The organism is Mesorhizobium liriopis, assembly GCF_024053505.1.
Lineage (GTDB): Bacteria > Pseudomonadota > Alphaproteobacteria > Rhizobiales > Rhizobiaceae > Mesorhizobium_B > Mesorhizobium_B liriopis.
Window position 1 is genome coordinate 166,634 of record NZ_JAMXQS010000008.1, and the last position, 113,737, is coordinate 280,370.

The window sequence follows — 113,737 nt, forward strand, 5'->3', positions numbered from 1 at the left end:
GGAAAAGAGGTATTGTTTGCACCTCGTGCCGCGCGAGATCGCCTCGATCTCCTTGAAGGCGTCTTTGAGGTTGTCCGACGCGAAGCCTTTCAGTTCGTGGAGCAGCACATGCTCGTTGTCATCCATCTTCATCAGATGGGCCGCGAGGTCTTGGCCGCCGCCGCGCTGTGACGCTTTAAGGATCATTCGCGAACCTCCGGTTTCAGGCCGAGCGCCCGCATGAGCAGGCGACGAAGTTCGCGGACTTCAGCCAGAGCCTTCAGCAGCTCCGCCTCGATCTCAGGCGAAAAGGGCAGCGCGCCGTTCCGGGCGAGTTCGAGTAGCTCACTCAGGCTTGCGAAAAGCTGCGAACCGCCGAGCAGAGCCAGCGCCTTTGCCAAGGCTTGCTTGTCTTCGACGGACTGCCCCGATTTCCGCCTACGGCTTATCGACGCATCAGCTAGCAGCTTGGATTTGATGTAGGAGCCGAGCGGAGCGCCCGCAGCCTCCATAGCTAAGCGGGCGCGGTCAGCTTCTGTGAGACGAATGCTGAAAGGCGGGAGCCGTTTGGAAGCTTTGCTCGTAATCGGCGGCTTTGAAATCTCTGGAGTTTGCGGGTTGAAGCTACCGGTCAGGGACATGGCGGCACCGCCAAATCTCGCGATTTGCGGTGCTCAAGCGTAGCGTTCCAGTCGGCCAGAACCTCGAACAACTGGTTCGAAGTCGCGCCGTCTAGGTGCGCCATTTCTCTTAAAATATTGTACAGATACAGCCGCTTAAAACGCCGTTTGTCCAACCTACGCCTTTGTGCCTTGACGATATTGAAGAAAAACGGTCAGGCTTGCTCCTCGATGGCCTGTAGCATCGTGGTATCGGCTGGAATGAGAGCCGCTTTCATCGCACCGTCCGTTTCCCTTATCGCGGCATGGAGGGCTGGAAGGTGATGGGCAGGCAGCGGCTCGCCTTTCTTAAAACTCTCTTCGATCGCTTGACATATGGCCGCGGCACGAGATGCCCCGGCGCTGAGGCACATGGATCTGAGAGCGTGGGCGAGCTTTGCGCCATCATCCCCGCCGCGGTCCGAAGCTGCGGCGAGTGCCGAATAGGCGCCGGGGGCATGATTGCAGAACAACCCGAACACCTTCGCCATCAGCGTTTGCCCGTTCTGAGAGGGCATGGCACCGAACATTGCGAGCGTATCGGGTTCCAGAAGCGGGACTTTCCACCAAAGGCTTTCGGCAGTCGCTCCCTTTTCGCCGAGCTCCCGGCGCTCAAGTCCGGGCGAGACTGAATCGCCACGTGCGTCCCGAGATTTGAACACATCAAGAAGCTGCGTGATCGTGAATGGCTTGGCGACATAGGCGTCCATGCCGGCCTCCTGCCAACGCGAGGCATCGGGACCGGTCACGTGGGCGGTGAGGGCGACAATGAATGCGGGTGTTTGCCGGGTCTCCCGTTCGTGCTGGCGAATGGATGCTGTTGCCGTGAAGCCGTCCATGTCCGGCATCGAGCAGTCCATGAATATCACGTCGAAGGCCTGCTTCTTGCTCTTGGCGATGGCGTCACTGCCGCTTTCCGCCATCTCCGCTTTGATGCCGAAGCCACGGAGCGCCTCGTCCAGAACCACGCGATTGACCGCTGTGTCATCGACTGCGAGGACGTGCAGGTGGCCGAGATCCGGTAAGGCTTCGCGCTCTTGCTGGAGATGGACCTGTGCTTGAAAAAGCTTCCAGTCGTTGAAGTGGAGCGCTTGGGCGACCGTATCGAGGTCCGCTCGCGATAGCGGCAGGTCGATCTCGCCCGCAACAGGAATGTGTCTGGGCGTCGCACCCGACATGGCAAATGGGCGCATCAACAGGATCGGCGCATTCTCCGGCAATTCGGGGGAGGGATCCGCCCCTGCCTGCATGAGGACAATGTCAGGCCTGTCATTCGCCGGGACCAATATGGCGCCGCGTTTCGTCAGCATTTTGCCGACGCTGGTTTCCACGAGGGGGTCGGTCGCACAGATGGCGACGCGCCGATCGTCAAGCCCGAGGGGCTCGGCATCTGCTTCCGCAACCGCGTGTGTGACGGAGAAGGTAAAAACCGACCCTCGGCCTTCCTCGCTCGTCACCGAAATGGCGCCTCCCATGCCTTCGACGAGCTGCCGCGCGATCGAAAGCCCGAGTCCCGTACCGCCAAACTTGCGGGTGATGGTTTGATCGGCTTGCGAGAAGCGGTCGAAAATCCGCTTGAGGTTGTCGGCTGCAATCCCGATCCCCGTGTCGCCTACGTTCACCCTGATGCGAGCCGAATCCATTGAGGCGGTGTCATCGTCATCCCGTTCGACTTCGATGGTTACGCCGCCGGTTGCCGTGAACTTGAGCGCGTTGTTGACGAGATTGCTGAGCACCTGGCTCAATCGCGTCGGGTCGCCGATGACCATGCGCGGCACATCCGGGGCGACGCAGAGCGCGATCGTCAAACCTTTTTCGCGGGCGCGCTCGGCAAAAAGGCTGGCGACATCTTCGACCACGGCGTCGATCGAGAATGGAATGGCCTCGAGTGTCAGGCTTCCAGCTTCTATCTTGGACAGGTCCAAGATGTCGTTGATGATGGCAAGCAGGCTGCGTCCGGAGCGGCTGATGATATCGGCATAGCGCAGATGCTTGGGTGCCAGCGGCGCTGCCGAGAGCAGTTCGGCCATCACCATCATGCCGTTCATGGGCGTACGGATCTCGTGGCTCATGGTTGCCAGAAAATCGGATTTGGCAGCATTGGCCTGCTCCGCGTCTTCCTTGGCAGCGCGAAGCTGAGCCGTGCGCTCTTCGACCGTGATCTCCAGCGTATCGAGGTGGTGCTGCAACTGGAGATCACGTTGCTCGATCTGGGAGAACATCTCGTTGAACGCTTCGATCAGCACACCCACCTCGTCGCGGCGCCCGGGGGCCAAGCGGCGCTTGAGGTCGGAACGCTTGCCGATATCCGCGAATTCTTCCGCGAGGTCGGCAAGCGGGCTGATGAGCCGTGCGATCAGGCCGCGGGCGACGATCGAGGTCAGAAGCATCAACCCACCGGCAAACAGCAGCGATGTGAGCAGCGCGCTCGCATATCTTTGCCGGAGACCGTCGATGCCTGCCGTAAGCGTGATCGAGCCCACCGCCCGGCCACCTTCACGCACCTCGGTGGATACGCTGAGGGTCTCGGCGAAAAGCATCGAAGCGAGGCTGACAGCATCCAGAGCCCCGTCGCGTCCTTCCAGCATCTCGGCCTGGCCGATCTCGGCGATGATGCGCCCGTTCATGTCGCGCGCCGCGGCATAGCGAAACTCGGGAAGTGCTCGTATGCCGCGCAGAACCAGCAGCGTGCCACGCTCGTCGTGATCGCGAATGGGCTCCGCTGCGGCCGCAGCGAAAGCCGCAGATGAACTGCGCAAGCGCATCTGTTCAGCGATCAGCGTTTGACGAAATTCATTCAACAAGAAGAAGGAAACGCTGAAGACTATGCCGGCGAGAACCGCCAGCACGACAACTCTCGACAACCGCCTCTTGAGCGAATGCGTCGGCTTAAACATGACTTGTTCCGCATAGATGCCCTTAACCCTAGTCTGCGGAAGTTAAGGCTTGGTGGGGCGCGGTAAGCCTTTGGTCAAATGTTCTCGGTCACGGTTGGCCATGGCAGTGAGAACCTCATGAACCAAACTGCGAACATTCTGCTCGTCGATGACGACCCGATCTTCCTGGCTGTCACTGAAGCCATGATCGGCGCTCTGGGTGCGCATCGCGTCACCACGGCCGCCAATGGGGATGAAGGGCTGAAGGCGCTTGTCGAATGTGCTGAACCTTTCGACTTCATTTTTCTCGACCTCAACATGCCGCGCATGGACGGCCTCGCATTTCTCAGAAGCGCGGCGAACCTCGGATTTGGTGGAGGCGTGATCATTTCGAGCGGCGAAGTCCAATCCGTGCTCCGCTCCGCTCGGCTCATGGGGGAAATGCTGGGCATCCGCGTTCTCGGGGCCTTGAACAAACCCGTCACCGCGTCCGCCATCGCCGCGCTCATCACGCCCCGATCTCCCGTCGCGCGACACCGTGAGCCGACGCCGCAGAATGCTGTTTCATCCTGCACACTCGACATGCTTGAGCTCGTGCCTTTCTACCAGACCCAGCATGATGCCCGTGACGGCACGATCTGCGGGCTTGAGGCCCTGATCCGTGCCAAGGACCCCGATGGCCAGATCCATGGGCCTGCGAAGCTTTTCAGCCTGATCCATGCTCACCCTGAGTTGGTGCGCACGACCATGACGATTGCGAGCAAGGTGATGGATGACATGAAGGCTTGGCAGACCGAGGGTATCCTCTGCCGAACCGCGGTCAATCTGGACGCTAGCACCGCCGAGGATCCGAGCGTCGTGTCGGCATTGATCGAGTTGGCTCGAGAGCGTGGACTCCGGCCTGAACTCATCTGCTTCGAACTGACCGAAACAGCTTTGCCTAAAGACATGACGCGGCTGATGGAGGGCCTCGCTCGCTTACGTATTGCCGGGTTCGAGGTGTCACTCGACGATTATGGCACCGGCGGTTCCAATTTCGAACTCTTGCGGCTTTGTCCCTTCACGGAGGTCAAGCTGGACGGCGCGGTCGTTCGTGCCGCGGTCACCGAAAGCGTTTCGAGCCGGTTCATCGGCTCGACGGTTGCGACCGCGCGCGAAATGGGCATCAGGGTCGTCGCGGAGGGGATCGAGACGGAAGCGCAGCTTGATCTCGTTTGCCGTGCTGAGGTCGATGCGATCCAAGGTTATCTCTTTTCCATGCCGGTCGCAGACATTCGCCGCCTGCTCCAGGAACGGCATGGTCATGATGCTCGTCGAGCAGGATGATCTTGCGTAACATGCGGTGGTTCGGTCGTAAGGCTGGTGACTTCTTGGGAAGCCGGTGCGGTAACTTCGCGCTGCCGCTCGCCCTCATCTCGCCTCTGCTGCTCGTCGCAGTCGCTGGCGGCACCGATCTGGTGGTCATGGAAAATCATCGAGGCAATCTGCAGAACGCAGCCGATGCCGCCGTTTTGGCTGTGGCGAAAGAAGCCGGGCTCAAAGGATGGAAGGCGGATGCGGCCGAGGAAGTCGCCTCATCGAACATCGCGGTCAACCTGGCTAACCGCTTCTCCAGTGCGACCTTCGCGCACAAGCTCACGACGGATGAAAAGACCCGTGAGATCAGCCTCGAACTGACACAGGATCACTACGCCTATTTCACGAGTTACTTCATCGGCAGTCCGCAGATCACCGTGCATGCCAAGGCCCATGCCACGGGCCAATCCTCGATATGCATCATCGTTCAGTCGCCCAACCAGAACGAAGCCTTCTTTCTCGGCGGCGCATCTCGAATCTCCGCATCCGGCTGCTCGGCCTACTCCAATTCAACGAGCACAAAGGGCATCTCGGTCAAGGATACATCGACGCTTGTCAGCCAGCTCGCCTGTTCGGCGGGTGGTTTCAATGGCAAGCCCGGCAACTTTTCGCCGCTTCCGATCACGGATTGCCCAACGATTGCCGATCCGCTCGCTTCACGCGCGCAACTGGTCGACAACCATCTGGGCGCACCCGCATGCGACTTCCAGCAGCTGAAGCTCAAGAATGCCAGCCAGACCCTGCGTCCCGGCACCTATTGCGGCGGCATCGACATCAAGCAACAGTCGCAGATCACGCTGCAGCCCGGCATCTACATCATCAAGGACGGCAAGCTGAAAATCGATCAGGGCTCGTCGATCAAGGGCGACAAAGTCGCATTCGTGTTCATGGGTGCGGGCGCCACCCTCGACTTCAAGAACGATTCCAAGGTTTCACTATCGGCCCCCGAAAGCGGCCCCATGGCCGGCATCCTGATGTATGCTCAACAAACCTCCAAACCGCTTCGCGATTTCAAGTTGGAAAGCAAGGATGCCGAAAAGCTCATCGGCACCGTTTATCTGCCATCCGATAAGCTGGTGATCGGCGGAGACAAGGATGGCGACGGTGTGTGCGACCCTGACATCGCCGATGACGGCACGATCGTACCAAGCGCCTCGTCAGTCTGCGATTCCGACGTCGGAGCAGCTTCTTCCTGGACCGCAATCGTTGCCAAGGAACTCAAGGTAACTGCCGGATCCAACCTTGTTCTCAATTCCGACTACCAAGACAGCTTGGTACCGGTCCCGGAAGGGATCGGTCCCAACAGCGGCAGGGTTCTGCTCAGCCGATGAACTTTATTGCGCTGGCGAGGGGCTGCGAAGCGGTTCTGTAAGACGGATGACGGAGTGCTGATGCGCCTCTGGCCGCTGTCGCCTGCTGCTCAACGAGCCTGTTTCGACCGACCCCAGAGCCTTGGCATGCCGCGTCACCACGGTCGCCAAAGAGCTCCGGCTTTCAAGGGCATATCGATTTGGAGCAAAGGCGCCGCTTTCGCTGAATCTCCGAGCTAAGCCGGCAATCTGCTTTGGGCGCTGTGAACATAAGGTGACAGCTTCGAGCCGATCCTATCACAGGCTGCCCGAAGGAGCTCGAGCGTGTGCGCGTGTCGGCTCCCGCGTGTGTGGCGATTCACATAAGCAATGATCACCGAAGCAATTGCGTTGCCATCGGCGCCGAGGATGGGGCAGCAGATGTCCGTGATACCGACGAAATCACGGCTTTCGCGCAGGTCGTATCCGTTAGCGCGAATGGTGGACAGGTTGGTGGCGAGCGCATCGAGATCGATCATCCGCTCGGAACGGGCCTGGCATTCCCGCATGATCGCGCGGGCGGCATGATCGTTTTGAAACGCAAGGATGACCTGGCCGGATGTCGAATCGGTCGCAAGGCGGCCATAGCCGAGGCGCAGCGTGAAAGACATATCGACGCCGCCCGGAACCGCCGCCGTCACAACGGTCTGGCCGTGATTGAGTACCACGAGGTGCGGTGATTGCTGCGATTCCTGTGCGAGCGCGGAAAGCTCGGGCATGGCCGCCGTGATCAGATCCTGCGATTGCGGTGTGTTGAGGCCCAGTCTGAACAGGCGATCGGTGAGTGAAAAGGCGTCGGTTTCCGGGTTGCGCTCGAGATAGCCCCTTTCCTGCAACGCCACCAGCATCCTGAAAATCTCGTTCTTGGAGCGGCCAAGGCCTTCGGCAATGGCTTTCATGGTGAGCGGCGCGCGCGCCTCGGCCAGCAATTCCAGCACCTCGAGTCCCTTGGTGAGGGCGGGGGCGGAATAGGCAGGCTTCGCGGCGTCGGTCGGATCGGTGGTCATGTGTCGGTTCCGGTGATCGTTCGACCTTAAAAGACTCCGGCACATCGATCCAGAAGTTTCATATTCGAACTTGACCTCATATATAAAACTGTCATGTTGGCTGTCATGAGTTCGAAGGAGCGGATGGCGTGACGGCATTGAAGCTGGTCGAGGAAAACGCAGCGTTGCGAAAGGTGGCCGCTCCGCGCCGCAACAGCGTCTTCACCTCCATCGATCTCGACCGCGACGGCAAGCAGATCGGTTTCTTCGCCATGCCGCAGTCGCCGCACGACGATGCCTGGGGCTCCGTCCAGATCCCGCTCGCGGTCGTCAAGAACGGCATTGGTCCCACGATCCTGATCGAGGCCGGCAATCACGGCGACGAGTATGAGGGGCCGATCGCGCTCGGCGAACTCCTGCGCGAGATCGACCCGGCGGACGTGTCCGGTCGCATCATCGCGATTCCGGCCATCAATGTGCGCGCGGTGGAAGCGGGAACCCGCACCTCGCCGGTGGACGGCCTCAATTTCAATCGCTGCTTTCCCGGCGACTTCAACGGCACGCTGACCCAGCAGATCGCCGCCTATGTGAATGACTGCCTGTTTCCGATCGCCGACTATTTCCTCGACCTGCATTCGGGCGGATCCTCGCTGATGATCCTGCCGGCGGCCATCATCGAGCCGTCGCCGACGCCCGAGGGTCACAAGCGCAACATCGCGGCCACGCTCGCCTTCGGCGCGCCGACCGTGGTGATGGTCGACAATCTCGGCGAAACGCGCACCTCGACGGCGGCTGCCAACCTGCAGGGCCTGATCGTGATCGGCAGCGAGATGGCGGGAGGCGGCCTCGTCAGCCAGGACGCGCTCGCGATCTGCCGCCGTGGCATCCGCAATGTGCTGAAACACGCGGGCATCCTGAAAGGCGCCCCTGAGACCGCTCAGGAATCCAACGGGCGCGTGCTTCAGGTGCCCGGCGCCGAAGGCTATGTGATGGCCGACGATGACGGCGTGTTCGAGCCGCTCAGCGAACTCGGCAGCACCGTCACGAAGGGCGAGATCGCGGGCCGGATCCATTTCCTGCGCACGCCTTCGCGCGAGCCGGTGGTGCTGCGCCACCCCATCGATGGTGTCGTTTTCGCCAAGCGCCAGCCCGGCCGTGTGCGCCCCGGCAATTGCTGCTTCGTGCTCGCCGTCGAATATCCCGAGGCGCTGGCGAAAGGAGACCGTGATGACGCATGACGCCATTCTCGCGGCGGCCGAGCGCATCGCTCCCTTCGTTCGCCGTACACCGGTTCTGAAGCTCGAGCACTGCGCCGGCTTTCCGATCCAGAACGACTTCTTCCTCAAGCTCGAATGTCTCCAGGTCAGCGGCTCCTTCAAGGTGCGCGGCGCGCTGAACCGGCTGAAGACACTCGACGCGAACGTAACCAGGCATGGGCTCGTCGCGGCGTCTGGCGGCAATCACGGACTGGCGACGGCTTATGTCGCCAAGCAGGCGGGCCTCTCTGCCACCGTCTTCCTGCCCACCAATGCCAGCCCGCTAAAGGAGCAGAAGCTGCGCCAGTGGGGCGCGGATGTCCGCTATGCGGGCGCCGTCTGGGACGAGGCGCATGAGGCGGCCCAAATTTTCGCGGCGGAGCGGGGCGCCTTCTATATGCATCCCTTCGCCGACAGCGCCATCGTCGCGGGGCAGGGCACGGTCGCGGTCGAACTCCTCGAACAGGTGCCTGATGCCGACCTCTATATCGTCGCCATCGGCGGCGGCGGGCTGATCACCGGCATGTCGGCGGCGATCAAGGCCGTGAACCCGGACGTGCGCATCATCGGCGTCGAGCCCACCGGCTCACCCACGCTGCACGCATCGTTTGCGGCCGGCCACGTCGTGCGGCTTCCGCAGGTGACGACGCGCGTCGCCACCATGGCCTGTGGTCGCACGGATGAGAGCATCTACGAGGCTGCGCGCCGGACCGTGGACGAGATCGTGCTGATCGAGGACGAGCACATGATCCAGGCCGCGCAGCTGCTCTGGTTCGAATTCGGCATCGCCGCCGACCTCAGCGGTGCCGCCTCGCTTGCCGCCCTGATGGCGGGTGCCGTCAAGCCCGAGCCGGGTCAGCGCATCGTCGGCCTCGTTTGCGGTGCCGGTGTCGACGGGGTCTCGAACTGAACGGAGGGCTTTGAAACCATTCCGGCGCGATCTCACCCGGTGCGCGCCCCAAGCATAACTCCGCCCGGGAAACGGTCGGAGCAAGATCAAGAAGAGGCGGCCACCGCCCTGCAGCCAGCACAAGCGAAAACTGTGTTCAGAGGAGAACCGAACGTGAAGACCATTCTCAAGACCTCCATCGCGCTCATGGCGATGGCTCTTGCCACCCCGACTATCGCCCAGGAAAAGGTTCTGGGCCTGACGGCCATCGACCTGCAGAACTCCTTCTATGTGCGCATGAAGGAAGCCGGTGACGTCGCCGCCAAGGATTATGGCGTGAAGTCCACCTGGCAGAGCGCCGAAGGCAGCCTGGAAAAGCAGCTCGGCATCATCGAGAACTTCATCAACCAGCGCGTCGATGCGATCCTGATCGATCCGATCGACAAGAATGCCGTAGCCCCCGCCATCAAGAAGGCGATCGAGGCAGGCATTCCGGTCGTCACCATGGGCAACAAGGTCGAGGCGGGCGGCAACTATTCGACGCTTTATCCCGACTACGAGAACATGGGCATGGTGGCCCGCGCCATCGGCCATTCGCTGGGCGGCGAGGGCGAGATCGCCCTGCTCGTCGGCTCGCGCGGCAATTTCGTGTCCGATACCCGTGAGAAGGGCTTCGTGGAAACGATGGCCAAGGAGTTCCCGAACATCAAGATCGTCGGCATCGAGCCGACCGGCTGGGATGCCGCCAAGGCGACGAACGCCGCACAAACCTGGCTGACCACCTATCCCGATCTCAAGGCCATCGCCTGCATCTCCGACAGCCTGTGCCTGGCGGCGGACTCGGTTGCGACCTCCATGGGCTCGGAACTGATCTATGGCGGCTATGACGGCGACGCCGAGATGAAGGAGATGATCGACAGCGGCAAGATGGTGATGGACGTGCTGACCGGCGCCTATCGCGTCGGCTACTGGAACATCGCGGTCGCGGCACGTCTTGCCGAGGGCAAGGAACTGCCCAAGGACCTCTATATGCCGACCTATTTCGTGTCCTCCGACGAGACGGCCGAGAAGCTGAAGGCGGCGGGCATGAAGTTCGAGCACATCAACACCGAGCAGCAGGCGACGGAAGCCAAGAACTACACCGAGCAGCTGGGACCGAAGCAGCCCGACACGGCCATGACGGTCGGCAAGTAACCGTCGCCGCGAGCTTTCGGCGCGACGCGTCGCGCCGGGAGCCTCAGCCCATGCTTGTGGCGCGTCGCCGGGCACCCCATGCCGGCGCGCCACCCTGTTCCTCCAATGGAAGGGCGGCCTCGATGTCCCGGTTTTCCATCTCTTCGCCGTTCACACGCAACGAGCCCGTGCTCGTCGTGGTGCTCGTTCTTGCGGTCGCGGTTTTCGGCGCCATCGACCCGCGCTTCTGGGCGGCCGGTAATTTCGTCAGCATCGCGCAGCAGAGCGCGGTGATCGCACTCGTCGCCTTCGCCATGACCGCGGTGATCATCGCGCGCGGCATCGACATATCTGTCGGTAGCACCTTGGCTTTCGCGGGCGTCGCTGCCGGATTGGTCTATGCGGCGACGGGTTCTGCTCTTCTGACGATCCTTGCGGCTGTCGCGGCAGGAGCCGTGATCGGCTTGCTCAACGGCGTGCTGATCGGCTTTGCCGGCATTTCGCCTTTTATCGCCACGCTCGCCACCATGGCCTTCGCGCGCGGGCTTTCGCTCAGCCTGTCCAAGGCCTCCTCGATTCCTGTTTCCGATCCCGCTGTGCTTTATGCCGGCCGCGAGACCTGGGGCCTGTTGCCGGTTTCCGTGGTGCTCGCAGGCGTGGCGCTGGTTCTGTGGTGGTTCGTCCTCAAGCGCACCGTCTATGGCCGCTGGATCTATGCGGTGGGTGGTAATGCCGAAGCCGCGCGTGCTTCCATGGTGCCGGTCGATTGGGTGCGCATCTCGATCTACCTGATCACGGGGGCCACTGCGGGCGTGGGTGCGATCCTGACCATCGGCCGTCTCGGCTCGGCACAGCCGCTTGCCGGCACGGGCCTCGAATTCACGGCGATTACGGCTGCCATTATCGGCGGCACCAAGCTGTCGGGCGGGCAGGGCTCGATCTGGGGCACGGCGGTCGGCGCGCTGCTGCTTGGCGTGATCAATGCGGGCCTCTCCTTCCTTCAGGTGCCGCAGATCATCATCTACTACGTGACGGCGGCTCTGATCCTGGTGGCCGTCCTGGCGAGCCAGCCGCAAAGCCTTTCCGCCCTTTTCCGGTCTTTGCGCCGCAAGGCAGGCAACGAACCGGCTGCAGCACCCATCGCGCAGGCGGCGCAGGGCAGCGGCAGGCACAGCATCGAACTTCTGAACATCGGCAAGACGTTTCCCGGCGTTCGCGCCCTCGACGGTGTGTCCTTCCTCGTCTCCTCAGGCGAGGTCGTGGCGCTGGCCGGCGAGAACGGTGCCGGCAAGTCGACTCTGGTGAAGTGCGTCTCGGGTGTTCACCGACCCGACGACGGACAGATCCTGATCGACGGCCGGCCCGTTTCCTTTTCCTCGCCCAATGACGCGAAAGGCATCAGCGTCATCCACCAGCATTTCAGCCTGTCACCCGACCTGTCGGTGGCCGAGAACCTTTTCATCGGCCGCGAGCCGCGCAACGCGCTGGGCCTTCTCGACCGTGGCCGGATGCGACGCGAGGGTGAGCGGGTGCTCAAGGAACTCGGGCTCGACATCGATGTGAACGCGGAACTGCGCAGCCTGTCGGTCGGGCGCCAGCAGATGGTGGAGATCGCCCGCGCGGTTCTGGCCGATGCATGGTTCATGGTCATGGACGAGCCGACCAGCGCGCTGTCCAACCGCGAGAGGGACCAGCTATACCTGCTGATCGACAAGCTCAAGACGCGCAGCACGGCGATCCTCTACATCTCCCACAAGATGGAGGAGATCTTCAGCCAGTGCGGCCGCGTGGTCGTTCTGCGCGACGGCAAGTTCATCGGCGAGCGCGAAACGGCGAAGACCGACGAGGCCGAGATCGTGTCCATGATGGTCGGCCGCGAAGTGGGCGACATCTTCCCCCATCTCGAAGCATCAGTCGGTGAAAAGGCGATCGAGGTCGAGAATATCGGCAACGGCAAACTGCTCGCCTCCGCTTCGCTCTCCGTCCGCCAGGGCGAGATCGTGGCGCTGGCCGGCCTGATGGGCAGCGGCCGTTCCGAGGTGCTGCGCCTGATCGCGGGGCTAGAAAACCCGCAAAGCGGCACGATGCGCATCTTCGGCGAGACCCAAGGGGGTGGTGACGTCAAGGCGGCCAATCGTGCGGGCATCGTCTATATCCCCGAAGACCGGCATCTCGAAGGTTTCGTCGGCACCATGTCGATCCGCGACAACCTTTCGCTTGCCTGGATCAGGGGCAACAGCCCGTTCGGCATCGTGTCTCCGCGCCGCATCGGAACGCTGGCGCGCGAACTGATCTCCTCGCTCGGCGTGCGCCCGGCCCAGCCTGATAAGATGACGGTCGAGCTTTCGGGCGGCAACCAGCAGAAAGTCGTGATCGGAAAGTGGCTGGCGACGAAGCCGCGCATCATCCTGCTCGACGAGCCGACGCGCGGCGTCGATGTCGGCGCGAAATCCGAACTGCATCACCTGATCGCCAAGCTCAAGCAGGAGGGTGCCGCGATCCTGATGGTGTCGAGCGAACTGCCCGAGGTGCTTGGTGTCGCCGACCGCATCGTGGTGATGCGCGAGGGCCGCTCGGTGGGCGAACTGCCGCGCGGTGCTTCGGAAGAGGATGTGATGGCCCTGGCCTTCGCCGAACGCGCGAGCCGCCCGCAGGCCAGCCCTTCGCCGCACGCCGCCTTTGTGGCGAGCCCATCGGTTCAGGGAGTTTGAGTGCCATGACCATGCAGCAGAACCACCTCGTCCGCCGCATTCTCGACCTGTCGCCGCTCCTGCTTCTGGTCGTGCTGACCGTCGTCTTCGCGGCCATCGACCCGCGCGTCGTGTCCACGCAGAGCCTCATCAACATCGCCGCTCAGGCGACGCCCATCGCGGTTCTGGCACTCGGCGCGCTCGTCGTGCTCCTCACCGGCGGCATCGACCTTTCCGCCGGGGTCGGTGTGGCCTTCTGCGCCGTCTTGATCGCCACGCTGGTCGATGGCGGCCTCGGTCTTCCCGCCGCGCTTGCGACCGGCTTGGTCGCCATGGTGCTGATCGGCTTCCTGAATGGTGCTGTGATCGCACTCCTGCGCATCCCGGCCTTCGTCACCACGCTTGCCACCATGGTGGCGCTGCAGGGCGCGACGCTCGCGATTGCCGCCAAGGGCACGCTGATGCTGAAGGAGCCCTGGCTGCGCTTGATCGGCGTGGAGCGTCCGCTCGGCGTACCCAACGTGATCCTTTTGACCGCGCTGATCGTGCTCGCAGACGGCCTGATCATGCGTCGCACGCGCTTCGGCCTGCGCACCTACGCGCTCGGCTCCGACGGTGCGGCGGCCGAGCTTGCCGGTGTTCCGGTCAAGCGCCAGACGATCCTGGTCTATGCCGCGTCAGGCCTGTTCGTGTTTCTCACCGCGCTCGTGATGATCGCACGTGTGCCGGTCGTCACGCCCAATATCGGCGGCACCTCGCTGCTGCTCGACGCCATTGCGGCAGCGGTGCTCGGCGGCACGAGCATCTTCGGCGGGCGCGGCACGGTCTGGGGTACGGTGGTGGGTGCCCTGATCGTTTCCCTGCTCACCACCGCACTGCGCATCTTCGGCACCGATCCGTCGAGCCTCGAACTCTACAAGGGCGCCATCATCATGGCAGCACTCATGGCGGATTCGGGCATGACCTACGCCAAGGCGCGCCTCGTCGAGGCTGCACGGTGAGCCTGCCCCCGATCCATCCGCAGGGGCTTTCCGCCTTCGCCTGGATGACGTCGCCGGAAGCGGGCGCTCTCGCCTTGGAAGGTAACGCGCGTCCGGTCGCGGTTCTGCCGACCGGTGCCGTCGAGCAGCACGGGCCGCATCTGCCGATGGGGCTCGATATCTGGCTGGCCTCCGCCGTCGCCTTTGGTGCCGCTCAAGACCAGACGCAGATCCGCGTCTGCGAGCCCTTGCCTTATGGCTCCTCGCCGCATCACCGCGCCTTTCCCGGTACGATGAGCCTGAGCCCGCAAACCTTTATTGCCGTGCTGGTCGATCTCTGCGCGTGCCTCTGGGAAGACGGCTTCCTGCCCGTGATCCTCAACGGCCATGGCGGTAACCGCGCGGCAGTGCAGGTGGCGATCACAACGCTTGGGGCACGCGGCGTGGTCGCGGCCGGCTTCTCCTATTTCGACCTCATCGCCGATGTTGCGGCAGATGCTCTGCCCGATGCCGCGGGCGGCACGGGCCATGCCTGCGCACTTGAAACAGCGCTGATGATGCATGTTCTGCGGGGAAGCGTCCGCGAGAGCCTGATCCCCTCCGGCACGACGCCGCCATCATGGCCGGACCCGCATCTTTATGCCGGTCCGGCGGTGACGGTATGGCGGCCTTTCGAGCAGATCCGCGAGAACGGTGTGATCGGCACCCCGTCCGACGCTTCGCCGGAAGCCGGCGCAACGCTCTTCACTGCTGCTGTTTCGCGCAGCCGCAAAACCCTTCTCCAGATCCAAGCCGGTTACGGCCAAAGGAGTTTCCAATGACGGTTCACTTCAAGACGGAAATCGACGGCCCTCATCTGCGCGGCATGCCACTGGTCTCGGAGCCCGAAAGCGGCTTGCGCGTCGGTCTCAACCGCATCGGCTCCGAATGGGTCGCGGGCTCGACCGGCAAGTTCCTCAAGATCGACAGCCCCTCGACCGGCGAGACCGTCGGCTACCTTTCGCTGTCGAACCGCGCCGATGTCGGCAAGGCGGTGGCGGCGGCCGAGAAAGCACGCGGCATCATGGCGCGCATGGGCGTCTTCGAGCGCGCAGCCCTTTGCATGAAGATCGCAGACGCCATCGAAAAGCGCGGCGACGAACTGGCGCGCCTGCTCTGCCTCGAGCAGGGCAAGCCATTCCACACCGAGGCCAAGGGCGAAGTCGTGGGCGCGGCGACCGGTTTCCGCAACGCGGCCGAGCAGATGAAATGGCTGGAAACGGCGGCCTTTCCGCTCAACGACCCCAACAAGCGCGCGTTCTCGTTTCTGCAGCCCAAGGGCGTTTTCGCCATCATCACGCCGTGGAATTTCCCGCTCGGTCTTCCCTGCATGTACTATCTCGGACCGGCCGTCGCGACGGGCAACACGGTCGTTTGGGTGCCGGCACCCACCACCTCGCTGATCGCGGTGGCCCTGATGGAATGCATGATCGAGGCCGGCCTGCCCGACGGCGTGATCAACCTCGTACTGGGCGATGGCGCGGAAGTGGGCGACGAGGCGGTGGTGCATCCCGGCACGCATGCCATCGGCTTCACGGGCTCCTCCCAAACCGGCAACATCATCGCACGGCGCGGTGCCGGCAAGCCGCTGCTGCTCGAAATGGGCGGCAACGGGCCGACGATCGTCCTCTCCGACGCCGATATCGAGGTGGCCGCCGCCCAGATCGGGTCGGGCTGTTTCCGCAATGCCGGCCAGATCTGCACCGCGACCGAGCGTGTGCTCGTGCACAAATCCGTCCATGACCGGTTCGTGGAAGGTCTCGTCAAGGCGGCGGGCCAGGTCCGCATGGGCGACCCATTCGATCCCGCCACCAATATGGGTCCGCTCAACAATGCGGTCGCTATGAGCAAGATGCAGAGCCACATGGACGATGCGACCGCGCGGAAGGCAGAGGTGCTGACCGGTGGCAAGGTGGCATCGGGCCTGCCCACCAACCTCTATTTCGAGCCGACCGTTGTGACGGGCCTCACGCCCGACAGCCTGCTCAACCAGGAAGAATCCTTCGGACCCGTGGCGCCGGTGCTTACCTTCGAGACCGACGAGGAAGCGCTGCAACTGGCGGCAACCAGCCCCTACGGCCTGTCGGCTGCGGTGTTCACCAACACCATCAAGAAGGCATTCTTCTTCACCGAGCGGCTGCGCGTCGGCATCGTCAACGTGAACGAGATGAGCTGCTACTGGGAGCCGCATATTCCGGCGGGTGGTGCGGCAGGCACGCAGAGCGGACTGGGCCGCACCGGCGGACGGCACACGCTTGCCGAGATGTGCGACCTGAAGACCATGACCATCGACGTGACGCGCTGAATCTTCAGTGCGTCACGATCACGAACTCTGAAAGGACGAACCATATGACCATCAAGCGGCACGGCGTGGGCGAGGGACGGGGAAGTGCCGGGCGCAAGCTGCCTTTCGCGAAGGCGGTTGAAGCGGGCGGCTGGCTCCATGTTTCGGGCCAGACCCCGATGCGCGACGGTGAGGTGGCCGGCCACGGCATCGTCGAGCAGGCGCATATCGCCATCCAGAACATGCTGCAGATCGTGAAAGACGCCGGCTATTCGCCTGCCGACATCGTGCGCGTCGGCGTCTGGCTCGATGATGCCCGCGACTTCTGGAGCTTCAACGGCGTGTTCGAAAGCTATTTCGGCGAAAACCCACCGGCACGCTGCTGCGTCCAATCCGCCATGGTCGTGGACTGCAAGGTCGAAGTGGATTGCATCGCCTTCAAGGCACCCTGACCGCGCAACGAAGACCTCAAGCCACGCGCAATCGTTCGAGACCGAAAAGCATGAGCACGGCGACGCCTCAAGCTGAGGCTGATTTCATTATCGTGGGCGGCGGCTCGTCGGGCTGCGTGCTGGCCGCGAGGCTGACGGAGAACCCGGTTATCCGGGTGATCCTGCTCGAAGCCGGCATCGATGCCGCGCGGCCGGAGGACTTTCCCGACCTCGCCAGCGCCTATCCCGGCATCGCCTATTCCAACCCACGCTATACTTGGGCTGGCATGAAGGCATCTTATGCCTATTCGGGCTCGAACCGGCCGGAAACCAAGGCCAACCGCTACGAGCAGGCGCGCGTTCTCGGCGGTGGCTCGGCCATCAACGGTATCGGCGCCAATCGCGGGAGCCCGAGCGACTATGACGAATGGGGCGAGATGGGCCTAGACGGCTGGTCCTGGGACGAGTGCCTGCCCTACTTCAAGAAGCTCGAGCGCGACCTCGATTTCACCAATGACCTGCATGGCAATAGTGGCCCGTTTCCGATCCGCCGGCGCGGCGATGAGATCTGGACACCCTTCACGCATGCCATGCTCGAAGTCTGCGCCGCGCGCGGGATTCCGTTTCTGCCCGACCAGAACGGCGTGTGGGAGGACGGCACCTTCGAGATGGCCGTCAACATGGACGAGAAGAAGCGGCGCGTGAGCACGGCCTGGGCCTATCTCACGCCCGATGTCCGCCGCCGGCCCAATCTCGAAATTCGAACGGAAACCACCGTTTCTCGTATCCTTTTTGCCAACGGTCGCGCGACCGGCGTGCTCGCGACACGCGGCGGGCACGCCCAAGAGCTTCGCGCGCAAAAGGTGGTGCTCGCGAGCGGCGCGCTGGCGACACCGGCGATCCTGATGCGCTCGGGCATCGGCCCCTCCCATCATCTCGCCGAATGCGGCATCGAGACAGTTCAGCATCTGCCCGGAGTCGGACAGAACCTGATGGAGCACCCTTCCGCCGGTCTGGTACCCTTCCTGAAGATGGCGGCGCGGCAGAAAGGTGTGCCGGACTACCATATCCCGATCGGCTACCGCTTCTCCTCGGGTCTTGAAGGCTGCCCGGCGGGCGACATGCACATGAATTTCGTGACCCGCGCGGCTTGGCATCCGGTCGGGCGCCAGCTCGGCTCGATCTTCTTCTGGGTCAACAAGTCCTATTCGCGCGGCCAGCTGACGCTCGATCCGGCGTCGCCCGAAGGGCCGCCCCGCATCGACTTCCGCATGCTGTCCGACCGCCGCGACCTCGTGCGTCTGGCCGACGCCTTCGAGCGCGCGGTGGGGCTGGGCTCCGATCCGAGCCTCAACAAGGTGGTTTCCGGCCTCTATGCCGGTGGGATGTCCGAGATCGGCAAGCTCTTCTCCAAGAAGACGCTGCTCGGCGCGCTGGTGACGAGCATGGGCGCGCTCGGGATCGATGCGGTCGGAAACCTGCGCGAGAAGCTTTTCCCCTATATGCTGTCGAACTTCGCCGATGCGCGTCGGCTCGCCGCGAACCGCACCGAGCTCGAAGCCTATATCGCTTCGGTTGTGGGCGGCGTCTGGCATCCATCCGGCACTTGCCGCATGGGGCCTGACGGCGATCGTATGGCGGTCACGGATAGCGCCGGAAAGGTGAGGGGCCTCGACAGCCTCTACATCACCGACGCCTCGATCATGCCGACCATCCCTTGCGCCAACACCAACCTGCCGACCATCATGATGGCTGAAAAGATCGCCGACGGGCTCAAGGCACTCTGAACCAGCCAGGCGCTCAGACCCGTTCCGCCGCTACGGGATGGTGCGTTTCCCCATGGGTGACTTGCGTTCAGTCCCACCAGGTATGATACCAGTTCTGTGGAAGAACGATTTCTTCTGCGTGGAATGGTTTGCGGCAGGTGGAGAGGCGGCGTTCGGTGGAAAGCCAGGAATTCATGAAGCTGCTCGGGGCAGGGCTTCTCTCCCAGAACCCTGATTGGCCGCTCTATCGCCGCTTGGCAGCAGCCATCGAAGCGCCGATCCGAGCGACGCATCTGCGCCCCGGCGCGGTGTTGCCGGGTGAGCGGCTGATCGCGGACGAACTCGGCCTGTCGCGTGTCACCGTGCGCAAGGCATTTGCGGTGCTCGAAGAGGAGGGGCTGCTTTCCCGACGCCATGGCTTCAAGACGGAGGTCGGTGCGCGGGTGGAGAAGTCGCTTTCCACGCTGTCGAGCTTCTCGGAGGATATCCGCGCGCGCGGCCAGGAGCCCGGCTGCATCTGGCTTTCCAAGCAGCTGGCGCGGCCATTCTCGCATGAGATGATGGCACTCGGCATCGCCGCCAGCGTCAACGTCATCCGCATGAAACGCGTTCGCACCGCTGATGAAGTGCCGATCGCGGTCGAGGTTGCCACCGTGCCGCAGCCGTTCCTGTCCGGCCCCGATGCTGTCGGCAATTCGCTTTACGAGGCGCTGGCCGAGCGCGGGTTCATGCCCCAGCGCGCCCTGCAGCGCATGCAGGCGCGTGCGGCCTCCGAGGACGATGCGGAACATCTGCGATGTCCGGTCGGCTCGCCTGTTCTCGTCACCGAGCGCCGCTGTTTCCTGAGCGATGGCCGTACGGTCGAGTTCTGCGAAACCACCTACAAGGGCGACGTGTATGATTTCGTGTTTGAGCTCAGCCGATAATACCAGATAAATTCCAGTTTTTAGCTGGTCTGGTTTGGGTAGAGTGGTGGTATAGAGGGGATTCGTTTTGCCGTCGCATGCCATTCCGAAAGGTCTCATCGTCTCGTGTCAGCCGGTGCCCGGCGGGCCGATGGATGACGCGGCCTATGTAGTCGCATTCGCCAAGGCTGCGGTGGCGGCAGGTGCGGTCGCCCTGCGCATCGAATCCGTTGCTTACCTGCGCGCCGTGCGCCCAGCGGTTGCCGTGCCGATCGTCGGCATCGTCAAGCGCGACCTCGACGACAGCCCGGTTCGCATCACGCCGTTCCTCGGAGACGTCGATGCGCTGGCCGAGGCGGGAGCCGACATCATCGCATTCGATGCCACGGACCGCACGCGTCCTGCCTCGGTCGAGGCCTTGGCGCAGGCCGTGCGCGGGCACGGCAAGCTGTCCATGGCCGATTGCTCGACCATCGAGGACGCGCGCCGGGCGCACGCGCTCGGCATCGACTATCTCGGCTCGACGCTTTCCGGCTACACGGGCGGTCCCGAGCCGACCGAGCCGGATCTGGCGCTCGTCGCCGCGATGCGCGAATTGACGCCCAACGTGATCGCGGAGGGCCGCATCCGCGTGCCCGAACAGGCGCGGGCCGCCGCCGCCGCCGGTGCCCATGCGGTGGTTGTGGGCTCCGCCATCACCCGCACCGAGCATGCGACGGCATGGTTCGATGAGGCCGTGCGTGAGGGGTTTGCGTGCGCGCCGGGGGCATCCATCCTCGCCCTCGACATCGGCGGCACCAAGATCGCGGTCGCCCAAGTGGAGGGCGGCACCATTCGCCGCGAAGCAATTGTGGCTACGCGGCCTGCGGACGGACCCGATGCCTGGATTGCGGCCGCGCAGTCAGCCATCGCAGACTGGAGCCTCTCTTTTTCCGGCATCGGCATTGCCGCGACCGGCGTGCTCTCATCCGAAGGCTGGTATGCGCTCAACCCTGAAACGCTGCCGATCCCGAACAATTATCCGCTGGTCGAACGCGTTACCGAGATCTTCGGCGCGCCCGCGATTGCCGTGAACGATGCGCAGGCGGCAGCCTGGGGCGAGTTCATCCGTGGCGGCCACGGCGGCAAAAACCTCGTTTTCCTGACCATCTCGACCGGCATCGGCGGCGGCATCGTGGTCAACGGGCAACTGCTCGAAGGCCTGTCGGGAAGCTTCGGCCTCCTGCGCGGGCCGGCGAATGGCGGTGGACCGCTCGAAGGCGAGGTGTCGGGCCGCTGGATTGCAGCCGAAGCGGCGCGTGCAGGCCACGACTGCGATGCGGCGGGCGTGTTCAAGCGGGCAAGTGCCGGCGTGGCCTGGGCGGAAGGCATCGTGGCGCAGAGTGCCGCGCGCGTCGCAACCCTCTGCCGCGACATCCAGATGATGCTCGATCCCGACCACATCGTGATCGGCGGCGGCATCGGACTGGCGTCCGGTTTTCTCGATCGCGTGCGCGAAAACCTTGCCGCACTCGACCCACGCTTGATGCCGAACATCGTGCCGGCAAAGCTCGGCGCCAAGGCTGGTCTCGTCGGCGTGGCCGATGTGGCCGCGCGTCGGCTCGCCGATCGCAAAACCGCATAACAAACAAAGGGGAAAGTGCATGAAACGGACCAAGATCACTCTCGCGCTCGCAGCTCTCCTGGCCAGCGCCGCCCTGCCGGCACAGGCCAAGGTCACCGTGCTCGGCTGGCCGGGCGGCTCGGAAGAAACCGCCTTGCGCGCCGCCGTCGAAGCCTACAACAAGGCGCCCGACACCAGTGAAAACGACAAGGTCGAGCTGCTTTTCTTCAACCGCGAAGGCTTCTACGACAAGCTTCAGGCCGACATGGCCGCAGGCTCCGACGCCTTCGACGCGAACCTCGTCGCCACCTACTCGATCGGCCGCTACGCGCCCTATATGGAACCCGTCGATCTCGGACCGGATGCGGCCAAGGTTTTCGGCGACACCGTGCTGAAAACCATGCAGTTCGACGGCAAGCAGTATGGCGTGCCGACCGACCTGTCGCTGCACTTCATGTATTACCGCAAGGACCTGATCGATGCGCTGATGCGGGACGACGAGGCCAAGGCGAAATACAAGGAGATCGCCAAGGCCGAACTCGGCAAGGACCTGGAGCCGAAGGACCCCGACAGCTGGACCTGGGACGACTGGGCAGCGACCACGCTCTACTTCTCCAAGGGCGTGAACCGTTCGAGCCCCGTGCGCTATGGCACCGTGCTGCAGATGAAGAACCTGCTCTTCAACATGATGGTATTCCAGTCCCTGCCGCGTTCGTATGGCGGCGACTGGACTGACGCGTCGGGCGCGGTCACCGTGGATTCCCCCGCTTATCGCACCGGGCTCGAACTCTACAAGAAGCTCTACGATGCCGGCGCCTCGCCGCGCGACTCGCTGTCCTACGAATATGCCGAAACCAACGCGGCCTTCGCGTCGGGCCAGGCAGCGACCGCGCTGCAATGGAATGCGGCTGCTGCCGATCTCACCAGCGCCGAGAAATCGCCGACCGTGGCTGACGTCACCGGCATCGTCGCGCCGCCTGCCGGGCCCAACGGCCGCGCCGACCACATCCACGGTCTGGGCCTGGGCATCAACAAGAACGGCAAGAACAAGGAAGGCGCGGCGAAATTCCTGCGCTGGCTCGCGACCGAAGATGCCGCTCTCCTTTACGCCCGCAATGGCGGCTCTCCGGCACTGACGCCTGAGGTGGTGGCGAAGGTTGCCAAGGAGAGGCCCGATCTCGTCAAGCTGGGCGAGTTCGCTGGAAAATACGGATATGTCATGACGGGTGCCACCTCGGCCAATGCGCTGTCCGTCTATGAGCTTCAGGCGAAGGAATTCACCGGCTACTGGTCGGGCCAGCAGGACCTCGACACGGCCCTGTCCAAGACCAAATCCGGCATGCAGGACCTTCTCAAGAAGTAATCTGAAGAGGCGAGGCGCTTCCCATTCGGAAGCGCCTCGTGCTCTCTGTGTGGACCTGAAGCGATGGCGATCCTCGGCAAAACCCATGGGCGATTGTTTCTGTCGCCGCTGGCAGCTTTCCTGCTGCTGTTTCTGGGCTTTCCCGCCCTGGTTAATCTCGTCTATTCGGTCTCGACCGTTTCGTTCGAGACGCTGCGCAGCCCGACCTTGAGTGGCTTCGGCAATTATCTGACGGTCGTTCGGGACGGCGAATTCTGGCGCGCCTTCGGGTTTTCCCTGCGCTTCGGCCTTCTGACGGCACTCGCCGAGTGTCTGCTCGGGCTTTTCTTGGCCGTGTTTCTGGCACCCCTCTTGAGCAAGCGCCCGATATTGCTGGCGCCGCTGATGTTGCCTTTGATGGTTGCGCCCGCGATGGTCGGCCTGATGTATCGCCTCGTGCTGCACGAGTTCGCCGGGCCTGTGCCGTATTATCTGTTCGAATGGTTCGGCGACAGCCCGGCCTTTCTCGACCCGCAAACAGCCTTCTGGACTTTGGCCGTGGTCGAAGTCCTGCAATGGACGCCATTCGCCTTTCTGCTCTTTTATGCCGCCTATCTTGCGATCCCCGATGCGCTGCGCGAGGCGGCCGCGCTCGATGGGGCGGGGGCCTGGAAGATTCTGCGCTTCATCGAACTGCCCTTGATGATGCCGACGCTGGTGATCGCCTTCTTCATCCGCTTCATCGACGGCTTCCGCGTCTTCGACAACATCTATGCGCTGACGGGTGCCGGCGCGGGCGGATCGACCACGTCGCTGTCGATGTTCATCTATCAGGCCTTCTTCAAGGAAGGGGCGATCGGCAAGGCCGTGGCCGCCTCCGTCATCCTCTTCATCGCGTCGCTGCTGTTCCTGATGAGCCTCAACCGGCTCGCCCGTTTGCGGAGACGCTGACTGATGGTCGCCGTTTTGCGCTGGATCGTGTTCGCGGTGGCGGCCTTCGCGATGAACTTCCCGGTGATCGTCACGCTCGTCACCTCGTTCAAGAGCGCGCGTGAGCTCTCCTCCAATCCGGGGCTGACTGTTTCCGCGCCCACACTCGCCAATTATGCGAGCGTTCTCGCCGAGACCGAGCGCTTCAACATCTACAACTACCTGCTGAACAGCCTCGTCGCCTCATTGCTCGGCACCGGCATCGCGATCGTTCTGACGCTGCCTGCCGCTTATGCCGTGGCACGCAGCGAGGTCGGGCAGCGCCTGCTTCTGCCGCTCGTCATCAACCTGCGCGCGCTGCCGCTCGTGATCTTCGCGATCCCGCTTTACATGATGTATCAATGGCTTGGCCTGCTCGACACGCGGCTGGGCCTCGGGCTGATCCTCGCCATCGTCAATATTCCGCTGGCGCTTGTGATCCTCGTCAACGCGGTCAACGACATTTCCCCCGAACTCGACGAGGCGGCGATGATGGATGGTGCGAGCCCCTTGCGCGTGATGTTTTCCATCGTCCGCCCGGTGATCCGGCCCGCACTGGTCACCACCTTCATCTTCGGCTTCATCACGGCCTGGAACGAGTTCCTGTTCGGCCTGATGCTGACCACCGCCAATGCCGTGCCGACCACCGTCGGTGCCTCCTTCTTCTTTGCAGCCAGCGGCGGCGGCGTGCAGTGGGGCACGGCGTCCGCCGTCATGATCCTCGGTGCCCTGCCGCCCGCATTGCTTGGTTTGATCATGTACCGGCAGATTTCGGGGTCCATGACCGCAGGGGCGCTGAAGGGTTGATCGGCCACGATAGCAGGACGACGATACCATCACAGAGAGGTGCCATGACGATCGGCCGGCACTGCGAGATCAAAACGCCTTCTTTGTTCCTGCGCTCTCGGGCTTCCCTGCTTCCTCAAGTGTCAGCGCAGGCTCTTGCATAGACTCCAAGCACCTCCTGGATGGCGCTGATCACGAGCAGCTTGGGCTGAAGCGCCTTTGGATCGGTCTGAAACCGGTGCGCGATGCGGCTGAGATATTGCCCGACGAGCGGCATGGGCAGAGGTGACGTGCCGAGGTCTTGGAAGAGCGCATCGACCGCGTGCTGCGCGCGTGCGTGGGGCCAGTAATAGCGGATGCGATCGCTCAGGCTGAAATGGCGCTTGATCCGTAGCGTCGTGGCATCGCCATCATAGTAGCGCTGCCAGAAGCCGGGTTCATCCACCATCAAGCCTTCCATTTCCTGTTTGAGGCTCGTTCGCGTCGGCATGAGTTCGGATGCGATGGCATCGAGGCCATAAAGCGCTTCGCGCATGGCGAAGGTCAGCCAGGGTCCGACCTTCAGGATGCGGAACCCGTTGCGGACGAGCGCGGTCAGCGCGGCTTCGGTCTGGTAATCGGTGGAATGGGCCTCGAACGTGACGCCCTTCATGCTCTCGAGCGCCGTGCTGAGCTCCGCAGCCGCTTCCGGGTTGAAGTGAAGAACGGCCGCGTCGCCGAACTCGACGCCCGGCTGCACCACAAGGCCGATCACACGGGAAAACGCGTCGCCGAGATCCAAGCGCTGAAAGGCCTCGGCATGGGCCTGGTAGGTGAGGCGAGCGGCGTCAGCGCTGGTGGGTACCACGTGATCGAGCGCTTCCAGCGCGCCGCCCGGTGTCGGGACTTCTGTCCCGATCACATAAAGCGGCTTGGTGCTCTGGCCGGCTTTGGCTGAAGCCCCTTCGGCAGCCAATGCCAGTTCGGCCGCACGCGAGGCGGCGAGGGTGTCACCCACCGCTTCGCTCTCGCCCTGGCAGCCCATGCTGGCATCGAGGTGAATCTTGGTGAAGCCGGCCCGGACATATGCGGCAACAAGATCGCAAGCGTGGCGCATGGCGTCCTCGGCCGGCTGACCGCGCCATGGGTTGGGGCCCAGATGATCGCCGCCCAGGATCAGGCGTGAGACCGGAAAGCCCACCTCGCCCGCGATGGCTTCCACGAACGCGCGGAAGTCGGCAGGGGTCATGCCGGTATAGCCGCCGAACTGGTTGACCTGGTTGCAGGTCGCCTCGATCAGAACCGGCCCGTCATGCGTCAGGCCATGGCGCAGCGCAGCCTCGATGACCCAAGGGTGTGCCGAGCAGACCGAGGTGATGCCACCCCCCTGGCCGAGCGGGATCAAGGAAAGGCCTGAAAGAAAATCCGACATCGAAGCTCCGATCTCTCGCGTTGCGTCCGCACGTAAGGCATATCCAATCATAGAAAATCAATAATATGATTGACTATGATTATTTTCATTGTAGCGTCGGGTAAATGAAGCGCTGCCTGCGCTGCACCAAACGGACCGCATCATGAAGGATGACAGGCTGACCGCCATCCGTCAGCACCTCTACTCGAAGGGTTTTTCCTCGGTTCAGGACATCTCCGAAGCCGTTGGCGCGTCGCATGCCACGATCCGCCGCGACCTGCTCGTTCTGGAAGCCGAGGGCGTGGTGGCCCGCGCGCATGGCGGCGCGCGCATCGCGACGTCCGCCGGGGTGGAAGTGGCCTTTGCCGTGCGCGAGCAGGAGAATCTCGCTGCCAAGCGCGCCATCGCCGATGCCGCTTTCGACCTGATCGAGCCGCACAGTTCGGTTTTCTTGGATGCCGGCACCACCGTGCTGCAGCTCGCCCGACGCCTGCGCCTCGACCCGATGCCGTTGTCGGTCTTCACCAATGGGCTGGTCGTGGCCCAGGCGCTCACCGACATTCCGCGGCTCAATGTGACGGTGATTGGAGGCATGCTGCGCTCCGAGAATGCTTCCATGGTCGGCGCGGCGGCCGAAAGCATGATCGAGCGGCTCTGGTTCGACCGCCTGTTTCTCGGAGCCGGCGCGATTGCGGACGACAACCGTCTCTACAGTCTCGACGAGAACGAGGCACGCCTCAACGAGCGGATGATGGCGCGCTCGAGCCAGACCACATTGCTCGTGGATGCATCCAAGTTCGGGCGCCACCTGACCTATCTGGTGGCACCGCTAGCACCCGGGCTTCAGGTGATCACGGATGCTGCCGTGTCGCCCGACTGGCGCACTCGCCTGGACGAATGCGGCTGCGCCACAACGGTCGTGGCCACCCCGCTCGCTTCCGTTCAGGCCATGGAGGGCTGAGCCGCGATGGATCGGGTTCTCGGCTTGGACGGGGGTGGCAGCAAGACGCTTCTGGCAATCGTTGACAGGGCCGGCATTGTCGCGCGGCTGGATCGCTCGACCGGCCTCGATCCACTCACCTACCCGGATTGGCAGCAACGGCTCCGCGCGTTGTTAGAGGCCGCGCAGGCTGGCGACGGCCCGACCGCGGCCGGCGTGATGGGACTGCCCGTTCATGGCGAGATTGCCCGCGTCACGGCCGAACAGGACGCGATCGCGAAAGGCATCTTCGGTTCCATGGGCCGCGCCGACAACGACGTCCGTGTGGCCTTCGACGGCGCGCTCGGCGGCAAGGGCGGCGTGCTGCTTCTTTCGGGTACGGGCTCGATGGCATGGGCGAGCGTCGGTGGGGCGGATGCCCCGCAGATCCGCGTCGGTGGATGGAGCGAGGCCTTTGGCGACGAGGGCAGCGCCTTCTGGATCGGGCGCGAGGCGCTTACCGAAACCACACGCGTGCTCGACAAGCGCTCCGGGGCCGAGGCTTTCGCATCAAGCATCCTTGCTGCTGCCGGAGTGGGTGGCGAGAACCTGCTGACATGGGCCTATGGCCTCCAGAACAGGCGCGCCGGGTTCGCTTCTCTCGCGCGAACGGTTTCCGAGCTGGCAGAGGACGGCGACGCGACTGCGCTCAAGATCATGGGACGCGCCGCCGATGAACTCGCCGAGCACGCGCGAACCGCCTGGCGGCTGACGGAAAGCGCCATGCCACTTACCTGGGCCTGCGCGGGCGGAACGTTTCAGAGCCCGGTTCTGCGCCGGATGGTGGCCGAAAGGGTCGGCTCCGAGCCTGAACCGCTGCGCCTGCCGCCCGTGGGAGGCGCCGTGCTGCGGGCCGCGATGCTCGCCGGCTGGACGGTCGATGACGGCTGGATCAGTCGCCTTGCGGCTTCGCTTGGTGCTCATCCGGCACTCGCTTCATAGCAAGATCACAACAAGGGGAACTGCCATGAACAGACGCACTCTTCTCGCATCCATCACAGCTCTGCCGCTGCTGCTGGGCCTGCCTGCCTTCGCGCAGGATCAGGCCAAGCCGCATGACGGCAAGGCCATCTCCGTTCTCCTGCCGCCATGGGGCACGCTGCCCAAGGAGATGACCGACCGTTTCACGAGCGAGACCGGCATTTCGCTCGACACCCAGACGCTCGGTTGGGACGACATCCGCACCAAGATCGTCACGTCCATGGTGGCAGGCACCGCACCCGCCAATGTCACGGAAGTGGACTGGTCCTGGGTCGGCCAGTTCGGCTCGGCTGAGTGGTACACGCTGCTCGACGACAAGGTTGATGCCGCCCTCATCGCCGACCTGCCCACGGCCGCGATCTTCAAGTTCGACGGCAAGCTGATGGCGGTGCCCTACAACAATGACTTCCGCATCCTGATCTTCAACCGCGACCATCTCGACCGTGCCAAGATCACCGAGGCGCCGAAGACGCCCGACGAGCTGCTGGCTGCTGCGAAAGCGATCAAGGCGGCCGGCATCGCCGAATATCCGATCGGCCTGCCGCTGTCGGCCACCGAAGGCAGCGCGACCGCCTGGTATCTCCTGACCAAGGCGTTCGGGGGCGACCTCTTCGACGCCGAATTCAAGCCGCTCTTCACCACGCCGGACTCCGCCGGCTACAAGGCCATGAGCTTCGAGATCGAGGCTCTGAAAGCTGGGCTCGTCGACCCGGCCGCCACCGGCCTCAAGGATGTCGAGATCCAGGAACTGTTCAAGAGCGGCAAGATTTCCTTCGACGTCGCCGGCTGGGCTGGCAATCTCGCGGTTTATTCCGACAAGGCGAAGTCGCAGGTGGCCGAGCATGCGGAGGCGGGCTTGATGCCCCATGTCGGCCCCAAGTCGCGCACCTTCGGCCTGCCGGGCGCGGTCGGCATTCCGGTCTCCGCAGCCGATCCCGAGGCCGGCCTCGCCTTCGTGGACTGGCTCCTGAAGCCTGAAAACCAGATGGCGAGCTATGCGGCGCTCGGCAACCTGCCGACGCGCACCAGCGTGCTCGAAAAGCTGAACGCCGAGGGCAAGCTTGCGAGCGGCGACGTGCTGCTTCAGCAGGCGGCGCTCGTCGAGCCGCTTTTCGCGCAGGGGACGCCGGGCTGGTATCCTGAATTCTCGAGTGCGGTCGCCTCCACGCTCAACCAGGCCGCCAAGGGGCAGATCAGCGTCGATGACGCGGTGAAGCAGATCGCCGAGGCTGCGATCGCCGCGCAGGCCCAGTGATGGTTGCTGCGGCCGAGCCCTTGCAGAAGATTTCGATGCGGGGCTCGCGCCGCCGGAACGAGGAGGCGTGGCTTGGCCTTGCCTTCGTCATCCCCATCATCGCGATCATGGGCGGGCTGGTCTTCCTGCCCGTGGTCGGCACGCTGCTCGACAGTCTTTACCGTATCGACCCGATGCGGGCCGGCACGCCTTTCGTGGGCCTCGGCAACTATGCCGCCACCTTCGCGGACGCCAATGTGCGTCAGGCCTGGTTCAACACGCTTGTTTACGTGGTGATCGCGGTCGCGCTTCAGGCCGTGGGCGGATTGGGCGCGGCACTCCTGCTCAACAAGATCCAGCGCGGCCGCCGCTGGCTGCTTGCGGTTCTGGTTCTGCCCTGGTGCCTGCCACCCGTGGTCAATGCGCTGGTCTGGCTCTGGATCTACAATCCGAGCTACGGGCTGCTGAACGGCGTGCTGCAAGCGCTCGGCCTGATCGATACCAACCGCGTGTGGTTCAACGATCGGACGACCGCGCTCTTTCTGATTGCGCTCGTTCATGTCTGGCGCATGCTGCCGCTGACCGCCATCATCCTGCTCGCCGCTCTTCAGAGCATCCCGAAGGAGCTCTATGAGGCCGCGCGCCTCGATGGGGCCGGACCCATCCGCGCCTTTCGCTCGATCACGCTGCCGCTGATCTCGGGCGGCATTGCGATCGCGCTCAGCCAGTCCACCGTCTTCGCCTTCAACCTCTTCGACGAGGCGTGGATCCTGGCCGGCACGAGCTTGGATACCCGCACGGTGATCATCCAGGTCTATATGTCGGCCTTCCAGAACCTCAAATTCTCGTTCGGCATGGCGCTGTCCGTGCTGGCGATGATCGCCTCGCTGCTGGTCTCGCTGGTCTATGTGCTGAAAGTCTATCGCGAGACCCGCTACGAATGAGCCGGCGCAGCCTTTCCCGCATCGCCGGACAGGTCGGCACGGCGGCGGCCGTGCTCCTGCTGCTCGTCTGGTCGCTCGGTCCTGTGTTCTGGGCACTGGTCACGAGCCTGACGCCGCCGGCCGATCTGTTGTCGCGTGAGCTCCGCTTGTGGCCGGCGAACCCCTCGCTCGAACATTACGCCAAGCTGTTCGGCGCGACGAGCAGTTCGCAGGGCAATGCGGTTCAGTCGGTCTGGCCGCAGTTTTCCGCTGCCTTCGTGAACAGCCTCGTCACCTCGTTGGCCTCCACCGTGATCACCGTGGCGCTCGCCGCCTTCGGCGCCTATGCTTTTGTCCGCCTGCGTTTTCCGGGGCGCGAACTGCTCTTCGTGCTCGTTGTGGCGACACTTGCCATCCCCGCTTACACCGTGATGATCCCGCTTTATCGGCTGATGATCTCGCTGAAGCTGATCGACACCTATGTGGGCGTGACGCTGATCTATGTCTCGGCCTTTTTGCCCCTGGCACTCTGGCTGATGCGCAGCGTCTATCAGGCGATGCCGATCTCGCTCGAGGAGGCCGCCTGGCTCGACGGGGCAGGGCGCACCTATACACTGATGCGCATCGTTTTGCCTCTCGCGGCGCCCGGCCTGATTGCGTCGGCCATCCTCACATTCTTGAGTGCCTGGGGTCAGTTCATGGTGCCGCTCGTCTTTTCCCCGACGCTCGCCACCAAACCCCTGACCGTGCTGATCCCCGAATTCGTGACCCGCAACTATGTCGATTACGGGTTGATGAACGCGGCTGGCATCCTCGCCATCGTGCCGCCCGTGCTGCTCGTGCTTTTCCTCAACCGCTTTCTTGTCAGCGGCCTGATGGCCGGCGCGACCAAGTGAATTTTGAAACACAGGACCATCCCATGAACGTCACCGAACGCGTGATCCGCGAGCAGTTCCCCTTCTGGACCGATGCGCTGACGCTCGACCTGCCGGTGCCGGGCACCAAGCTCAACGTGATCGTCGGCTGCGGCACCTCCTTTTATCTCGCGCTCAGCATCGCAGCCGCCTTCAATGCGCAGGGACATCAGGCGATTGCGGTGCCCGGCGCCGAATGGGCGCGTCGGCCGCGCAACTATGCGGCCGACGAAGCGGACGCAACCGTGGTCGCGCTTTCGCGCAGCGGCGAGTCGAGCGAAACGGTGCAGGCCGTGGAGGAAAGCCGCAAGCGCGGCCTGCGGACCATCGCCATCACCTGCGAAAAGGACAGCTCGATCGCGCGTGCGGCTGAGACAGTCGTTTATGCGCGCACCCATCCGGACGAAGGCATCGTCATGACGGTGTCAGCCAGCCTCATGCTGATGGCAGGCTTCCGCATGGCAGGTTTCTCCCTCGACGCCGGCATCGCGAGAACCGCCGAAACGCTGATGCAGCGGGCCGATGCCGATCTCGCACGCATCATCCGGAACCGCTCCCATTTCGTGTATCTTGGCGCCGGCGTGCAGTATGGGCTTGCGACCGAAGGTGCGCTCAAGCTGCAGGAGATGAGCCTGAGCACCTCGCAGGCCTTTCACCCGATGGAATACCGTCACGGCCCGATCAGCCTCGTCGACGAGACGAGTTTCGTCGTGATGATCTACAACCATGCGACCGCCGCCGAAGAGGCCAAGGTAGTGTCGGACGTGCAGAGCAAGGGCGCTTTCGTCCTGGCCTTCGGCGGTCCCGGCGATCTGTCCTTCGATCTGCCAGCCGACGATGCCGGTCGCGCGCTCGCCGCTTTGCCCGTGCTCCAGCTTCTGGGCGAGCGGGTGGCCCAGATGAAGGGCGCCGACACCGAGGCCCCGCGCCACCTGAACAAGGTCGTGGTTCTCGCCTGAACCCGGCTCGACTTGTTGCGGTCACATCCCATCAGCTCGTAGTGCAGAAGCTTTAGGCTCAGTCCACGGTGAGCCTGCTGCGGCGGGCGAGTTGCTCGTAATGGGCGTCGAGGGCAGGAAGCCGGGTGCTGAGCAGAAAAAGGCGGGGATCCTCTGGATCGAGACGACCCGACCAGAAATCCTCCAGCAGCGTTCGATGGGCTTCGAGCGTCTCGGGGTCTGCGCCGGCCAGGACGGTCGAGACCTCCACCGGTTCGAGCTTACCTTTGACCTTGATGCGATCGAGCGGCGCAAGCGGCAGGCGGTCGCGGATGTGGCGTGCGGTTTCCTCTCCCACCAGAAGTTCGACGCCGAAATTCTTGGTCTCGCCTTCCAGGCGCGCGGCGAGGTTCACGGCATCACCCAAGGCGGAATAATCGAAACGCATGTCGGAGCCCATATTGCCGACCACGCAGTCGCCTGTGTTCACGCCGACGCCGATGCGCAAACTCAGCGGTTCCTCGCCTTTCGCCGCCGCTTCCGCCGCGAGCTCCGCGTTGAGCGCCTCGAGCGCATCATTCATGGCCAGCCCCGCCTGCACCGCGTGAAGGGCGTGGTCGGGGTCATCGAGCGGCGCGTTCCAGAAGGCCATCAACGCGTCGCCGATATATTTGTCGATCGTGCCGCCATGGGCGATGACGACGGCGGATAACGGGTTCAACAGGCGGTTGATCAGCCGCGTGAGTGCTTCCGGATCATTTTTCATGCGCTCGGCGATGGTGGTGAAGCCGCGCACGTCGCAGAACAGGATCGAGAGCGTGCGCCGTTCGCCCCCGAGCTTGAGCCGCTCCGGATCGCGTGCCAGCCGCTCCACGATCACCGGCGAGACATATTGCGAGAAGGCGCGTGTGATGCCGCGCCGTAAGCGGCGCTCGGCGGCGTAGTCGCGCACGCCTTGTGCGCTTGCGACAAACAGAAAGGCGAGCGCGGGTGCGACCGGCGGCGCATAGATGCGGCCGAAGCGGAGGAAAAGATAGCTGCCCGCAAAGAGACCGAGCACGCCGAGGGAAGCAAGCAGGATCGTCTGCCAGCCTGTGCCGCGCCAGACGAGGAGGCCTCCGAGGCATGCCATGCCGAGTGTCGCCGCCAGGCTGACGAGCGTCGAGGCGGGCGTGATGAAGAGGCCGTGGCGCAGATTGTCGAGCACCGTTGCTTGGACTTCGGCACCCGCAAGCAGCCTGCCGTCGCGCACGGTCTGCGAGGTGGCAAAGGAATCCGCGCCGCCTTGCGCATCGGCCGAGGCCTGAAGCGACAGGCCGACGATCACCGTGCGGCCACGGAAGAAGCCGGGCGGAAGGAAGTTCTCCGGATCGAGCGCCTGATAATACGAAACGGTGGGATAGCTGCGCGCGGCACCGAAGCTTTGGAGCAGGGCGCCCTCCGGGATGTCCGGCGTTTCCCCGATCGTGCGCAGAAGCGTTGCCGCGAAGCCGTCATCGAGGCTCGGCAAACGGCGCAGCGTGCCGTCATTGTCGAGCGTCACCGAAGCGAGGCCGACTGTGGCGCCTTTTTCGAGCAGAAGCGGCATCGGCTCGGTACGCACCAGTTGATCGGCTTGCGGCGTGCGGATCACCGTCTCGTCGCCCGCCAAGACCACGTCGGGTCCGGTCGCCGCAGCCAGCGCTTTATCGCCTTCTGCCGATGCGGAAGGCTCGGCGAAGATGATGTCGACGCCGATGGCCTCCGCACCCGCCGCGCGCAAGGCCTCGATCAGTTCCGCATGGAGCCCGCGCGGCCACGGCCATTGCAGGTTGAGTTCGGAAAAGGAGGGCTCGTCGATCGCGACGATCACCGGCCCGTTCGCGGGCCGGGCCGGCGGATGAAAGGTGGACAGATAGTCGAAGAGGCGGGCTTCGATCAGCTTGAACGGGCCGGCCAGCGGCAACAGGCCGGCACCCAGACTTGCGACAACCGTCAGGAAGACGATGCCCAGGCGCCGGTTGCGCGCGGCGATGTCGCGGCCGCCGCCGCCCGGCAGCTGCCGCCACCAGCGGGTCGGCCGCCACCGGATGACGCGCGGAAGCTTCAGAACCGCACCTTGAAGGTGCCGGTGAAGGTGCGGTTCCAGCCGGGCAGGCCTTCGGCCACTTCGAACTCCTCGCCGAAGAGGTTGTAGGCGTTGAGTTCCACCTCGAACCGCTTGTCGAATGGCTCCCATTTCAGCGAGGCATCGGTGGTCCAGTATGGGTCGAGGGTGGCGGCGCCAAGGCCGCCTTCGCGCTCGCCGATGCGCGTGGCCGCAAGCGTGAAGGAGACATTGGTCGGGTTCACATAGGTGAAACCGAGCCGCACCACGTCCTCGGGCACATATGGCAGGCTGTCGCCTTCGTTGGCGCCTTCGTCCTCATTTTCGGAACTGATCACCGCATAGGTGCCGAACAGGCCAAGCCCATAGCCCAGGTGAAGGTTCACCGTGCCCGCCACGCGGTCGATCCGGCCTTCCGCCACATCGGCAGTGGTCAGGCTGCCCGGCGAGGGGATGTTGAGCCCTTCGATTTCCTGATGCTGGTAGTCGAGCGAGGTGAAGAGCCTGTCCGTCCATTCGGCATCCCAGCGTGCGAGGAAGGTGTCGGAATAGCCGGTGACGGCAAGCGGCAGCTGGTTGGATTGCAGCCCCAGCACCCCGACCGGAGCGAGCGTTCCGGCCGCAAAGGCACCGGACTCGCGCATGAAGCCCGCGCGCAGCCATTGCCCGTCGAATGGTGCCCACGCGAGGCCGAGGCGCGGCTCGAAGCGCTCAACCGAGATGTCTCCGCCATCCGCGCCATCCATCGTGACTTCGGTGGACTCGAGCCATGTTCCGAACGCGCCGGCTTCGAGTTTCAGATTGGGCGTGAACTCGTAGACGCCGTCGAGATAGGCGCGGACGGCGTTGAACTCGGCGCTTGCATCGGTTTCGGTCGTTGGAAGCACGAAGCCGATATCGGGGATCGCAGTATCCGAAGTTCCGCTTTGGGACTGCGAGATGCGCCCACCCTCGATGCCATAACGCAGGGTCAGATCATCGAAGGAGACCGAATGATTGACCGCGCCGATCAGCGAACGCTGTTCGAACTCGCCTTCGATCTCACTCGTGCCCTCAAGGGGAATGCCAAGGAAGTCGAGGTCGATCGTGGCAGACTCACTGCTGGTTCGATCGTAGCCGGAAGCAAAGATCGCCGCACTCGCGACGTTCCGGTAGCCGAATGTATGGCTCCAGGCGAGGCCGGACGTCAGCGACTTGTCGGTGAGTTCCCGATCATACGTCGTTGCCTCCAGTGTGGCCGGAGGCAGGCCGGTGATGAGTTCGAGGAATGGAATGCCTGGATCGAAGGTGAAAAGCGCGTCACGCAGATCATCGCCGTCCCGCCGCGCATCGACATAGGCCACCACGCGGTCATAGGGCGTCGGCTTCGCCGCGACATAGAACTGTCCCGAATAGTCCTGATCCTCGAGATCGAAGCTCACATCCGTATCGACAGCGCGGTCATATGAGCCTTCGCGTGAGTCTTCCGACTCCTTTCCATCGAAGCGCGCATAGAAGCTGATGGGGAAGGGGACTGCGGCGAAGCCCTGCGCCTCGGCTTGCGTCGTCCATCCGGCCTTGCCGTTTTCGGGCGCCACGAAGCCGCCGCCGAGAGAACCTTCGACGAAGGGGCGGCGCAAGAGGTTCGCGCCGCGCGTGCGGCCGGCGAGGATCGCGGGGTCGAGCAGCAATCCCTGAAAGAATGACGAGAAGGCGCCATTGTTGAAGGAGGGCTCACTGGGCGCGCCGCCATAATCGAGTCGGTTCGCGAAAGGGTCGGCGCTGCCCGACACCGCCTGATCCACCAGCGCGGTCGCCGCGAAGGGGTCGAACACGGCGTCGCCGTAATAGCGGCCCCAGGCATTCAGGCCCTGCAGGCGGAACGCGTCGTTGAGCGTCGAGCCTTCGCTGCGATTGGCGCTGAGCGCCGCATAGGTGCCGCCGCGGGCGCGGGTGCGCCGCAGGGCTTCCTGCGCGCTTTTGATGGCGCGGTCGGAATCGTAGTCGTCGATGGCAATCGCCGTTCTGGCACTCATCATGACCGGATCGTTGGGGTCGAGGCGGTCGGCATTGTCCAGCGCCTGCTCGGCCGCATCCCGGTCGCCGCCTTCGTAGTAGCCGGCTGCGAGCAGAAGCAGGCCTTGCGCATAGGACGGGCTCGCGGTTGTGCCGGCGAGCAGATCGTTCAGCGCCGCATCGATCTCGCCCGTTTGCAGCCGATAGCGACCGCGCAAGGTCAGGCCGACATCGAAGGCGGGATCGAGGGCGAGCGCCTTGTCGATCAGCGGCTTGGCTTCACGCAGACGATCCTGATCGAGATAGACCGTGGCGAGGTTGGCATAGGCGACCGGGTCTTCCGGATCAGCGGCGATGGCTTCCTTCAACGCAGCCTCGGCCTCGCGATCCGCACCGCGTGACGATTGCACGAGGCCATAGGCGTTGAGAACCGTGCTCGATCCCGGCGCGACTTCGCGCGCACGCGTCAGGTCGGCCAGCGCGCCGTCGAGATCGCCTTTGGCGGAAACGCGATAACTGGCACGGGCTTCGAGGGCGGTCGGCTCGTCGGGGTCGAGCGCGAGTGCCCGGTTGATGGCCTCTTCCGCCTGCGCGCGGTCGTCGAGCACCAGTGCCAGTTGCGCACGCACGGCCGGCAGCGTGGCGTCCTGCGGGTAGCGCGCTTCCGCCTCCCGGATGAGTTTGAGTGCGGCCGGGATATCCTGGAGAAAACCTGCCGTGAGCGCCGCCGAAATCGCTGCGGCCGGTCCGCCCTCTGCGGCACTGGGCGGGGATTCGACGCGGTTGGGAGCGGCAAGCGAGCGGGCGAAATAGCCGCCATAGCGGGCGACGGCCCGGCGTTCGGGATCGAGCCGGGGGGCTGCCCGTTCGAACAGCCGCGCGGCCTCTGTCTGCCGGCCTTCCGCGCCTGCGATCATCGCATCCACCAGATCGAGCCGCGCCTGCTCCGTTGCACTCAGGCGCAAAGCCCGAGCGCGCGCCGATGCGTCTTTGGTGGCCTGCCGGTTGCCCGTGCCGAGCGAGACCTCTGCCAGCGTCACCCAATCCTCGGCCGTGCGCGACCTTTCCGGCGTGGCCGCGATCCTGTCACGCGCCGTGCGCATCTCGCGATTGGAAAGCGGCGTGGTGGGTACGAAAGTGAAACCCGTGCGCAAGGACAGATAGGTCAGCTGCTGCTCGCGGTCCTTGGGCGTGGTGATGAGGATCTTGGTCGGCGCCTGACCGATCGCGGCGGAGGCTGCCTCGCCCTGATCGACCAGAACCGACCCTTGCGCATTCGAAAGCTCGACCCGTCCTTCGAGGACGGTCAGCGCAGTGCGGTCGCCCGACACCTGCATGGCCCAGTCGGTGCCGCGAATGGCCGCGGCCGCGGCCGGGGTTTCCACCCGCACACCGTCGCCACCGCGCTCCGCGCGCGCCCAAAGCGCGCCGGCCTGCAGTTCGAGTTCCGAGTCCTCGCCCGAGCCGCCGATCTTGCGCACCACCAGCGTCGAATTGCGCCCGAGGCGGACCTGCGTGCGGTCGGAAAAGAGAATCGCGAGATTGCCGGTCGCGTTGGTTCGCAGCGTGTCGCCGGGCAACAGGTCCTGGCGCAGATCGACCGTGCGCCAGTTGCCGACCTCGATCAGCCGCGCTTCCTCGCCGCTCTTGCGCGCGATCACCGAGCCCGCCGCCGCCCCTTGGCGTGGCAATGGCTCGGCTTGAGCCGCCGCAACTGCACAGATCGCGGCCCCCGCCGCGAGAAATGCCAAGCGTAATTTCATCTGTTTTCTTTTTTGTTGTTGCCCCACCAGTGTTGCCGATATGCGTATGCGCGCAAATCCGGGTCAAGACTGGCTCCGCCTGAGCGCGGGTCTATGCATGCACTGTTTCAGCTTTGTGTTGCTGAGGCGCGATATGGGAGTGGGGATGAATGGCTGGCGAAGCAGAAACTGTTGTTGCGCCCGTGCTCGAAGCACGAAAACTGACAAGCGACGACAAGGCGTTTCTTGACCATCTGAAGAAGATCAACGACACGTTCTACGACCAGATCAAGATTGCCGACCAGAAGGCGGCCTATATCTTCACCTTCATGGTGGCCTTTCTGGTGACCTCTGCGGAAAGCCGGGCGGTCTTCGACCCTGCTCGCTACCAGACGGGCGATCTCGTCGCGATGTTTCTGTCCGCGGTTCTGGCTGTGTCGGTTCTCGTTTCGATGGTGTCGGCGATCCTGGTCGTGCTGCCGCGCAAGAGTGCTGTCGGCAGCTCGCTTTACTGGAACACCTGGCCCGTCAACCGCGCGACGTTTCTGAACGCGCGCGAGCGGGACGACCCTGCCTATCTGTTCGACCAGTACATCATGAACGTGGACGCGCTTTCGGCCATCAACCGCGCGAAATATTCCCATGTCAGCTGGGCGTTTCGCGGGCTGATGGTGGTCGTCGTGTCCTACTGCTTCCTGCTCGGCTGGGGCACGCGGCCGATCGGGTGATCGCGCCGTCGGCTCACTTCGGGTCGCCCTGCATCACATAGAGCTTGCGAACCTGCTCGCGGATGACCCACTCGCCCTTCCAGCCACGCGGGAGGACGAGGAGGTCTCCCGCATTCAGCACGCGCACCTCGCCATCGTGGCGCCGTAGCTCAGCGGTGCCGCTGATAATGTGGCAGAGCTCGGCAGCCGCCGAGCGGTCGGCACTGAAGCGGCCGGGGGTGCATTCCCAGACACCGACATCGAGCGCGCCATCGGGGGAAGTCCACAGGGATACGGCCGCTTCCTGCTGGTCGCCCTCAAGGCAAGTGGGCTTGGGCCCGAAGGGGCCAAGGTCGATCTGGGCCAGGCCCTTGAAGCTTTCGAGGTCGATCATGGTGTGCTCTGCGTTTAGTGGCCGGTGAGACGGTCGGCGAAGGCCGCGAGTTTGGACGAGCGGGGGAGGCCCTTTTCCTCGCGCTCATCCGCCATGCGGTAAAGGCGGTACATGGCGTGGACGCCCAGCCAGCGGAACGGCTCGGGCTCCCACGGTCGCACCTTTCGGTTGACCCAGGGCAGGCGGACGAGATCGGTGTCGCGATTGAGGATCAGGTCGGTCAGCGTGCGGCCCGACAGGTTCGAGGAGGAGACGCCTAGGCCCACATAGCCGCCGGCCCAGCCGATGCGCGTCTTGGGGTCGAGGCCGACGGTCGTGCACCAGTCGCGCGGCACGCCGAGCACGCCGCACCAGGCATGGTCGATGCGTAAGTGCGCGACCTGCGGCAGCAGGCGTGTCAGGATCGCGTGAAGGCTCTGGATCGTTGCGTCCTGCGTTTGCCCGTTCACGTCGGTGCGTGAGTTGAAGCGATAAGGCACGCCGCGTCCGCCCATGGTGATACGGCCTTCGCGCGTGCGCTGCGCGTAGCAATAGGCATGGGCCGTATCGCCCAGAAGCTCATGGCCTTCCCAGCCGATCTCCTTCCACAGTGCGTCGGGCACGGGCTCGGTGACGATCTGCGCGCTGTTCAGCGCCAGCCATGTGCGCTCTTCGCCCGGAATGCCGGCGGTGAAGCCTTCGGTGGCGCGGATGATGGTTTCCGCGCGCACCGTGCCTCGCGTCGTGGACACGACGCCCGGCTCGATCTTCGTGACGGCCGTCTGCTCATAGATCGGCACACCCAGCCGCTCGACAGCCTTCGCCAGTCCCTGCACGAGCTTGGCCGGCTGCACGCGGGCCTGGCCGTTGATGACATAGCCGCCGAGTGCGTTCTTCACATTGATCCGCGCGCTGAACGCCGCCTGATCGAGCCACTGGATGCGGGCGGGATCGAAATCCCATTCGCGAATGCCGGCGAATTCATCCCGCGCGCGGGCGAGCTGCGGCTGGTTGGTGGCGACCGTCAGGTTGCCGACGCGGCGGATATCGGCGTCGATGCCTTCATGCTCGGCCACGCGGATCACCTCGTCCACCGTGCCGGCCATGGCCTTCTGCATGTCCTTGACGGCATGGCGCGTGGACGTCTTCAGATATTTCTCGCGCGACCAGCCGAAGCCGCCCGACAGCCAGCCGCCGTTGCGGCCCGAGGCGCCGAAGCCCGCCCATTCGCGTTCGAGCACCGCGATGCGCAAATCCGGCTGTGCCTGTTTCAGGTAGTAGGCCGTCCAAAGCCCGGTATAGCCCGCGCCGACGATTGCGACGTCCACCTCAGTATTGCCCGGCAACGGCGCGCGGGGTTTGGGCGTGCCGCCGATATCGGCATACCAGAAGGAGATGTCGCCATTGCGCTGCGCTTGCATGGTGTAGGCTTTCAGGAAATCAGGTGAGGGTCGCGTCGGCACTCTTGTCGTCGGCCAGAAGCTTGGCGTCCTGTCCGGCGAAGCAGAGTTCGACCGGGTCGTCGATGCGGAAACCCTCTTCCGAAAGCCCCGAACGCACGATGGCCGAAGAGCCGTCGCGCAGGCGCACCTCGTATTTCGAGCCGGAGCCGAGATAGATCGCTTCGGCAATCGTGCCGGACAAGCGGTTGTGAGTGTCAGCCATCTGCCCCGGCCTTCGGATCGCAAGCTTTTCGGGGCGCAGCAGCACGACAGGCGTGTCGGAGCCATCCAGACGGCGGGGCACGGTCACCGTCTGGCCGGCGACATCGAGCGCGGTGCTGGTGCCATCGCTGCGCGCTTGGCCGCGCAACACGGTAGAATCCCCGATGAAACGGCCGACGAACAGGGTCTTGGGCTCGTCATAGAGCTCGCGTCCCGTCCCGACCTGCTCGATCCGGCCTTTGTTGAACACGGCGATGCGGTCGGAGAGCACGAGTGCTTCTTCCTGATCATGCGTGACATAAACGAAGGTGGTGCCGAGCTCGCGGTGGATGCGCTTGATCTCGAGTTGCAGCCATTCGCGCAGCTTCTTGTCGAGCGCGCCGAGCGGTTCGTCCATCAGGAGCAGCGGCGGATCGAAGACGATGGCGCGGGCGAAGGCCACGCGCTGCTGCTGGCCGCCCGACAATTCGCTCGGGTAGCGATGGGCGAAATCGCGCATCTTCACCATGTCGAGCGCCTGCGCCACGCGACGCTCGCGCTCGGCCTTGCTGACACCGCGAAGGCTGAGAGGATAGGCGACGTTCTTGCCCACCGTCATATGCGGGAACAGCGCATAGTGCTGGAAGACGACGCCGATATTGCGCTTGTGCGCCGGTACGCCGACCACGCTCCTGCCGCCGACCTGAAGCGCGCCGCTGGAAACCTCCGTGAAGCCCGCGACCACGTTCAGCGTCGTGGTTTTCCCTGAGCCGGAAGGGCCCAACAGCGTCATGAACTCGCCGGGCTCGACATGGAGCGAAACGCCGTCGAGTGCCCGGAAACTGCCATAGGCCTTGGAGACGTTCTGAAGGTCGATCGCAGCGCCGCGTGTCGGTGAGTTCGGGTTCACAGGTTTCCTCTCCGCTCGCGGCCCATCAGAAACAGCCCGCCGCCGATCAGGATCGTGGTGGCGCAAAGCAGGATCGTGCCCACGGCAGCCACCGTCGGATCCGCATCGCGTGTGATCGAACTGAAGATCTGAACGGGCAATGTCTTGAGGTAGGGATTGGTGATGAAGAGCGAGACGATGATCTCGTCGAAGGAAGTGGCGAAGGCAAAGAGCAGACCGGACAGGATGCCAGGCGCGATCAAGGGCAGCGTCACGGTACGGAAGGTGGCGAGACGACCCGCACCTAGACTCGCAGCCGCCGTTTCAAGACGCTTGTCGAACACTTCAAGGCTCGCCTGCACCGCGATCAGCACGAAAGGCAAAGCGAGGATCGTGTGCGCCAGCACGAAACCCGTCAGCGTGCCGACCAGCTGCGTGTCGAGATAAACGGCATAGATGCCGATGGCGAGAACCACGCCGGGCACGACCATGGGGGTGAGCAGCAGCATGCGCAGAAGACCGGCAGTTCGCGCCTTCATGCGGTCGAGCCCGAAGGCCGCAAGCGTGCCGAGTACGGTGGCGAGCACCGCCACGATGAGCGCGACCTTGAGCGAATTGAAGAAGCTCGTGGACCATTCCGGGTTCGACACGAAATTCTCGTACCACTGCCAGGAAAAGCCGACGGGCGGGAAGGCGAGCGACTTGTTGCCGTTGAAGGACATCGGCACCACGACCAGCGTGGGCGCGACGAGCCAGAGCGCGACGAGCAGGCAGGAAAGGCCGAGCATGACGCGGGTACAGGGATGCATCGCCATCAGCTGCGCGCTCCCTGCTTATGCTTCTGGCGCATCAATGGCCCGGCAAGCGCCAGAAGAATGAAGGTGGCGAGCAAGAGGACCACGCCCATCGCCCCGCCGCGGCCCCATTGCAGCAGGCTGAGCACCTGGTTCTGCACCAGCGTGGACAGCATGGTCGAGCGCGGACCGCCGAGCAGAGCAGGGGTGATGTAGAAGCCGAGCGCCAGGATGAAGACGATGATGGCCCCCGCATAGACGCCCGGCAGCGACAGCGGCAGATAGACCGTAAAGAAGGCGCGCAAGGGCGAGGCGCCGAGACTGCGCGAGGCCTGCACGAGCCGCAGATCGATGCCCTTCATCACCGAATAGAGGGGCAGGATCATGAAGGGCAGCAGCACCTGCGCCATGCCGATCACGACGCCCGTCTGCGTGCGGATCAGGCGCAGACGTCCGAGGTCGAGCGCACGCAAGGTGGAATTGATGACGCCCGAATCCTGCAAAAGGATCACCCAGGCCAGCGTGCGCACGACACCGCTGACCCAGAAGGGTATGAGCACGCAAAGCGTCAACAGCAGCCGGGCCTTGGGACCGACCGCCGTCATCGCATAGGCGTAAGGGTAGGCCGCGACCACGCAGACCAGCGTGACCCAGGCCGAGATCGTGAAGGTGCGCTGCAGAACCACGAGGTTCACCGGCGTGCCGAAGAACCAGATATAGTTCTGCAACCCCCATTCGGGCTGGCTCAAACTGCGCAGGACCACGGTGAAGAGCGGATAGCCGATCACGCCGACAAGCAGGAGCAGTGCCGGCAAAGCGAGCGCGAGCGGCCCCCAGTTCCGGCGCGCCCGTGAGGCGGCGCCGGAATCGGATCGTGTGTCGCTCGTGCTCATGCCTGAGGCTCCCCGTGTCGGCGATCAGTTTCCGGCCAGCACGGCGCTCCACTTCTCGTTGACCGCCTCGTAATTATCCACCCAGAACTTGATGTTCTGCTGGTAGCCCTGCTTCTGGCGCTCCGGCGTGTTGGTGAGAAAGGCGGCGACTGCCGGCTCGACCTTGGGCTGGGCCTCGTTGTTGATCGGCGTGTAGGAGGTCTTTTCGGTGAGGATCTCCTGCGCGGACTTGCCGAGATAGGCATTGATCAGCGCATAGGCCGCATCCGTGTCCTTGACGCCGACGGGGATGGTCAACTGGTCCATGACCACGAGCCAGTCCTGCCAGACGGGCGTATATTTCGCGCCGTTCTTGACCGCCGCCATGGCGCGGCCGGTCCACATCATGATCATGTCGGCCTCGCCCGACTCGGCGAGCTGCTGGGATTCCGCGCCGGTTTTCCAGAAGATCGTGTCGGAGCCGATGTCACGCACCTTCTGGATGGCACCGTCGATGTCTTCCGGCTTCATCGCCTTCGGGTCGCCGCCGTTCAGCCTGAAAGCCTGTTCGAGCAGTCCGCCCGATACGTCGCCCGAGCCTTCGATGGCGCGCGTGCCCGGAAACTTCTCGGTGTCGAAGAAATCGGCCCAGCTTTTCGGCGGGTTATCCTTGTAGGTCTCGTTGTTGTACATGAGCACGACGCCGTAGTTCATCGCCGGCACCGAGCACTCGCCGACCTGACCCGCCGGGATCTTGGACGTATCGATCTTCGACATGTCGAGCTTCTGGAACAGCTTGCCGCAATAAACATATGGCGGGAAATCGGACGTATCGACCACATCCCAGGAGACATTGCCGGATTCCACCTGCGCCTGGATCTTGGCGGTCTCGGTCGGACCATCGCTCAAAAGCTTCACGCCGCTCTTGTCAACGAATTCCTTGAGTGCCGCGATCTGGCCGTCCTGATAGATGCCGCCATAGGACACGAAGGTCAGCGTCTTGCCCTTGAGCGAGCCTTCCTTGACCTCGCCCGCGACGGGCTTTTCCTGCGCCATGGCGGGCAGGGCGCCCAGCACCAGCGCCACGCCAGCTGCGGCCAGCGTCAAATGTGTCTTCATTTCCAGTCTCCCATTTTTGGCTCGCGAGGGTTCCCTGTCACCTGGCCGCGAGCGGCTTCCAGGCGACGTATTGATCGAGCTCGACGCGCGCCGAGGTCGGGGGTGCGATGATCCACATCACCTCGGCCCGGCTGTTGCCGACGTTCTCGGTGCGATGAGGGGTGGATGTCGGATATTCGAGGCTGTCGCCTTCCTCGAGCATATGGCGGCTTTCGCCGAGGCTCACCTCCACCACGCCGCGAAGCACGACAAGCATCTCATGCGCGCCGCCGTGAGTGTAGAGGTCGGGGCCCGTCGAGCCGCCGATCTCGAACTCACCGACGTAGACTTCCATGTCCTGCACGGGACGGCGCGACAAAAGCGACTTGCGGCAGCCGTGGCTGGGCGGAAGGGCAGGGCGCTGGCTGCGGCGCAAGACGGCATGGCCCGCGCCCGCCCGCTCCTCGAACAGGTCGGCAACCGAAATGCCGAGCGCCGAGGCGATCTGGTTGAGCGTCGAAGTGCTCGCGCCCGTTCGCTGACGTTCAAGCTGACTGATAAAGGAAGCAGATGTGCCGCTCAGCTCGCCCAACTGGCGCAGCGAGAGCTTGCGCGAAAGGCGCAGCTGGCGGATGCGCGCGGCAAGCATGGCAAGCGCGGGATCACCGCCTTCCACCTCCATGCGCTCGCTGACCACCTGATCCACGCCTCAAACGTCTCCGCACAAAATCGTAAAGCTCGACTGCACAAAGGCTAAAGTCGAGCTTTACGTTTGGCAAGACGATTTCGTAACGGGCAGGGCCGGGAGCCAGCCCTGCGGCTGGCCCGGTTTCAGCTTCTAGCGGTCGCGGATTTCCCAGCGCGCGTTGAGGCGGAGCGCCAGAAGCGTGCAGAGCGCGCCGGACAGAAGATAGGCGCCGGCTGCGATCAGGCCGAATTCTGTGGCGAGCACCAGGGCCGCGAGCGGCGCGAAGCCCGCACCGAACAGCCAGGCAAGGTCGGACGTCAGCGCCGAGCCAGTATAGCGATAAGGCTTGGAGAAGCTCGCCGCGACCGCACCCGAGGACTGCCCGAAAGCGAGGCCCAGAAGCGCGAAGCCTGAGAACATGAAGAGCGTTTCGCCGGCGAAGCCGCCATCGAGCAGCTGCGGTGCAAAGCCGGAGAAGACCGCAATCGCCAGCGCACAGCCCATCAGAAGCTTGCGGCGGCCATAGCGATCGGACAGCGCGCCCGAAATGAAGACCGCGATCGTGCAGATCACCGAACCGACCGCTTCGAGGGTCAAGAAGCGCGCCGGGTCGTCGCGGGTGTAGAGAAACACCCAGGAAAGCGGGAACACCGTGACCATGTGGAACAGCGCGAAGCTCGCCAAAGGCGCAAAGGCGCCGATCACCACATTGCGGCCTTCCGCGCGCAGCGTCTCGACGATGGGTGCCGGGCGCAGCTCGCGGTTGTCGAAGAGGTTGGTATATTCCGGCGTCACCACGATGCGCAGGCGTGCGAACAGCGCCACGACATTGATGGCGAATGCCACGAAGAACGGATAACGCCAGCCCCAGTCGTAGAAGTCCTCTGCCGAAAGATTGCCGACGAAGAAGGCGAACAGCATGCTGGCTACGAGCAGGCCGAGCGGCGCGCCGAGCTGCGGGATCATCGCATACCAGCCGCGCTTGTTCTCAGGCGCGTTGAGCGCCAGCAGCGAAGCGAGGCCGTCCCAAGTGCCGGCAAGGGCCACGCCCTGCAGGATGCGCAGCACGGACAGGATCACGGCCGACCAGATGCCGATGCGCTCATAGCCGGGCAGGAAGCCGATCACCACCGTCGAGGTGCCGAGCAGGAAAAGGGCTGAAGTGAGCTTGGCACCCTTGCCGTAATTGCGGTCGATCGCGGTGAAGATCGCGGTGCCGAAGGGGCGGGCGATGAAGGCCAGCGCGAAGATGATGAACGAGTAGAGCGTGCCGGTCAGCGGATCCACGAAGGGGAAGACGAGGCGCGGAAACACGATCACCGACGCGATCGCGAACACGAAGAAGTCGAAGAACTCCGACGTACGCCCGATGACCACGCCCACCGCGATGTCGTTGGGGTTGATCTCGCCGTGTTTGGCATTGACGAGCCGGGCGTCGCGCTCGGCCGTGGCTTCAGTCTGCATGGTGTCTTCCAGCTGAACCGTGTGGGTCGCGCGAGTGTGAACCCGCAGCGATTGAGTGAAATCCAGCCTGCCTATGCATCTTTTGCGACATGGGCGGGCATTGGGCAAATTGTCCAATGTCGGAACGGGCGCGGGGGGAGTAGCGCGATGCCGAAAAATGAAAGCGGCTTTGCGTCCTTCAATGAAATCCCTTCGCTTCTTCCTTCTCGGCCTGCTGCTTCTGCCGCTCGCCGGCTGCAACTGGGTGGTCATGGCGCCAGCCGGCGACGTGGCGGCCCAGCAGCGCGACCTGATCCTGATCTCGACCGGCCTGATGCTGATCGTGATCATCCCGGTGATGGTGCTGACCGTGCTCTTCGCCTGGCGCTATCGCCAGGCCAACACGGATGCGCCCTACGATCCGGATTGGGATCACTCCACGCAGCTGGAACTGGTGATCTGGGCGGTTCCGCTTCTGATCATCATCGCGCTCGGCGCTTTCACCTGGATGGGTACGCATCTTCTCGACCCATACCGGCCGCTCGGCCGCGTGTCGGCAACCAAACCTGTCGAGCAGAACGTGAAGCCGCTCGACGTGAATGTGGTGGCGCTGGACTGGAAGTGGCTCTTCATCATGCCGGAATACGGCGTGGCATCCGTCAACGAGCTCGCCGCGCCTGTGGATCGCCCGATCCGCTTCCGCATCACCTCGACCTCGGTGATGAACGCTTTCTATGTGCCCACGCTCGCCGGCATGATCTATGCCATGCCCGGCATGGAAACCAAGCTGCATGGCGTGGTCAATCACACCGGCACCTATGACGGCTTTTCCTCGCACTATAGCGGCGCGGGCTTTTCCAAGATGCGCTTCAAGTTCCACGGCCTCGATCAGGCCGGGTTCGACGCGTGGGTCGCCAAGGCCAAGGCCAGCACCGTTTCGCTCGACCGCCCGACCTATCTCGAGCTCGAGCGCCAGAGCGAAGGCAATCCAGTGCAGCTCTATGCCAGTGTCGATCCGAAGCTCTTCGATGCCATCGTCAACATGTGCGCCACGCCCGGCAAGATGTGCATGAACGAGATGATGGCGATCGACGAGAAGGGCGGCCTCGGGATGGCTGGCATCCACAACACCCTGCCGCTCGTCTACGACAAATATGCCCGCCGCGGCGCGGGTTCCGGCTCCGTGTTCGGCCCGGAGCCGCGCTATGTCGCCGGCATCTGCTCGGAAGCCGAGGCGCTCGCCATGTCGCGTGACAGCGAGGACGCTCCCGTGCGTGACCGCTTTACGCCGATCCAGGGACTAGGCCTGTCGCGGCCCGGCGCCCAGCCGGTGAACTCCTCGACGCGCTCGTCCGCGCTGTCCACACCTTTCAGCACGCTGTGAATTTCTGATGGCTATCACCAATCCCGTTCCCGTGAGCCCGATCTTCGGGCGGCTGACGCTCGACGCGTTTCCCATCCACGAGCCCGTCATTCTCGGCGCCTTCGTCGGCACCGCTCTGATCGGCGCCGTGGTGCTCTTCGCACTCTTCAAATATCGCCTCTGGGGCTATCTCTGGACCGAGTGGTTCACCTCCGTCGATCACAAGAAGATCGGCATCATGTATATGGTGCTCGGTCTCATCATGTTCCTGCGCGGCTTTGCCGACGCCATCATGATGCGCGTCCAGCAGGCCATCGCCTTCAACGGTTCGGAAGGCTATCTCAACGCGCACCACTATGATCAGGTCTTCACCGCGCATGGCGTGATCATGATCTTCTTCGTGGCGATGCCCTTCGTCACGGGCCTGATGAACTATGTCGTGCCGTTGCAGATCGGCGCGCGCGACGTGTCGTTTCCGTTCCTGAACAACTTCTCGTTCTGGATGACGACGGCAGGTGCCGTGATCATCATGATCTCGCTCTTCGTCGGCGAGTTCGCGCAGACCGGCTGGCTCGCATTCCCGCCGCTGTCGGGCCTGGGTGCGAGCCCATATGTCGGCGTCGATTATTATATCTGGGGCCTGCAGGTCGCCGGTGTCGGCACGACATTGTCGGGCATCAACCTGATCGCGACCATCGTGAAGATGCGCGCGCCGGGCATGTCGCTGATGAAGATGCCCGTCTTCACCTGGACCTCGCTCTGCACCAACGTGCTGATCGTCGCCTCCTTCCCGGTGCTCACCGCCGTTCTCGTGCTGCTTTCGCTTGACCGCTATGTCGGCACGAACTTCTTCACGAACGACTTCGGCGGCAATCCGATGATGTATGTGAACCTCATCTGGATCTGGGGCCACCCGGAGGTCTACATTCTCATTCTGCCGCTGTTCGGCGTGTTCTCGGAGGTCACCTCGACATTCTCGAACAAGCGCCTCTTCGGCTACACCTCGATGGTCTACGCCACCGTCGTGATCACCATCCTGTCCTACCTCGTCTGGCTCCACCACTTCTTCACGATGGGCTCGGGCGCGAGCGTGAACTCGTTCTTCGGCATCACCACGATGATCATCTCGATCCCGACAGGGGCGAAGATCTTCAACTGGCTGTTCACGATGTATCGCGGGCGGATCCGCTTCGAACTGCCGATGATGTGGACGGTCGCCTTCATGCTCACTTTCGTGGTGGGCGGCATGACCGGTGTTCTGCTCGCCGTGCCGCCGGCCGACTTTGTGCTGCACAACTCGCTGTTCCTAGTGGCGCACTTCCACAACGTCATCATCGGCGGCGTGCTGTTCGGCCTCTTCGCCGCCATCAACTACTGGTGGCCCAAGGCCTTCGGCTTCAAGCTCGACGTGTTCTGGGGCAAGGTCTCGTTCTGGTGCTGGGTCGTCGGCTTCTGGGCTGCCTTCATGCCGCTCTACATCCTCGGCCTGATGGGCGTGACGCGGCGCATGCGCGTGTTCGATGACCCGTCGATCCAGATCTGGTTCCAAATCGCGGCACTCGGCGCGTTCCTGATCGCCTGCGGCATCGGCGCGATGCTGGTGCAGTTCGCCGTCAGCATCTGGCGCCGCGAACAGCTTCGCGACCATACGGGTGATCCGTGGAACGGGCGCACGCTGGAATGGGCGACGTCTTCGCCGCCGCCCGCCTACAACTTCGCCTTCACGCCCGTCATCCACGACAATGACGCGTGGTCGGACATGAAGAAGCGCGGCTACCAGCGTCCGCTCGAAGGCTACCGCTCGATCCACATGCCTTCCAGCACGGGAACGGGCGTGATCCTGTCGGGTCTGAGCGTCGCGCTCGCCTTCGCGCTCATCTGGTACATCTGGTGGCTGGCGGCGCTGTCCTTCCTCGGCATCATCGCCGTCGCCATCGCGCATAGCTTCAACTACCACCGCGACTTCCACATTCCCGCCGAGGAAGTGGTCGCGACCGAGAATGCGCGCACCGAGCTGCTCGCCGCAGGAGTTCGCGCATGAGCACGACCGTGATCGACACGCGAGACGGCGAGGTGCAGTTCCACCTCGCCGAGGAGCCGCACCACTCGGAAGGCTCCTCCACCATGCTGGGCTTCTGGCTCTATCTGATGAGCGACTGCCTCATCTTCGCGATCCTCTTCGCCACTTATGGCGTGGTCGGCGCGAACTATGCGGCAGGCCCGAGCCCGAAGGACCTGTTCGACCTCGAGCTCGTCGCGATCAACACCGCGATGCTGCTCTTCTCGTCCATCACCTACGGCTTCGCGATGCTGGAGATGGCACGCAACCGCAAGAGTGCGACGCTGCTCTGGCTCGGGATCACCGGCCTGTTCGGCCTGGCCTTCCTCGGCATCGAGCTTTACGAGTTCGCGCACCTGATCCATGAGGGCGCGACCCCGCAGCGCTCGGCCTTTCTGTCGGCCTTCTTCACGCTGGTCGGCACGCACGGCCTGCACGTCACATTCGGCACGATCTGGCTCGTCACGCTGATGGTGCAGGTGTCCAAGCATGGGCTGATCCCCGCCAACCGCCGCCGCCTGTTCTGCCTGTCCATGTTCTGGCACTTCCTGGACGTGATCTGGATCGGCGTCTTCACCTTCGTTTACCTTCTGGGGATGCTGCGATGAGCGAGCTGGCCCACCACACCGACAATCTCGGCCGCGGCCATGGCGACAGCCACGGGCATGGGCATGGGCATGGGCATGACGCGCACGAAGCGCACGGCTCGTTCAAGGGTTACATGACGGGCTTCGTCCTGTCGGTGATCCTGACGGCGGTTCCCTTCTGGCTCGTGATGGAGTCTCCGCTCGCCAGCCCGCAGCTGACGGCGTTTCTGGTCGTCGCCTTCGCAGCCGTTCAGATCGTGGTGCACATGATCTTCTTCTTGCACATGAACGCCTCCTCGGAAGAGGGATGGAACTTCATGGCATTCGTCTTCACGCTGATCGTGGTCGTCATCACGATCGCCGGCACCTTGTGGGTCATGTATCACATGAACACCAACATGATGCCGCAGATGGACACGATGGAACAGAACGAGATAGGCCAGCAGCCGTGACGCCAACGAGCGCGCCGCGCCCGCGAGGGATAGGCGCGCTCGCTGTTCTCGGGATCCTCGCACTTCTCGGCATCGCGGCGCTGACGGCGCTGACCGTCTGGCAGGTCGAGCGCCGCGCCTGGAAGCTCGACCTGATCGAGCGCGTCGAGGCGCGGGTGAAGGCCGAGCCCGTCGCGCCGCCCACCGACGCCGAATGGACGGCGGGATCGGCAAAGGACTTCGAATACGCCCGCCTGGCTCTTTCAGGCCGTTTCGACGATAGCAACGAGGTGCTCGTTCAGGCCGTCACGGAGCGCGGTGGCGGCTTCTGGGTGGTCACACCGTTTCAGGCTGACGACGGCCGAACCATTCTCGTCAATCGCGGTTTCGTGCCAAACGACGCGCGCGATCCCGCTTCGCACCCATCCGTACAGAGTGAGACGCGGGTGGTCGGCCTTCTCCGGCTGTCCGAGCCGAAAGGCGGCTTTCTGCGCTCCAACGATCCGGCCGCCGGCCGTTGGTATTCCCGCGATGTTGAGGCCATCGCCTCAAGCCGAAACCTCGGCCCGGTCGCGCCTTTCTTTATCGATGCGGAACTCCGCGCGAACGGTGTCCCGCCCGGTGCTGACCTTCCTGTAGGCGGCCTGACCGTTCTGCGCTTCAACAACAATCACCTCGTCTATGCGCTGACCTGGTTGACCCTGGACATCATGCTCATATCTGCGACGGTGTTCGTTGCGCGCCGTGAATGGCGTTTGAGACGGGCACGCCGCGCCGCCTGAGCACCCGAATGCCGCACAGAGCCTTCTCCGACGGCGACATCGCGCCCATCAGCGACGCCGCCAACCGCCAGAATCTTTTTCTCTTGATGCTGCTGCGCTGGATCGCGGTCGGCGGTCAGGTGGCGACGATCCTGTTCGTCCGTTTCGTGCTCGGGATTCCGTTGCCGCTCGGCCTGATGGGGCTCGTCATCCTGCTCCTGATGGCGCTGAACCTGTTTTCCTTCTGGCGTTACCGCGCGAAGGATGCGGTGTCGAACACCGAACTCTTCATCCAGCTTCTGCTCGATGTGGCGGCTCTCACCGCGCAGCTCTATCTGAGCGGCGGGGCGAGCAATCCCTTCGTCACGCTGTTTCTGCTCCAGATCATTTTGAGTGCCGTGCTGCTCGAAGCGTGGTCGGCTTGGGCGATGGTGGGTGTCACAAGCCTTTGTTTCTTCGCGCTGATGAGCCTGTCCTTCGGCAGCGCCATGCCGCTGATGCACGGTGACGGCATGGCGCCCTTGCACCTCAAGGGCATGTTCATCTGCTTCGTGCTGGCTGCGGGGCTGCTCGTCTTCTTCGTCAACAAGATCAATCGTAACCTGCGCCAACGCGACGACCGCCTCGCCGACCTGCGCCGCCAATCGGCGGAAGAAGAGCATATCGTGCGCATGGGCCTGCTCGCCTCGGGTGCCGCGCATGAACTCGGCACGCCCCTCGCGACGCTGTCCGTGATCATCAACGACTGGCGTCGTATGCCGCCTTTCCGCTCTGATCCAGGTCTCGCGCAGGAGATCGACGACATGCAGAGCCAGCTCGACCGATGCAAGTCGATCGTGTCGGGCATTCTCATGTCGTCGGGCGAGGCGCGGGGCGAGGGCACGGTGCGGACCACCGTCAACGCCTTTCTCGACGAGCTGATCGCCGAGTGGCGAATCCACCGCTCGCCGCGCCGTGTATCCTACCGCAACGATTTTGCGCCCGACGAGCCGATCCATCTCGATCTCGCGCTCAAGCAGGTCATCTCCAGCCTGTTCGACAACGCCTACGAGGCGTCGCCCGACTGGCTCGGCGTCGTCGTTCAGCGCGCGGATGAGCAGCTCCTCCTGACCGTCGAAGACCAGGGACCGGGCTTCCCGCCAGAAATGTTGGAAGAATTCGGCAAGCCCTACAGATCCAGCAAGAACCGGCCGGGGAGTGGCCTCGGCCTGTTTCTCGTGGTCAATGTGGCGCGTAAGCTCGGCGGCACGGTGTCGGCCGGCAACCGGCCCGAGGGCGGTGCCGCCGTGACCTTGTCTCTGCCACTGGCGCGGCTTGCCGCAGGAGGTGCGCGTGGACGCTAGACCCTCATTGCTGATCGTCGAGGACGACCCGACCTTCTCGCGGACCTTGCGCAAAAGCTTCGAGCGGCGCGACTACGAGGTGTCGTCCTGCGCGGGCGTGGCCGAAATGCACGAGCTTCTGAAGGCAGAAACACCCGACTTCGCCGTGGTCGACCTCAAGCTCACCGACGGCTCGGGCCTCGAATGCGTGAAGGCGCTGCACCTGCACGATGCCGACATGAAGATCGTGGTGTTGACCGGCTATGCCAGCATCGCGACGGCTGTCGAAGCCATCAAGCTCGGCGCCTGCCACTATCTGGCGAAGCCTTCCAACACCGATGATATCGAAGCTGCCTTTGCGCGCGAGGAGGGCGACACGGCCATTCCGCTGACGAGCCGCACCACTTCGATCAAGACGCTGGAATGGGAGCGCATCCACGAGGTCCTGGCCGAAACGGACTTCAACATTTCCGAAGCCGCACGACGCCTGGGCATGCACCGGCGCACCCTCGCGCGCAAACTCGGCAAGAGCCGCGTCGCCTGAACCTCAATCGCATTGCGATTCTCCCACGACTTGCACTATCGACAGCGTGAAGCATTCGGGAGCATCTCATGACGAAACGTTTCGATCTCAGCGGCGAAGTGGCCGTGATCACCGGTGGTGGACGCGGCATCGGCCTGGCCTGCGCCGAGGCGCTGGGCGAGGCCGGCGCAAAGCTCGTGCTGATCGAGCCCCAGATCGCAGCGGCGCAAGCCGGCGTTGATGCTCTCAACGAGAAGGGCATCGAGGCCGAAGCGGCTGAAGGCGACGTGACCGATTCCGCCCGCATGACCGCAATTGCCGATCAACTCGCGAGTGAGGGACGCGCAGCCACCATCCTCGTCAATAACGCGGGTATCGGCGAAGCGGGCACAGCGCTCGAGGACACCACCGACGCGCAGTGGCTGCGCATGATGGATGTGAACCTCAACGGTCTGTTCTGGTGCACGCGGGCGTTCGGCAGCCATATGGTCAAGGCCAAGCGTGGCTCGATCGTCAATCTCGGATCCATGTCGGGCCTGATCGCCAACCGTCCGCAGCCGCAGACGCCCTACAATGTCTCGAAAGCGGCCGTGCACCATCTGACGCGCTCGCTCGCGGCCGAATGGGGCCAGCACAATGTGCGTGTGAACGCGGTCGCGCCGACCTATATCGAGACGCCCATGGTACTCTCCAATCCGCTCAACCAGGACCGCATTCCGCTCTGGCTCGCCGACACGCCGATGGGGCGTATGGGGCAGGCGGAAGAGGTCGCGAACGCGGTGCTGTTCCTAGCATCCGGCGGCGCCAGCCTCGTCACGGGCGCCGTGTTGCCCGTCGATGGCGGCTATACCTGCTGGTAAGCCGACCGCGAGAAATCGGCACCATAGGCACGCGGCACCACATGTGGCGGACGTCCTTCCGCCGCATGGATGTGAAGCGGCAGGCCGAACACGGTTTCGAGCACTTCGCTGGTGAAGACTTCGCGCGGCGTGCCGTCCGCGGCCAGCGTCCCGCGCTCCATGATGGCAATGCGGTCGGCAAAGGCCGCGGCAAGGTTCAGATCGTGTACGATGGCGAGCACTGCGCCGCCCGCGCGTGAGAACGTGCGCGCAATCTCCAGCACCGCGATCTGGTGGCGGATGTCGAGGCTCGATGTCGGCTCGTCGAGGAAGAGCAGGCGCGGGCGGCCATCCTCGCCGACCGGTGCGCCGATCTGCGACAGCACGCGGGCCAGATGCACGCGCTGCTGCTCGCCGCCCGAAAGCTCGGAGAAGCGCCGCGCGCCGAAGCCTGCGAGATCGACGCGCTCGAGTGCCGCACTCACCTCACGTTCCAGCCCGACGCGTGAGCTGCGCGCTTCGACGCCGAGACGTACGACTTCGAACACGGTGAAGGGAAAGGCGAGCTGGTTCGACTGCGGCAGCACTGAGCGATGGCGTGCGAGCTCGGACGGCGTCCAGTCGGCAAGAAGGCGGCCATGAAAGCGCACCTGCCCGCTTTGAGGCGCAAGCTCGCCCGCCATCAACTTCATCAGCGTGGATTTGCCTGCACCATTGGGGCCGAGCAGGGCCGTCAGCTCACCTGCCCGAAGTGCAAGGCTTACCCCTGAAACGATTGCGCGCCCCCCGGCTTTGACCGTCACGTCTTGAAGCTGGAGCATCGTCATAGCTCGCTGAAGCCACGGCGGCGCAACAACAGCCACAGAAAGAACGGCGCGCCGAGAATGGCGGTGAGAATACCGATCGGCAGTTCGGCAGGGCTCGCCAGCGTGCGCGCGGCCATATCGGCGACGAGGATCAGGATCGCACCCAGAAGTGCCGAGGCGGGCAGCAGGAAGCGATGATCGGCGCCCACCGCGAGGCGCAAGAGATGCGGCACGACGATGCCGACGAATCCCACGACGCCGGCCGCCGCGACGCTCGCCGCCGTGCCGGCCGCCACGATCACGATCGCCAGCCGCTTGAGGCGCTGGACGCTCAGTCCCAGATGGAAGGCCTCCGCCTCACCCAGAACGAGCGCGTTCAGCCCGCGCGCGAGGAATGGCGAGGCGAGGAGCGCCGCGACCATGATCGGCCCGCAGGTCCAGAGCCGCTCCCAGCTCGCGCCCCCTAAGCCGCCCAGGCTCCAGAAGGTGATGTCGCGCAGCTGGCGGTCATCGCTCAGAAAAACGAGAAAGCCCGTCAGCGCGCCGGCCAGCGCGCCGAGTGCGATGCCGGCGAGCAGCATGGTCGCGATGGCCGTGCGGCCCTGGCTCGTGGCCACAGTGTAGAGCAATGCCGTGGAAGCGAGGCCGCCGAAGAAGGCGGCGAAGGGCAGCGTCCAAGGCCCGAGAATGCTATCAAGAAACCCGCCGCCCAGCACGATCACGGCAACGGCCGCGAGTGCCGAGCCCGATGAAACGCCGGCCAGTCCCGGATCAGCCAAAGGGTTGCGGAACAGGCCCTGCATCAACGCGCCGCCGCAGGCGAGGCTCGCACCGACCAGGCACCCGAGCAGAATGCGCGGCAGGCGGATCTGCCAGACGATCACCGTATCGCCGAGATTGGCCTCGCTCGGACGTGGGCCTGAAAGCAGAATTTCGACCACGCGCGCAGGCGAAAGCGCAGCAGGACCGACGCCCAGCGAAACGATAGCCGTCAGCACCAAGAGAAGAGCGAGGAGGATCAGCGCGAGCCGACCGGTTCGCGTGCGGTCGCCGGTGTCAGTCGAGGACACGGCCAAGCTTGCCGCCGTCATGGCTGCCTGAGCGCAAGATCGGGATAAAGCCTGGATGCCAGTTCACGTGCCGCGGCCGGCGTGCGCGGGCCGAAACCGAGCAGATAGAGCGCGTCCATCTTGATCAGCCGCTTGTTGCGGCCTGCCGGCGTCGCGGCCAATGCGGGAAGCGCGAAGGCGTCGCCGCCATGCGCCTCGCCACCGCGATCCATCATCAGGATCACATCGGGCTGGAGCGCGGAGGCCGCTTCCCAGGAGAGACCCTTATAGCCCTTGGTGCCGGCCAGCACGTTCTGCGCGCCGGCCAGCCGGATCATGGCGTCGGCGGCCGTATCCTCGCCGGCGGCCAGCGGGCGGTCGTCCTTGAGCGAGAGGATGAAGAGCACCTTCTGCCTGGCCTTCACCGCGCCAAGCTCCTTCTGAAGTGCGGCGAGGTCCGTGGAGACCTTCGACGCCATCGCGTTCCCGTCGCTGTCGCGCCCCAGCGCGTGCGCAACGGTCCTGATCTTTTCAGGCAGGGCTTCGACCGAGTGCCCGGCAGGCACATGCACCACTTCGACGCCAGCCGCATCGATCAGCTTCACGGCCTCGGGCGGGCCGGCGCCGTCCTCCAGGAGGATCATGTCGGGCGAGAGCGACAAAACGCCTTCAGCCGAGAGCGCGCGGATATAGCCGACATTGGGCAGCGCTTTGGTTTCGGGTGGATAAAGGCTGGTCGTATCGACCGCTGCCAGCCGTTTCTCTTCGCCCAGCGCATAGACGATCTCGGTCGCCGCGCCACCGATCGAGACGACGCGCTTCGGGTCCTGTGCCGACGCAGATTGAGCGGCAAGCCCTGTCAGCGCCAGCGCAAGCGACAAAGAGCGTAGGACCGGAAAACGCATAACAGAAAACCCTCATGGCAAGCCGGCGAACGGCTTGAACCGCAGAACTCCAACCGCCGCGTCGCTTCTCTGCAACAGTTCTCCGAACTGAATGTGAATGATGCGGAGTCATTGTTGACTCGTTTAGTCATGTTTGCATAACAGGGTCAAGACGGATCACAGAACCGGCGGGGGCCGGCGGTGTCCGATCGTGAAGGCCAGCCACCGAGCCGCTCCCAGGCTTCCAGCCCGCCCAATGTCGTTTGCTGGAAGTGGGGTCCTCTTGATGAAGTCTCGTGTTTCGCGTCTCGCCCGTTTTGGTGCCGGACTTGTTTTATCCTGCGCGATCGCCGCGCCGGCATTCGCCCAAACCGCGCCCAATGCCGATGACGATGCGGTCTTGCCGACCGTGACAGTCGAAGGGCAGAAGAAGGGCACCGCGGCAACGCAAGCCACGCCGACCACCAGCCGCATCACGCGCGACAATCTCGACGCCGCACAGGTGCGGGATATCAGCGAGATCAACCGTCTCGATCCGGCCGTGAATTTTTCGGCCGGCAACAACTCGATCAATGTGCGGGGCTTGAGCGGTCCGCGCGTGCTGACCACGATCGACGGCGTGCGTGTGCCCTGGATCGAAGACGGGGCGCGGGGCCTGTCGGGCGGCGTTTCCTCTTTCGATTTCGACACTCTGTCACAGATCGATCTCGTCAAGGGCGCGGATTCGAGCGTCTTCGGATCGGGAGCGCTCGGCGGCGTGGTGGCGTTCCGCACGCTCAACCCCGAGGACCTGCTTCTCAACGGCAAGACCTTCGGCGGGCTTTCACGCCTTTCCTTCGATTCCAAGGACAAGAGCTGGAGCGTCGAGCAGGCGCTCGCCGCGCGTCTTCGCGACACCTACTTCTTCTTCCAGGGCGGTTATCGCGATGGGCAGGAGATCGAGAACCAGGGCGATGTCGGTGGCTATGGCGCGTTGCGAACCGAGAAGGAGCCGCGCGACTACGAGCGGCAGAACTACCTCGCCAAGGTCCGCCAGCATTTCGAGGGCGGGCATGTGCTGGGCCTGACGGCCGAAAGCTACGACCGCGACGACGACGTCGAGAACCGCACGGCATCCCAGGCTCCCGGATCCGCACTTCCAAACGTTCCCGGCACCTATGTTCTGGGCACACCCCGCCTCAACGACAGCGACAAGCGCCAGCGTGTCTCGCTCAATTACGAATACGCACCGGAAGAGGGCGATGGCCTGATCTCGGCCGCCGATGCCGTGGTCTACTGGCAGAAGCAGGACCTCGACAGCGATTTCTCCGGCATCCGCCGGACCACGCCGCGTGGCGACTACAGCCGACTGACCGAGCGCGAGGAGACCACGATCGGCGCCAATGCCAACGCGGTGGCGAGCTTTCTGACCGGCGCCGTTTCCCATGATGTCGGCTTCGGCGGCGAAATCTTCGGCAGCCAGTCGGGCCAGTTTTCGAGCGGCCAGGACAGCTGCCCGCCGCCGCCCTATCCGCCCTTCAACTCGTGCAACTTCCTCCACACCAACCAGGCCGACATGCCCGATGTCGACGGCCTGACGGTGGGGGCCTACGTGCAGGACGAGATGGGCTTCTACGGCGACCGCCTGCGCCTCACGCCCGGCGTGCGCTTCGACTGGTATCGCGCGGAGCCCAAGGACACGGACGGCCTCGAAGACAATCCGAGCTTCAGCGGCTTGCCCGACGAGTCGAGCGACTCCGCCGTTTCGCCGAAGTTCCGCGCCGAATGGGACGCGACGCCCGGCATCACGCTGTTCGGCCAGTACACCCGCGGCTTCCGTGCGCCGACGCCGACGGAACTCTACCTCACCTATGGCGGACCGGGCACCTATCTGCGCATCGGCGACGCCGAGCTCGAGTCCGAAACGAGCAACGGCTTCGACATCGGCGCCATCGTCGGCGACGACCAGCGCGGCGGCTCGCTGAACCTGTTCTACAACCGCTACGAGAACTTCATCGACGTGGTCACCCTGACGGCGGCCGAGGCCGGCGTGCCGCCCGGCACCTATCCGCTCGGCATCACCGCCTACGACAACCGCGCCAAGGTCGATATCTGGGGTGCGGAAGTCTCGGGCCACTGGCAGTTCGACGCCAGCTGGCGCCTGGCTGCCAGCATCGGCGCCTATGTCGGCAAGGACCGCGAAACGGACGAGCACCTGAACACGATACCCGCCGCCAAGGGCATCTTCGACCTCGGCTACACCGCCGGTGAGTGGGGCGCGAACGCCATCGTCACGCTGGCGGCTGCCCGCGACAAGGTGGAAGACGACATCTCGCGCACGCCCGGCTACGGTCTGCTCGACCTGTCGGGCTGGTGGAAGCCAAGCCAGGTCGAGGGCATGAAGCTGACGGCCGGCGTCTACAACGTCTTCGACAAGAAGTACTATGATGCGCTCGACATCCCGGACTCGACCACGCTTCAGAAGGACTACTTCACCGAACCGGGCCGCACCTTCAAGGCCAGCGTCGCCTACCAGTTCTGACGTCTGGCCTCATAGAATTTCACGTCACTCACGCAGGAGAAACCATCGATGTTCATCGCCATGAACCGCTTCAAGGTGATCAAGGAATCCGCTCAGGATTTCGAGGCCATCTGGCTCAACCGCGAAAGCCATCTGCAGACGCTGCCGGGCTTCGTGGAGTTCCACATGCTGAAAGGCCCGGAGCGCGAGGACCACGTGCTTTACGCCTCGCACACCGTGTGGCGGACCAAGGCGGATTTCGAAGCTTGGACACGTTCGGACGCGTTCCGCGCTTCGCATGCGCGCTCGAACACGTCGGAGCACAAGCCGACCTATCTCGGCCATCCCGAGTTCGAAGGGTTCGAGGTGATCCAGAAGATCAAGGTCGATCCGCAAGCCAACGCGGCCTGAAGTAGCAGCAATCGGAAAAAGGGGCGGGAGGCGCGAGCGTCCCGCCCTTTTCCTTTATAGCTCAGTTCGCGCCCGCACCCATCTCGCAGAAGCGGATGCGGTTGCTGAAAGGGTCCACCACTTCCAGCTGGTCGCCCCAGCGCGCTTCCTCGACGCTAGGCTTGTTGTAGGTGTAGTTCCGCGCGATCAGCTCGTCGCGATAAAGGCGAACGCCTTTCATCTCCACGAATACCGTCGAGCCGGGAGTGGCATCGCCGTGATGTGCGCTGAGGTGAAGCACGAGCCCCGCACGCGAGACCTGCATGTAGAGCGGCGCGTTGGCGTGAAAGCGGTGCTCCCAGTCGAGCGAGAAGTCGAGGAAGTCCAGGTAGAACTCCCGCGCCTTGGCTTCGTCGAAGATGCGCAGGATCGGCTTGGTGGCAGTGAAGCGAATCGCAGAATCGCTCGCATCCTGTGTTGCGGCCAGCGTGTTCCAGTCGCGTACCCCGAACTGGCTCGCTACGAGTTCCAGCGCCTCGCTGTGGGATAGGGCAATGTTCTTTTGCCCAAGTGCCGCGCGCAGCGCCTTGGCCATGGCTTTAGGATCGGTCTGCATAAGCATCCTCGTGTGCAGGCGGATCGTTTGCCGGGGCTCGCATTGCCGACGCATCCGCCGCCCGAGGCCTGATGCTTGATGGTCTTCCAAGTGCTTTCACCATGCCATGGTGGCGCGAGCGGCGGGCAGCACCAGCCCACACAAAGCTTGGCCCAGAGGATCGACGGGAGCAAGTCGCTTCCACGGGATTTCCAGTGGCAAGACGGATGGCAGGTAGTTCGACTGGCATGCGATCTTTCCTCAAAATTGCTCTCGTGAGACGCGATTTCCCTGCTTGCCAATAGTCATACTATATGACAGAAACCCTCCAGCGCCGTTGAGGATCGGCGTCCATATCTCAGGGAGGAGAGTTCATGCGACATTTCACGCGACTTCTGTTGGGCGTTGCCGCCGGCACGTTGATGGCCGGTGCGGCTTCGGCTGCCGACCTCACCGTCGGCTTCTCGCAGATCGGCTCGGAGTCGGGCTGGCGCGCGGCCGAGACCAGCGTCACCAAGCAGGAAGCCGAAAAGCGCAAGGTCGATCTCAAATTCGCCGACGCGCAGCAGAAGCAGGAAAACCAGATCAAGGCGCTGCGCGGCTTCATCGCCCAGGGCGTCGATGCCATCTTCATCGCACCCGTGGTGGAGACCGGCTGGGACACGGTGCTGCAGGAAGCCAAGGATGCCGAGATTCCGGTCATTCTTCTCGACCGCGGCGTCAAGGCGTCGCCCGACCTTTACATGACGGTCGTTGCATCCGACCAGGTGCATGAAGGCAAGGTGGCCGGCGACTGGCTGGTCAAGGATGTCGGCGACAAGACCTGCAATGTGGTCGAGCTGCAGGGCACGACCGGTTCCTCGCCCGCCATCAACCGCAAGAAGGGCTTCGAGGACGCCATCGCCTCGCACGCCAACATCAAGATCACTCGCTCGCAGACCGGCGACTTCACCCGCGCCAAGGGCAAGGAAGTGATGGAAGGCTTCCTGAAGGCCGAGAACGGCGGCAAGAACATCTGCGCGCTCTATGCCCACAATGACGACATGGCGGTGGGTGCCATCCAGGCCATCAAGGAAGCGGGGTTGAAGCCCGGCACCGACATCAAGGTCGTCTCGATCGACGCCGTGCCGGACATCTTCCAGGCCATGGCCGCAGGCGAGGCGAATGCCACGGTGGAACTGACGCCGAACATGGCGGGTCCCGCTTTCGACGCGCTCGAGAAGTTCAAGGCCGACGGCACGCTGCCGCCCAAGCAGATCATCACCGAATCCAAGCTCTACACGCAGGCTGACGATCCGATGAAGGTCTATGAGGAAAAGAAGGGTCTCGGCTACTAAGCCTCTCCCAAGCTCGGCCGGGCTTCTCCGAGAAGTCCGGCCGTTTTTCCCCAAGGATTGAGATCCCGCGCCACGGGCGCGGCGTCTTGTTCGGGAGGTGTGGCATGTCCACAGGCGAGGCGCTCGTCAGCGCCGAAAAGATCATCAAATCGTTTCTGGGCCTGCGTGTGCTCGACGGCGTGGACTTTTCAGTCCGGCCGGGCGAAATCCATGCGCTGCTCGGTGAGAACGGCGCGGGCAAGTCCACGCTCATCAAGATCCTGACAGGCGTGCATCAGCCCGACGGCGGTACGATCCGGCTGCGCGGCACCCCGGTCACGGTGCGCGACACGGGCCACGCGCAGGAACTGGGCGTCGGCACCGTTTATCAGGAGGTCAATCTCCTGCCGAACCTGTCGGTCGCCGAAAACCTCTTCATCGGCCGCCAGCCCATGCGCTGGGGCCTGGTCCACCGCTCCGAGATGGAAAAGCGCGCCAAGGCGCTGCTCGCCCAATACGATATCGACATCGACGTGAGTGCCGATCTCGGCCGCTTTTCTGTGGCCGTGCAGCAGCTGGTGGCCATCGCGCGTGCCGTCGATCTGTCGGGCTCCGTGCTGATCCTCGACGAACCCACCGCCAGCCTCGACCGTGCCGAGGTCGAAACGCTGTTTGCGATCCTGCGCCGCTTGCGCGATCGCGGCATGGGCATCGTTTTCATCACTCACTTCCTCGATCAGGTCTATGCGCTCTGCGACCGCATTACGGTTTTGCGCAACGGCAAGCTGGTCGGCACGCGCGAGGCGGCCGAGCTGCCGCAGGTGGAGCTCGTCTCGATGATGCTGGGCCGCGCGCTGGCCGAGGCGACCCATGGCGCGGAGGCCGAGCGACGGTCTGCGCCGCCATCATCCGGCAAACGCATCGAATTCTCGCATTATGGCCGCGCCCGCTCGGTAGCACCCTTCGATCTTTCGATCGGGGCAGGCGAGGTGGTCGGCGTCGCGGGCCTGCTCGGCTCGGGCCGCACCGAAACGGCGCGCCTGCTGTTCGGGCTCGATGCGCCCGATTCCGGTTCGCTCACGATCGACGGCAAGCCGGCCAAGGTCCTGTCGCCGCGCGCGGCCGTGCAACTCGGCTTCGCCCTCTGCCCGGAAGACCGCAAGACGGACGGGATCGTCGGCGATCTGAGTGTACGCGAGAACATCGCACTCGCATTGCAGGCCCGGCGCGGCTGGCTGCGGCGCATGCCGAGCCGTGAGCAGGCCGAACTCGCCGACCGCTTCGTCAAAGCGCTCGACATCCGCACATCCGATATCGAGAAGCCGGTGAAATTCCTTTCCGGCGGCAACCAGCAGAAGGTGGTGCTGGCCCGCTGGCTCGCGACGAACCCGCGCCTGCTCATCCTCGACGAACCCACGCGTGGCATCGATGTCGGCGCCCATGCCGAGATCATCGCGCTCATCAACCGCCTCTGCGAGGAGGGACTGTCGCTCGTCGTCATCTCGTCGGAGATCGAGGAGATCACCGCCTACTCGACGCGCATTCGCATCCTGCGCGACCGCGAGCATCGCGGTGAGCTGACCGGAGCCGAGATTTCGCCCGACAACATCATGCGGGCGATCGCCGCGCAGGCGTCCGCATCGAATGAAGGGGCTTCGGCATGATTTCGCTTCGCCGCGCGGCCCCGCAGCTCATCGCGCTGGCCGTCATCCTCTTTCTCAACTGGCTGGCATTCCCCGGCTTCTTCAATATCCGCATCCAGGACGGCCGCCTGTTCGGCTCGGTCGTCGATGTGTTCAATCGCGGCGCGCCGGTGATGATCCTTGCCATTGGCATGACCATGGTGATCGCCAGCCGCGGCGTCGATCTGTCCGTCGGTGCCGTGATGGCGATGGCGGGCGCCACGGCCGCGACCATGACGGTCGCGGGCTATCCGCTGGTCGCGGTGCTTGCGGCTGCGCTCGTGGTCGGCCTCCTCTGTGGGCTCCTCAACGGCATTCTCGTCGCCTTTCTCGACCTCCAGCCCATCGTCGCGACGCTGATCCTGATGGTCGCGGGGCGCGGCATCGCGCAGCTCGTCACCGAAGGCTTCATCGTCACCTTCAACGAGCCGGGCCTGATCTTCTTCGGCACGGGCTCGTTCCTCGGCATTCCGATGCCGGTGGTGATCGCAGCCGTCCTGGGCGTGCTCGCCATCCTGCTCGTGCGGCGGACGGCACTCGGGCTTCTCATCGAAGCGGTCGGCGTCAACCGTAGCGCGAGCACCTATGCCGGGCTCAACAGCCGCGTTCTCCTGCTCTTCGTCTATACGTTCTCGGGCTTCTGCGCGGCGCTCGCCGGCATCATCGCCACCGCCGACATTCGCGGGGCGGATGCCAACAATGCGGGCCTCTGGCTTGAACTCGACGCGATCCTCGCGGTCGTCATCGGTGGTACTTCGCTGCTCGGCGGGCGTTTCTCGATCCTGATGTCGATGCTCGGCGCCATCATCATTCAGGCGATGAACACCGGCATTCTCCTGTCCGGCTTCCCGCCCGAATACAACCTGATCGTGAAGGCGGCGGTGATCATCATGATCCTGCTCGCCCAGTCGCTTTCCCTTGCGGGCGCTGGCGCCTTCTTCCGACCCGGCGCCAAGGCGAAGCCTCAAGAGCCTTTGAGAAGCTCGGACCCGTCAGCGAACAAGGCACAGAATCCGGCATGAGCAACAGGCTTCTTCCCTTCTACGCGACGCTTCTAATCGCGGTCGTCGCCTACGGGCTCTGCGTCATGCAGTTCCCGAATATGTTCTCGACCCGCGTGCTCGGCAATCTTTTGACCGACAACGCGTTCCTGGGGATCGCCGCCGTCGGCATGACTTTCGTCATCATCTCGGGCGGCATCGACCTGTCGGTCGGTTCCGTCATTGCCTTCACCGGCGTGCTGATCGCCGTTCTCGTCGGCTGGTACGGTTTCCATCCGCTCGTGGCTTTCGCCATCGCGCTTCTGCTCTCGACGCTGTTCGGGGCCGGGATGGGCGCCATCATCCACTATCTCGACGTCCCGGCCTTTATCGTCACGCTGGCCGGCATGTTCCTCGCGCGGGGCCTGAGCTTCGTGATCACCACGGACTCGATCCCCATCGGTCACGAGTTCTATTCCACGATCCAGAGCCTCTATTGGCGCATGCCGGGCGGCGGGCGGCTCACCGTGATCGGCGGGCTGATGCTCGTGGTCTTTCTCGGCGGCATCGTGCTCGCGCATTTCACGCGCTTCGGCTCATATGTCTATGCACTCGGCGGCAACCGGCAATCGGCGGAGCTGATGGGCGTGCCGGTCGCGCGCACCACGGTGCTGATCTATGCGCTGTCGGGCTTCCTGTCGGGGCTCGCAGGCGTCGTCTTCTCGATCTACACCTCGGCCGGCTATCCGCTCTCGGCCGTGGGCGTCGAGCTCGACACCATCGCGGCGGTGGTGATCGGCGGCACGCTTTTGACCGGCGGCACCGGCTATGTGGCGGGCACGCTGGTGGGTGTGGCGATCCAGGGCATCATCCAGACCTATATCGTCTTCGACGGCACGCTCTCGTCGTGGTGGACCAAGATCGTGGTCGGCATCCTGCTCTTCGCCTTCATCGCGCTGCAGCGGGTACTGGTGCTCGTATCCTCACGCAAGGCGGGAGCGCTCGCCCCTGCCTGACGCTGCCACCATCGAGCCCGAAGGGCTGGCGCAGGAGGCGAGGGCGCTGATCGAGGCGCAGCGGCCACGCACCCATCATGGCCATGTGATGCACGATCTCGGCTGTGACATCGTCGGTGGCCGGTACCTTGAAAACACCAATCTGCCCGGCGACACCGAACTGATGGAGCGCTTCGGCGTGTCGCGCACGGTTTTGCGCGAGGCGCTCAAGACGCTTTCCGCCAAAGGCCTGATCCAGGCCAAGGCCAAGATCGGCACCCGCGTGCGCGAGCGCCGCTTCTGGAACCTGTTCGATCCCGACATCCTCACCTGGCATGTGGAAGCGGGTGCCGACCGTGCCTTTCTGTCCCACCTGTCCGAAATGCGCATGGCGCTGGAGCCCGAAGCTGCCGCCCTTGCTGCCGAGCGTCGAACGAATGCGCAATCGCGCGACCTCTTCCTCTGGGTCGAGCGCATGGGCGAGGCGCGCACGGAAATTTCCCTCTTTGTCGAGGCCGACCTGCGCTTTCACATCGCGGTGGCGGAAGCCTCGGGCAATCCCTTCATGCGCTCGATCAGCGCCCTGATCGAGGTGGCGCTCGCGATCACCTTCGCCATCTCTTCGCCATTGCCCGATCAGGCGCGTCACGCGCTCACCGTCAGCCGGCACCGCGCCATTGCGGACGCTATCGAGCGCCGCGACGCCAAGGCTGCACGCGCGGCCATGCGCGTCGTCATCGATGACGGCAGCGAGCGCGTGGCGGACGTCACCCGGGCAGGAACGCTGCGTTGAACAGCTTGTGTTCGAACCCCGTCCGACCCCGACCTTTGTGATAGTTGACACCGGCAGGGTTTCGGCTAGTGGAAAACGATCCCCTCGAGAGCCGAAACCCGATGTCCACGCGACCGACCAGCAGTGTTTCCCTCACGCCCGAGCTCGAGGGCCTCATCGCCGACTGCATGGCTTCCGGTGGTTTCGATGATGCGAACATTGTTCTCCGCGCGGCGTTGACGCGTCTGCAGGAAACGCGGCGGTCGGTTGCCTCTCGGATCTGGCCCATCGGTGGCGGCGAATGCGGCGAGCTGATCCGCAATCTGGATTGGAGCAGCAACCCTCTCGGCGCTATCGCCAACTGGTCCTCCGCGCTGCGCGCAACCGCGTCCAACGTCGTCAACTCGCCCGTGCCCAAGGTCCTGATGTGGGGACCGGATCACGTCATGATCTACAATGACGGCTATCGCGAGATCGCCGGCGCGAACCATCCGCAGGCGCTCGGCGGCACGGTGCCCGGCATCTGGCCCGAAATCTGGGACTTCAACCGCAAGGTTCTCGACGCCGGGTTCCGCGGCGAGGTTTCGCTGTTCCGCGACCAGCCGATGGTTCTTTATCGCAACGACAAGCGCGAGGATGTGGTCTTCGACCTCTTCTTCACGCCTGTCTACGAGGAATGCGGCGAAGTCGGCGGCGTGCTTTGCACGGTGGTGGAGAACACCGAGCGCGTGCATTTCGAACAGGCGCTGGCGGCCAGCGAGGCCGAGCTGCGCCGTGTCACCGACACGCTGCCCATGCTGGTCTCCTATGTGGACCGCGATCATGTCTACCGCTTTGCCAACAGTGCTTACGAACAGGTTTTCGGCAAGCCGCTCGGCGAAGTCATCGGCAGTTCGGTGCGCGCCATCGTCGGCGACGCGCTTTACGAGGATCGCCGGATCTCGCTGGACCGGGCGCTGGCGGGCGAAAGCTTTACGTCGCAGACCACGATCACCAACAAGGACGGCGTGTCACGCCGCACCGAGCTGCGCTATGTGCCTCGCATCGATGCGGATGGCTCGATCCCCGGTGTCTACGTGCTCGGCATCGATGTCGAGGAGCGTGCGGAGCGCGAAGCCTCGCTGGCTTTGAGCAACAACCGCTTTATCGCGGCGATGAACGCCGTGCATGGCGTGCTCTGGACCAACAGTGCCGATGGCCGGATGGTCGGCGAGCAACCGGGCTGGGCGGCACTCACCGGGCAGAGCTTCGAAGACTATCAGGGCTATGGCTGGTCGAACGCGGTTCATCCGGATGACAGGCTTGTGACGGTCGAGGCCTGGGGCGAGGCGCTGGCTGCCAAGACCATGTTCGTGTTCGAACACCGTGTCCGCCGCCATGACGGCGCATGGCGCACCTTTGCCATCCGCGCCTTGCCGATCATCGACGATCATGGCGAAATCGGCGAGTGGGTCGGCGTCCACACCGATATCACCCACCAGCGCGCGGCCGAGGCTACGCTGCGCGAGCAGGCGGAAAATCTCGCGCGCCAGGTCCGCCACCGCGAACGCGCGGAAGACCAGCTGCGCCAGCTCAACGAGTCCCTCGAAACCCGCGTCATCGCCGAGATCGCCGAGCGCCGCGCGGCAGAGGTGAAGCTCGCCCAGGCGCAGAAGATGGAAACCGTGGGCAAGCTGACGGGCGGCGTTGCGCACGACTTCAACAACCTGCTTCAGGTCGTGTCCGGCAATCTCCAGCTTCTCGCCAAGGACATCGCCGGCAATGAGCGTGCCGAGCGCCGCGTGGCGAATGCGATGGCCGGCGTTTCGCGTGGGTCCAAGCTCGCGAGCCAGCTGCTCGCCTTCGGCCGCCGTCAGGCACTGGAGCCGAAGGTCGTCAACGTCACGCGTTTCGTGCAGGGCATGGACGACATGCTGCGCCGGGCGATCGGCGAGGGGATCGAGGTCGAGACGGTCTTCGGCGGCGGGCTGTGGAACACCTTCATCGATCCGACCCAGATCGAAAACGCACTGCTCAACCTGGCCATCAACGCGCGCGATGCGATGGATGGCACGGGCAAGCTCACCATCGAGCTGTCGAACGCCCATCTCGACGACGATTACGCGCGCACCCACGACGAGGTGACGCCCGGCCAGTATGTGATGCTCGCCGTGTCCGATACCGGCTGCGGCATGACGCCCGAAGTCGTGGAGAAGGTCTTCGAGCCGTTCTTCTCCACCAAGGCTGAAGGCAAGGGGTCGGGGCTCGGGCTTTCCATGGTCTATGGCTTCGTCAAGCAGTCGGGCGGCCATGTGAAGATCTATTCCGAGGTCGGCCACGGCACCACGATCAGGCTTTACCTGCCGCGCGCGACGGAAAGCGAAGATGTCGAGGTCGAAGCCAATCACGGTCCGATCTCCGGCGGCACCGAAACCGTGCTGGTGGTTGAAGATGACGACGAGGTGCGTGCCACCGTCGTCGAGATGCTGACGGATCTCGGCTACCGCGTGCTTAAGGCCGTCGATGCCGCAAGCGCGCTGATCGTGATCGAAAGCGGTGTGCCGATCGACGTCCTGTTCACCGATGTGGTGATGCCCGGCACGCTGAAGAGCCCCGAGCTCGCCCGCAAAGCCCGCGAGCGCCTGCCCAATGTGGCGGTGTTGTTCACCTCCGGCTATACGGAGAACTCCATCGTCCATGGCGGCAGGCTGGACGCAGGCGTGGAACTCTTGTCCAAGCCCTATACCCGTGAGGCCCTGGCGCGGAAATTCCGCCACGTTCTCGCCAATCAGGGCCAGCGCCGGCAGGCCGCCCCTCGCACGGAGAAGCCCGCGCCGTCGGTCAATTCCGATGCCGCGCCGAAGCCGGTGGCCGCGACTCAGCCGGAGCCGGCGGTCCGTGCGGCGAAGCCCACCGTGCTCTTGGTCGAGGACGACATGCTGATCCGCATCAACACGGCGGAGATGCTGAAGGAAGGCGGCTGCGTGGTGGTGGAAGCGGGCAGCGCCGAGGAAGCCATGGCAGCGCTCCAGACCGCGCCCATCGACGTGCTGGTGACCGACATCAACCTGCCCGGCATCTCCGGCATCGAACTTGCCCGCCGCGCGCAGGCGTTGCGCCCGTCGATGAGCCTGGTATTCGCGACCGGCGACACGTCATCGGTGTCGCTCAACGAAATGCGCGGCGCGGTTCTCCTCGCCAAGCCCTATGACATGGACAAGCTTCTCGCCGCCGTCCGCGTGGCGCTCGACGCCCATGGCGTGAAGCGGGATGCCGTGGCGAAGGTCGAGGGGTAAAACGGAAACGGCCGGCTTGATAGCCGGCCGTTTTCCTTGGGCGGGATGTTCTCGTTCAGGTGGCCCGGAACTCGTATTCCGCGATCGACTGCGGTTTCATCGTGATCGAAAACCCCGGCGCTTCCGGCGGCATATAGGCCGCGTTCCGGATCACGCAGGGCTCCTCGAAATGCTCGTGCAGATGGTCGACATATTCGATCACGCGGCCGTCCTTGGTGCCCGAGACCGCCACGAAGTCGATCATCGACAGGTGCTGCACATACTCGCATAGCCCGACGCCGCCCGCATGGGGCCAGACGGGAAGGCCGTATTTCGCGGCCATCAGCAGCACGCCCAGCACTTCGTTCAAGCCACCCATGCGGCAGGCATCGATCTGGACGATGTCGATGGCGCCGTTCTGGATCATCTGCTTGAAGATAATGCGGTTCTGGCACATCTCGCCGGTCGCGACCTTCACCGGCGCCACGGCTTCGCGGATCTTGCGGTGGCCGAACACATCGTCGGGGCTCGTCGGCTCCTCGATGAAATAGGGCTTGGCGAAGGATAGGGCGTTGACCCAGTCGATGGCCTGATCCACCTCCCAGACCTGGTTGGCGTCGATCATCATGAAACGGTCGGGACCGATCTCCTCGCGCGCGATACGCAAGCGGCGGATGTCGTCCTCGCGGTCGCGGCCGACCTTCATCTTGATATGGGTGAACCCCGCCTCGACAGCCTCGCGGCAAAGGCGGCGCAGCTTGTCATCGGGGTAGCCCAGCCAGCCGGCCGAGGTCGTGTAGCAGGCGTAGCCGTTTGCCTCGAGCTCGGCGATCCGCGCCTGCTTGCCCGGCTGCGCCTGACGCAGAATGTCAAGCGCCTCCTCGGGCGTCAGAGCATCGGTGAGATAGCGGAAATCGACGATGCCCACGATCTCTTCCGGGCTCATCTCCGCGACCAGCCGCCAGACGGGCTTGTTCTCAGCCTTGGCCCAGAGGTCCCAGACGGCATTGACGACCGCGCCCGTCGCCAGGTGCATCGCGCCCTTGTCGGGGCCGATCCAGCGCAACTGGCTGTCCCCGGTCAGGTGACGCCACATGCGCGACGGGCTTTCCTTGATCCAGTCGAGGTCGAGCCCGACCACCAGATGGCGCATCGCTTCGATCGCGGCCACACAGATCTCGTTGCCGCGCCCGATCGTGAAGGTCAGCCCGTGACCCTCGATGCCGGTGTCGGTTTCGAGAACCACATAGGCCGCGGAGTAATCCGGGTCCGGGTTCATCGCATCCGAGCCATCCAGGCTCTGCGAGGTGGGAAAGCGCAGATCGTGTGTCCGAAGGCCGGTGATCCTGGTCATCAGTGGCTCCTCAGATCGTCCAGCCGCCATCGATGCCGCAGGCCTGGCCCGTGGTGTAGGTCGCGCCCGCGAGATAAACGGCGAGATCGGCGATCTCTTCGGGCGTGCCGATGCGGCCGATCGGCTGGCGCGCGATGAAAGCGGCGCGCGCCGCTTCATAGTCGCCGCCCGCGCGCAGACGATCCTGCAGCGAGGGGCTTTCCACCGTGCCGGGGCAGATCGCGTTGCAGCGGATCCCCTTCGTCACATAGTCGGCGGCGATCGACTTGGTGAGGCCGATCACGGCAGCCTTGGTGGTGCCGTAGGCGAAGCGGTTCGGCACGCCTTTCACGGAGGAGGCGACGGACGCCATGTTGATGATCGAACCATCGCCGCGCTCCAGCATGCCGGGAAGAACCGCGCGGATGGTGCGGATCATCGCGAGGACGTTGAGGTTCCAGGCAAAATCGAGGTCCTTGTCGGAGGCTTCGAGGACAGAGCCGTTATGCACCACGCCCGCGCAGTTGAAGAGCACATCGACACGGCCGATCCGGCCGATTCCATCGCTGACCGCAGAATCGTCCAGCACATTGAGCTTGGCCGTCTCGATATTCGCCGTGTCGGCCAGTTCGGCGAGCAGCGCTTCGTTGACATCGGTTGCGTGGACCTTCGCCCCGGCTCGCGCGAAAGCCAGAGCGCTCGCCCGACCGATGCCCTGCGCCGCGGCTGTGATCAGCACGACCTTACCCTCAAGATCAGCCATGAGCCTGTTTTCTCCCTGCTTTACGATATGCGTTGCATGCACGGTCGCACGCTTTAGCGTCGAGCCTTATGCAACTGTCGAGCCTTCGATACGCTGTTTCGGCAGAAGGCAACATAGCTCTGTGGCAGCTGTCTTGTCATGGGTGAAATTGTCATTCATATGCAAGAAGCGCTCTGCCGGCCCGATTTGTCGACACAGGCGTTCTCTTGCGCCCCTATCGCGGCGATAATCTTCGTGAGGAGAGCAAACGATGATCATCGACACGCACCTGCATCTGATCGACAGGAACGCGCTCCATTACCCTTGGCTCGACACCGTGCCGCCGCTCGATCGCGACTTCACTCATGCCGAATATGCCGAGGAAGCGCGGTCTCTCGGGATCGAGGCGGCGCTGCATATGGAAGTGGATGTCGCCGAGACCGACATCGAGCGCGAGACCGCCCATGTCGAGCGACAGGCGCGCGAAGCCGGATCGCTCCTGCGCGGCGCCATCGCCTCGTGCCGGCCGGAGAATGCCGACTTTCCCCTGATGCTGAAACGCGTGTTGGCCAATCCCTTCGTGAGAGGGTTCCGCCGTGTGCTGCACGTGATGCCGGATGATCTGTCGGAAAGTGCGCTCTTCCGGGAGAATGTCGGGCGGCTTGGGGCGACGCATCTGCCCTTCGATCTCTGCGTGCTGCCGCGCCAGCACGGGCAAGCCATGGCACTCGCCGACCATGCACCGGCAACCCAGTTCGTGCTCGACCATTGCGGCGTGCCCGACATCAAGAGCGACGCCTGGGAGCCTTGGCGCACGCAGATCACTGAACTCGCGCGGCGGCCCAATATCGCTGCCAAGATTTCCGGCGTGATCGCCTATGCCGATGGCGAAAACTGGACGGTCGAAACGGTGCGACCTTATGTGGAGCATGTCATCGCCTGCTTCGGCTGGGACCGCGTCGTCTGGGGATCCGACTGGCCCGTCTGCCGGCTGGGCGGCGGCCTCACGCGGTGGGTCCATGCCACGCAGGCGCTGCTTTCCGGCGCGAGCGAGGAGGAGCGCACGAAGCTTTTGAGCGCGAACGCACGGCGCATCTGGCGGTTGAACTGACGACCGCAGGCGGAGCGCCTGGGCAAACCTAATTGACAGGTCTCGGCCGAAACGGTTTGTGACGGCGTAAGAACAAGAATGAATGGAAGGAGGCGTGATGGCTGAAGCTGAACTGCTCTTCGTGGGCTCGCTCAACCGTTCCACGCCCTATTTCCAGGGTGCGCGCGGTGTGGGGCTTTCGGTGTTCCGTTTCGACCCGGTAACGCTGTCCGCTCAGAAACTCGCCGAAACGAACGAGGTCGACAATCCGACCTATCTCTCGGTGACGCCGGATGGGCGCTTCATCTATGCGAATTCGGAAGTTGCCGAATGGCGTGAGGGAACGGTGTCGGCCTACCGCTTCGAGCGGGAATCGGGCACGCTTCACTATCTCAACAAGCAGCCGGCACTCGGCAGCATCACGGCGCATAATGCGATTACGCGCGATAGCTCGAAGCTGCTCGTCGCGAATTACGGCGCGGGCGAGGGCGGGCCGGACCAGTCGCTTGCCGTGTTCCGCCTCGAAGGCGATGGGCGTCTCAGCGTGCCGCTCGCCCATGCGCGCCACGAGGGCAAGGGTCCCAATGCCGAAAGACAGGAGCGGCCCCATGCCCACAGCGTCACGGAGTTGCCCGGCAATCTCGCGCTGGTCGCCGATCTGGGGACCGACCAACTCGTCACCTATGCGGTTACGGCCGATGGCGCCCTGACGCGTCGCGGTGAATTCAGCCTGCCCCCCGGCAGCGGTCCCCGCCATGTCGCGCTCTATCCCCATGGCCGCTTCGTGTTCGTCATCAACGAACTCGATTCCACGGTTGCGTCGCTTGCCATCGACGGCGAAGGGCGCCTTGCGCTCGTCGATATCCAGCCCGCGGTGCCGGATGGCACGAGCGACAATCACTGCTCGGATATCCAGATTTCACCCGATGGCCGCTTTCTCTACGGCGGCAACCGGGGCCACGATTCCATCGTGACGCTCGAAGTGAACCCGGACAGCGGCAAACTCGCGGTTCTCGACCATACGCCCTGCGGTGGCGCGACACCGCGCAATCTCTGTCTGTCGCGCTCGGGCCGCTTCCTGTTTTGCGCCAACCAGAATGCCGACCGCATCGCGATCTTCCGGCGCGACGAAAATACCGGGCACCTGTCCGATACGGGTGCCGGTATCGAGGTCGGCACGCCCATGTGCATCAAGACCGCGATGGCTTGATGCATCCGGCCTGATCATCTTCCCTGTCAATTCGAGGAGAAACCATGAAGCTGCTCCGTATCGGTGCCAAGGGTGCCGAAAAGCCTGCCATCCGTCTTGAAGACGGCACGATCCGCGATCTGTCGAGCGTGATCACCGATCTCGGCGGCGACGCGCTCTCGGATAGCGCGCTCGAGGAAATCCGCCAGGCCGATCTCCAGTCCATGCCCGAACTCGATGCAAATGAACGCATCGGGCCGTGCGTCGCCAATGTCGGCAAGTTCATCTGCATCGGCCTGAACTATGCCGACCACGCCGCCGAGACGGGAGCGCCCATTCCCGCCGAGCCGATCCTGTTCATGAAGGCGACTTCTGCCATCATCGGGCCGAACGACGACGTGATCATCCCGAAGAACGCGATCAAGCCGGATTGGGAAGTCGAGCTCGGCGTCGTGATCGGCACCGAAGCGCGCTATGTGGACGAGGCCAATGCTCTCGATCACGTCGCCGGCTATTGCGTGGTCAACGACCTGTCGGAACGCCATTTCCAGATCGAGCGTGGCGGGCAGTGGGTGAAGGGCAAGTCGGCGGACACGTTCGGACCCATCGGCCCGTGGCTCGTCACGCGTGACGAGGTGGCCGACCCGCAAAACTTGGGCATGTGGCTGGAAGTTGACGGCCACCGCTATCAGGATGGCTCGACCAAGACGATGGTCTTCGGCGTCGCTCACCTCGTCTCCTATGTGTCGCAGTTCATGAGCCTGCAGCCCGGCGACATCATCACCACCGGCACGCCGCCCGGCGTCGGCATGGGCATCAAGCCCGAGCCCGTCTGGCTCAAGCCCGGCAATGTGATGCGGCTCGGCATCGAAGGGCTCGGCGAGCAGCAGCAGAGCGTTCGCGCTTACGAAGGCTGATCGCAACAAGGCGGTCCGTTTCGGGAGCAGCGGACCGCTGATCAAATTTATATGCCGTAACGGGAGTTCGGCTGCTTGACGCTGCCGAACTCTGCGCGTAGCCGCGAAACCGAAGCCGGAACGATCGATCCGGTTGCTCCCGCCTGAGGATCAGGCCAGGCAGAGGCAGTGTGGTCCATGGCAGTGGCGGTCGATGAAATCCTGACTCAAGCGGGTGCCGGTGCATTCCAGCGCCGGCTTTTAGGCATTTTCGGTCTCGTCTGGGCGGCGGATGCCATGCAGGTGCTGGCCGTCGGCTTCACGGCCGCAGCGATTGCCGCGACCTTCGAACTTACGGTGCCCGAAGCTCTGCAGACGGGAACCCTCTTTTTTCTCGGCATGCTGATCGGCGCGAGCCTGTTTGGTCGGCTTGCCGATCGCTACGGGCGCCGCAACATCCTGCTTGCGACCGTCACGGCCGATGCCGTGTTCGGTCTTCTCTCCGTCGTTGCGCCGTCCTTCGGTGTCCTTCTGCTCTGCCGCTTCCTGACCGGCATCGCGGTCGGCGGCACCTTGCCGGTGGATTACGCGATGATGGCCGAGTTCCTGCCGCCGAAGAATCGCGGGCGCTGGCTCGTGGCACTGGAGGGCTTCTGGGCCGTCGGCACGGTGATCGTCGCCCTCGCTGCGTGGGCCGCGGCCTCATATGGTCTCGTCGATCCGTGGCGCTGGATATTCCTGGTCACGGCCCTGCCTGCGCTGATCGGCGTCGGCTTGCGCCTCTGGGTGCCGGAATCCCCTCTCTACCTCATCAGAACGGGCCGCGAGGCGGAAGCGCGGGCCACGCTCGACCGCGTGCTCGAAACCAACGGCAAATCCAAGCTGCCGACGGGCATCAGGCTTGCGCTGCCCGCGGTGGGCGCCGGCGGCGGCATCTTCTCGCCCGCACTGCGGCGTCACACCCTGATCATGCTGATCGTCTGGTTTCTGGTTTCGCTGTCCTATTACGGCGTCTTCACCTGGATGCCGGCGCGTCTTGCGGGCGAGGGCTTCGGTTTCGTGCGCGGCTATGGCTTTCTGGTGGTCGTCGCGCTCGCCCAGGTGCCGGGCTATGTGCTGGCCGGCTATGGCGTCGAGGCTTGGGGGCGCAAGCCGACACTGGTGGGCTTCCTGTTTCTGAGCGCGCTCGGCTGCCTTCTTTTCGTGGTGGCCGGCGAGGCCTGGATGATCGGTGGCGCGATCCTCCTGATGAGCTTTTCGCTTCTCGGCACATGGGGGGCGCTCTATGCCTTCACGCCGGAACTCTACCCCACCGAATCGCGTGCGACAGGCATGGGTGCCGCAGGCGCCGTGGCACGGCTGGGCGGACTTCTCGCCCCCTCGGCTCTGGCCCTCGTCGTGGCGCAAGGCTTCAACTGGGCGGTCGGCCTTTTTGCCGTGCTGCTGGCGCTCGCCGGCTTCGCCGCACTCCTGCTTCAGGCCGAAACGAGGCGCGTGGCGCTTAGGTGATGTAATCTGACGCTGCGTCACCGCAGGCTCTGCTCTAGGCTTGTGCGTTCCTTAACGCTAAGCCTGGAATTATGCCCAGGCGCATCTTGCCTGAGAGGCAGAGCTTGCGGGGCGCGGGCGGTATGAGGACGGTTCAGCGGCGTAAGACGCCGGTCAACAAGGCAAGGGAATACCCCTCCGGCTGGTTCGCTGCGGAAGGGCTACCCCACCTTTTCGAATCGTCCGGCATCTGGCTCTGGCAGACGGATGCCGAACTGCGCTTCACATTCATTTCGCCCACCTACGAAGCGGCAACAGGCATTCCGCCCTCGGCCGTGCTCGGCAAGCATCGGTTCGATTTCCTTCACGCCGGCCAGCGCTCCCCCCGCGATCTCGCGCACCTCGCCGACCTCGAGGCCCGCCGCCCGTTCAAGGATTTCATCTACGAGGTGCGCAATGCAGTGGGCGGGCCGCGCTGGATCACCAGTTCGGGCACGCCGCGCTTCGCCGAGGACGGCGCCTTTTGCGGCTATGATGGTGTCGGCCACGACGTCACCGAATTGGTGGGGGCGAGGGAAGAGAGCTCCAGACGCGCCGAATCGGTCAGGCCCTCACAGACCAACGAGGCCATGGAGGACCTCTTCGCCGATGTGCCGCGCATGGTCGAAGCCATGCCGATCGGGCTGCTGGTTCTCGATCGCGATCTCCGCATCGAGATCCTGAACAGCGCCTATCGCCGGCTCTGGCGGCTCGATGACGGCGTGGTGGGCGTCGGGTCTTATTTCACCGATCTGCTGCATGCCACGCGCTGGAACGACCTGAACGGTGCGAGCGAGAACGGCTGGGCGGCGCATGTCGCCAGACGTGAAAGTGCCGTGCGCCAGGGATGGGATGGCGCGACGGAGCTGCACACGCGCAACGGCACCACGATGCTGTGCACCAATACGAGGCTCTCCAACGGCAAGATCTTCCTGACCTACACGGATGTGACGGAGAACAAGGAGCGCGAGCGCGACCTTGCCGATGCGCTGCAGCTTGCGCGGCTTTCCGCAACCGTGCTCGACACCGTACCCGATCCGATCTTCGTCAAGGACGAGCAATTGCGCTTCGTGCTCGCCAATCAGGCCTATGGCGCGTTTCACGGTATCGCCCCGGAGGCTATGCTGGGCAAGCGTGCCACCGATCTGTGGCCCGCGTCGGTCGCGGAGACTTTCGAGGCAAGCGAACGCAGGGTCGTGGAAACCGGTGAGCCTTTCGAGGCGGTCGATGATTACGCCCTGAAGGGAGGGCGAGCCGGGAGGCTGGTGCGCAAGAGCCGCGTCGAACTGTCGAACGGCCAGCGCTACATGACGGGCATGCTGCTCGATCTGGCGAAGGTCAGGAAGCATGAGCCGGATATTGCCGGCATCCGCGATCGGCTGGTCGATGTGATCGAGGCGCTGCCGGGCGGTCTCATCATCTATGACGAGACGGACCATGTGGTGATGGTCAACCAGAACCTGCTCAATGGTCTGCCTGCGCTGCGGCCCGCGCTCCAGCCGGGCGCGACCTTGCGCGACGTTCTGGAACTGTCACAGGATCTCGGCTATTTCCGCGAATGCGGCTTGGCTGAGCTCGACGCGCTCTACGATGACCGCGAAGCGTGGATCGAGGCGCAGATCGAAGCCTATTGGCGGCCACAGGTCATGTCCGTGCGCCGCAATCCCGATGGCAGCTGGGTTCAGACTTATGGACGGCGGCTTCCGGACGGGACCTATATCGGTGTCCGTCTGGATGTGACGACGCTCATGGAACGCGAAAGCGCGCTTGCCGAGAGCAGGGGGCAGATCAACCTGCTCCAGCATGCACTCGACGAAATGCCGGTCGCCCTTTCCATCGTGACCGATGCGCTGAACAAGGAATATGTGAATCGCGCCTGGGTCGAGATGACCGGCATCCCGCGCGATGAGGCGGTCGGCCGTTCCGACTATGAGCTCTTCCCGAAAGCCGAAGCGGACATCTATGTGGCGGATGCTAAGCGCGTGCTAGCGACCGGCGAGGTATACGAGGTCGAGGAACAAGCCAGCAGCCGCGACGGTCGCGATCTTCATGTGATGACGCGGGTCAGCCGCATCACCGATGCCGATGGCCGGTTCCATCTGATCGAAACGAGCACCGACATCGCCGAGCTGAAGAGACGCGAGCACGATCTCGAGGAAACGCTGCGCGAGAACGAGGTTTTCCGCAACATTGCCGATAATGTTCCGGTTGCCCTCTACGCCAAGACGCCGGACCTGCGGCTTTCCTATGTGAATCGAAACTGTTGCGAGATGACCGGCATGTCCGCTGCGGGCGCCCTGGGCCGGACCGATGTCGAAGTCTTCGGTTCGACGAGTGGCGAGGACTTCCAGCGAAGCGACCGTCTGGTCCTCGAAACCGGCAACAGTCAGCAGAATGAGGAATGCCTCCTCGAACCGAGCGGGCGCATCCGCTACCAGTTGTCCAACAAAGGCGCGATGACCGCCTCGGATGGCTCGCTGGTGCTGATCGGTTCCACCATGGACATCACCGAACTCAAGGAGCGCGAGGCGGAACTGAGCGAGGCGCGCGCGCGGGCGGAACTGGCCGATCGCGCGAAATCCGAATTTCTCGCCAATATGAGCCACGAGATCCGAACGCCCATGAACGGCGTGCTCGGCATGGCCGAGCTGCTCGCGCGCTCCGAACTCGACCCCAAGCAGCGCACTTTCGTCGATATCATCGTGAAATCCGGCAATGCGCTTTTGACCATCATCAACGACATCCTCGACTTCTCGAAGATCGATGCCGGCCAGCTGACGCTCGATCCTGTGCCCTTCGATCTGGCTGAAGCGGTGGAGGATGTAGCGACGCTCCTTTCGACGCGCGCCAAGGAAAAGGATCTCGAACTGATCGTGCGCATCGCGCCCGAGATGGCGGGCAGCTACCACGGCGATGTGGGCCGCATTCGCCAGATCGTCACCAATCTCATCGGCAATGCGCTGAAGTTCACCGAAGCCGGTCATGTTCTGGTCGATGTTTCGGGCACCGCGCAGGATGAGGCGAGCGAACTGCGCGTCGAGGTGCGCGACACCGGCATCGGCATCCCGGCCGACAAGCTCGCCATGGTGTTCGAGAAGTTCGCACAGGTTGACGGCTCCTCGACCCGTCGCCATGAGGGCACGGGGCTGGGGCTCGCCATCACCGCGCGCCTCGTCGCGCTGATGGGCGGGCGCATCGGCGTGGAAAGCACCGAAGGGAAAGGCTCGTGCTTCTGGTTCACGCTTTCCTTGCCGCGTGCCGAGACATCCCGCCAGCCAAGCGCCGAAACGTTCGATCTCCGAGGCGCACGGGTGCTCGTGATCGACGACAATGCCGTAAATCGGACGATCCTCAATGAGCAATTGACCGCATGGGGCTTTGATACCTGCAGCGCGGCAAGCGGCGCGGAGGGTTTGCGCGTGGCGCGGGCCGTGCTCGATCTCGGGCTCGAACTCGATTGCGTGATCGTGGATTACCAGATGCCGGAACAGACCGGATCGGATGTCGCCAAGGCACTCCGCGCTTTGTCAGGCATGAGCGATACGCCGATCGTCATGCTGTCTTCCGTCGATCAGACACTGGGCGGTTCCGAGGCGCGGGACGTGGATGCGCAACTGGTGAAGCCGGTCCGCTCGAGCCAGCTTCATGAAATGATGATCCGCGTGGTTGGCCGAAAGCGTGGCAGTTCGCCCGGCGAACCTGCATCGTCCACCCGTTCCGCGCACGAACCGGTGCAGACGCTTCCCGCGGCGATCCCTTTTGTTGCCGCGGCCAGAAGCCAGGTCGATATCCTCGTCGCAGAAGACAACGAGGTGAACCAGCTGGTCTTCACCCAGATTCTCGCCGGCACGCCGTTTTCGTTTCACCTTGTCAGCAACGGACGCCTTGCCGTGGAAGCATTTCAAACCCTGCGCCCGCGTCTCGTACTGATGGACCTGTCCATGCCCGAGATGAATGGCTTGGATGCCACGGAAGAAATCCGCCAGTTCGAAGCTTATGCCGGCACGCATGTTCCCGTGATCGGTGTGACGGCTCATGCGCAGAAGGGCGATAGCGAGAAATGCCTGGCGGCCGGCATGGACGACTATGTCCAGAAACCGATCAGCCCACGTGCCTTGACCGAAAAGATCGAGCAATGGATGGGTCCTGTGGACAAGCAGGAGCGGGCACGCGGGCTGTCATAAACCCGTATTCTCGTTGTCATGGAACTGTCGTGAAACGCCCTTAAGGCCTCTTCCCATCGCTCAAAGAGGCGATCGGGGACAGGCCGAAGGGTCGGCCGAACTCCCCGCACCAATCCTTCATATGCCGGCTTTGCCACTCAGGTTGCCGGCTCAACAAAGACCCGGTCCAGCAGGAGCAGGCCTGATGAAATCCACCCTTCTCGGCGCAAGCGTCGCAGCGCTCGCCATCGCCCTTTCCGCCGGCGCGGCCTCGGCGCGCGACCAGATCCAGGTCGCCGGTTCGTCCACCGTGCTGCCTTACGCCAAGATCGTCGCCGAGACGTTCGGCGAGACCTTCAACAACTTCAAGACCCCGGTCGTCGAGTCGGGCGGTTCGGGCGCCGGCATCAAGGAATTCTGCCGCGGCGTCGGCGAGAACACCATCGACATCGCCAACTCCTCGCGTCCGATCAAGAGCACGGAAGTCGAGTCCTGCAAGGCGGCCGGCGTGACCGACATCCAGGAAGTGAAGATCGGCTATGACGGCATCGTCTTCGCCACCGACATCGCGGGTCCGGATTGGGCACTGAAGCCCGAGGACATCTACAAGGCGCTCGCCGCGCAGGTCGTTGTGGACGGCAAGCTCGTCGCCAACCCGAACACCAAGTGGAACCAGGTGAACTCGGCGCTGCCGGATTGGGACATCGCGGCCTACATTCCGGGCGAAAAGCACGGCACCCGTGAAGTGTTCGAAGAAAAGCTGCTTCACAAGGGCTGCGAAGCTGCCGGCGGGCTCGAGGCCGCCAAGGCCGGCGGTCTCGACGAGAAGGCCGCCAACGCAGCCTGCATCGCGGTCCGCAAGGACGGCAAGGCCGTGGACATCGACGGCGACTATTCCGAGACGCTTGCCCGCATCGCGTCCAACAAGACCGGCGTCGGCGTGTTCGGCCTCGCTTTCTACGAGAACAATGCCGACAAGCTGAAGGTCGCGACCGTGGACGGCATCACGCCTTCGGTCGACACGATCGCCAAGGGCGAGTACCCGGTGTCGCGTCCGCTCTTCTTCTACGTCAAGAAGGCGCATCTGGGCGTGATCCCCGGCCTCAAGGAATATGTCGACTTCTTCCTCGACGACCAGATGATCGGCCCGGACAGCCCGCTCGCCGAGTATGGTCTGGTTTCGGCTCCCGATGCCGAGCGTGAAGAGCAGCGCAAGGCGTTCGATAGCGGCAAGACCATGTAAAGAACGGATCGGCTAGGGGTGCTGGGCTCGATGCCCGACGCTCCGGCCTTTCCTTCAGGACTAGGCGAAGCGCGGCTTCTCGCGCTTCGCTTTTTGGCGGCAGGAACCAGCCCGCTGCCAGAGTTTTCCGGCACACGCGCCGCATGAGGCGGCGAGCCTGCCACCGCATTCTCGGGAGCCCGCAATGACAGCGGCTGTTTTCGGCCTCATCATCCTGATCGGCGCCATCGGTTTCGTTGTCGGCCGCAGCCGTGCCGCCGGCCAATCGACGGCCCAGGGCAAGCTCCACTCGCTTCCGCACTATCATGGCTGGTGGGCGTTTCTGCTCGCGGTCGTGCCCGCAATCCTCTTCCTTCTCGTGTGGGATGTCGGCTCCTCGGTCTATGCCGACCGCACCATGCTCGCTCAGGTCGAGGCCCATTCGGGCGAAGACCAGTCGGCCAGCCCGACGCTCGCCGGCAGCTTGACGCGCTCGCTCGCCACCGCATTCAGCCGCCTCGACAGCGCGACCCTCGACGGCCTGCCCGCGACGGCGACCGAGCTCAAGCCGGTGCTCGCGCAGCACGGCATGAACCTCGCCGACAACGTTCAGGATTATATGATCCCGATCGCCAAGGAGGCTTCGGCGCGCGCCAAGAGCCTTTATCTGGCGGGTGCCGTGGTCGCGCTGATCGCCTCGCTCGGCGGCGTCTTCATCGGCCTGTCGCAGGTTTCGCTCCGGGCACGTGCCCGCAACCGTGTCGAGCGCCTGCTGCGCTATGCGCTTCTCGGCGCGTCCACCATCGCCATCATGACCACTGTCGGCATCGTGCTTTCGATGCTGTTTCAGACGATCACCTTCTTTTCGCAGGTGTCGCCGGTCGGGTTCTTCTTCGGCACGGTCTGGGACCCGCGCTTCGCGGCTGCGGGCTCCGGTGGTTCGACCGGCCAGTTCGGCCTGATCCCGCTCCTTGCCGGCACGCTGTACATCGCGCTCGTCGCCCTTCTGGTCGCGGTCCCCATCGGCCTGATGGCCGCCGTCTACATGGCCGAATATGCCAAGCCGCATGTGCGCTCGATCGTGAAGCCCGCGCTCGAACTCCTCGCCGGTATCCCGACCATCGTCTACGGCATTTTCGCGCTCATCACGCTCGGCCCCTGGTTGCGCGACCTGAGTGCTGCGCTCACCGGCGGCTCGCCCTTCATTCAGGCGCAGAGCATCTTCACCGCCGGTCTCGTGATGGGCATCATGCTGATCCCGGTCGTGTCCTCGCTGTCCGATGACATCATCACCGCCGTGCCCAAAGCCATGCGCGATGGCTCGCTGGGCCTGGGGGCCACGCGTTCGGAAACCATCAAGAAGGTGGTTTTGCCGGCAGCCCTTCCGGGCATCGTGGGCGCCGTGCTGCTGACCGCCTCGCGCGCCATCGGCGAGACCATGATCGTGGTTCTGGCCGCCGGCGTTGCCGCCAACCTCACGATCAACCCGTTCGAGGCGATGACCACCATCACGGTGAAGATCGTCAATCAGCTGACGGGCGATCTCGAATTCAACTCGCCGCAGACGCTCGTCGCCTTCGCGCTCGGCATGACGCTCTTCGTCGTCACGCTCGTCATGAACATCGCGGCCCTCTACATCGTCCGCAAGTACCGGGAGCAGTACGAATGACCGACATCGCGTCTTCCGGCACGCTCATCGACGCCAAGGCGCCGCCGCGCCGCGACATCGGCCTCAAGCGCCGCTACGCCGCCGAACGCCGCTTCCGCATCTATGGCATCCTGGCCGTTTCGGTCGGCCTGGTCTTTCTGGCCGTGATGCTCTTCTCGATCATCTCCCAGGGCTACACCGCGTTCAGCCAGACCGCGGTCACCCTGCCGATCACCTTCGATCCAGCCGTGATCGACCCCAAGAACGAGCGAGAGAGCGATCCCACCAAGCTGCAGACCGCCAACTATCCTGCGCTTGCGCAAAAGGCCTTGGCCGAAAAACTCGGCTTCGCCGCCAACGACCGGGCCGCCACCCGCCAGCTGCGCGGCTTCCTGTCGGACACCTCGCGCGTTCAGTTGCGTGACATCGTGATGGCCGACCCATCTGTGATCGGTACCACGCGCGATGTGGAAATCCTGACCTCGGCCAATATCGACTCGGCCTTCAAGGGCCAGATCGACCTCGACGTGCCGGAAGCCAACCGCAAGGTATCCGACCAGCAGGTCGGCTGGATGCGTAAGCTTTCTGAAGAGGGTGCGCTCGCCACTCGATTCAACACTGGCCTCTTCACCAATGGCGCTTCGAGCCGTCCGGAAAGTGCTGGCATGGGCGTCGCCATCGTCGGCTCCTTCTACATGATGCTGATCGTTCTGCTCGTGGCACTTCCCGTGGGCGTCGCGGCCTCGATCTATCTCGAGGAGTTCGCGCCCAAGACCAAGTTCACCGACCTGATCGAGGTGAACATCAACAACCTCGCGGCGGTGCCCTCCATCGTGTTCGGCTTGCTCGGCCTCGCCGTGTTCGTGAACTTTTTCGGCCTGCCGCGTTCGGCCTCGGTGGTCGGCGGTCTCGTGCTGACCTTGATGACGCTGCCGACCATCATCATCGCGACCCGCGCGGCGCTCGTCGCCGTGCCGCCATCCATCCGCTCGGCGGCACTCGGTCTCGGCGCCTCGCGCATGCAGATGGTGTTCCACCATGTTCTGCCACTTGCCATGCCCGGCATCCTGACCGGCACGATCATCGGTCTTGCCCGCGCCTTGGGTGAAACCGCGCCGCTGCTCCTGATCGGCATGGTGGCCTTCGTGGCCGACATCCCCTCGACCCCGCTCGACCCGGCGACCGCATTGCCCGTGCAGATCTATATGTGGGCCAACGAAGCCGAACGCGCCTTCGTGGAGCGCCTGTCTGGCGCCATCATCATCCTGCTCATCTTCCTGATGGCCATGAACCTGACGGCGATCATCCTGCGCCGCAAGTTCGAGCGCCGGTGGTAGAAGGAAAGCTCACATGAATCTCATGACAGGAAGCCAAGTGGAAAACGCAGTCCACCAGCAGACCGGCGGCGTCGAGAATACGCCTCTCAAGATGCGTGGCCGCAAGGTCAACGTCTTCTATGGTCCCAAGCAGGCGCTGTTCGGCGTCGATCTCGATGTGCGTCAGAACCAGGTGACGGCGCTGATCGGCCCCTCGGGCTGTGGCAAGTCCACCTTTCTGCGCTGCCTCAACCGCATGAACGACACGGTGGACAGCGCGCGCGTCGAGGGCGACATCACGCTCGACGGCGAGAACATCTACGATCCCAAGATCGATGTGGTGGAACTGCGCGCCCGCGTCGGCATGGTCTTCCAGAAGCCGAACCCGTTTCCGAAATCGATCTACGAGAACGTCGCCTACGGCCCGCGCATCCACGGGCTCGCGCGTCGCAAGGCGGATTTCGACGGCATCGTGGAGAAAAGCCTCCAGCGCGCCGGCCTCTGGTCGGAAGTGAAGGATCGTCTTCATGAGCCCGGCACCGGTCTCTCGGGCGGCCAGCAGCAGCGTCTCTGCATCGCGCGCGCCATCGCCGTGTCGCCGGAAGTGATCCTGATGGACGAGCCCTGCTCGGCGCTCGACCCGATCGCGACCGCGCGCATCGAGGAGCTGATCGACGAACTGCGCCAGAACTATACGATCGTGATCGTCACCCACTCCATGCAGCAGGCGGCCCGCGTGTCGCAGCGCACGGCGATGTTCCACCTCGGCAATCTGGTGGAAGAGGGCCCGACCGAGAAGATGTTCACCAACCCCGACGAGAAGCGCACCCGCGACTACATCACGGGCCGCTACGGCTGATCGCGCCGGGACCAACCCCTCCCGGATCACCGAGACAGAACAGGCTGAGACAATGGGCGAGCATACGGTTTCTTCCTTCGACCAGGAACTCGACGAGATCGACCGCCTGATCGTGCAGATGGGCACGCTGGCGCAGCGGATGGTGGGCGATTCCACCAAGGCCCTGCTTTCCGCCGACGAGCGGTTGGCGGCCCGTGTAATCTCCGAGGACGCGACGCTGGACGCCTTCCAGCGCGATCTCGACGCGCGTGTCATCACTTTGATCGGCAAGCGCCAGCCCATGGCGCAGGATCTGCGCGCAGCCGTCGGCGCGCTGCGCATGGCGGCCGATCTCGAGCGCATCGGCGATCTTGCCAAGAATGTCGCCAAGCGCGTCAATGCGGTGGGCCGCACACCGGTCTCCGAAACGCTGTCCAACAGCATCGAGGCGATGTCGCGCGTCGTGCAGGATGCGGTGAGCGACGTGCTCGACCACTACACCGCGCACAATGCGGAGGCCTTGCAGGCGCTGCGCGTGGACGACGAGAAGATCGACATCCGCTACACCGCGATCTTCCGCGAGCTCCTGACCTATATGATGGAAGACCCGCGCGTGATCACCACCTGCACGCATCTGCTCTTCTGCGCCAAGAACCTCGAACGCATCGGCGACCACGTCACCAACATCGCCGAGAACGCCTATTATGTGACGACCGGCCTGCAACTGCCCGCCAAGCGCCCCAAGCGCGACGAAACCATGCCGGCGGCGAGCGTGAGCTGAGGAGAAGGCCCGCATGAACGCACGGATCATGGTGGTCGAGGACGAGGAATCGCTCGGCCTGCTTCTTCGCTACAATCTCGAAGCCGAAGGTTTCGCGGTCGAGGTGATCGAGCGCGGCGACGAGGCGGATATCAGGCTGAAGGAAGAGGTGCCCGACCTTCTGGTGCTCGACTGGATGCTGCCGCAGGTGTCGGGCATCGAGCTTTGCCGCCGCCTTCGCCTGCGCAACGAGACCCGCGCCCTGCCGATCATCATGCTCACCGCGCGCGGTGAGGAAGCCGACCGGGTGAGGGGGCTTTCGACGGGTGCCGACGACTATCTTGTGAAGCCCTTCTCGACCCCCGAATTCGTGGCCCGCGTGCGCGCGCTCCTGCGCCGGGCCAAGCCGCAGGTTTTGTCCAACGTGCTTTCCGTCGGCGACATGGTGCTCGACCGCGAAGCGCATCGCGTCTGGCGCGCGCAGACCGAGCTCAAGCTCGGTCCTACCGAGTTCCGCCTGCTCGAATTCATGATGCGCCATCCCGGCCGTGTCTTTTCGCGCGGGCAGCTGCTCGACAAGGTTTGGGACGAGACGCTCGACATCGACGAACGCACGGTGGACGTCCATGTCGGCCGCCTGCGCAAGGCCATCAATCCCGAAGGCATGACCGACAAGATCCGCACCGTGCGCGGCGCCGGCTACGCCATTCAGGAGCAGTGACCCTCCCGCTCGAGGCGTAGTGCGGCCGGATCAGCCGGCGAGCGCGATGCCGGGCGAAAAGATTTCCTCGTCGAGGTGCTGAAGCGCGCGGAGCGCGGAGCCTTGGCGGATCAAGGGCATTTCGTCGGGCTCGAGAGCAAATGCGATGTTGCCGGCGCGCGCCCCGCCTGCGGTCGCCTGGAGCCCGCGACGCAAGCCCGGTTTCATCAGGTCGAAGGCCTGGGTGTTGGCGCCGACAAAGGTGACGGGCAGGGGGTCGACAAGCGCGAAGAGGCTGCCCAAGCCCAGACCGATGGCTTCGCCTGCCTTGTCGAAAGCCTTTTGTTCGAGCGGCGAACCGTTCCGCGCGGCATTGACCAGTTTTGTCATATCGGCCGTGCTGATATTGGAAAGCGGCTGGACCTTCTCACCGTTTCCTGCCGCCGCACGGGCAATCGCATAGCTGCCGGCATAGGCCTCGACGCAGCCATACTTGCCGCAGCGGCAAAGCGCGCCGCCGGGGTGCAGCATCAGGTGACCGAACTCGGCACCCGAAGAATGCGTGCCCGAGAAGATGCGCCCATCGAGCACGATGCCCATGCCGATGCCGTGTGACAGCAGGACCACCGCGAAATCCCGCTGCCGCCGCGCCGTGTTCGCGCTCATCAGGGCGGTGGCGATCATCGAGCAGTCGTTCTCGACGCCGGTCGGCACGCCCGTGCGGCGCTCGATGAGATCGGCGAAACCCAGACCCGTCCATGGTGTGATCGGCGTCCAGACCATCTCGCGGCCCGCTCGATCCGTGATGCCCTGCACGGCGAGAACAACGCGCAGAACAGGACCGGCGGCCTTTTGCGCGGCGTGCTCCACCAGTTCGGCGACGATGCCGGAAACCTCGTCCTCCAGCGCGGCGGCTGATATCCGGAGAGTGTCGAGGCGTTTGGCGCGATCGGCGATGGTAGTGCCGGCATAATCGAGAAGTGCGGCCGACAGGTGGTTGAGCGTCAGCGTCGCGACCACCACCGTGCCTGCCCGAGGATCGAGTGCGAGCCCGACCTGCGGGCGTCCGCGCTTGAGAATGGCGGCAGGTTCCTCCGCCTCGATCTCGCGCAGCGCGCCTTCCGTGATCAGACCGGCGGAAATGGCCGAAACGGTCGAAGCGCTGAAACCGGTCGCATTCGCGATCTGGGTTCGCGAGACCTGCCCGACCTTGCGCACCGATGAGAGTACCAGAAGCCGGTTGTTGCGCCTGAGATCGTCGTGGCGGATGCCGCTCGCCATGTCCTTCCTCCCCTGAAACGGCTCGCGCCCGTTCCGCCCATGCTTGTTGCCAATCATATTGACAGAGGAGGCCGCCTCGGTCACTATTTTTTCGGACCTCGAAAAAAAGAGGTCGGGTTGGTCGCTTCGGCTTCAACAGGCTGCATCGCACGGGAGCGCGATGCTTATCGGGAGGAACATCATGAAAAAATTCGCAACCGCCATTCTGGCGGGCGTCGCCATGACCGTGGCGCTCGGCGGCGTCGCATCCGCCAAGGACAAGGTGATCGGCGTGTCCTGGTCGAACTTCCAGGAAGAGCGCTGGAAGACCGACGAAGCCGCGATCAAGAAGGCGCTGGAAGCGGCCGGCGACAAGTACATCTCCGCCGACGCGCAGTCCTCGGCCTCCAAGCAGCTCACCGATGTAGAAAGCCTGATCTCGCAGGGTGCCAACGCGCTGATCATCCTCGCGCAGGACGCTTCGGCCATCGGGCCCGCCGTGCAGAAGGCGCTCGACGAAGGCATTCCGGTGATCGCCTATGACCGTCTGATCGACAATCCGGACGTGTTCTATCTCACCTTCGACAACAAGGAAGTGGGCCGCATGGAAGCCCGCGAAGTGTTCAAGGTGAAGCCCGAAGGCAACTATGTCTTCATCAAGGGCAACGGTGCCGATCCGAATGCTGACTTCCTGTTCGAAGGCCAGATGGAAGTGCTGAAGGAGGCCATCGACGCCGGCAAGATCAAGAATGTCGGCGAGGCCTATACGGATGGCTGGCTGCCGGCCAACGCGCAGAAGAACATGGAGCAGTTCCTGACCACCAACGACAACAAGGTCGATGCGGTGGTGGCGTCCAATGACGGCACGGCGGGCGGCGCCATCGCGGCGCTCGACGCGCAAGGTCTCGCGGGCTCCGTGCCGGTTTCGGGCCAGGACGCAGACCACGCCGCGCTCAACCGCGTGGCGCTCGGCACGCAGACGGTCTCGATCTGGAAGGACTCGCGCGAACTCGGCCGCAACGCCGCCGAGATCGCCTCGCAGCTGGCCGACGGCAAGGCCGCCGATCAGGTGGCAGGCGTCACCAAGTTCAAGACCCCCGGCGGCAACGAGCCCGTCTCGCTGTTCCTGACCCCCATCCCGATCACCAAGACCAACCTGAACGCCGTGATCGAGGCGGGCTGGGTCACGAAGGATGTGGTCTGCGCCGGTGTGACGGCCGGTTCGGTCGACGCCTGCAAGTAAGCATGAAATGGTCCGCCGCGCTTTTTGAGGAGAAGCGCGGCGGACCGGCCATCCGGCTGGCGGCCTGCCATTCATAAGGCCGCATGGGGAGGAGAGCATGGCTGATACGGCCACCGGTGCCGCGCCCGACCGCGCGCGCGCAAGCGAACAAGGCGCTGTCGGACGCTTTCTGCAGGCGACCGAAATCGACACCCGCATGCTCGGCATGGTCGGCGCGCTGGTCCTGATCTGGCTCGGCCTGCACTTCCTGTCGGGCGGGCTATTTCTCACCCCGCGCAACCTCTGGAACCTGTCCGTCCAGTCCGCCTCCATCGCCGTCATGGCGACGGGCATGGTGCTCGTCATCGTCACGCGCAATATCGACCTGTCCGTGGGCTCGATCCTCGGCTTCGTCGGCATGATCATGGGCGTGCTGCAGGTGACGATCCTGCCGCAGATGGCAGGCATCGCCCAAGGCAGTCCCGCTCTCTGGATCCTGGCGCTTCTCGCAGGCCTCGGCGTCAGCCTGCTGATCGGTGCGTTCCAGGGCTTCCTCGTCGCCTATCTTTCCATTCCCGCCTTTATCGTCACGCTGGGTGGCCTCCTCGTCTGGCGTGGTGCCGCTTGGTGGGTCACGAGCGGCCAGACGGTGGCGCCGATGAACCCCACCTTTCGCCTGATCGGCGGTGGGCCCGAAGGCTCGATCGGCGCTTTCTGGAGCTGGGTCGTGGGCCTCGCGGCCTGTGCCGCTGTGGCGGTCCTTCTTGCCAATGGGCGACGCCAGCGGCGGCGCTTCAAATTCCCGCAGCGGCCGGTCTGGGCGGAGGTGTTTCTGGGCGCGCTGGCCTGCGTGCTGATCCTCGGCGCGGTCGGCGTCGCCAATTCCTATCCATGGCCCGCTGCCATCGTGCGCCGCTACGCGCAGGCCAACAACCTTTCAGTGCCGGATGGCGGATTGTTCATCGCGCATGGCATCGCGATTCCCGTCCTGATCGCCGTCGCGGTCGGCATCGTCATGACGTTTCTCACGAACCGCACGCGCTTCGGCCGCTACGTCTTCGCCATTGGCGGCAATCCGGAAGCAGCAGCACTTGCCGGCATCAACACGCGCTGGGTGCTGTTGAAGATCTTCGCGCTGATGGGCCTGCTCGCCGGCGTGGCCGCTGCCATCTCCACGGCGCGCCTCAATGCCGCCACCAACGCACAGGGCACGCTGGACGAGCTGCTGACCATCGCCGCAGCCGTGATCGGCGGGACCTCGCTCGCGGGCGGTGCCGGGACCATTGCGGGCGCCATGCTCGGCGCGCTGCTGATGCAATCGCTGCAATCGGGCATGGTGCTTCTCGGCATCGACACGCCCTTGCAGAACATCGTGGTGGGTGCCGTGCTCGTGGTCGCCGTCTGGCTCGACACGCTTTACCGCAAGCGAGCCTGAGAAGGAGAGGGACCATGGACAATCACGCAGCCCCGCTCGTCGAGATGCGCGACATCTCGATCGCATTCGGCGGCATCCGTGCGGTCGATGGGGCGTCGATCGACCTCTATCCCGGTGAGGTCGTCGCACTTCTCGGCCATAACGGTGCCGGCAAATCGACGCTGATCAAGATCCTGTCGGGCGCCTACAAGCGCGATGCCGGCACGATCCTCGTCAATGGTGAAGAGGCGTCGATCGCAAACCCGCGCGACGCCAAGAAATACGGCATCGAGACGATCTACCAGACGCTCGCGCTCGCCGACAATGTCGATGCCGCCGCCAATCTCTTTCTCGGCCGCGAGATCATGACACCCTTCGGCACGCTGGACGATGCCGCGATGGAAGCCAAGGCACGCGAGGTGATGGGGCGGCTCAATCCGCGCTTCCAGCGCTTCAAGGAGCCGGTGGTGAAGCTGTCGGGCGGCCAGCGCCAGTCGGTGGCAATCGCGCGCGCGATCCTTTTCGACGCGCGCATCCTGATCATGGACGAGCCGACGGCGGCGCTCGGACCGCAGGAAACCGCGCAGGTCAGCGAACTCGTGATGCAGCTCAAGAAGGAAGGCATCGGCATCTTCCTGATCAGCCACGACATCCATGATGTGTTCGATCTGGCCGACCGCGTCTGCGTGATGAAGAACGGGCGCGTCGTCGGCACGGCACGGACCAGCGATGTCACGCAGGACGAAGTGCTCGGCATGATCATCCTCGGCAAATGCCCGCCGGGTGCCGTGCCGGGGCCGGGCGCCATGACGCTCGCCGCCTGAACGTCGAACCCTAAAGAAAAAGGCCCCGAAAGGGGCCTTTTCCGTTTGAACCTCGGCTCGGATCAGCAGCGGGCCGTGTAGACGTTGCCGCGGCGATCGCGATAGCGGCAATAGCCCGGATCGGCAGCCTTGCCGATGAGGTAACCGCCGACCGCACCGGCACCTGCGCCGATCAGCGCGCCGGTCGTGTCGCCGGCGATGCCGCCGATCACAGCGCCGCCGACAGCACCAGCCGTCGCAGTCTTTTCGGCCGTGGTGCAGCCGGTCACGCCGAGCGTGGTCACCAGCCCCAGGGCAAGCATGAACTTCTTCATTGAAAACTCCCTCACTTGGATCGTTTTGCCGGTCCAGGCAGATGGTTCACATCTGCCCTCTCGCCAGCCCTCAACGCACCATGTGGCGATTTGTTCAACGCCCGGCAAAAAAGCTCAGATGAAGGTGAAGCCGATGATCCCGGTTCCGATTACGGCAACCGCGAAGGCGCTGATGCGTGCGTAATGCGAGAACCAAAAGGGCGTGCGGGTGGCGGCCGGTTCGTCGTCAGGAAACGATGCCATCGAGAGCCGAGCTGCATGCTCGAAGTTCTGGACTTCAGCGACCATTGGCGTTTCCTCCGCACCGTCTCGTTGTAACGGCATCAGAGATTAACAGTTCCTTATGACCGATTTTTCTCGGCTATCGGTGGAACCCATCTCATTCTTTGGGATTAACAGCGCATGAAGCGGTTGCCGCTGCCTCTCAACCCCCACCCCTCGCGGCACGTTTCTTTTTGAGAACGACGATCCCCCTCCGTCCTTCTCAACCCTCAAAGCCGGTCCCTCGCGGGCCGGCTTTTTCTTTGGTCTCGCGTGAGAAGCAAGGATAGGAAAGAGGCAGGATGCGGTTCAGTCGATCGTGCTGAGGGGGACCGTCAATTCGTATCGCAGCTCGCCTTCACTCATGACGAGCGTGGCGTGTCCGCGAAGCGAAGCGGGCACGACGCGCTCGAGCGTCAAGGTGCCGAAACGCTTCTCGATGCCGTCGAACTCGGCCATCGGCACATCCTCCTGCCAAAGCAGGTTCAGGCTCCGCTCGCCAGCTTCCTCGCTGATGATCTCGGACACGATGTCGACGCGACCATCAGCCTGGCCCAGCGCCCCGTAACTCAAGGAATTCGCGCCCAATTCGTGCAACGCCAACCCGATATGCAGCGCGGCATTGGGGTTGAGATGGAGATCGGGCCCCGCAAAGTCGATCCGCGATTTTCCGGTGGGGAGGTACCGCTCGACCTGGTTGGCCACGAGATCGCGCAACTGGGCGCCGCGCCAGTTGGAAAGCGTCACCAGATCCTGGGAGGCCGCGATCGATTGCAGCCGGCCACGAAACCGGTTCAGAAAACCGTCGATGGACGTGGAAAAGCGACCGGTCTGCGATGCGATGCTCTGGATGATGGCGAGGAGGTTCTTCGACCGATGGCTCACCTCGCGCAGCAACATGTGAAGCGCGCGCTCACGCTGTTTCTGCTCGGTCACATCGACCATGGTCGTCGCAATCGTCTGAACCAGACCTTCTTCATTGCGAAGAGGATCGATCCAGACATTGAACCAATGCGCCACCGGCGACGTAATCTGCAGCTCGCAGAAGCTGGGCTGGCCGTCCTCCAAGGCGCGATGCTTGAGCTCGGTCAGCCGCGCTGCTTCGCTTGCAGGCAGGTAGTCACCATCGTATGCGCCAAGAAGACTGGTCTTCCAAAGGCTCGGGACATTCAGAGCCCACACGATCTTCAGTTCGGTGTTCTGCAGCAGGACAGTCGCGCCGGTATGGCGGGCTGCCAGCGACAGGCTCATTTCAACCGATCGATTTTCCTGCGGCTCCTCTTTCCGATCTTCTGGCCGATCTGCTGGCGACGTTGGAACCAATCGATCCCCCATCATCGGATGCCGCGGAGGCGCGGCATCCTCGGATTGATCATGCGGTCCCATAGTGCCTGACTATGCGCGTCAGGAAGCGCGGCGGAAAAAACCCGCCAGAACGGAAATCACCAGGAAGGCGAGGAAGATGAAAAGCAGCAGTTGCGCGATGCCTGCGGACGCGCCCGCAATGCCGCCGAGACCCAACGCGCCAGCGATGATGGCCACAACCAGAAACACCAATGCCCAGTACAACATGTCCGTGCCTCCTAAGGTTTGTCGGGGAATGAGTTCGAGGAACGGCAGCCGCGACAAAACGTTCCGCCCTCTTCCCCGAGAAGGAGCGGTTGCCACACCTGCGCTGAGACCTGAAAGGCGGAGCGGCTCAGGCCGCCGCCTTCGCCTGCCGATCGAAGAACAGCGCCTGGCTGATCAATGCCTTCACCATGTCCGGATTGAACGGCTTGGTGACAAGGAAAGCCGGTTCCGGTCGCTCGCCGGTCAGCAGGCGCTCCGGGAAAGCCGTGATGAAGATCACCGGCACCGAAGTCGAGGACAGGATCTCGTTCACGGCGTCGATGCCCGACGAACCGTCCGCCAACTGAATGTCGGCCAAGACCATCTTGGGGTGCGCCTTGTTGAACAGCGCGGTCGCCTCCGCATGGGTGCGGGCGACACCGACCACATTGTGGCCGAGGCTTTCCACCATTTCCTCGATGTCCATCGCGATCAGAGGCTCGTCCTCGATGATCATGATGTCCGTCGCGACCTGGCGTGAGATTTCGTTGCTGGCTTCGGTCAGAAGCCTGGAGAATTCTTCCTCGCTCACATCCATGACCTCGGCCGCCTCACGCTCATCGAAGCCTTCGACGGCGACGAGCAGAAAGGCCTGGCGCGGGGCAGGGGCGATGGCCGTCAGGTTGGCTGCCGCGCGCTGCTCCCAGATCGAGGTCGGGGATTCCTGCGGCACACGGATGGCGACCGAGGTGAAAAGCTTGGCGAAGACCTTGTAGAGTGCGATGCGGTCGCTGGAAGCCTTGGGGAAAATGCTGGTATCTGCGATCAGGGCTTCGAGCATCGCGGCAACGAGGGCATCACCGCTGGCCTGAGAACCGGAAACCGCCCGCGAGAAGCGCCGAAGAAAAGGCAGGTGCGGCGCAATAGTGGCGGACAAACTCATATTGGAAATTCTCCCTCAACGCGACTTCAAGCACAGAGCTTCGGGCATGGGGTGCCCTTGGTCCAGCCCCATTGCCCATACACCAAACGCCTTTTCACCTGAATTGTTCCTGAACAAGGAACGAAATCGCGCCCGCACCGTTTGAGGCCGGTTGGGGATCGAATCCAGCCGGGTGAAGTCAACGGGGAGGTTGTACTTCAAGCGCGACCGGTCGGTTTTGTTCCCGACGCATGCTGGCAGAAGATTTCGCCGTTGCCTATGTTTCCCGGAAGGCTGGGCGGCGGTCGATCAGGCGGGATATTCCTGCCTGGTTCGCAGAGCCGGCAAGAGTTGAACAAGGGTGCGCGTCCTTCAGGGTGATTGGGGCCATTGAACGAATGAGCGATGACGAAAAAGGCGTAGCGGATGCCGGCAAGGCGTCCGGCCGCGTCGATCCGCTGGGTACGAACTCGGAGATCGGTCGCAAGCTGCGGCAATACTACGATGAACTGGTGTCCGACGATGTGCCCGACCGCTTCGCGCAACTCCTGAGTCAGCTCGAAGGCGCGGAAACCTCGCGCAAGGAAGGCTGATCCATGGCCGTTTCTCAGGGTTTCAAAAAGGACCTTCTGGGCGCCATCCCGAGCCTTCGTGCCTTCGCCGTATCGCTGTCTCAGAATGCCGACAAGGCCGACGATCTGGTGCAGGAAACGCTGGTCAAGGCGTGGGACAAGCACGAGAGCTTCCAGCCGGGCACCAATCTGAAGGCATGGCTCTTCACCATCCTGCGCAACGAATTCTACTCGCAGATGCGCAAGCGCGGACGCGAGGTGCAGGACAGCGATGGCGTGATGACCGGACGTCTCGCGGTGCACCCCTCGCAGCACGGCATGCTCGATCTCAAGGATTTCCGCGGGGCGCTCGAGCAGCTGCCCGAAGACCAGCGCGAAGCGATCATCCTGATCGGAGCCTCGGGCTTTTCCTACGAGGAAGCGGCCGAAATCTGCGATTGCGCGGTGGGCACGATCAAGAGCCGTGTCAGCCGGGCGCGCACGCGTCTGCAAGATATCCTGAAGATCTCGGGCGATTCCGACTACGGACCGGATGCGATCGCGTCGCAGGTGATGGGGTCGAGCGCGGCCTGACGGTGCTGGCGCAGCCTAAAGCGCTGCGCCATTCCGCCTTTGCCTGCTCTCAAGCGCGCGCGACACGGCACCCAGCAGTTCGTCGCTCGCATAGGGCTTGTTGATCACGGCAACGTCGGGAAACGAGGAAAACGCCTCGTCGGCGTCGCTGTAACCGGATGCAAAGATGAAAGGCACGCTGCGCTCCTTGAGACGCTGTGCGAAAGCGAGGGAAGAAACGCCGCCCAACATGACATCGATGATGGCAACGTCGTATTCACCGAAATCGAAACCGTCGCCTTGCGTTTCGCTGATGCTGCGCAGGATGGAAACGTCGCCCGCTCCGTGATCGCGGCACAGCTGTTCGACATCCATGGCGATCAGGAATTCGTCTTCCAGCAGCAGGACGCGTGCGCCGTCCAGCGCGCCAGTGGTCAAAGCAGAATCACTCCGGTCATGGTGTTGCAGTGGATGGGAGAGCGGATGGGCTGTCATTTAAAAAAGACGTGTTGGCCGGGACGTTCTGGTCGCTCAGCGCCTGAAACGATGAAAGACCGAGAAAAACCGGCTGTGCCGTCCTTTCGTGTCAGGGGATAAGGGACGGAGCGGGCTGGACAGACTGCACAAACCCTCCTGATCCTCTGCGGAAACCGAGCAGCCCAAACCAAGCCGGAGGGGCACCATGGCAACAGACAAATCTCACGCTTCCGCACGCAAGGCGCCGACCAAGGTGGCCGTGAAGCGGGATATCCTCGACATCAACGAAACCGAAAACGGAACCGAAAAGGAGACCATCATGGCAGCCGATCTCGAAGCCGACATCCGCCAGCTGCGCGAAGACGTGGCCGCTCTCGCCAAGCAACTCGCGGCGACCACCCAGCATGGCGCCGGGACAGCCCGCGCAGTGGCGCTTGAGGGCGTCGATCACCTGCGCCTGCAGGGCGAAGCGGCGATCGACGCGCTGCGCAGCAATGCCCGCGATCTCGAAGCCCAGCTGACGAGCTCGGTGCGCGAGAAGCCCGTGACCTCGCTCGCGATCGCAGCCGGCATCGGCTTCCTGTTCGCGCTTTTCACCCGGCGCTGATCCGGCCGGCATCATCAATCGAGAGGGGGCCTGGGCGATGATCAGTATGCTGGGATCGATGATCCTTGGCACGGCTTCGGCCGAAGCCGGTATCGCGGTGAAACGTGCCAAGGCGGCGGTCGCCGCCTATGCCGTGGGCGGCATCCTGCTGATCCTGGGCCTAGGCTTCCTCTTGCTTGCGGCTTACGCCTGGGCCGCGAACCGGTATGGCCCGGTACAGGCAGCACTGGGCTTCGGCGGCGGATTCATTCTCATTGGGGCCGTCTTCATCTTCGCCCACCGCGTTTCATCAACCCGCAAGCGGCGCATCGACGAGGCCCGGCGTGCGGCCGAAGCGCGGAGCCTGGCCACCACGGCTGCGATCTCCTCCCTGCCGACGGCGATCGCAAGCCCGCAGACCGTCCCTTTGATCGGCCTCGCCGGTGCCTTTGCCGTTGGTTACGCGATCTTCCGCGAGAACCGCAGACCCCCCAGGCCCGTGGTTCGCAGGATGCCGCCGCCATCCCCGTTCACCGGAGCGCCTCCGCTCTGAGGCGGCGTCGGCTGCAGCTCGGGCCTGTCTCGTCCGAGCGAGCCTCAATCCTCGATATCAGACCTGTTCAGGCGTCAGGGGAAGCGTGATCGTGGCCTTCACGCCATCGGGCAGGAACTCGTGCTCGACATGGCTGCCCAGAACCTTGCCCAGGCTGCGGCGGATCAGGATCGAACCGAAGCCGTGCTGGTTCGGCTTCTCGACGGCCGGACCGCCGCGTTCTACCCAATCGAGCTGCATCAGCCCAGGCGCGGTGAGACGCCAGCCGAATTCCACATGGCCGCGCGGGACGGACAGGGCGCCGTATTTCAGCGCATTGCTCGCGAGTTCATGAAGGATGAGGCCGAGGCCCAGGGCCTGGTCGGGCGGCAGAACGAGATCGGGGCCCTCGAGACGGATGCGCGGGTTCTTGGCATCATCGAAGGGGCCGACTTCGAGCTTCACCAGATCCAGCATGGCAATGCCGCGCCATTCCTGATCGGACAGAAGATTATGGGCGAGACCCAGCGCCTGCAGGCGCCCCGAGAAGGCATCGAGAAACTCCCGCGGCTTTTTCGCATGCCGCACGGTCTGACTTGCCAGGGCCTGCACGGTCGCAAGCGTGTTCTTCACCCGGTGGTTGATCTCGCGTAGCAAAAGCCTTTGGCGCTCGTCGCCGGCCTTGCGCTCGGTGATGTCGAAATTCACGCCGAACACGAGGAGAGGCTGGCCGCTTTCATCGCGTTCGACCACTCTTCCGCGCGCCGCCAGCCATTGGGGCGGATCGGTGTCGCGGATGCGGTATTCGCCCTCATATTCCCCGGTCGTGCCGATGGCCTCCCGGAACCGCGCACGGCTGACCTTCAGATCGCGGCGGTCGATGGTCGCGAAAAGGGTGCGCGCGCGGATTTCGGTGGCCGGCTCGAACCCAAACAAAGTGGGCAGAAGCGGGTCGCATTCGATGGTGTGGTGGCGGATATCCCAGACCCAGCTCGCAAGGCCGGCCGCCTCGAGTGCGATGCCGCGGCGCTTTTCCTCCCGTGCGAGCGCCAGACTGGCTATCGCGCCCGAGCGCGAGGCGTGCTTAAGCGAAAACAGGCTCGACGCAAGCCCGGCCAAGCCGCGCAGCTGATCGAGAACGGCATCTTCGACCGACGCGAGAGGTTCGAAGCCGTAGGCCGCCAAAGTGCCGATTCGAAACCCGTCCACGACCACCGGAATGCCGACATAGGACCGTATATGCGGCTCGCCGACGACGTGAGTGTTGTCGAGGAAGCGCGCGTCCTCATGGGTGTCGCCGACCATGAGAATCTCGCCTAGAGCCAGAGTGTAGGCGCAGAACGAGGTTTCGACCGGCGTTTCCTTCAGCTCCGCGCCGAAACAGGCGCTGAACCATTGGCGGCTGTCGTCCATGACGCTGACAACCGCGACCGGCAGCTTCAGGAGATGGGCGACCGCTGCGGCGAGTATCTGGAAATCATTATCGCCCGAGCTATCCATGAGCTGCAGCGAGCGCAGCGCCTCCAGTCGAGCGCTGTCACCGATGATGCCGGCGACCGAGGCTGGCAAGTGTTTCGAAGATATGTCTATCGCAAGCGACAAGTCTCGCCGATCCCTGGAAGTTGTGGCGCTGTTTCAGTGTTCCGAAGAGTGGCGTGGTAACGGACGGAACCTGTGTCGTGCAAGCGCATTCCAATCACAAGTTTCGGCCCCCAACGGCCTCCCATCGTGAAGGAAGCGGATATGTCCAAGATTGTGAACGAAGAACGCGCGCGCCAGGGCCGTCGGGGATCCACTGTGCTGATCATTCTCGTGGTGGCGCTCATTCTGGCGGCGATCGGCTGGTTCGCGGTCGAATATTACGGCCAGAGCATCGACAACCAGCCGACCCAGCTCGACACAGCGAACTGACGATCCTCGCAGGGCGCGGTCAGGCCTCCTTCGGGAGGCCTTTTCGTATGTGTCGCCGACAGTCCCGAATGCACCCAACGGAAGCCACAAAACTTGGCAGGCCGATCCGAACAAAGGAACCTATGCAGCGTCGATGTGTTTGTAAAAGGTAGTCGCCGCGCCGGGCAGGCCCTGCAACGGTTGCCCTAGACGCGGCGGTGCATCCCATTCAAGCATGACAATGCACAAGGAGAGCTTATCATGATCCGCAAGCTTTTGGCCACAACAGCCTTCGCCACCGTGCTCGCAACCGGCGCATTCGCGCAGGAGGCCACCACGCCTGCTCCGGCAGCACCGGCTGCCACTGAAGCCACCACGCCTGCCGTCGGCACGGCCGAAGGTCATCTCGCCACCAACCTCATCGGCGAGAACGTCTATAACGGCACCGCCGAGAACGCCGAGAAGATCGGCGACGTGAACGATCTGGTTCTCAGCGATTCCGGTCAGATCGAGTCCGTCGTGGTCGGCGTCGGCGGGTTCCTCGGCATCGGCGAAAAGAACGTCGCGCTGAACTACAAGGACTTGTCCTGGAACGAGCGCAACGGCGACCGCTGGCTGGTGACCGCCTCGACGAAGGACGCTCTGCAGGCTCTGCCGGCATTCGATCGCGCCGCTTATGACGCGAAGCCTGCGAACACTGCACAGAACACCGATGCTTCCGGCTCGTCGACCACTGCGATGGCGCCGGCTACCACGGCTCAGCCTGCCGCTCCGGCGACCGACTCGGCGGCCAATGCGACCAACACCACCAACAACATGGCCGCGACGCCCGACCAGACCCAGACCGCTGCGATCGATCGCTCGACGCTGAAGGAAGTGCCGGCCGACAAGCTGACGGCTGACAACCTCGTCGGCACCACCGTTTACGGCGCGAACGATCAGAATGTCGGCGAGATCAGCGATATCGTCCTGACGGCCGACGGCAAGGTCGATGCCGTGCTGATCGACGTCGGCGGCTTCCTCGGGATGGGTGCGAAGACGGTCGCGGTCGGCATGGACAAGCTGTCCTTCATGCAGGACGGCAGCGACAACCGCTACCTCTACACCAACTTCACGAAGGAGCAGTTGGAAGCTCAGACGGCTTACGACGCCGGCACCTATGCGACCAACCGTGACGCCCAGCGTCTGACCGTGCAGTAAGACTTCTTCGTCTTATCGATCCTTGGTCGGATCGGAGGCCCGTGCCGCTCCTGCGGCGCGGGCTTTTTTGTTGTCTTGCGTCCAAAAAGGCGACAGTCCATTCGTCATCCGAGACATGAACATCGTGGCTCGGTTCGCCATATCAAGAGCCGACAAGCGCCGCATCAGGCGGCGCTCCAGGAGAATACCGCGATGACCGACACGACGATCGGCGGGCTGATCCAAGGCCTGCACCACGTCACGCTGATGGCAAAGGATGCGCGCCGCAACAACCGTTTCTACACGGAAGTTCTCGGCCTGCGCCGCGTCAAGCAGACGGTGAATTTCGACGCGCCCGATGTCTACCATCTCTACTATGCCGATGGCGCGGGCACGCCCGGCACGGTGATGACGTTCTTCCCCTTTCCGAACATCGCGCGCGGCACGACAGGTGTGGGCGCGGCATCGCGCACGAGCTTTTCCGTGCCCGCCGGCAGCCTTGCCTTCTGGCGCGACAGGCTGGCGGCCGAAGGGATCGAAGTGGAGGACACTTTGCGCTTCGGTGAAGCGGGGATCGAGTTCGCAGGCCCCGACGGCGAGGGCTTGTCGCTTGTGGAGCGCGCCGATGATCCGCGAGAGCCGTGGACCGGCAACGGGGTGGCAGCGGATATCGCCATTCGCGGCTTCCACGGCATCACGCTTCTCTTGCGCAAGGCCGAAGGCATTTCCGCCATCCTCCAATTCATGGGCTATCGCGAGGGGGGGCAGGACGGAAATATCACGCGGTTCGTCAGGGATGGCGGCAACGGCGCGAATATTATCGATCTGGAAGAGAGCGCGGACGCGCCGTTCACACGGCAGGGTGCCGGCTCGGTGCATCATGTCGCCTTCGCCGTCGAGAATGCCGAGGCGCAGGCCAAGGTGCGCGATGCGCTGGTGGCACTCGGCGCGCAGGTGACGCCGTCGATCGACCGCGATTATTTCCGCGCCATCTATTTCCGCACCCCGGCGGGCGTGTTGTTCGAGGTGGCGACCAACGATCCGGGTTTTGCGCGGGACGAAGACCCGGCGCATCTGGGCGAAGCGCTGAAGCTGCCGAGCCAGCATGAGCATCTGCGGGCCATCCTCGAAAAGCAGCTGCAACCGCTCGAAGACAGGCCGCTCGGCACGTCCGCGCGCGGCGACGGGGAGGACATGGCATGAGCGAGGTTTCTTATCGCTTTCTCGAAGCCGACGCAGCGCCCGGCGCGCCGCTTCTCGTTCTCTGCCACGGCACGGGCGGCGGGCCGAACGAAATGCTGGGGCTCGGCCGCGCTGTCTTGGGGGGCGCCGCGATGGTCGCACCTGCGGGCGATGTGTCCGAGGGCGGTGCCGCACGCTTCTTCCGACGCACGGGCGAGGGTGTCTACGACATGGACGACCTCGCACGCGGGACGGCCAAGATGGTGGGGTTCATCGAGGATCAGAAGGCGCGACGCGGCGCTTCGGCCGTGATCGGTCTGGGCTACTCGAACGGGGCGAACATCCTTGCTTCGAGCTTCTTCGCCAAGTCGTCGCTCTTCGAGGCGCTGGTGCTTCTGCATCCGCTCATCCCCTTCGCGCCCGAATGGGGCGAGAGCGCCTCGAGCCGCAGGGTGCTGGTCACGGCCGGCGAGCGCGATCCCATCTGCCCGCCGGCGCTGACCCACCGGCTCGTGTCATGGCTCGAAGAGGCCGGTGCCGATGTGACAGCTGAGTGGCATCCCGGCGGGCACGAGCTGCGGCAAAGCGAGATCGATGCCGTGTCGCGCTTTCTCTCACCTTTCGCCGGCGCCGAGACCGGCACCGAGACTGGCATCGAGCGGGAAGAAAGCGGCACGCGTGGCCGCTATCGCATGGCAGCGGGCAAGGGGCAGTGGGCGGAGCTGACCTATGGCCGGAGTGATGCCGGCGAAATGGTGATCGACCACACTTTCGTGCCGCCGGTCGCGCGCGGCAAGGGGCTGGCCGAGAAGCTGACACTGCGCGCCGTCGCGGATGCTCGCGCGGAAGGCCTGACGGTCGTGCCGCTCTGCTCATATGTCGCCGCGCAGTTCCGGCGCCATCCCGAATGGAGCGACCTCCTCCGAGGCTAACACGAACGACTCACGGAACCGAGAGGTTACGGTTTCGTTACAGGTCCCGCGCAGCGAAGCGCGGGGCCGATACGGTTCTCGTTTAGCTGTGCCGCCGTGCCTAACCGAAGCAGACCGCCGAGCGACACGACCATGCCTCTTTTCGCGAACTCATCCGCCATCCAGACGCCGTCCCGGAACGCCGCGTGCACGCGTCGCCGCGAGCAGCCTCTCGTTCTGGCCGTGCTTCTTCTTTCGGTGGTGGTCGCAGGGCTGGCGTTCTTTTCGGCTTCCGGATCCTCGGCCTTCGCCGCTGTCTCCTCGATCTATGCCGATATCGCGCCGCTGACGGTTTCGCAGAACGTGGAGACCGGCCGTGGCGCCCGCGTGACCGAGCTCACGGCGGAGGAGGCCTGCCGCGGCCAGGCCTGGGGGCGGGAAACCATGACCTGCCTTTCGACCATCTCACGCGAATCTGGCACGCATCTGATCCGACCAACCCGCATCATCGTCGCGGGGCCCGAGCTTCAGCCGCAAACCCCGAACGTGTACTGATTGGACGGTCGGGTCTAGTCGCCCGCCTGCGCCAGCACACTGCGGACATCGAGCGTCGAGAACGGCTTCTCCAGCACCAGCGGGCGCATTCCGTGAGGCAGCCGATCGATCTCCGCCCGGGCGCCCAGGAGATCGCCTGTCACCAGCACGAAGCGGCTGGCAAGGTCCGGTCGCTTCTCGACCACTGCACGGAAGATCGAGGCGCCATCCGCGCAAGGCATGCGCAAGTCGCTGAAGATCAGATCGGTGGGCTCCCGCAGCATATCCTCCGCACTGGTCCACGTGGCCGTCGCGCGCGCTTTCACGCCCATCAATTCGAGAATATCGGCGAGTGAGCTTGCCACATCCGGCTCGTCGTCAATGATCAGCGCATGGCGCAACTCGCGCCTCGGCGCTTCCGGCGTCTGGGCACCTTGCGCGGTCTGGGCGAGGGCGGGCAGTTCCACGACGAAGCGCGCCCCATGCGGCTCGGCGTCCTCCAGCCGCACCGTGCCGTGATGACGCTCCACGATCGAGCGCGAGATCGACAGGCCGATGCCGGTGCCGACGCCGACCGGCTTGGTGGTGAAATAGGATTCGAAGATGCGGTCCTTGATGGCATCGGCCACGCCGGGTCCACTATCTTCCACCGCGAAACCGCAGACGGAATCCTTGCGGAAGGTTCTGACCTTGATGCGCCGTTCGCCGCTCCGTCCGGCCAGCGCGTGCTGGCTGTTGACCAGGAAATTCGCCACCACCTGCGTGAGGTGATCGGCGTCACCTTTCACCAGAAGGCGTTCGCCGGCCAGGTCCGTGTCGATGGAGATCCCGCTCGAACGTGCGCCGTAGGCGGTCACTTCGAGGGCCGCGCGCACCACGGTGTTCAGGTCGGTGTCCGATTGCTCGGGCGGTCGCAGGCGCACCATGCCGAGGAAGCTTTTCACGATCCGTCCGCAGCGCTCGGCCGCCGCCCGCACCTTTTCCGCGCGCAATTTGGTTTGCGGATCGCCCGCGAATTCGTGCAGCAACGTCGATTGCGCCACGACCACGGCGAGCGGATTGTTGAGCTCGTGGCTGACGCCGGCCAGAAGCGAGCCCATCGCCGCCATCTTCTCGTTCTGGTGCAGCCGCTCGCGATGGCGCGTGATCTCGTCCTCTGCCGCGCGTTGCGGGCGCAGGTCGCGGATGGAACCCAGCATCAGGCGGCGGTCCGCGACGCGCACCTCGGATGCGGTCAATTCGATCGGGAAGATTTCGCCGTCCGAATTGCTCGTCACCGTTTCCATGCGCCGCCCGAGCATCGGTGCGCCCCGGCCCGACATATATTCGCCGCCCGTCGCGTAGCCCTTGCGGTAGAAAGGCGGCACCACGGTATGCAGCAGGTCCTTGCCCAGAACCTGCTGTTTGGAAAAGCCGAACATCTTCTCGGCCGCCGGGTTGAACTCGATGATGCTGCCGGTCTCGTCGATGACGATCACGGCATCGAGCGAGGCCTGGATGAGTGCCGTGCGAATGACCTCGCTCACATGCGCGTCCGACGAGGAGCGCTCGGCAGCCTCGCCGATGATGTTGGCAATCAGCTCCACGGAACCCAGTTCGTCCGCCGTCCAATCGCGCTCATGGAGGCAGTCGTTGAGACCGAGCGAGCCCCAGAGATGGCCATTCGCGAAGATGGGGAAGCCGAGCACGGATTTGACGCTTTGGCGGCGCAGGTCCTCGCCGAGATAGCCGGGCACGTCGCGCACCATGGCGACAAAGGGAATGCCGTGCCGGCTCTGCGTGGAGAGATGCTGCAGATAAGGGTCGGTCGCGACCACCCCTTGCGGGATCTCCGTCGGCTTCGCCTCGGCGCCGGGCACATCCGGGTTCGACCAGATCGCTTCGATGGACTGGATGAAGACGTGGTCGTCGGTTTCCTGAAATCGGAAAAGCACGATGCGGTGCACGCCGAGCACGCGGCCGAAGCGACCGAGCGCGTCGCCCAGATCGGTCCGCCAGCTGTCGCGGCGCAGATGGCGGGCGAGGGCTGCCGTGGCAGCCGTGAGGCCGCCACCGGATTCACGTGCTGAAATCCCCTCCACCATGCACACCGTCCCATCGCGCCGCCGCTCCCGGCACCTTGATGGTGCTCTTGAAGAATGATGCGGATCGGCCGCTTACATAACGGAAGGTCGAGAGAAAAGCCCGCGAAATTCGACCGGCACTTTCGCCTTCACTGGAATGGCGGTTTCACGTGAGCGCGAAGATATAACCTTCGCCGCGCACCGTGCGCAGAAAACGCGGGGTCGCCGGATCGTCCTCGATCTTCTTGCGCAGCCGCATGATGCGGATGTCGAGCGCGCGCGACGTGTCCTTCTCGTCATCCAGCCCGACGGCCTGCAGCACCGCGGCGCGGCTCAAGAGCCGGTTGGGACGCGCCAGAAACACTTCGAGTACGTCGAACTCGCTTTTCGCCAGTTCCACCGTGCCGTCCGGCCCGATCACGCGCCGGCCTTCGAGATCGGCCTCGAAGGCGCCGAAGCGAATCGTGCGCCGTGTGGTTTCCCTGCCATCTCTCTCAGGTGCTGCCGCCGCCTCGGCGGGGACCCGGCGCAGCACGCTGCGGACGCGCGCCAGAAGCTCGCGCAGGTCATAGGGTTTCACGAGATAATCGTCGCCGCCGAGTTCCAGGCCCACGATGCGGTCGAGCGAGGTGCCGGCGGCGGTGGCGAAGATCAGCCCGAGCGGCATCTGTCCGCGCAGCCAGCGGCCGAGCGAAAGCCCGTCTTCGCCCGGCATGGCGATGTCGAGAATGGCGAGATGGAAGGCCTGCGTGGCGGCAAGTTTGCGCATGGCGGCGGCGTCTTCGGCCATTTCCACGTCATAGCCGTTCGCCGTCAGATATTCGGCGACCGCTTCCCGAAGATCGGGCTCGTCTTCAACAACGGCGATCCGCGCGCGCATGTTTTTCTCGCTTCCCTTGGGGAAAGAAAGTAATTCGGGCATTGAAGAGGTGTCCAGAGTGGGTTGCTGGTTTCTTTGTTCAGCAAAAAGGATGGGATGAAGCGCGCGGTCGTCGCCTTGGTGGGGTGGGAGAACGAAACCGGCACCGTGATGGGCGACCATCTCGAACGCCGCGGCTTCGTGCTTCGTGCCGAGGCCGAAGCGCTGATGGCGTCGCGGCTGATCGAGAAGGACAAGCCCGACATCGTCGTGCTCGGCCCCACGCTTGCGCGCACAGCCCTTCTCGATCTCCTCGCGCAGGCGAGCGATCCGCAGGCGCCGTTCTTCGTGGTCGTGGCGCGCTCAGGCGATCTCGTGGAGCGTGTGCTGGCGCTCGAGGCCGGGGCCTCCGACATCATCGAGCCCCACATCGCCCCGCGCGAATTCGCGGCGCGCATCAGCGGGCTTGCCCATCGGCGGGGTTTAAGGCGCGGCGAGCTGATCATGCTAGAGCGCGCGACCGTGGATCTGAGCGCGGCACTCGTGATGCATCATTCGGGCCGCGAGGAGCAGCTTTCGCCGGGTCAGGTGACGCTGCTCCGCCTGTTCGCCGCGCGGCCCCGCAGCGTGCTGTCGCGCGAGGAGATCATCGCGACGGCTCCGGCCGAGGACACGGATGCCTTCGACCGCTCGATCGACTCGCGCATCGCGCGGCTGCGGCGCAAGCTCGACACGGACACCATCGCGACCGTGCGCGGCAGCGGCTACCGCTTCGACCCGCCGGGCCGCTGAACGCTTCAGCGGATGGCATGGTCGAGCGTCACCGCGGCAACCTCAACCGGTGGCCGCTCATGCTTGATGACGACGCTGGCAAGACCGGCAAAGCCGAGAAGCGCCTGCACGTAAAGGAGCGTCGATAAAACCGAAACTGCGAAACGGCGATTCATGAGGGTCCTCCGTTGAATTCGAAACTTGCCCGGTGGGCTTCGATGACCGGCTTATCCTGCGGCAACGTAACGGTTTGACGCTTCCGGACGGGTGCTGTGGGCGCGGTTTCGTTTCATTGGCCCGCCCAGCCCTGAGTTTCGTTTAATTGCGAAACGCGCGCGAAACGAATGCAACCGGAAGCCGGCATGCCGGCGAAACATGGTTAATGGACAAGCCCCGCATCGGCGTCGGGGGACGCCTCGCTTCAAAGGGGACGATCCATGCCTGCCTTCTCATTCTCGCGACTGATCAATCTTGCCGGTGCCGTTCTGATCGGCGCGGCCACTCTTCTCGGTGCTGGCCGTGCCGAGGCGGCCAGCCAGATGGTGGCCCGGATCAGCATCTCGGCGCAGCGAATGCTCGTGCTGGTCGATGGGCGTGAGGCGTTCAGCTGGAAAGTCTCGACGGCCGGCCGCGGCTACAGCACGCCGACCGGCACGTTCAGGCCGACGCGGCTGCACGAGATGTGGTATTCGCGCCAGTACGACAACGCGCCGATGCCGCACTCCGTCTTCTTCTTTCATGGCTATGCGGTGCATGCGACCGATGCGGTGAAGAAGCTCGGTCGCCCGGCCTCGCATGGCTGTGTCCGGCTTCACCCCGACAATGCGGCCGACTTCTTCACGCTGGTCGAAACCTTCGGGATCGCCAACACCGCGATCGTGATCACCGAGTGAGGCGTCACGTCCAGCCGTAACGGACGAGGTGGAAGAAGATCGGGGCTGCGAAGACAAGGCTGTCCACGCGGTCCATCATGCCGCCATGGCCCTCGATCAGGTGGCCCCAATCCTTGACGCGGCGGTCGCGCTTGATGGCGGACGCCACCAGCCCGCCGAGCGTGCCCATCAGGCAGGAGACCAGGGCGACGCCACCGGCCTGAAGCGGCGTGAAGGGGGTGAGCCACCAGAGTGTCGCACCCAGAAGGCTCGCCAGAACAAGACCGCCGATCAGCCCTTCCCACGTCTTGGACGGCGACACGCTCGGCGCCAGCTTGTGGCGGCCAAACAGCTTGCCCGACACATATTGCAGCACGTCGCTGCCCTGCACCACGACCAGAAGAAAGGCGACGAGCAGAACCTGTCTGCCCTCGAAACCGGCAATCGGCAGCCAGACGAGGGCCGCGATATGCGAGATGCAATAAACGGTCGCCATCACGCCCCATTGCTGCTCGGCCACGCGATAAAGAAAGTTCTCCGTGTCGCCGCGCAACACGGTCAGCGCCGGCAGGAACAGAAAGCACCAGACCGGCACGAAGATCGCGAAAAGCCCGTACCAGTTCGTCCAGACCAGCCAGTACTGGATGGGGAGGGCGACGAAGAAAAGCGCGAAGAGCGGCCAGTGGTCGGCGCGGCGGGACACCGTCAGCGTCATGAACTCGCGGAGAGCCGCGAACGAGACCAGCGCGAAAAGCCCGATCACCGTGTAGGGGCCGGCAAGGATGGCGGCCGCCAGCACCGCGATCATCACCCACCATGCCTTGATGCGCTCGTCGAGATTGACCAGCGTGGCGTCGGGCGTTCCCGCCCGGGCAGACAGAAGGGTGGAAACGAGGCTCGCCACCGTCAGCGTGCCGAGCAGGCCGCCGAACAGATATGTGGTCTCAGGCATCATGAGCGGGGCTCCTTGGGGTCGAGCGCGGCAAGGCTCAGTCGGGCGCGTTCAAGAAAGGCACGGCGTTCCTCGTCTGGTTCGGGCCTGATCGGCGCGCCGAAAACCACGCGGCAGAGAAGCGGCACGGGCAGGAATTCGCCCTTGGGCAGCACGCGCGACATGTTTTCGATGAAGCAGGGCACGAGCTCGATTTCGGGGCGCGCCACCGCGAGATTGTACAGACCGGAGCGGAAGGGCAGCAGGCCCTTTTCCGTTTCGGTGTTGCGGGTGCCTTCGGGGAAGATGATCAGCGAGCAGCCGCGATCGAGCACGTCGAGCATCGCCTGCATGGGATCGCCCATTCGCTTTTCCCTGTCGCGCTCGACGAGCACGGAGCGTAACAGGTCGGTCGCGATGAAGCGGCGCACAGCGCTCTTGCTCCAATAGTCGGCTGCCGCCAACGCGCGGGTGCGCAACCGTTCGGCGGGCGGCAGGCAGGACGAAAGCAGAATGAAATCGCCGTGGCTCGAATGATTGGCGAAGTAAATCCGCTGTTTCGCCGAGGGTGCCGTGCCCGCCCAGACGGGGCGGACGCCGGTGATCGTGCGGGCGAGGCCGGCAAAGCCCGCGGCAGCCGTGCGCCGCAGCGCGCGCGCGAAAAAACTCTCGGTGCTCATGCCTGGACGCCCAGGCGAACGCGGTTGGCGACGGTGGCGAGCGCGAGGAGCGTCAGAAGCGGAAAGGCGATCAGGAAGATTTCGGTGAAGTCGATGCCGAAGCCGACAAGAAAGCCCAGCGCGCCGATGCCGAAGGCACGGTCGCTCTTGCCGAGCGGCCCGGCATAGTTGCGCCCAACGCCCGCGGCCTGGCCCAGCACGCCGGCGAACTCGGCAAGAAAGCTCACGAAGATGAAGCCAAGCACGGCCCAGGGCTGGAAGGGCGCGACGAAGAGGAAGGGCAAAGCGAGGGCCGCGTCGGACACGACGTCGCACAACTCGTTGAGATATTGGCCGAGCTTTGAGGCCTGTCGGTGCTCACGGGCCAGCATCCCGTCGATGGCGTTGAGCGCCATGCGGATGAAGAGGAAGAGCGGCAGCAGCAGAAAGAGCGGACGGATGTCACCGGCAAAGGAAAGCAGTGCCCCAAGCGCGACCGACAGGCCGGCAGCACCCAGCGTTACCTGATTGGCGGTGACGCCGGCGTCGGCCAGCCGCTCGGTGAGCGGACGCAAGAGGCCCTGGAAGCGTGGCTTGAGTTGATAAAGAGTCGCCATGTTGCGGGTCCTTTTCCCTGTCGCGAGCCTTGACTTGGGCTCCGTCCGACACCAGATATTGAACGACGTTCATATTTATATGAACATTGTTCAGGAAGCGCAAGCCCCATGGTCGGAAAAGTTTCGGAACGCCGTGAAGCCCTGCGCCAGACCCTGGTCGAGGTCGCCGAGAGCATGGTCGCGCATGAGGGCTTGAGCGCCCTGCGCGCCCGCGATGTGGCAAAGGAGGCGGGCTGCGCGCTGGGTGCCATCTACCTCCATTTCCCCGACATGGACGCGCTGGCCGCTGCCGTGAATGCCCGTACGCTGCAGCGTTTGGAGGGGGAGGTCGCCGAAGCCTTCGAGGCGGCGCAGGCGCGCGACAACCCCAAGCGCGCGCTCGCAACGCTCGGCACGACCTATGCGCAGTTCGTCTGGGAAAACCCGAAGCTCTGGTCGGCGATCTTCGAACTCGGCTTTCGGCAGGGGGAGGCCGCCGAGCCGCCGCAGTCGCCCGAGCATTTCCGACTGCTCGCGGCCATCGTCGCACCCTTGCGCGCGCTGCTGCCCGATGGCGATCCGGCGGTGATCGAGGCGCATGCGCGGGCGCTGTTCTCTGCCGTGCATGGCATCGTGTCGCTCAGCCAGCAGCGCCGCTTCATGGCCGTCGAGCGCGATCAGGTGGCGGGCGAGATCAGCTTCATCGTCAACGCCTTCTGCGACGGCGTATCGGCCTCAAAGTGAAACGGTGAGCGCGCCGTCCACATAAAGCGTGTGGCCGTTCACGAAGCTCGACGCGTCGGAGGCGAGGAAGATGCAGGCGCCGACCAGTTCCTCGACTTCGCCCCAGCGCCCGGCCGGCGTGCGCTTCTCCAGCCATTCCGTGAAAGCAGGGTCTTCGACCAGCGCCTTGTTGAGCGGCGTCTTCATGTAGCCGGGCGCAATCGCATTCACCTGCAAGCCATGCTTCGCCCAATCCGTCGCCATGCCCTTGGTGAGGTTCGCAACCGCACCCTTGGTCGCGGTGTAGGGTGCGATCGAAGTTCGGGCGAGGGCCGCCTGAACCGAGGCGATGTTGACGATCTTACCCTTGCCGCGACCGATCATATGGCGCGCCACCGCCTGGCCCGCATGGAAGACGGAAGCGATATTGGTCTGCAACAACGCCTCGAAGCGGTCGGCGGGAAAGTCTTCGAGCGCCGCGCGATGCTGCATGCCGGCATTGTTGACGAGAATGTCGATGGGCCCGCGATCCCGCTCGAAGCCGTCGATGGCCTCGCGTACGGCATCATGCTTGGTGACATCGAAAGAAATGGCCTGAACGCCGAGCCCGTCCGCCTTCAGCGTCGCCACCGCCTCGGCCAGCTTGGTTTCATCCCGGCCGTTGAGCACGACACTCGCACCGGCACGGGCAAGCCCGCGCGCCAGCGCAAGCCCGATGCCTTGCGAGGATCCCGTCACCAGCGCGGTGCGATGGGTCAGATCGAACAGGCTGAGATCGGGCATGGAAACTCCTCAAGACCGCCCGAGCGTGAAGCGCCCGGCCTTTTCGCGCAAGAGCGGCAAGCCCTCTTCCAGCACTTCATCGAGACGAGCCTCTGCCGACAGCGTGACGGAGCCGTTGAACGCGATCGTGTCGAGGCTCGCAAACACCGCCGTCCAATCCACCATGCCACTGCCCGGCACGCCGCGATTGGCCTCGGCCAGTCTCACGCTCGCGAGAAAGGGCGCCGCCGTCTCGAAGCCTGCAGCGAAGCTCTTTTCCTCCGCATGCATGTGGCTGGTGTCGAGCGCGATCACGAGGTTTTCGCTGCCGATCCGCTCCACCGCCCTGAATGCATCCTCGGCACGGTTGAACAGGCGCGTCTCGTAGCGGTTGGCGGGTTCGACCGCGAGACGCACGTCATAGACCAGCGCGGCCTTCGCCGCCCGCTCCAGAAAGCGTGTCGCCTTGTCGAGCGCGCGCTGCCCCTGCGCCTTCCGATTGCCCCGCACGCCATAAAGCATGCCGCCCAGAACAGGGCTGTTGAGGTCCGCGCAATCGCGAAACACCCCTTCGAGAAGGGCCAGCGCATCGTCGGCGGAATCCTGCGGATCAAAGAGCGCGGGCAGGTCGCAGACCGCCGAAAGCTCGAAGCGCGCGGCGTCGGCCAGCCCGCGCAAACGGCGCGCATCGACGCTTCGCGGCCGCTCCAGCCTGATCTCCAGCGCGCCGATCCCATGCTCGGCCAGCCGGTCCATTTCACGCTCCAGCCGGCCGGGGTCCTGATCGGGGGAAACGAGCGTGGCGTCGAGACCCAAAGTGCTCATTCGAATTTCCTTGCATCGGCCCGAAAGGCAGGCTTTTAGAGGGCCTGACACAGCCCCGGCGGTCGGCCCGTCGGGTCTTTTCCGCTGCTGCTTCGTTGCCGATGCTCGCCTATGCGCTGCATAGGCTGTGCTCGGTGCCTTGCAGCAACAAAAAATCCCTCAACGGTCCTCAACCCTGGGACTGTGTCAGGCCCTCTTAACCGTCAAATCCTGGAGGAGAAAGAGTTTGAGCGAAAAGCCCCTCGTGATCAGCGCGCCCGAGCCGCGTTCGCTCGACCTGATCTTCTCCGACGATGCCCGCACCGCCCTTCATGAGCGCTACGACATCTTCGAATGCGAGGCGCATGAGGTGGCGACGCTGTCGGACCATGTGCTCGGCGAAGCGCGCTACATCATCGGCCAGCCACCGCTCGATGGGGCTGCGCTCGCCAAGCTCAAATCGCTGCGCTGCATCTTCAACGTCGAGTCCAACCTCTTTCTCAACATGCCCTATGACGAGGTGTTCAGGCGCGGCATCCATGTGGTGACGACCGGTGCGGTCTTCGCCGAACCGGTCGCGGAACTGGGCTTGGGCCTTGCGCTCGATCTCGCCCGCAGCTTCACCGATGCCGACCTCCTTTTCCGCGAAGGCAAGGAATTGTGGGGCGGCGACGGCAACGGATCGGCGCGGCTCCTGTCGGGTTCGGAAATCGGCATCATCGGCTTCGGCGACCTCGGCCGTGCGCTGAACCGTCTGCTCTCGGGCTTCCGCGCCAAAGTCCGCGTCTTCGACCCCTGGCAGCCCGCTTCCACCCTGCGCGATCAGGGCGTCGAGCCGGCAAACGTCGAAACCGTGCTGTCGCAAAGCGACACCGTGTTCGTGGTGGCTTCCGCGACATCCGAGAACCAAGGCTTCTTGGGCCGCGAAAGCTTTGCCTCGATGCGAAAGGGTGCTGCCTTCATCCTGCTTTCGCGCGCCGGCGTGGTCGATTTCGAGGCGCTGATGGATGCGGTGCGCGCCGGTCACATCGTGGCGGCGAGCGATGTGTTCCCGGAGGAGCCCCTGGCCCTCGACCACCCCGTCCGCACGCTTCCCGGTTTCCTGCGCTCGGCCCACCGCGCAGGCGCGCTCGACATCGCCTTCAAACGCATGGGCGACATGGTGCTCGAAGACATGGCGCTGCTCGACCAGGGCCTGCCGCCGCTTAAAGCAAAGCGCGCCGAGCGCGAAACCGTGTCGCGCATGCGCTCCAAGCCCGTGACGCGCAACTGAGAGGCAGCCGGCCATGATGCTCGTGCGAACCTATGTGGGCCCGAGCGCCATCGAAGGCGTCGGCGTCTTCGCCGCCGAGCCGCTCGCCCGGGGCACCGAGATCTGGCGGCTCGAACCCAGCTTCGACCGGTTGATCCCGCGCACAGTCTACGACCAGGCCGAGCCTGTCTTGCGCGAACTCCTCGACCGCTACGCCTATCCGAGCCAGGACGATCCCGACATCCTGATCTTCGAAGTGGATAGCGGGCGCTTCATGAACCATTCGGACGACCCCAATGGCGGCTTCCCCCCAAGCGGCGGCGGCATCGCCCTGCGCGACATCGCGGCGGGCGAGGAGATCACCTGCGATTACGGCGAGTTCTACGGCGCGTTCGAACTCTTGCCCGGCAGATCCGCCGAATGAAGCGGCTGGTGGTCGTCGGCAATGGGCCACTCTCGCGCGATCTGGGCGAAGTGGTCGATACGGCCGATTTCGTCGTCCGCTTCAACGAGCCCAAGCAGGGCATCGGCATGAGCGGCTCGCGCACCGACCGGCTGATCATGGCCAATTCCGGCAAGCCGATGGAGCGGCGGCTGCGTGACCCCAAGCTGATCCCTTCCGCCATCTTCCAGAACGCGGGCGAGATCATGCTGGCCTACCACCCGGCCATCATCCGCCGCTATTTCCGTGCGCCCAACCTCCTGTCGCGGTTGAAAGGCCGT

General features: G+C 64.1%; 105 protein-coding genes (2 of these 105 cut by a window edge). 68 read left to right on the top strand and 37 right to left on the bottom strand.

Going from position 1 to position 113,737, the window contains the following annotated elements:
- From NGM99_RS17200 to NGM99_RS17215, 3 genes are all read right to left on the bottom strand, one after another.
- A protein-coding gene (locus tag NGM99_RS17200; RefSeq protein ID WP_435371451.1) for a relaxase/mobilization nuclease domain-containing protein crosses the window boundary here: on the bottom strand, positions 1-186 show its beginning. 1,089 nt of this gene lie to the left of the window's left edge; the window shows 186 of its 1,275 coding nt (coding positions 1-186); the start codon lies at positions 184-186; its stop codon lies off the left edge, out of view.
- Positions 183-620, bottom strand: a complete 438-nt coding sequence (locus NGM99_RS17210) for a hypothetical protein (RefSeq protein ID WP_252821174.1) — start codon at positions 618-620, stop codon at positions 183-185. Before NGM99_RS17210 ends, NGM99_RS17200 begins: the two co-directional genes overlap by 4 nt.
- A gap of 194 nt (positions 621-814) precedes the next feature.
- Positions 815-3,397 carry a hybrid sensor histidine kinase/response regulator gene (locus NGM99_RS17215; RefSeq protein ID WP_252821177.1) on the bottom strand — a complete coding sequence of 861 codons (2,583 nt, stop codon included), beginning with the start codon at positions 3,395-3,397 and terminating at the stop codon, positions 815-817.
- A 255-nt stretch (positions 3,398-3,652) separates the two neighbouring features.
- Here NGM99_RS17215 and NGM99_RS17220 point away from each other — a divergent pair, with 255 nt between their 5' ends.
- Positions 3,653-4,840: an EAL domain-containing response regulator gene (locus tag NGM99_RS17220; RefSeq protein WP_252821179.1), complete on the top strand. Its 1,188-nt coding sequence runs from the start codon at positions 3,653-3,655 to the stop codon at positions 4,838-4,840.
- Positions 4,841-4,884: 44 nt separating this feature from the next.
- On the top strand, positions 4,885-6,201 hold the full coding sequence (locus NGM99_RS17225) for a pilus assembly protein TadG-related protein (RefSeq protein ID WP_252821181.1): 1,317 nt from the start codon (positions 4,885-4,887) through the stop codon (positions 6,199-6,201).
- Between the two features lie 215 nt (positions 6,202-6,416).
- Here the strand turns inward: NGM99_RS17225 and NGM99_RS17230 are convergent, their stop codons facing one another.
- Positions 6,417-7,226: an IclR family transcriptional regulator gene (locus tag NGM99_RS17230; RefSeq protein ID WP_252821183.1), complete on the bottom strand. Its 810-nt coding sequence runs from the start codon at positions 7,224-7,226 to the stop codon at positions 6,417-6,419.
- 128 nt (positions 7,227-7,354) lie between these two features.
- Between NGM99_RS17230 and NGM99_RS17235 the strand changes: the two genes are divergently transcribed.
- The 14 genes from NGM99_RS17235 (at position 7,355) to NGM99_RS17300 (ending at position 24,339) form a co-directional block, all read left to right on the top strand.
- Entirely contained in the window at positions 7,355-8,443 is a 1,089-nt protein-coding gene (locus tag NGM99_RS17235; protein WP_252821185.1) for a succinylglutamate desuccinylase/aspartoacylase family protein, read from the top strand.
- Entirely contained in the window at positions 8,433-9,371 is a 939-nt protein-coding gene (locus NGM99_RS17240; protein ID WP_252821187.1) for a threonine ammonia-lyase, read from the top strand. Before NGM99_RS17235 ends, NGM99_RS17240 begins: the two co-directional genes overlap by 11 nt.
- Before the next feature lie 153 nt (positions 9,372-9,524).
- Entirely contained in the window at positions 9,525-10,544 is a 1,020-nt protein-coding gene (locus NGM99_RS17245) for a sugar ABC transporter substrate-binding protein (protein WP_252821189.1), read from the top strand.
- A 122-nt stretch (positions 10,545-10,666) separates the two neighbouring features.
- A complete protein-coding gene (locus tag NGM99_RS17250) occupies positions 10,667-13,234 on the top strand; it encodes an ATP-binding cassette domain-containing protein (protein ID WP_252821191.1) in 2,568 nt (855 codons plus the stop codon).
- Between the two features lie 5 nt (positions 13,235-13,239).
- The gene (locus NGM99_RS17255; RefSeq protein ID WP_252821193.1) at positions 13,240-14,214 is read left to right on the top strand and encodes an ABC transporter permease; all 975 of its coding nucleotides are present in this window, start codon (positions 13,240-13,242) and stop codon (positions 14,212-14,214) included.
- Positions 14,211-15,014, top strand: coding sequence for a creatininase family protein (locus tag NGM99_RS17260; RefSeq protein WP_252821195.1), 804 nt, complete (start codon positions 14,211-14,213; stop codon positions 15,012-15,014). The genes NGM99_RS17255 and NGM99_RS17260 overlap by 4 nt, the downstream gene beginning before the upstream one ends.
- On the top strand, positions 15,011-16,537 hold the full coding sequence (locus tag NGM99_RS17265; RefSeq protein ID WP_252821197.1) for an aldehyde dehydrogenase family protein: 1,527 nt from the start codon (positions 15,011-15,013) through the stop codon (positions 16,535-16,537). Before NGM99_RS17260 ends, NGM99_RS17265 begins: the two co-directional genes overlap by 4 nt.
- A 44-nt stretch (positions 16,538-16,581) precedes the next feature.
- A complete protein-coding gene (locus NGM99_RS17270) occupies positions 16,582-16,968 on the top strand; it encodes a RidA family protein (protein ID WP_252821199.1) in 387 nt (128 codons plus the stop codon).
- 50 nt (positions 16,969-17,018) lie between these two features.
- The gene (locus NGM99_RS17275; RefSeq protein WP_252821201.1) at positions 17,019-18,734 is read left to right on the top strand and encodes a GMC family oxidoreductase; all 1,716 of its coding nucleotides are present in this window, start codon (positions 17,019-17,021) and stop codon (positions 18,732-18,734) included.
- 155 nt (positions 18,735-18,889) lie between these two features.
- Positions 18,890-19,639: a GntR family transcriptional regulator gene (locus NGM99_RS17280; protein WP_353937431.1), complete on the top strand. Its 750-nt coding sequence runs from the start codon at positions 18,890-18,892 to the stop codon at positions 19,637-19,639.
- A gap of 67 nt (positions 19,640-19,706) precedes the next feature.
- Complete coding sequence (locus tag NGM99_RS17285) at positions 19,707-21,242, top strand: putative N-acetylmannosamine-6-phosphate 2-epimerase (RefSeq protein ID WP_289852534.1); 1,536 nt, start codon at positions 19,707-19,709, stop codon at positions 21,240-21,242.
- Between the two features lie 19 nt (positions 21,243-21,261).
- A complete protein-coding gene (locus NGM99_RS17290; RefSeq protein WP_252821203.1) occupies positions 21,262-22,584 on the top strand; it encodes an extracellular solute-binding protein in 1,323 nt (440 codons plus the stop codon).
- 63 nt (positions 22,585-22,647) lie between these two features.
- Positions 22,648-23,514: a carbohydrate ABC transporter permease gene (locus NGM99_RS17295; protein ID WP_252821205.1), complete on the top strand. Its 867-nt coding sequence runs from the start codon at positions 22,648-22,650 to the stop codon at positions 23,512-23,514.
- Positions 23,515-23,517: 3 nt separating this feature from the next.
- Entirely contained in the window at positions 23,518-24,339 is an 822-nt protein-coding gene (locus NGM99_RS17300) for a carbohydrate ABC transporter permease (protein WP_252821208.1), read from the top strand.
- A gap of 115 nt (positions 24,340-24,454) precedes the next feature.
- Here the strand turns inward: NGM99_RS17300 and NGM99_RS17305 are convergent, their stop codons facing one another.
- Positions 24,455-25,729 carry a D-tagatose-bisphosphate aldolase, class II, non-catalytic subunit gene (locus tag NGM99_RS17305; protein WP_252821210.1) on the bottom strand — a complete coding sequence of 425 codons (1,275 nt, stop codon included), beginning with the start codon at positions 25,727-25,729 and terminating at the stop codon, positions 24,455-24,457.
- 142 nt (positions 25,730-25,871) lie between these two features.
- Here NGM99_RS17305 and NGM99_RS17310 point away from each other — a divergent pair, with 142 nt between their 5' ends.
- From NGM99_RS17310 to NGM99_RS17335, 6 genes are read left to right on the top strand one after another with little or no spacing between them, the layout of a single operon-like run.
- A complete protein-coding gene (locus tag NGM99_RS17310; RefSeq protein WP_252821212.1) occupies positions 25,872-26,669 on the top strand; it encodes a DeoR/GlpR family DNA-binding transcription regulator in 798 nt (265 codons plus the stop codon).
- Between the two features lie 6 nt (positions 26,670-26,675).
- Positions 26,676-27,629 (top strand): N-acetylglucosamine kinase, encoded by a 954-nt coding sequence (locus NGM99_RS17315; protein WP_252821214.1) that lies wholly within the window; start codon positions 26,676-26,678, stop codon positions 27,627-27,629.
- A gap of 25 nt (positions 27,630-27,654) precedes the next feature.
- Entirely contained in the window at positions 27,655-28,923 is a 1,269-nt protein-coding gene (locus NGM99_RS17320; protein ID WP_252821215.1) for an extracellular solute-binding protein, read from the top strand.
- Complete coding sequence (locus NGM99_RS17325; RefSeq protein WP_252821217.1) at positions 28,923-29,846, top strand: carbohydrate ABC transporter permease; 924 nt, start codon at positions 28,923-28,925, stop codon at positions 29,844-29,846. Before NGM99_RS17320 ends, NGM99_RS17325 begins: the two co-directional genes overlap by 1 nt.
- Positions 29,843-30,721 carry a carbohydrate ABC transporter permease gene (locus NGM99_RS17330; protein ID WP_252821219.1) on the top strand — a complete coding sequence of 293 codons (879 nt, stop codon included), beginning with the start codon at positions 29,843-29,845 and terminating at the stop codon, positions 30,719-30,721. Before NGM99_RS17325 ends, NGM99_RS17330 begins: the two co-directional genes overlap by 4 nt.
- 23 nt (positions 30,722-30,744) lie before the next feature.
- On the top strand, positions 30,745-31,698 hold the full coding sequence (locus tag NGM99_RS17335; RefSeq protein ID WP_252821221.1) for an SIS domain-containing protein: 954 nt from the start codon (positions 30,745-30,747) through the stop codon (positions 31,696-31,698).
- A gap of 58 nt (positions 31,699-31,756) precedes the next feature.
- Here NGM99_RS17335 and NGM99_RS17340 read toward each other — a convergent pair whose 3' ends face one another.
- Positions 31,757-33,715 (bottom strand): CHASE2 domain-containing protein, encoded by a 1,959-nt coding sequence (locus NGM99_RS17340; RefSeq protein ID WP_435371454.1) that lies wholly within the window; start codon positions 33,713-33,715, stop codon positions 31,757-31,759.
- A gap of 47 nt (positions 33,716-33,762) precedes the next feature.
- Complete coding sequence (locus NGM99_RS17345) at positions 33,763-37,521, bottom strand: TonB-dependent receptor domain-containing protein (protein WP_252821225.1); 3,759 nt, start codon at positions 37,519-37,521, stop codon at positions 33,763-33,765.
- Positions 37,522-37,670: 149 nt separating this feature from the next.
- Here NGM99_RS17345 and NGM99_RS17350 point away from each other — a divergent pair, with 149 nt between their 5' ends.
- Positions 37,671-38,228 (top strand): Pycsar system effector family protein, encoded by a 558-nt coding sequence (locus NGM99_RS17350; protein WP_252821227.1) that lies wholly within the window; start codon positions 37,671-37,673, stop codon positions 38,226-38,228.
- A 13-nt stretch (positions 38,229-38,241) separates the two neighbouring features.
- Here the strand turns inward: NGM99_RS17350 and NGM99_RS17355 are convergent, their stop codons facing one another.
- The 8 genes from NGM99_RS17355 to NGM99_RS17390 form a co-directional block, all read right to left on the bottom strand.
- Positions 38,242-38,601 (bottom strand): cupin domain-containing protein, encoded by a 360-nt coding sequence (locus NGM99_RS17355; RefSeq protein WP_252821229.1) that lies wholly within the window; start codon positions 38,599-38,601, stop codon positions 38,242-38,244.
- Between the two features lie 14 nt (positions 38,602-38,615).
- Positions 38,616-40,001 (bottom strand): NAD(P)/FAD-dependent oxidoreductase, encoded by a 1,386-nt coding sequence (locus NGM99_RS17360; protein ID WP_252821231.1) that lies wholly within the window; start codon positions 39,999-40,001, stop codon positions 38,616-38,618.
- A 19-nt stretch (positions 40,002-40,020) separates the two neighbouring features.
- Entirely contained in the window at positions 40,021-41,133 is a 1,113-nt protein-coding gene (locus NGM99_RS17365; protein WP_252821233.1) for an ABC transporter ATP-binding protein, read from the bottom strand.
- Complete coding sequence (locus tag NGM99_RS17370) at positions 41,130-41,927, bottom strand: ABC transporter permease (protein WP_252821236.1); 798 nt, start codon at positions 41,925-41,927, stop codon at positions 41,130-41,132. The genes NGM99_RS17365 and NGM99_RS17370 overlap by 4 nt, the downstream gene beginning before the upstream one ends.
- Positions 41,927-42,799 (bottom strand): ABC transporter permease, encoded by an 873-nt coding sequence (locus NGM99_RS17375; RefSeq protein WP_252821238.1) that lies wholly within the window; start codon positions 42,797-42,799, stop codon positions 41,927-41,929. The genes NGM99_RS17370 and NGM99_RS17375 overlap by 1 nt, the downstream gene beginning before the upstream one ends.
- Positions 42,800-42,823: 24 nt before the next feature.
- Positions 42,824-43,897 (bottom strand): extracellular solute-binding protein, encoded by a 1,074-nt coding sequence (locus tag NGM99_RS17380; protein ID WP_252821240.1) that lies wholly within the window; start codon positions 43,895-43,897, stop codon positions 42,824-42,826.
- Positions 43,898-43,934: 37 nt separating this feature from the next.
- A complete protein-coding gene (locus tag NGM99_RS17385) occupies positions 43,935-44,582 on the bottom strand; it encodes a helix-turn-helix domain-containing protein (protein ID WP_353937432.1) in 648 nt (215 codons plus the stop codon).
- Positions 44,583-44,714: 132 nt separating this feature from the next.
- Complete coding sequence (locus NGM99_RS17390; protein WP_252821242.1) at positions 44,715-46,028, bottom strand: MFS transporter; 1,314 nt, start codon at positions 46,026-46,028, stop codon at positions 44,715-44,717.
- 181 nt (positions 46,029-46,209) lie between these two features.
- On the opposite strand from NGM99_RS17390, the gene cyoA reads away from it, so the two are divergent.
- The 8 genes from cyoA to NGM99_RS17430 all read left to right on the top strand — a co-directional run bounded on the left by cyoA (position 46,210) and on the right by NGM99_RS17430 (position 53,913).
- The gene (gene cyoA, locus NGM99_RS17395; RefSeq protein ID WP_252821244.1) at positions 46,210-47,391 is read left to right on the top strand and encodes a ubiquinol oxidase subunit II; all 1,182 of its coding nucleotides are present in this window, start codon (positions 46,210-46,212) and stop codon (positions 47,389-47,391) included.
- Positions 47,392-47,398: 7 nt separating this feature from the next.
- Complete coding sequence (gene cyoB / locus NGM99_RS17400; protein WP_252821245.1) at positions 47,399-49,411, top strand: cytochrome o ubiquinol oxidase subunit I; 2,013 nt, start codon at positions 47,399-47,401, stop codon at positions 49,409-49,411.
- Entirely contained in the window at positions 49,408-50,037 is a 630-nt protein-coding gene (gene cyoC, locus NGM99_RS17405) for a cytochrome o ubiquinol oxidase subunit III (protein WP_252821247.1), read from the top strand. The genes cyoB and cyoC overlap by 4 nt, the downstream gene beginning before the upstream one ends.
- Positions 50,034-50,468 (top strand): cytochrome o ubiquinol oxidase subunit IV, encoded by a 435-nt coding sequence (cyoD, locus tag NGM99_RS17410; protein ID WP_252821249.1) that lies wholly within the window; start codon positions 50,034-50,036, stop codon positions 50,466-50,468. The genes cyoC and cyoD overlap by 4 nt, the downstream gene beginning before the upstream one ends.
- Complete coding sequence (locus NGM99_RS17415) at positions 50,465-51,229, top strand: SURF1 family protein (protein WP_252821251.1); 765 nt, start codon at positions 50,465-50,467, stop codon at positions 51,227-51,229. The genes cyoD and NGM99_RS17415 overlap by 4 nt, the downstream gene beginning before the upstream one ends.
- 8 nt (positions 51,230-51,237) lie before the next feature.
- Positions 51,238-52,551, top strand: a complete 1,314-nt coding sequence (locus NGM99_RS17420; RefSeq protein WP_252821253.1) for an ATP-binding protein — start codon at positions 51,238-51,240, stop codon at positions 52,549-52,551.
- Positions 52,541-53,074, top strand: coding sequence for a response regulator transcription factor (locus tag NGM99_RS17425; RefSeq protein WP_252821255.1), 534 nt, complete (start codon positions 52,541-52,543; stop codon positions 53,072-53,074). Before NGM99_RS17420 ends, NGM99_RS17425 begins: the two co-directional genes overlap by 11 nt.
- Before the next feature lie 68 nt (positions 53,075-53,142).
- Positions 53,143-53,913 (top strand): SDR family NAD(P)-dependent oxidoreductase, encoded by a 771-nt coding sequence (locus NGM99_RS17430; protein ID WP_252821257.1) that lies wholly within the window; start codon positions 53,143-53,145, stop codon positions 53,911-53,913.
- Here NGM99_RS17430 and NGM99_RS17435 read toward each other — a convergent pair.
- From NGM99_RS17435 to NGM99_RS17445, 3 genes are read right to left on the bottom strand one after another with little or no spacing between them, the layout of a single operon-like run.
- Positions 53,898-54,713 (bottom strand): heme ABC transporter ATP-binding protein, encoded by an 816-nt coding sequence (locus NGM99_RS17435; RefSeq protein ID WP_252821259.1) that lies wholly within the window; start codon positions 54,711-54,713, stop codon positions 53,898-53,900. The two genes, NGM99_RS17430 and NGM99_RS17435, sit on opposite strands and share 16 nt — an antisense overlap.
- Positions 54,714-54,715: 2 nt before the next feature.
- Positions 54,716-55,789 (bottom strand): FecCD family ABC transporter permease, encoded by a 1,074-nt coding sequence (locus tag NGM99_RS17440; RefSeq protein WP_252821261.1) that lies wholly within the window; start codon positions 55,787-55,789, stop codon positions 54,716-54,718.
- The gene (locus NGM99_RS17445; protein ID WP_252821263.1) at positions 55,786-56,652 is read right to left on the bottom strand and encodes a heme/hemin ABC transporter substrate-binding protein; all 867 of its coding nucleotides are present in this window, start codon (positions 56,650-56,652) and stop codon (positions 55,786-55,788) included. The genes NGM99_RS17440 and NGM99_RS17445 overlap by 4 nt, the downstream gene beginning before the upstream one ends.
- A gap of 265 nt (positions 56,653-56,917) precedes the next feature.
- Here NGM99_RS17445 and NGM99_RS17450 point away from each other — a divergent pair, with 265 nt between their 5' ends.
- Both NGM99_RS17450 and hmuQ read left to right on the top strand, forming a co-directional pair.
- The gene (locus tag NGM99_RS17450; RefSeq protein ID WP_252821265.1) at positions 56,918-59,152 is read left to right on the top strand and encodes a TonB-dependent hemoglobin/transferrin/lactoferrin family receptor; all 2,235 of its coding nucleotides are present in this window, start codon (positions 56,918-56,920) and stop codon (positions 59,150-59,152) included.
- Between the two features lie 48 nt (positions 59,153-59,200).
- Positions 59,201-59,542: a heme-degrading protein HmuQ gene (gene hmuQ / locus NGM99_RS17455; protein ID WP_252821267.1), complete on the top strand. Its 342-nt coding sequence runs from the start codon at positions 59,201-59,203 to the stop codon at positions 59,540-59,542.
- Positions 59,543-59,603: 61 nt separating this feature from the next.
- Here hmuQ and NGM99_RS17460 read toward each other — a convergent pair whose 3' ends face one another.
- A complete protein-coding gene (locus tag NGM99_RS17460; protein WP_353937433.1) occupies positions 59,604-60,137 on the bottom strand; it encodes a glyoxalase superfamily protein in 534 nt (177 codons plus the stop codon).
- Between the two features lie 353 nt (positions 60,138-60,490).
- Between NGM99_RS17460 and ytfQ the strand changes: the two genes are divergently transcribed.
- The 6 genes from ytfQ (at position 60,491) to NGM99_RS17490 (ending at position 69,136) form a co-directional block, all read left to right on the top strand.
- On the top strand, positions 60,491-61,453 hold the full coding sequence (gene ytfQ, locus NGM99_RS17465; protein ID WP_353937434.1) for a galactofuranose ABC transporter, galactofuranose-binding protein YtfQ: 963 nt from the start codon (positions 60,491-60,493) through the stop codon (positions 61,451-61,453).
- 104 nt (positions 61,454-61,557) lie between these two features.
- Positions 61,558-63,096: a sugar ABC transporter ATP-binding protein gene (locus tag NGM99_RS17470; protein ID WP_252821271.1), complete on the top strand. Its 1,539-nt coding sequence runs from the start codon at positions 61,558-61,560 to the stop codon at positions 63,094-63,096.
- Positions 63,093-64,136: an ABC transporter permease gene (locus NGM99_RS17475; RefSeq protein ID WP_252821273.1), complete on the top strand. Its 1,044-nt coding sequence runs from the start codon at positions 63,093-63,095 to the stop codon at positions 64,134-64,136. The genes NGM99_RS17470 and NGM99_RS17475 overlap by 4 nt, the downstream gene beginning before the upstream one ends.
- Positions 64,133-65,110, top strand: coding sequence for a galactofuranose ABC transporter, permease protein YjfF (gene yjfF, locus NGM99_RS17480; protein ID WP_252821275.1), 978 nt, complete (start codon positions 64,133-64,135; stop codon positions 65,108-65,110). The genes NGM99_RS17475 and yjfF overlap by 4 nt, the downstream gene beginning before the upstream one ends.
- An 88-nt stretch (positions 65,111-65,198) precedes the next feature.
- Positions 65,199-65,882, top strand: a complete 684-nt coding sequence (locus NGM99_RS17485; protein WP_252821277.1) for a FadR/GntR family transcriptional regulator — start codon at positions 65,199-65,201, stop codon at positions 65,880-65,882.
- 101 nt (positions 65,883-65,983) lie between these two features.
- Positions 65,984-69,136: a response regulator gene (locus NGM99_RS17490; RefSeq protein WP_252821279.1), complete on the top strand. Its 3,153-nt coding sequence runs from the start codon at positions 65,984-65,986 to the stop codon at positions 69,134-69,136.
- A 55-nt stretch (positions 69,137-69,191) separates the two neighbouring features.
- On the opposite strand, the gene NGM99_RS17495 is transcribed toward NGM99_RS17490, so the two are convergent.
- Both NGM99_RS17495 and NGM99_RS17500 read right to left on the bottom strand, forming a co-directional pair.
- On the bottom strand, positions 69,192-70,469 hold the full coding sequence (locus NGM99_RS17495) for an L-fuconate dehydratase (protein WP_252821280.1): 1,278 nt from the start codon (positions 70,467-70,469) through the stop codon (positions 69,192-69,194).
- 10 nt (positions 70,470-70,479) lie between these two features.
- Complete coding sequence (locus tag NGM99_RS17500; RefSeq protein WP_252821281.1) at positions 70,480-71,211, bottom strand: SDR family oxidoreductase; 732 nt, start codon at positions 71,209-71,211, stop codon at positions 70,480-70,482.
- Between the two features lie 250 nt (positions 71,212-71,461).
- On the opposite strand from NGM99_RS17500, the gene NGM99_RS17505 reads away from it, so the two are divergent.
- From NGM99_RS17505 to phoB, 11 genes are all read left to right on the top strand, one after another.
- A complete protein-coding gene (locus tag NGM99_RS17505; protein WP_252821283.1) occupies positions 71,462-72,301 on the top strand; it encodes an amidohydrolase family protein in 840 nt (279 codons plus the stop codon).
- 97 nt (positions 72,302-72,398) lie between these two features.
- Positions 72,399-73,490 (top strand): lactonase family protein, encoded by a 1,092-nt coding sequence (locus tag NGM99_RS17510; RefSeq protein ID WP_252821285.1) that lies wholly within the window; start codon positions 72,399-72,401, stop codon positions 73,488-73,490.
- Between the two features lie 44 nt (positions 73,491-73,534).
- Positions 73,535-74,386: a fumarylacetoacetate hydrolase family protein gene (locus NGM99_RS17515; protein WP_252821287.1), complete on the top strand. Its 852-nt coding sequence runs from the start codon at positions 73,535-73,537 to the stop codon at positions 74,384-74,386.
- 177 nt (positions 74,387-74,563) lie between these two features.
- Positions 74,564-75,874, top strand: coding sequence for an MFS transporter (locus NGM99_RS17520; protein ID WP_252821289.1), 1,311 nt, complete (start codon positions 74,564-74,566; stop codon positions 75,872-75,874).
- Positions 75,875-75,996: 122 nt separating this feature from the next.
- Positions 75,997-80,076: a PAS domain-containing protein gene (locus NGM99_RS17525; RefSeq protein ID WP_252821291.1), complete on the top strand. Its 4,080-nt coding sequence runs from the start codon at positions 75,997-75,999 to the stop codon at positions 80,074-80,076.
- Positions 80,077-80,260: 184 nt separating this feature from the next.
- On the top strand, positions 80,261-81,298 hold the full coding sequence (locus NGM99_RS17530) for a substrate-binding domain-containing protein (protein ID WP_252821293.1): 1,038 nt from the start codon (positions 80,261-80,263) through the stop codon (positions 81,296-81,298).
- A gap of 184 nt (positions 81,299-81,482) precedes the next feature.
- A complete protein-coding gene (gene pstC, locus NGM99_RS17535) occupies positions 81,483-82,946 on the top strand; it encodes a phosphate ABC transporter permease subunit PstC (RefSeq protein ID WP_252821295.1) in 1,464 nt (487 codons plus the stop codon).
- The gene (gene pstA / locus NGM99_RS17540; RefSeq protein ID WP_252821297.1) at positions 82,943-84,262 is read left to right on the top strand and encodes a phosphate ABC transporter permease PstA; all 1,320 of its coding nucleotides are present in this window, start codon (positions 82,943-82,945) and stop codon (positions 84,260-84,262) included. Before pstC ends, pstA begins: the two co-directional genes overlap by 4 nt.
- Positions 84,263-84,275: 13 nt before the next feature.
- Positions 84,276-85,100 carry a phosphate ABC transporter ATP-binding protein PstB gene (pstB, locus tag NGM99_RS17545; protein ID WP_252821298.1) on the top strand — a complete coding sequence of 275 codons (825 nt, stop codon included), beginning with the start codon at positions 84,276-84,278 and terminating at the stop codon, positions 85,098-85,100.
- 52 nt (positions 85,101-85,152) lie between these two features.
- Entirely contained in the window at positions 85,153-85,860 is a 708-nt protein-coding gene (phoU, locus tag NGM99_RS17550; RefSeq protein ID WP_252821301.1) for a phosphate signaling complex protein PhoU, read from the top strand.
- A gap of 13 nt (positions 85,861-85,873) precedes the next feature.
- Positions 85,874-86,560 carry a phosphate regulon transcriptional regulator PhoB gene (phoB, locus tag NGM99_RS17555; RefSeq protein WP_252821303.1) on the top strand — a complete coding sequence of 229 codons (687 nt, stop codon included), beginning with the start codon at positions 85,874-85,876 and terminating at the stop codon, positions 86,558-86,560.
- Positions 86,561-86,590: 30 nt separating this feature from the next.
- On the opposite strand, the gene NGM99_RS17560 is transcribed toward phoB, so the two are convergent.
- Complete coding sequence (locus NGM99_RS17560; protein WP_252821305.1) at positions 86,591-87,820, bottom strand: ROK family protein; 1,230 nt, start codon at positions 87,818-87,820, stop codon at positions 86,591-86,593.
- A gap of 181 nt (positions 87,821-88,001) precedes the next feature.
- Here NGM99_RS17560 and xylF point away from each other — a divergent pair, with 181 nt between their 5' ends.
- From xylF to NGM99_RS17575, 3 genes are all read left to right on the top strand, one after another.
- Positions 88,002-89,042 (top strand): D-xylose ABC transporter substrate-binding protein, encoded by a 1,041-nt coding sequence (gene xylF / locus NGM99_RS17565; protein ID WP_252821307.1) that lies wholly within the window; start codon positions 88,002-88,004, stop codon positions 89,040-89,042.
- 97 nt (positions 89,043-89,139) lie between these two features.
- Positions 89,140-90,456, top strand: a complete 1,317-nt coding sequence (locus NGM99_RS17570) for a sugar ABC transporter permease (RefSeq protein ID WP_252821309.1) — start codon at positions 89,140-89,142, stop codon at positions 90,454-90,456.
- 14 nt (positions 90,457-90,470) lie between these two features.
- Entirely contained in the window at positions 90,471-91,259 is a 789-nt protein-coding gene (locus NGM99_RS17575) for an ATP-binding cassette domain-containing protein (RefSeq protein ID WP_252821311.1), read from the top strand.
- Between the two features lie 62 nt (positions 91,260-91,321).
- Here NGM99_RS17575 and NGM99_RS17580 read toward each other — a convergent pair whose 3' ends face one another.
- The 5 genes from NGM99_RS17580 to NGM99_RS17600 form a co-directional block, all read right to left on the bottom strand.
- Positions 91,322-91,573 (bottom strand): YMGG-like glycine zipper-containing protein, encoded by a 252-nt coding sequence (locus NGM99_RS17580; RefSeq protein WP_252821313.1) that lies wholly within the window; start codon positions 91,571-91,573, stop codon positions 91,322-91,324.
- 114 nt (positions 91,574-91,687) lie between these two features.
- Positions 91,688-91,861, bottom strand: a complete 174-nt coding sequence (locus NGM99_RS17585; RefSeq protein WP_252821315.1) for a hypothetical protein — start codon at positions 91,859-91,861, stop codon at positions 91,688-91,690.
- A 282-nt stretch (positions 91,862-92,143) separates the two neighbouring features.
- The gene (locus NGM99_RS17590; protein WP_252821317.1) at positions 92,144-93,085 is read right to left on the bottom strand and encodes a PAS domain-containing sensor histidine kinase; all 942 of its coding nucleotides are present in this window, start codon (positions 93,083-93,085) and stop codon (positions 92,144-92,146) included.
- Between the two features lie 153 nt (positions 93,086-93,238).
- Positions 93,239-93,406: a DUF1328 family protein gene (locus NGM99_RS17595; RefSeq protein ID WP_252821559.1), complete on the bottom strand. Its 168-nt coding sequence runs from the start codon at positions 93,404-93,406 to the stop codon at positions 93,239-93,241.
- Between the two features lie 127 nt (positions 93,407-93,533).
- On the bottom strand, positions 93,534-94,328 hold the full coding sequence (locus NGM99_RS17600; RefSeq protein WP_252821319.1) for a response regulator: 795 nt from the start codon (positions 94,326-94,328) through the stop codon (positions 93,534-93,536).
- A 377-nt stretch (positions 94,329-94,705) separates the two neighbouring features.
- Between NGM99_RS17600 and NGM99_RS17605 the strand changes: the two genes are divergently transcribed.
- Entirely contained in the window at positions 94,706-94,900 is a 195-nt protein-coding gene (locus NGM99_RS17605) for a NepR family anti-sigma factor (protein WP_252821321.1), read from the top strand.
- A 3-nt stretch (positions 94,901-94,903) separates the two neighbouring features.
- A complete protein-coding gene (locus NGM99_RS17610) occupies positions 94,904-95,452 on the top strand; it encodes a sigma-70 family RNA polymerase sigma factor (RefSeq protein WP_252821323.1) in 549 nt (182 codons plus the stop codon).
- A 15-nt stretch (positions 95,453-95,467) separates the two neighbouring features.
- Here the strand turns inward: NGM99_RS17610 and NGM99_RS17615 are convergent, their stop codons facing one another.
- Positions 95,468-95,869: a response regulator gene (locus NGM99_RS17615; RefSeq protein WP_252821325.1), complete on the bottom strand. Its 402-nt coding sequence runs from the start codon at positions 95,867-95,869 to the stop codon at positions 95,468-95,470.
- A gap of 358 nt (positions 95,870-96,227) precedes the next feature.
- Between NGM99_RS17615 and NGM99_RS17620 the strand changes: the two genes are divergently transcribed.
- A complete protein-coding gene (locus NGM99_RS17620) occupies positions 96,228-96,515 on the top strand; it encodes an ElaB/YgaM/YqjD family protein (RefSeq protein WP_252821561.1) in 288 nt (95 codons plus the stop codon).
- A gap of 37 nt (positions 96,516-96,552) precedes the next feature.
- A complete protein-coding gene (locus NGM99_RS17625) occupies positions 96,553-97,047 on the top strand; it encodes a hypothetical protein (protein WP_252821327.1) in 495 nt (164 codons plus the stop codon).
- Positions 97,048-97,104: 57 nt separating this feature from the next.
- Here NGM99_RS17625 and NGM99_RS17630 read toward each other — a convergent pair whose 3' ends face one another.
- Entirely contained in the window at positions 97,105-98,595 is a 1,491-nt protein-coding gene (locus tag NGM99_RS17630) for a sensor histidine kinase (RefSeq protein ID WP_252821329.1), read from the bottom strand.
- Between the two features lie 174 nt (positions 98,596-98,769).
- On the opposite strand from NGM99_RS17630, the gene NGM99_RS17635 reads away from it, so the two are divergent.
- From NGM99_RS17635 to NGM99_RS17660, 5 genes are all read left to right on the top strand, one after another.
- Entirely contained in the window at positions 98,770-98,937 is a 168-nt protein-coding gene (locus NGM99_RS17635) for a hypothetical protein (protein ID WP_252821331.1), read from the top strand.
- Positions 98,938-99,177: 240 nt separating this feature from the next.
- Positions 99,178-100,116 carry a PRC-barrel domain-containing protein gene (locus NGM99_RS17640; RefSeq protein ID WP_252821333.1) on the top strand — a complete coding sequence of 313 codons (939 nt, stop codon included), beginning with the start codon at positions 99,178-99,180 and terminating at the stop codon, positions 100,114-100,116.
- 192 nt (positions 100,117-100,308) lie between these two features.
- Positions 100,309-101,298 carry a ring-cleaving dioxygenase gene (locus NGM99_RS17645; RefSeq protein ID WP_289852536.1) on the top strand — a complete coding sequence of 330 codons (990 nt, stop codon included), beginning with the start codon at positions 100,309-100,311 and terminating at the stop codon, positions 101,296-101,298.
- A complete protein-coding gene (locus NGM99_RS21815; protein ID WP_353937435.1) occupies positions 101,295-102,209 on the top strand; it encodes an N-acetyltransferase in 915 nt (304 codons plus the stop codon). Before NGM99_RS17645 ends, NGM99_RS21815 begins: the two co-directional genes overlap by 4 nt.
- Before the next feature lie 132 nt (positions 102,210-102,341).
- Entirely contained in the window at positions 102,342-102,743 is a 402-nt protein-coding gene (locus NGM99_RS17660; protein WP_252821335.1) for a hypothetical protein, read from the top strand.
- A 14-nt stretch (positions 102,744-102,757) separates the two neighbouring features.
- On the opposite strand, the gene NGM99_RS17665 is transcribed toward NGM99_RS17660, so the two are convergent.
- Together NGM99_RS17665 and NGM99_RS17670 are read right to left on the bottom strand one after the other, a co-directional pair.
- Entirely contained in the window at positions 102,758-104,806 is a 2,049-nt protein-coding gene (locus NGM99_RS17665; RefSeq protein WP_252821337.1) for an ATP-binding protein, read from the bottom strand.
- Positions 104,807-104,951: 145 nt separating this feature from the next.
- Positions 104,952-105,665: a response regulator gene (locus NGM99_RS17670; RefSeq protein WP_252821339.1), complete on the bottom strand. Its 714-nt coding sequence runs from the start codon at positions 105,663-105,665 to the stop codon at positions 104,952-104,954.
- A gap of 96 nt (positions 105,666-105,761) precedes the next feature.
- Between NGM99_RS17670 and NGM99_RS17675 the strand changes: the two genes are divergently transcribed.
- Positions 105,762-106,436 (top strand): response regulator transcription factor, encoded by a 675-nt coding sequence (locus NGM99_RS17675; protein ID WP_252821341.1) that lies wholly within the window; start codon positions 105,762-105,764, stop codon positions 106,434-106,436.
- 5 nt (positions 106,437-106,441) lie between these two features.
- Here the strand turns inward: NGM99_RS17675 and NGM99_RS17680 are convergent, their stop codons facing one another.
- Positions 106,442-106,591 carry a hypothetical protein gene (locus NGM99_RS17680; protein ID WP_252821343.1) on the bottom strand — a complete coding sequence of 50 codons (150 nt, stop codon included), beginning with the start codon at positions 106,589-106,591 and terminating at the stop codon, positions 106,442-106,444.
- Positions 106,592-106,852: 261 nt separating this feature from the next.
- On the opposite strand from NGM99_RS17680, the gene NGM99_RS17685 reads away from it, so the two are divergent.
- Entirely contained in the window at positions 106,853-107,308 is a 456-nt protein-coding gene (locus tag NGM99_RS17685) for a L,D-transpeptidase (RefSeq protein WP_252821345.1), read from the top strand.
- A gap of 4 nt (positions 107,309-107,312) precedes the next feature.
- On the opposite strand, the gene NGM99_RS17690 is transcribed toward NGM99_RS17685, so the two are convergent.
- From NGM99_RS17690 to NGM99_RS17700, 3 genes are read right to left on the bottom strand one after another with little or no spacing between them, the layout of a single operon-like run.
- Positions 107,313-108,239, bottom strand: a complete 927-nt coding sequence (locus NGM99_RS17690; RefSeq protein ID WP_252821347.1) for a phosphatidate cytidylyltransferase — start codon at positions 108,237-108,239, stop codon at positions 107,313-107,315.
- A complete protein-coding gene (locus NGM99_RS17695; RefSeq protein WP_252821348.1) occupies positions 108,239-108,898 on the bottom strand; it encodes a lysophospholipid acyltransferase family protein in 660 nt (219 codons plus the stop codon). Before NGM99_RS17695 ends, NGM99_RS17690 begins: the two co-directional genes overlap by 1 nt.
- Positions 108,895-109,494, bottom strand: coding sequence for a CDP-alcohol phosphatidyltransferase family protein (locus NGM99_RS17700; protein ID WP_252821350.1), 600 nt, complete (start codon positions 109,492-109,494; stop codon positions 108,895-108,897). The genes NGM99_RS17695 and NGM99_RS17700 overlap by 4 nt, the downstream gene beginning before the upstream one ends.
- A 108-nt stretch (positions 109,495-109,602) precedes the next feature.
- Here NGM99_RS17700 and NGM99_RS17705 point away from each other — a divergent pair, with 108 nt between their 5' ends.
- Complete coding sequence (locus NGM99_RS17705) at positions 109,603-110,217, top strand: TetR/AcrR family transcriptional regulator (protein WP_252821352.1); 615 nt, start codon at positions 109,603-109,605, stop codon at positions 110,215-110,217.
- Here the strand turns inward: NGM99_RS17705 and NGM99_RS17710 are convergent.
- Positions 110,209-110,979 carry an SDR family oxidoreductase gene (locus NGM99_RS17710; protein WP_252821354.1) on the bottom strand — a complete coding sequence of 257 codons (771 nt, stop codon included), beginning with the start codon at positions 110,977-110,979 and terminating at the stop codon, positions 110,209-110,211. The genes NGM99_RS17705 and NGM99_RS17710 overlap by 9 nt on opposite strands.
- Positions 110,980-110,988: 9 nt before the next feature.
- Positions 110,989-111,783 carry a sugar phosphate isomerase/epimerase family protein gene (locus NGM99_RS17715; RefSeq protein ID WP_252821357.1) on the bottom strand — a complete coding sequence of 265 codons (795 nt, stop codon included), beginning with the start codon at positions 111,781-111,783 and terminating at the stop codon, positions 110,989-110,991.
- A gap of 226 nt (positions 111,784-112,009) precedes the next feature.
- On the opposite strand from NGM99_RS17715, the gene NGM99_RS17720 reads away from it, so the two are divergent.
- The 3 genes in view from NGM99_RS17720 to NGM99_RS17730 are tightly spaced (at most 13 nt apart) and all read left to right on the top strand, a layout consistent with a single transcriptional unit that may run on beyond the window.
- Positions 112,010-113,035 (top strand): hydroxyacid dehydrogenase, encoded by a 1,026-nt coding sequence (locus NGM99_RS17720; RefSeq protein WP_252821359.1) that lies wholly within the window; start codon positions 112,010-112,012, stop codon positions 113,033-113,035.
- Between the two features lie 13 nt (positions 113,036-113,048).
- Positions 113,049-113,438 (top strand): SET domain-containing protein, encoded by a 390-nt coding sequence (locus NGM99_RS17725; protein ID WP_252821361.1) that lies wholly within the window; start codon positions 113,049-113,051, stop codon positions 113,436-113,438.
- A protein-coding gene (locus tag NGM99_RS17730; RefSeq protein WP_252821363.1) for a glycosyltransferase family 29 protein crosses the window boundary here: on the top strand, positions 113,435-113,737 show its beginning. Its footprint extends 321 nt past the window's final position; only the first 303 of its 624 coding nucleotides appear in the window; the start codon lies at positions 113,435-113,437; its stop codon lies beyond the right edge, outside the window. The genes NGM99_RS17725 and NGM99_RS17730 overlap by 4 nt, the downstream gene beginning before the upstream one ends.

Excerpts from the sequence above, each read along its gene's own strand:
- NGM99_RS17210 (WP_252821174.1), bottom strand. The coding sequence starts at position 620 with ATGTCCCTGACCGGTAGCTTCAACCCGCAAACTCCAGAGATTTCAAAG.
- NGM99_RS17220 (WP_252821179.1), top strand. The coding sequence starts at position 3,653 with ATGAACCAAACTGCGAACATTCTGCTCGTCGATGACGACCCGATCTTC.
- NGM99_RS17230 (WP_252821183.1), bottom strand. The coding sequence starts at position 7,226 with ATGACCACCGATCCGACCGACGCCGCGAAGCCTGCCTATTCCGCCCCC.
- NGM99_RS17240 (WP_252821187.1), top strand. The coding sequence starts at position 8,433 with ATGACGCATGACGCCATTCTCGCGGCGGCCGAGCGCATCGCTCCCTTC.
- NGM99_RS17250 (WP_252821191.1), top strand. The coding sequence starts at position 10,667 with ATGTCCCGGTTTTCCATCTCTTCGCCGTTCACACGCAACGAGCCCGTG.
- NGM99_RS17255 (WP_252821193.1), top strand. The coding sequence starts at position 13,240 with ATGACCATGCAGCAGAACCACCTCGTCCGCCGCATTCTCGACCTGTCG.
- NGM99_RS17265 (WP_252821197.1), top strand. The coding sequence starts at position 15,011 with ATGACGGTTCACTTCAAGACGGAAATCGACGGCCCTCATCTGCGCGGC.
- NGM99_RS17270 (WP_252821199.1), top strand. The coding sequence starts at position 16,582 with ATGACCATCAAGCGGCACGGCGTGGGCGAGGGACGGGGAAGTGCCGGG.
- NGM99_RS17275 (WP_252821201.1), top strand. The coding sequence starts at position 17,019 with ATGAGCACGGCGACGCCTCAAGCTGAGGCTGATTTCATTATCGTGGGC.
- NGM99_RS17290 (WP_252821203.1), top strand. The coding sequence starts at position 21,262 with ATGAAACGGACCAAGATCACTCTCGCGCTCGCAGCTCTCCTGGCCAGC.
- NGM99_RS17295 (WP_252821205.1), top strand. The coding sequence starts at position 22,648 with ATGGCGATCCTCGGCAAAACCCATGGGCGATTGTTTCTGTCGCCGCTG.
- NGM99_RS17300 (WP_252821208.1), top strand. The coding sequence starts at position 23,518 with ATGGTCGCCGTTTTGCGCTGGATCGTGTTCGCGGTGGCGGCCTTCGCG.
- NGM99_RS17305 (WP_252821210.1), bottom strand. The coding sequence starts at position 25,729 with ATGTCGGATTTTCTTTCAGGCCTTTCCTTGATCCCGCTCGGCCAGGGG.
- NGM99_RS17310 (WP_252821212.1), top strand. The coding sequence starts at position 25,872 with ATGAAGGATGACAGGCTGACCGCCATCCGTCAGCACCTCTACTCGAAG.
- NGM99_RS17315 (WP_252821214.1), top strand. The coding sequence starts at position 26,676 with ATGGATCGGGTTCTCGGCTTGGACGGGGGTGGCAGCAAGACGCTTCTG.
- NGM99_RS17320 (WP_252821215.1), top strand. The coding sequence starts at position 27,655 with ATGAACAGACGCACTCTTCTCGCATCCATCACAGCTCTGCCGCTGCTG.
- NGM99_RS17325 (WP_252821217.1), top strand. The coding sequence starts at position 28,923 with ATGGTTGCTGCGGCCGAGCCCTTGCAGAAGATTTCGATGCGGGGCTCG.
- NGM99_RS17330 (WP_252821219.1), top strand. The coding sequence starts at position 29,843 with ATGAGCCGGCGCAGCCTTTCCCGCATCGCCGGACAGGTCGGCACGGCG.
- NGM99_RS17335 (WP_252821221.1), top strand. The coding sequence starts at position 30,745 with ATGAACGTCACCGAACGCGTGATCCGCGAGCAGTTCCCCTTCTGGACC.
- NGM99_RS17345 (WP_252821225.1), bottom strand. The coding sequence starts at position 37,521 with ATGAAATTACGCTTGGCATTTCTCGCGGCGGGGGCCGCGATCTGTGCA.
- NGM99_RS17350 (WP_252821227.1), top strand. The coding sequence starts at position 37,671 with ATGGCTGGCGAAGCAGAAACTGTTGTTGCGCCCGTGCTCGAAGCACGA.
- NGM99_RS17355 (WP_252821229.1), bottom strand. The coding sequence starts at position 38,601 with ATGATCGACCTCGAAAGCTTCAAGGGCCTGGCCCAGATCGACCTTGGC.
- NGM99_RS17360 (WP_252821231.1), bottom strand. The coding sequence starts at position 40,001 with ATGCAAGCGCAGCGCAATGGCGACATCTCCTTCTGGTATGCCGATATC.
- NGM99_RS17370 (WP_252821236.1), bottom strand. The coding sequence starts at position 41,927 with ATGGCGATGCATCCCTGTACCCGCGTCATGCTCGGCCTTTCCTGCCTG.
- NGM99_RS17375 (WP_252821238.1), bottom strand. The coding sequence starts at position 42,799 with ATGAGCACGAGCGACACACGATCCGATTCCGGCGCCGCCTCACGGGCG.
- NGM99_RS17380 (WP_252821240.1), bottom strand. The coding sequence starts at position 43,897 with ATGAAGACACATTTGACGCTGGCCGCAGCTGGCGTGGCGCTGGTGCTG.
- NGM99_RS17390 (WP_252821242.1), bottom strand. The coding sequence starts at position 46,028 with ATGCAGACTGAAGCCACGGCCGAGCGCGACGCCCGGCTCGTCAATGCC.
- cyoA (WP_252821244.1), top strand. The coding sequence starts at position 46,210 with ATGAAATCCCTTCGCTTCTTCCTTCTCGGCCTGCTGCTTCTGCCGCTC.
- cyoB (WP_252821245.1), top strand. The coding sequence starts at position 47,399 with ATGGCTATCACCAATCCCGTTCCCGTGAGCCCGATCTTCGGGCGGCTG.
- cyoC (WP_252821247.1), top strand. The coding sequence starts at position 49,408 with ATGAGCACGACCGTGATCGACACGCGAGACGGCGAGGTGCAGTTCCAC.
- cyoD (WP_252821249.1), top strand. The coding sequence starts at position 50,034 with ATGAGCGAGCTGGCCCACCACACCGACAATCTCGGCCGCGGCCATGGC.
- NGM99_RS17420 (WP_252821253.1), top strand. The coding sequence starts at position 51,238 with ATGCCGCACAGAGCCTTCTCCGACGGCGACATCGCGCCCATCAGCGAC.
- NGM99_RS17430 (WP_252821257.1), top strand. The coding sequence starts at position 53,143 with ATGACGAAACGTTTCGATCTCAGCGGCGAAGTGGCCGTGATCACCGGT.
- NGM99_RS17435 (WP_252821259.1), bottom strand. The coding sequence starts at position 54,713 with ATGCTCCAGCTTCAAGACGTGACGGTCAAAGCCGGGGGGCGCGCAATC.
- NGM99_RS17440 (WP_252821261.1), bottom strand. The coding sequence starts at position 55,789 with ATGACGGCGGCAAGCTTGGCCGTGTCCTCGACTGACACCGGCGACCGC.
- NGM99_RS17445 (WP_252821263.1), bottom strand. The coding sequence starts at position 56,652 with ATGCGTTTTCCGGTCCTACGCTCTTTGTCGCTTGCGCTGGCGCTGACA.
- NGM99_RS17450 (WP_252821265.1), top strand. The coding sequence starts at position 56,918 with ATGAAGTCTCGTGTTTCGCGTCTCGCCCGTTTTGGTGCCGGACTTGTT.
- hmuQ (WP_252821267.1), top strand. The coding sequence starts at position 59,201 with ATGTTCATCGCCATGAACCGCTTCAAGGTGATCAAGGAATCCGCTCAG.
- NGM99_RS17460 (WP_353937433.1), bottom strand. The coding sequence starts at position 60,137 with ATGCAGACCGATCCTAAAGCCATGGCCAAGGCGCTGCGCGCGGCACTT.
- ytfQ (WP_353937434.1), top strand. The coding sequence starts at position 60,491 with ATGCGACATTTCACGCGACTTCTGTTGGGCGTTGCCGCCGGCACGTTG.
- NGM99_RS17470 (WP_252821271.1), top strand. The coding sequence starts at position 61,558 with ATGTCCACAGGCGAGGCGCTCGTCAGCGCCGAAAAGATCATCAAATCG.
- NGM99_RS17475 (WP_252821273.1), top strand. The coding sequence starts at position 63,093 with ATGATTTCGCTTCGCCGCGCGGCCCCGCAGCTCATCGCGCTGGCCGTC.
- yjfF (WP_252821275.1), top strand. The coding sequence starts at position 64,133 with ATGAGCAACAGGCTTCTTCCCTTCTACGCGACGCTTCTAATCGCGGTC.
- NGM99_RS17485 (WP_252821277.1), top strand. The coding sequence starts at position 65,199 with ATGCACGATCTCGGCTGTGACATCGTCGGTGGCCGGTACCTTGAAAAC.
- NGM99_RS17490 (WP_252821279.1), top strand. The coding sequence starts at position 65,984 with ATGTCCACGCGACCGACCAGCAGTGTTTCCCTCACGCCCGAGCTCGAG.
- NGM99_RS17495 (WP_252821280.1), bottom strand. The coding sequence starts at position 70,469 with ATGACCAGGATCACCGGCCTTCGGACACACGATCTGCGCTTTCCCACC.
- NGM99_RS17500 (WP_252821281.1), bottom strand. The coding sequence starts at position 71,211 with ATGGCTGATCTTGAGGGTAAGGTCGTGCTGATCACAGCCGCGGCGCAG.
- NGM99_RS17505 (WP_252821283.1), top strand. The coding sequence starts at position 71,462 with ATGATCATCGACACGCACCTGCATCTGATCGACAGGAACGCGCTCCAT.
- NGM99_RS17510 (WP_252821285.1), top strand. The coding sequence starts at position 72,399 with ATGGCTGAAGCTGAACTGCTCTTCGTGGGCTCGCTCAACCGTTCCACG.
- NGM99_RS17515 (WP_252821287.1), top strand. The coding sequence starts at position 73,535 with ATGAAGCTGCTCCGTATCGGTGCCAAGGGTGCCGAAAAGCCTGCCATC.
- NGM99_RS17520 (WP_252821289.1), top strand. The coding sequence starts at position 74,564 with ATGGCAGTGGCGGTCGATGAAATCCTGACTCAAGCGGGTGCCGGTGCA.
- NGM99_RS17525 (WP_252821291.1), top strand. The coding sequence starts at position 75,997 with ATGAGGACGGTTCAGCGGCGTAAGACGCCGGTCAACAAGGCAAGGGAA.
- NGM99_RS17530 (WP_252821293.1), top strand. The coding sequence starts at position 80,261 with ATGAAATCCACCCTTCTCGGCGCAAGCGTCGCAGCGCTCGCCATCGCC.
- pstC (WP_252821295.1), top strand. The coding sequence starts at position 81,483 with ATGACAGCGGCTGTTTTCGGCCTCATCATCCTGATCGGCGCCATCGGT.
- pstA (WP_252821297.1), top strand. The coding sequence starts at position 82,943 with ATGACCGACATCGCGTCTTCCGGCACGCTCATCGACGCCAAGGCGCCG.
- pstB (WP_252821298.1), top strand. The coding sequence starts at position 84,276 with ATGAATCTCATGACAGGAAGCCAAGTGGAAAACGCAGTCCACCAGCAG.
- phoU (WP_252821301.1), top strand. The coding sequence starts at position 85,153 with ATGGGCGAGCATACGGTTTCTTCCTTCGACCAGGAACTCGACGAGATC.
- phoB (WP_252821303.1), top strand. The coding sequence starts at position 85,874 with ATGAACGCACGGATCATGGTGGTCGAGGACGAGGAATCGCTCGGCCTG.
- NGM99_RS17560 (WP_252821305.1), bottom strand. The coding sequence starts at position 87,820 with ATGGCGAGCGGCATCCGCCACGACGATCTCAGGCGCAACAACCGGCTT.
- xylF (WP_252821307.1), top strand. The coding sequence starts at position 88,002 with ATGAAAAAATTCGCAACCGCCATTCTGGCGGGCGTCGCCATGACCGTG.
- NGM99_RS17570 (WP_252821309.1), top strand. The coding sequence starts at position 89,140 with ATGGCTGATACGGCCACCGGTGCCGCGCCCGACCGCGCGCGCGCAAGC.
- NGM99_RS17575 (WP_252821311.1), top strand. The coding sequence starts at position 90,471 with ATGGACAATCACGCAGCCCCGCTCGTCGAGATGCGCGACATCTCGATC.
- NGM99_RS17580 (WP_252821313.1), bottom strand. The coding sequence starts at position 91,573 with ATGAAGAAGTTCATGCTTGCCCTGGGGCTGGTGACCACGCTCGGCGTG.
- NGM99_RS17585 (WP_252821315.1), bottom strand. The coding sequence starts at position 91,861 with ATGGTCGCTGAAGTCCAGAACTTCGAGCATGCAGCTCGGCTCTCGATG.
- NGM99_RS17590 (WP_252821317.1), bottom strand. The coding sequence starts at position 93,085 with ATGAGCCTGTCGCTGGCAGCCCGCCATACCGGCGCGACTGTCCTGCTG.
- NGM99_RS17595 (WP_252821559.1), bottom strand. The coding sequence starts at position 93,406 with ATGTTGTACTGGGCATTGGTGTTTCTGGTTGTGGCCATCATCGCTGGC.
- NGM99_RS17600 (WP_252821319.1), bottom strand. The coding sequence starts at position 94,328 with ATGAGTTTGTCCGCCACTATTGCGCCGCACCTGCCTTTTCTTCGGCGC.
- NGM99_RS17605 (WP_252821321.1), top strand. The coding sequence starts at position 94,706 with ATGAGCGATGACGAAAAAGGCGTAGCGGATGCCGGCAAGGCGTCCGGC.
- NGM99_RS17610 (WP_252821323.1), top strand. The coding sequence starts at position 94,904 with ATGGCCGTTTCTCAGGGTTTCAAAAAGGACCTTCTGGGCGCCATCCCG.
- NGM99_RS17620 (WP_252821561.1), top strand. The coding sequence starts at position 96,228 with ATGGCAGCCGATCTCGAAGCCGACATCCGCCAGCTGCGCGAAGACGTG.
- NGM99_RS17625 (WP_252821327.1), top strand. The coding sequence starts at position 96,553 with ATGATCAGTATGCTGGGATCGATGATCCTTGGCACGGCTTCGGCCGAA.
- NGM99_RS17635 (WP_252821331.1), top strand. The coding sequence starts at position 98,770 with ATGTCCAAGATTGTGAACGAAGAACGCGCGCGCCAGGGCCGTCGGGGA.
- NGM99_RS17640 (WP_252821333.1), top strand. The coding sequence starts at position 99,178 with ATGATCCGCAAGCTTTTGGCCACAACAGCCTTCGCCACCGTGCTCGCA.
- NGM99_RS17645 (WP_289852536.1), top strand. The coding sequence starts at position 100,309 with ATGACCGACACGACGATCGGCGGGCTGATCCAAGGCCTGCACCACGTC.
- NGM99_RS21815 (WP_353937435.1), top strand. The coding sequence starts at position 101,295 with ATGAGCGAGGTTTCTTATCGCTTTCTCGAAGCCGACGCAGCGCCCGGC.
- NGM99_RS17660 (WP_252821335.1), top strand. The coding sequence starts at position 102,342 with ATGCCTCTTTTCGCGAACTCATCCGCCATCCAGACGCCGTCCCGGAAC.
- NGM99_RS17665 (WP_252821337.1), bottom strand. The coding sequence starts at position 104,806 with ATGGTGGAGGGGATTTCAGCACGTGAATCCGGTGGCGGCCTCACGGCT.
- NGM99_RS17670 (WP_252821339.1), bottom strand. The coding sequence starts at position 105,665 with ATGCGCGCGCGGATCGCCGTTGTTGAAGACGAGCCCGATCTTCGGGAA.
- NGM99_RS17675 (WP_252821341.1), top strand. The coding sequence starts at position 105,762 with ATGAAGCGCGCGGTCGTCGCCTTGGTGGGGTGGGAGAACGAAACCGGC.
- NGM99_RS17680 (WP_252821343.1), bottom strand. The coding sequence starts at position 106,591 with ATGAATCGCCGTTTCGCAGTTTCGGTTTTATCGACGCTCCTTTACGTG.
- NGM99_RS17685 (WP_252821345.1), top strand. The coding sequence starts at position 106,853 with ATGCCTGCCTTCTCATTCTCGCGACTGATCAATCTTGCCGGTGCCGTT.
- NGM99_RS17690 (WP_252821347.1), bottom strand. The coding sequence starts at position 108,239 with ATGCCTGAGACCACATATCTGTTCGGCGGCCTGCTCGGCACGCTGACG.
- NGM99_RS17695 (WP_252821348.1), bottom strand. The coding sequence starts at position 108,898 with ATGAGCACCGAGAGTTTTTTCGCGCGCGCGCTGCGGCGCACGGCTGCC.
- NGM99_RS17700 (WP_252821350.1), bottom strand. The coding sequence starts at position 109,494 with ATGGCGACTCTTTATCAACTCAAGCCACGCTTCCAGGGCCTCTTGCGT.
- NGM99_RS17705 (WP_252821352.1), top strand. The coding sequence starts at position 109,603 with ATGGTCGGAAAAGTTTCGGAACGCCGTGAAGCCCTGCGCCAGACCCTG.
- NGM99_RS17710 (WP_252821354.1), bottom strand. The coding sequence starts at position 110,979 with ATGCCCGATCTCAGCCTGTTCGATCTGACCCATCGCACCGCGCTGGTG.
- NGM99_RS17715 (WP_252821357.1), bottom strand. The coding sequence starts at position 111,783 with ATGAGCACTTTGGGTCTCGACGCCACGCTCGTTTCCCCCGATCAGGAC.
- NGM99_RS17725 (WP_252821361.1), top strand. The coding sequence starts at position 113,049 with ATGATGCTCGTGCGAACCTATGTGGGCCCGAGCGCCATCGAAGGCGTC.